This window comes from uncultured Modestobacter sp. (assembly GCF_947486615.1).
Taxonomy (GTDB): Bacteria; Actinomycetota; Actinomycetes; order Mycobacteriales; family Geodermatophilaceae; genus Modestobacter.
In genome coordinates this window covers 1-103,453 of sequence record NZ_CANKUD010000015.1, presented here as the reverse complement: position 1 = coordinate 103,453, position 103,453 = coordinate 1, and the positions used below count along the sequence as shown (strand labels likewise).

93 protein-coding genes and 1 rRNA gene are annotated in these 103,453 nt (G+C 74.7%); 39 read left to right on the top strand and 55 right to left on the bottom strand.

Annotated elements, in window-relative coordinates; genetic code table 11:
- Window positions 1-219 precede the first annotated feature (219 nt).
- Together Q1A09_RS21055 and Q1A09_RS21050 are read left to right on the top strand one after the other, a co-directional pair.
- On the top strand, window positions 220-1,500 hold the full coding sequence (locus tag Q1A09_RS21055) for an aromatic acid/H+ symport family MFS transporter (protein WP_299959788.1): 1,281 nt from the start codon (window positions 220-222) through the stop codon (window positions 1,498-1,500).
- A 108-nt stretch (window positions 1,501-1,608) separates the two neighbouring features.
- Window positions 1,609-2,565, top strand: coding sequence for a GGDEF domain-containing protein (locus tag Q1A09_RS21050; protein WP_299959794.1), 957 nt, complete (start codon window positions 1,609-1,611; stop codon window positions 2,563-2,565).
- A 10-nt stretch (window positions 2,566-2,575) separates the two neighbouring features.
- On the opposite strand, the gene Q1A09_RS21045 is transcribed toward Q1A09_RS21050, so the two are convergent.
- The 3 genes from Q1A09_RS21045 to Q1A09_RS21035 all read right to left on the bottom strand — a co-directional run bounded on the left by Q1A09_RS21045 (window position 2,576) and on the right by Q1A09_RS21035 (window position 5,199).
- Entirely contained in the window at window positions 2,576-3,190 is a 615-nt protein-coding gene (locus Q1A09_RS21045; protein WP_299959785.1) for a maleylpyruvate isomerase family mycothiol-dependent enzyme, read from the bottom strand.
- A gap of 82 nt (window positions 3,191-3,272) precedes the next feature.
- Window positions 3,273-4,367 carry a hypothetical protein gene (locus tag Q1A09_RS21040; protein WP_299959782.1) on the bottom strand — a complete coding sequence of 365 codons (1,095 nt, stop codon included), beginning with the start codon at window positions 4,365-4,367 and terminating at the stop codon, window positions 3,273-3,275.
- Between the two features lie 22 nt (window positions 4,368-4,389).
- On the bottom strand, window positions 4,390-5,199 hold the full coding sequence (locus Q1A09_RS21035; RefSeq protein WP_299959779.1) for an SDR family oxidoreductase: 810 nt from the start codon (window positions 5,197-5,199) through the stop codon (window positions 4,390-4,392).
- 80 nt (window positions 5,200-5,279) lie between these two features.
- Between Q1A09_RS21035 and Q1A09_RS21030 the strand changes: the two genes are divergently transcribed.
- The 7 genes from Q1A09_RS21030 to Q1A09_RS21000 all read left to right on the top strand — a co-directional run bounded on the left by Q1A09_RS21030 (window position 5,280) and on the right by Q1A09_RS21000 (window position 13,891).
- Entirely contained in the window at window positions 5,280-5,633 is a 354-nt protein-coding gene (locus tag Q1A09_RS21030) for a GntR family transcriptional regulator (RefSeq protein ID WP_299959776.1), read from the top strand.
- Window positions 5,634-5,695: 62 nt separating this feature from the next.
- Window positions 5,696-6,706 (top strand): DUF1648 domain-containing protein, encoded by a 1,011-nt coding sequence (locus tag Q1A09_RS21025; RefSeq protein ID WP_299959774.1) that lies wholly within the window; start codon window positions 5,696-5,698, stop codon window positions 6,704-6,706.
- Between the two features lie 89 nt (window positions 6,707-6,795).
- Window positions 6,796-8,781: a S9 family peptidase gene (locus Q1A09_RS21020; RefSeq protein WP_299959771.1), complete on the top strand. Its 1,986-nt coding sequence runs from the start codon at window positions 6,796-6,798 to the stop codon at window positions 8,779-8,781.
- Window positions 8,778-10,022, top strand: coding sequence for a M20 family metallopeptidase (locus Q1A09_RS21015; protein ID WP_299959768.1), 1,245 nt, complete (start codon window positions 8,778-8,780; stop codon window positions 10,020-10,022). The genes Q1A09_RS21020 and Q1A09_RS21015 overlap by 4 nt, the downstream gene beginning before the upstream one ends.
- 40 nt (window positions 10,023-10,062) lie before the next feature.
- On the top strand, window positions 10,063-11,013 hold the full coding sequence (locus tag Q1A09_RS21010; protein ID WP_299959791.1) for a GNAT family N-acetyltransferase: 951 nt from the start codon (window positions 10,063-10,065) through the stop codon (window positions 11,011-11,013).
- Complete coding sequence (gene menC / locus Q1A09_RS21005) at window positions 11,010-12,116, top strand: o-succinylbenzoate synthase (protein WP_299959765.1); 1,107 nt, start codon at window positions 11,010-11,012, stop codon at window positions 12,114-12,116. Before Q1A09_RS21010 ends, menC begins: the two co-directional genes overlap by 4 nt.
- Window positions 12,117-12,199: 83 nt before the next feature.
- A complete protein-coding gene (locus Q1A09_RS21000; RefSeq protein ID WP_299959762.1) occupies window positions 12,200-13,891 on the top strand; it encodes a CdaR family transcriptional regulator in 1,692 nt (563 codons plus the stop codon).
- Window positions 13,892-13,897: 6 nt separating this feature from the next.
- On the opposite strand, the gene Q1A09_RS20995 is transcribed toward Q1A09_RS21000, so the two are convergent.
- Entirely contained in the window at window positions 13,898-14,860 is a 963-nt protein-coding gene (locus tag Q1A09_RS20995) for a YafY family protein (protein ID WP_299959759.1), read from the bottom strand.
- A gap of 91 nt (window positions 14,861-14,951) precedes the next feature.
- Here Q1A09_RS20995 and Q1A09_RS20990 point away from each other — a divergent pair, with 91 nt between their 5' ends.
- From Q1A09_RS20990 to Q1A09_RS20965, 6 genes are all read left to right on the top strand, one after another.
- Window positions 14,952-15,482, top strand: a complete 531-nt coding sequence (locus tag Q1A09_RS20990) for a DinB family protein (RefSeq protein WP_299959756.1) — start codon at window positions 14,952-14,954, stop codon at window positions 15,480-15,482.
- Between the two features lie 221 nt (window positions 15,483-15,703).
- Window positions 15,704-16,387, top strand: a complete 684-nt coding sequence (locus tag Q1A09_RS20985; RefSeq protein WP_299959753.1) for a DUF4129 domain-containing protein — start codon at window positions 15,704-15,706, stop codon at window positions 16,385-16,387.
- The gene (locus Q1A09_RS20980; RefSeq protein WP_299959750.1) at window positions 16,384-16,902 is read left to right on the top strand and encodes a hypothetical protein; all 519 of its coding nucleotides are present in this window, start codon (window positions 16,384-16,386) and stop codon (window positions 16,900-16,902) included. Before Q1A09_RS20985 ends, Q1A09_RS20980 begins: the two co-directional genes overlap by 4 nt.
- Window positions 16,899-17,915 carry a MoxR family ATPase gene (locus Q1A09_RS20975; RefSeq protein WP_299959747.1) on the top strand — a complete coding sequence of 339 codons (1,017 nt, stop codon included), beginning with the start codon at window positions 16,899-16,901 and terminating at the stop codon, window positions 17,913-17,915. Before Q1A09_RS20980 ends, Q1A09_RS20975 begins: the two co-directional genes overlap by 4 nt.
- Window positions 17,912-19,192: a DUF58 domain-containing protein gene (locus Q1A09_RS20970; RefSeq protein WP_299959744.1), complete on the top strand. Its 1,281-nt coding sequence runs from the start codon at window positions 17,912-17,914 to the stop codon at window positions 19,190-19,192. Before Q1A09_RS20975 ends, Q1A09_RS20970 begins: the two co-directional genes overlap by 4 nt.
- Window positions 19,189-19,677 carry a hypothetical protein gene (locus Q1A09_RS20965; protein ID WP_299959741.1) on the top strand — a complete coding sequence of 163 codons (489 nt, stop codon included), beginning with the start codon at window positions 19,189-19,191 and terminating at the stop codon, window positions 19,675-19,677. The genes Q1A09_RS20970 and Q1A09_RS20965 overlap by 4 nt, the downstream gene beginning before the upstream one ends.
- An 8-nt stretch (window positions 19,678-19,685) precedes the next feature.
- On the opposite strand, the gene Q1A09_RS20960 is transcribed toward Q1A09_RS20965, so the two are convergent.
- The 5 genes from Q1A09_RS20960 to Q1A09_RS20940 all read right to left on the bottom strand — a co-directional run bounded on the left by Q1A09_RS20960 (window position 19,686) and on the right by Q1A09_RS20940 (window position 26,857).
- A complete protein-coding gene (locus tag Q1A09_RS20960) occupies window positions 19,686-20,654 on the bottom strand; it encodes an ABC transporter ATP-binding protein (protein WP_299959738.1) in 969 nt (322 codons plus the stop codon).
- Window positions 20,651-22,669: a dipeptide/oligopeptide/nickel ABC transporter permease/ATP-binding protein gene (locus Q1A09_RS20955; RefSeq protein WP_299959736.1), complete on the bottom strand. Its 2,019-nt coding sequence runs from the start codon at window positions 22,667-22,669 to the stop codon at window positions 20,651-20,653. The genes Q1A09_RS20960 and Q1A09_RS20955 overlap by 4 nt, the downstream gene beginning before the upstream one ends.
- A gap of 3 nt (window positions 22,670-22,672) precedes the next feature.
- Window positions 22,673-23,683 (bottom strand): ABC transporter permease, encoded by a 1,011-nt coding sequence (locus Q1A09_RS20950; protein ID WP_299959733.1) that lies wholly within the window; start codon window positions 23,681-23,683, stop codon window positions 22,673-22,675.
- 59 nt (window positions 23,684-23,742) lie between these two features.
- The gene (locus Q1A09_RS20945; protein ID WP_299959730.1) at window positions 23,743-25,335 is read right to left on the bottom strand and encodes an ABC transporter substrate-binding protein; all 1,593 of its coding nucleotides are present in this window, start codon (window positions 25,333-25,335) and stop codon (window positions 23,743-23,745) included.
- A 133-nt stretch (window positions 25,336-25,468) separates the two neighbouring features.
- On the bottom strand, window positions 25,469-26,857 hold the full coding sequence (locus Q1A09_RS20940; protein WP_299959727.1) for a serine hydrolase: 1,389 nt from the start codon (window positions 26,855-26,857) through the stop codon (window positions 25,469-25,471).
- Window positions 26,858-27,026: 169 nt separating this feature from the next.
- Here Q1A09_RS20940 and Q1A09_RS20935 point away from each other — a divergent pair, with 169 nt between their 5' ends.
- The 5 genes from Q1A09_RS20935 to Q1A09_RS20915 all read left to right on the top strand — a co-directional run bounded on the left by Q1A09_RS20935 (window position 27,027) and on the right by Q1A09_RS20915 (window position 33,110).
- Window positions 27,027-28,433, top strand: a complete 1,407-nt coding sequence (locus Q1A09_RS20935) for a serine hydrolase (RefSeq protein ID WP_299959724.1) — start codon at window positions 27,027-27,029, stop codon at window positions 28,431-28,433.
- Window positions 28,433-29,983 carry an amidohydrolase family protein gene (locus Q1A09_RS20930; protein ID WP_299959721.1) on the top strand — a complete coding sequence of 517 codons (1,551 nt, stop codon included), beginning with the start codon at window positions 28,433-28,435 and terminating at the stop codon, window positions 29,981-29,983. The genes Q1A09_RS20935 and Q1A09_RS20930 overlap by 1 nt, the downstream gene beginning before the upstream one ends.
- 77 nt (window positions 29,984-30,060) lie before the next feature.
- A complete protein-coding gene (locus Q1A09_RS20925) occupies window positions 30,061-30,672 on the top strand; it encodes a CAP domain-containing protein (RefSeq protein WP_299959718.1) in 612 nt (203 codons plus the stop codon).
- A gap of 49 nt (window positions 30,673-30,721) precedes the next feature.
- The gene (locus Q1A09_RS20920; protein WP_299959715.1) at window positions 30,722-31,636 is read left to right on the top strand and encodes a YihY/virulence factor BrkB family protein; all 915 of its coding nucleotides are present in this window, start codon (window positions 30,722-30,724) and stop codon (window positions 31,634-31,636) included.
- 403 nt (window positions 31,637-32,039) lie between these two features.
- Window positions 32,040-33,110 carry an AI-2E family transporter gene (locus Q1A09_RS20915; protein WP_299959712.1) on the top strand — a complete coding sequence of 357 codons (1,071 nt, stop codon included), beginning with the start codon at window positions 32,040-32,042 and terminating at the stop codon, window positions 33,108-33,110.
- 213 nt (window positions 33,111-33,323) lie between these two features.
- Here the strand turns inward: Q1A09_RS20915 and Q1A09_RS20910 are convergent, their stop codons facing one another.
- From Q1A09_RS20910 to Q1A09_RS20895, 4 genes are all read right to left on the bottom strand, one after another.
- The gene (locus Q1A09_RS20910; protein WP_299959710.1) at window positions 33,324-33,932 is read right to left on the bottom strand and encodes a hypothetical protein; all 609 of its coding nucleotides are present in this window, start codon (window positions 33,930-33,932) and stop codon (window positions 33,324-33,326) included.
- A gap of 115 nt (window positions 33,933-34,047) precedes the next feature.
- On the bottom strand, window positions 34,048-34,623 hold the full coding sequence (locus tag Q1A09_RS20905) for a GNAT family N-acetyltransferase (RefSeq protein ID WP_299959707.1): 576 nt from the start codon (window positions 34,621-34,623) through the stop codon (window positions 34,048-34,050).
- Window positions 34,624-34,669: 46 nt separating this feature from the next.
- Window positions 34,670-35,146 carry a hypothetical protein gene (locus Q1A09_RS20900; protein WP_299959704.1) on the bottom strand — a complete coding sequence of 159 codons (477 nt, stop codon included), beginning with the start codon at window positions 35,144-35,146 and terminating at the stop codon, window positions 34,670-34,672.
- Window positions 35,147-35,173: 27 nt separating this feature from the next.
- Complete coding sequence (locus Q1A09_RS20895) at window positions 35,174-35,974, bottom strand: TIGR02587 family membrane protein (protein WP_299959701.1); 801 nt, start codon at window positions 35,972-35,974, stop codon at window positions 35,174-35,176.
- 380 nt (window positions 35,975-36,354) lie between these two features.
- Between Q1A09_RS20895 and Q1A09_RS20890 the strand changes: the two genes are divergently transcribed.
- Window positions 36,355-37,194: a metallophosphoesterase gene (locus Q1A09_RS20890; protein ID WP_299959699.1), complete on the top strand. Its 840-nt coding sequence runs from the start codon at window positions 36,355-36,357 to the stop codon at window positions 37,192-37,194.
- A gap of 273 nt (window positions 37,195-37,467) precedes the next feature.
- Here the strand turns inward: Q1A09_RS20890 and Q1A09_RS20885 are convergent, their stop codons facing one another.
- The 3 genes from Q1A09_RS20885 to Q1A09_RS20875 all read right to left on the bottom strand — a co-directional run bounded on the left by Q1A09_RS20885 (window position 37,468) and on the right by Q1A09_RS20875 (window position 41,540).
- The gene (locus Q1A09_RS20885; protein WP_299959696.1) at window positions 37,468-40,365 is read right to left on the bottom strand and encodes a vitamin B12-dependent ribonucleotide reductase; all 2,898 of its coding nucleotides are present in this window, start codon (window positions 40,363-40,365) and stop codon (window positions 37,468-37,470) included.
- Between the two features lie 89 nt (window positions 40,366-40,454).
- The gene (gene nrdR / locus Q1A09_RS20880; RefSeq protein ID WP_299959693.1) at window positions 40,455-41,000 is read right to left on the bottom strand and encodes a transcriptional regulator NrdR; all 546 of its coding nucleotides are present in this window, start codon (window positions 40,998-41,000) and stop codon (window positions 40,455-40,457) included.
- Between the two features lie 279 nt (window positions 41,001-41,279).
- The gene (locus tag Q1A09_RS20875; RefSeq protein ID WP_299959690.1) at window positions 41,280-41,540 is read right to left on the bottom strand and encodes a LysM peptidoglycan-binding domain-containing protein; all 261 of its coding nucleotides are present in this window, start codon (window positions 41,538-41,540) and stop codon (window positions 41,280-41,282) included.
- Between the two features lie 647 nt (window positions 41,541-42,187).
- On the opposite strand from Q1A09_RS20875, the gene lexA reads away from it, so the two are divergent.
- Window positions 42,188-42,988, top strand: coding sequence for a transcriptional repressor LexA (gene lexA / locus Q1A09_RS20870; protein ID WP_299959687.1), 801 nt, complete (start codon window positions 42,188-42,190; stop codon window positions 42,986-42,988).
- Between the two features lie 121 nt (window positions 42,989-43,109).
- Here lexA and Q1A09_RS20865 read toward each other — a convergent pair whose 3' ends face one another.
- The 4 genes from Q1A09_RS20865 to Q1A09_RS20850 all read right to left on the bottom strand — a co-directional run bounded on the left by Q1A09_RS20865 (window position 43,110) and on the right by Q1A09_RS20850 (window position 47,112).
- Window positions 43,110-44,135 (bottom strand): hypothetical protein, encoded by a 1,026-nt coding sequence (locus Q1A09_RS20865; protein WP_299959684.1) that lies wholly within the window; start codon window positions 44,133-44,135, stop codon window positions 43,110-43,112.
- Between the two features lie 16 nt (window positions 44,136-44,151).
- On the bottom strand, window positions 44,152-44,883 hold the full coding sequence (locus Q1A09_RS20860) for a phosphatase PAP2 family protein (RefSeq protein WP_299959681.1): 732 nt from the start codon (window positions 44,881-44,883) through the stop codon (window positions 44,152-44,154).
- Between the two features lie 110 nt (window positions 44,884-44,993).
- The gene (gene hflX, locus Q1A09_RS20855; RefSeq protein WP_299959679.1) at window positions 44,994-46,493 is read right to left on the bottom strand and encodes a GTPase HflX; all 1,500 of its coding nucleotides are present in this window, start codon (window positions 46,491-46,493) and stop codon (window positions 44,994-44,996) included.
- A 79-nt stretch (window positions 46,494-46,572) separates the two neighbouring features.
- Complete coding sequence (locus tag Q1A09_RS20850; protein ID WP_299959677.1) at window positions 46,573-47,112, bottom strand: transcriptional regulator; 540 nt, start codon at window positions 47,110-47,112, stop codon at window positions 46,573-46,575.
- 71 nt (window positions 47,113-47,183) lie between these two features.
- Here Q1A09_RS20850 and Q1A09_RS20845 point away from each other — a divergent pair, with 71 nt between their 5' ends.
- A complete protein-coding gene (locus Q1A09_RS20845) occupies window positions 47,184-48,515 on the top strand; it encodes an MFS transporter (protein ID WP_299959674.1) in 1,332 nt (443 codons plus the stop codon).
- 73 nt (window positions 48,516-48,588) lie between these two features.
- On the top strand, window positions 48,589-48,789 hold the full coding sequence (locus Q1A09_RS20840; RefSeq protein ID WP_299959671.1) for a hypothetical protein: 201 nt from the start codon (window positions 48,589-48,591) through the stop codon (window positions 48,787-48,789).
- A gap of 6 nt (window positions 48,790-48,795) precedes the next feature.
- On the opposite strand, the gene dapF is transcribed toward Q1A09_RS20840, so the two are convergent.
- Genes dapF through Q1A09_RS20825 form a run of 3 tightly spaced genes read right to left on the bottom strand, consistent with a single transcriptional unit; the run spans window position 48,796 to window position 51,304 of the window.
- A complete protein-coding gene (gene dapF, locus Q1A09_RS20835) occupies window positions 48,796-49,698 on the bottom strand; it encodes a diaminopimelate epimerase (protein WP_299959668.1) in 903 nt (300 codons plus the stop codon).
- On the bottom strand, window positions 49,695-50,633 hold the full coding sequence (miaA, locus tag Q1A09_RS20830; RefSeq protein ID WP_299959666.1) for a tRNA (adenosine(37)-N6)-dimethylallyltransferase MiaA: 939 nt from the start codon (window positions 50,631-50,633) through the stop codon (window positions 49,695-49,697). The genes dapF and miaA overlap by 4 nt, the downstream gene beginning before the upstream one ends.
- Window positions 50,630-51,304 carry a hypothetical protein gene (locus Q1A09_RS20825; protein WP_299959665.1) on the bottom strand — a complete coding sequence of 225 codons (675 nt, stop codon included), beginning with the start codon at window positions 51,302-51,304 and terminating at the stop codon, window positions 50,630-50,632. The genes miaA and Q1A09_RS20825 overlap by 4 nt, the downstream gene beginning before the upstream one ends.
- A gap of 58 nt (window positions 51,305-51,362) precedes the next feature.
- On the opposite strand from Q1A09_RS20825, the gene Q1A09_RS20820 reads away from it, so the two are divergent.
- Window positions 51,363-53,000, top strand: coding sequence for a DUF349 domain-containing protein (locus Q1A09_RS20820; RefSeq protein WP_299959663.1), 1,638 nt, complete (start codon window positions 51,363-51,365; stop codon window positions 52,998-53,000).
- Window positions 53,001-53,076: 76 nt separating this feature from the next.
- Here Q1A09_RS20820 and miaB read toward each other — a convergent pair whose 3' ends face one another.
- Both miaB and Q1A09_RS20810 read right to left on the bottom strand, forming a co-directional pair.
- Window positions 53,077-54,543 carry a tRNA (N6-isopentenyl adenosine(37)-C2)-methylthiotransferase MiaB gene (gene miaB / locus Q1A09_RS20815; protein ID WP_299959661.1) on the bottom strand — a complete coding sequence of 489 codons (1,467 nt, stop codon included), beginning with the start codon at window positions 54,541-54,543 and terminating at the stop codon, window positions 53,077-53,079.
- A gap of 38 nt (window positions 54,544-54,581) precedes the next feature.
- Window positions 54,582-55,040 (bottom strand): hypothetical protein, encoded by a 459-nt coding sequence (locus Q1A09_RS20810; protein WP_299959659.1) that lies wholly within the window; start codon window positions 55,038-55,040, stop codon window positions 54,582-54,584.
- A 157-nt stretch (window positions 55,041-55,197) separates the two neighbouring features.
- Between Q1A09_RS20810 and Q1A09_RS20805 the strand changes: the two genes are divergently transcribed.
- The 5 genes from Q1A09_RS20805 (at window position 55,198) to Q1A09_RS20785 (ending at window position 59,181) form a co-directional block, all read left to right on the top strand.
- Window positions 55,198-55,953, top strand: coding sequence for an amino acid ABC transporter ATP-binding protein (locus Q1A09_RS20805; protein WP_299959657.1), 756 nt, complete (start codon window positions 55,198-55,200; stop codon window positions 55,951-55,953).
- Between the two features lie 29 nt (window positions 55,954-55,982).
- On the top strand, window positions 55,983-56,873 hold the full coding sequence (locus Q1A09_RS20800) for a glutamate ABC transporter substrate-binding protein (protein WP_299959654.1): 891 nt from the start codon (window positions 55,983-55,985) through the stop codon (window positions 56,871-56,873).
- 85 nt (window positions 56,874-56,958) lie between these two features.
- Entirely contained in the window at window positions 56,959-57,612 is a 654-nt protein-coding gene (locus tag Q1A09_RS20795) for an amino acid ABC transporter permease (RefSeq protein ID WP_299959651.1), read from the top strand.
- Window positions 57,609-58,487, top strand: a complete 879-nt coding sequence (locus Q1A09_RS20790; protein ID WP_299959648.1) for an amino acid ABC transporter permease — start codon at window positions 57,609-57,611, stop codon at window positions 58,485-58,487. The genes Q1A09_RS20795 and Q1A09_RS20790 overlap by 4 nt, the downstream gene beginning before the upstream one ends.
- Window positions 58,488-58,770: 283 nt before the next feature.
- The gene (locus Q1A09_RS20785; RefSeq protein WP_299959645.1) at window positions 58,771-59,181 is read left to right on the top strand and encodes a hypothetical protein; all 411 of its coding nucleotides are present in this window, start codon (window positions 58,771-58,773) and stop codon (window positions 59,179-59,181) included.
- 122 nt (window positions 59,182-59,303) lie between these two features.
- Here the strand turns inward: Q1A09_RS20785 and Q1A09_RS20780 are convergent, their stop codons facing one another.
- From Q1A09_RS20780 to Q1A09_RS20770, 3 genes are all read right to left on the bottom strand, one after another.
- Window positions 59,304-60,401, bottom strand: a complete 1,098-nt coding sequence (locus Q1A09_RS20780) for a regulatory protein RecX (protein WP_299959642.1) — start codon at window positions 60,399-60,401, stop codon at window positions 59,304-59,306.
- Between the two features lie 8 nt (window positions 60,402-60,409).
- Window positions 60,410-61,444, bottom strand: coding sequence for a recombinase RecA (recA, locus tag Q1A09_RS20775; RefSeq protein ID WP_299959639.1), 1,035 nt, complete (start codon window positions 61,442-61,444; stop codon window positions 60,410-60,412).
- 182 nt (window positions 61,445-61,626) lie between these two features.
- Complete coding sequence (locus Q1A09_RS20770) at window positions 61,627-62,013, bottom strand: helix-turn-helix domain-containing protein (RefSeq protein ID WP_299959636.1); 387 nt, start codon at window positions 62,011-62,013, stop codon at window positions 61,627-61,629.
- 103 nt (window positions 62,014-62,116) lie between these two features.
- Here Q1A09_RS20770 and Q1A09_RS20765 point away from each other — a divergent pair, with 103 nt between their 5' ends.
- Window positions 62,117-62,974, top strand: coding sequence for an NAD(P)H-binding protein (locus tag Q1A09_RS20765; protein WP_299959633.1), 858 nt, complete (start codon window positions 62,117-62,119; stop codon window positions 62,972-62,974).
- Window positions 62,975-63,000: 26 nt separating this feature from the next.
- Here Q1A09_RS20765 and Q1A09_RS20760 read toward each other — a convergent pair whose 3' ends face one another.
- From Q1A09_RS20760 to Q1A09_RS20745, 4 genes are all read right to left on the bottom strand, one after another.
- Window positions 63,001-63,195 carry a DUF3046 domain-containing protein gene (locus Q1A09_RS20760; RefSeq protein ID WP_299959631.1) on the bottom strand — a complete coding sequence of 65 codons (195 nt, stop codon included), beginning with the start codon at window positions 63,193-63,195 and terminating at the stop codon, window positions 63,001-63,003.
- A 157-nt stretch (window positions 63,196-63,352) separates the two neighbouring features.
- Window positions 63,353-64,627: an MFS transporter gene (locus Q1A09_RS20755; RefSeq protein WP_299959628.1), complete on the bottom strand. Its 1,275-nt coding sequence runs from the start codon at window positions 64,625-64,627 to the stop codon at window positions 63,353-63,355.
- A 58-nt stretch (window positions 64,628-64,685) separates the two neighbouring features.
- Window positions 64,686-65,831 (bottom strand): acyl-CoA dehydrogenase family protein, encoded by a 1,146-nt coding sequence (locus Q1A09_RS20750; protein ID WP_299959625.1) that lies wholly within the window; start codon window positions 65,829-65,831, stop codon window positions 64,686-64,688.
- 47 nt (window positions 65,832-65,878) lie between these two features.
- Entirely contained in the window at window positions 65,879-66,100 is a 222-nt protein-coding gene (locus Q1A09_RS20745) for a KTSC domain-containing protein (protein ID WP_299959622.1), read from the bottom strand.
- A 103-nt stretch (window positions 66,101-66,203) separates the two neighbouring features.
- On the opposite strand from Q1A09_RS20745, the gene Q1A09_RS20740 reads away from it, so the two are divergent.
- Both Q1A09_RS20740 and Q1A09_RS20735 read left to right on the top strand, forming a co-directional pair.
- Window positions 66,204-66,968, top strand: coding sequence for a methyltransferase domain-containing protein (locus tag Q1A09_RS20740; protein WP_299959619.1), 765 nt, complete (start codon window positions 66,204-66,206; stop codon window positions 66,966-66,968).
- A gap of 39 nt (window positions 66,969-67,007) precedes the next feature.
- Window positions 67,008-71,609 (top strand): ATP-dependent helicase, encoded by a 4,602-nt coding sequence (locus tag Q1A09_RS20735; RefSeq protein ID WP_299959616.1) that lies wholly within the window; start codon window positions 67,008-67,010, stop codon window positions 71,607-71,609.
- A gap of 57 nt (window positions 71,610-71,666) precedes the next feature.
- On the opposite strand, the gene Q1A09_RS20730 is transcribed toward Q1A09_RS20735, so the two are convergent.
- The gene (locus Q1A09_RS20730; protein ID WP_299959614.1) at window positions 71,667-72,461 is read right to left on the bottom strand and encodes an aminoglycoside 3'-phosphotransferase; all 795 of its coding nucleotides are present in this window, start codon (window positions 72,459-72,461) and stop codon (window positions 71,667-71,669) included.
- A gap of 31 nt (window positions 72,462-72,492) precedes the next feature.
- Complete coding sequence (locus Q1A09_RS20725) at window positions 72,493-73,071, bottom strand: antibiotic biosynthesis monooxygenase (protein ID WP_299959611.1); 579 nt, start codon at window positions 73,069-73,071, stop codon at window positions 72,493-72,495.
- A gap of 439 nt (window positions 73,072-73,510) precedes the next feature.
- Here Q1A09_RS20725 and Q1A09_RS20720 point away from each other — a divergent pair, with 439 nt between their 5' ends.
- A complete protein-coding gene (locus Q1A09_RS20720) occupies window positions 73,511-74,362 on the top strand; it encodes a DNA-formamidopyrimidine glycosylase family protein (protein WP_299959608.1) in 852 nt (283 codons plus the stop codon).
- Between the two features lie 60 nt (window positions 74,363-74,422).
- Here Q1A09_RS20720 and Q1A09_RS20715 read toward each other — a convergent pair whose 3' ends face one another.
- The 13 genes from Q1A09_RS20715 to Q1A09_RS20655 all read right to left on the bottom strand — a co-directional run bounded on the left by Q1A09_RS20715 (window position 74,423) and on the right by Q1A09_RS20655 (window position 90,340).
- Complete coding sequence (locus tag Q1A09_RS20715) at window positions 74,423-75,277, bottom strand: PspA/IM30 family protein (protein WP_299959605.1); 855 nt, start codon at window positions 75,275-75,277, stop codon at window positions 74,423-74,425.
- A gap of 243 nt (window positions 75,278-75,520) precedes the next feature.
- Window positions 75,521-77,149: a glucose-6-phosphate isomerase gene (gene pgi / locus Q1A09_RS20710; protein ID WP_299959603.1), complete on the bottom strand. Its 1,629-nt coding sequence runs from the start codon at window positions 77,147-77,149 to the stop codon at window positions 75,521-75,523.
- Between the two features lie 138 nt (window positions 77,150-77,287).
- Entirely contained in the window at window positions 77,288-78,538 is a 1,251-nt protein-coding gene (gene ugpC, locus Q1A09_RS20705; RefSeq protein WP_299959600.1) for an ABC transporter ATP-binding protein, read from the bottom strand.
- Window positions 78,539-78,581: 43 nt separating this feature from the next.
- On the bottom strand, window positions 78,582-79,415 hold the full coding sequence (locus Q1A09_RS20700) for a carbohydrate ABC transporter permease (RefSeq protein WP_299959597.1): 834 nt from the start codon (window positions 79,413-79,415) through the stop codon (window positions 78,582-78,584).
- Window positions 79,415-80,377, bottom strand: a complete 963-nt coding sequence (locus tag Q1A09_RS20695; RefSeq protein WP_299959594.1) for a carbohydrate ABC transporter permease — start codon at window positions 80,375-80,377, stop codon at window positions 79,415-79,417. Before Q1A09_RS20695 ends, Q1A09_RS20700 begins: the two co-directional genes overlap by 1 nt.
- Window positions 80,374-81,624, bottom strand: a complete 1,251-nt coding sequence (locus Q1A09_RS20690; RefSeq protein WP_299959591.1) for an extracellular solute-binding protein — start codon at window positions 81,622-81,624, stop codon at window positions 80,374-80,376. The genes Q1A09_RS20695 and Q1A09_RS20690 overlap by 4 nt, the downstream gene beginning before the upstream one ends.
- Window positions 81,625-81,852: 228 nt before the next feature.
- The gene (locus Q1A09_RS20685) at window positions 81,853-83,082 is read right to left on the bottom strand and encodes a DUF4032 domain-containing protein (RefSeq protein ID WP_299959588.1); all 1,230 of its coding nucleotides are present in this window, start codon (window positions 83,080-83,082) and stop codon (window positions 81,853-81,855) included.
- A 231-nt stretch (window positions 83,083-83,313) separates the two neighbouring features.
- Entirely contained in the window at window positions 83,314-84,111 is a 798-nt protein-coding gene (locus tag Q1A09_RS20680) for a TetR/AcrR family transcriptional regulator (RefSeq protein ID WP_299959585.1), read from the bottom strand.
- A 246-nt stretch (window positions 84,112-84,357) separates the two neighbouring features.
- Window positions 84,358-84,795 carry a helix-turn-helix domain-containing protein gene (locus Q1A09_RS20675; RefSeq protein WP_299959582.1) on the bottom strand — a complete coding sequence of 146 codons (438 nt, stop codon included), beginning with the start codon at window positions 84,793-84,795 and terminating at the stop codon, window positions 84,358-84,360.
- 103 nt (window positions 84,796-84,898) lie between these two features.
- Entirely contained in the window at window positions 84,899-85,489 is a 591-nt protein-coding gene (locus Q1A09_RS20670; RefSeq protein ID WP_299959577.1) for a CinA family protein, read from the bottom strand.
- A complete protein-coding gene (gene pgsA, locus Q1A09_RS20665) occupies window positions 85,486-86,175 on the bottom strand; it encodes a CDP-diacylglycerol--glycerol-3-phosphate 3-phosphatidyltransferase (protein WP_299959574.1) in 690 nt (229 codons plus the stop codon). Before pgsA ends, Q1A09_RS20670 begins: the two co-directional genes overlap by 4 nt.
- A 4-nt stretch (window positions 86,176-86,179) precedes the next feature.
- Complete coding sequence (rimO, locus tag Q1A09_RS20660) at window positions 86,180-87,685, bottom strand: 30S ribosomal protein S12 methylthiotransferase RimO (protein WP_299959571.1); 1,506 nt, start codon at window positions 87,683-87,685, stop codon at window positions 86,180-86,182.
- 138 nt (window positions 87,686-87,823) lie between these two features.
- Window positions 87,824-90,340, bottom strand: a complete 2,517-nt coding sequence (locus tag Q1A09_RS20655) for a DNA translocase FtsK (RefSeq protein WP_299959568.1) — start codon at window positions 90,338-90,340, stop codon at window positions 87,824-87,826.
- A gap of 82 nt (window positions 90,341-90,422) precedes the next feature.
- Between Q1A09_RS20655 and Q1A09_RS20650 the strand changes: the two genes are divergently transcribed.
- From Q1A09_RS20650 to Q1A09_RS20640, 3 genes are all read left to right on the top strand, one after another.
- Window positions 90,423-92,381, top strand: a complete 1,959-nt coding sequence (locus Q1A09_RS20650; protein ID WP_299959565.1) for a prolyl oligopeptidase family serine peptidase — start codon at window positions 90,423-90,425, stop codon at window positions 92,379-92,381.
- Between the two features lie 99 nt (window positions 92,382-92,480).
- On the top strand, window positions 92,481-93,017 hold the full coding sequence (locus Q1A09_RS20645; RefSeq protein WP_299959562.1) for a sigma-70 family RNA polymerase sigma factor: 537 nt from the start codon (window positions 92,481-92,483) through the stop codon (window positions 93,015-93,017).
- Window positions 93,014-93,697 (top strand): anti-sigma factor, encoded by a 684-nt coding sequence (locus Q1A09_RS20640; protein WP_299959559.1) that lies wholly within the window; start codon window positions 93,014-93,016, stop codon window positions 93,695-93,697. The genes Q1A09_RS20645 and Q1A09_RS20640 overlap by 4 nt, the downstream gene beginning before the upstream one ends.
- A 233-nt stretch (window positions 93,698-93,930) precedes the next feature.
- Here the strand turns inward: Q1A09_RS20640 and Q1A09_RS20635 are convergent, their stop codons facing one another.
- The 7 genes from Q1A09_RS20635 to Q1A09_RS20605 all read right to left on the bottom strand — a co-directional run bounded on the left by Q1A09_RS20635 (window position 93,931) and on the right by Q1A09_RS20605 (window position 101,656).
- Window positions 93,931-95,256 (bottom strand): right-handed parallel beta-helix repeat-containing protein, encoded by a 1,326-nt coding sequence (locus Q1A09_RS20635; protein ID WP_299959557.1) that lies wholly within the window; start codon window positions 95,254-95,256, stop codon window positions 93,931-93,933.
- Between the two features lie 215 nt (window positions 95,257-95,471).
- Entirely contained in the window at window positions 95,472-97,181 is a 1,710-nt protein-coding gene (locus tag Q1A09_RS20630; protein WP_299959554.1) for a ribonuclease J, read from the bottom strand.
- Window positions 97,178-98,074 carry a 4-hydroxy-tetrahydrodipicolinate synthase gene (gene dapA / locus Q1A09_RS20625; protein WP_299959551.1) on the bottom strand — a complete coding sequence of 299 codons (897 nt, stop codon included), beginning with the start codon at window positions 98,072-98,074 and terminating at the stop codon, window positions 97,178-97,180. The genes Q1A09_RS20630 and dapA overlap by 4 nt, the downstream gene beginning before the upstream one ends.
- A gap of 9 nt (window positions 98,075-98,083) precedes the next feature.
- Window positions 98,084-98,686, bottom strand: coding sequence for a dihydrofolate reductase (locus tag Q1A09_RS20620; protein ID WP_299959548.1), 603 nt, complete (start codon window positions 98,684-98,686; stop codon window positions 98,084-98,086).
- Window positions 98,687-98,709: 23 nt separating this feature from the next.
- Window positions 98,710-99,531 (bottom strand): thymidylate synthase, encoded by an 822-nt coding sequence (locus Q1A09_RS20615; RefSeq protein ID WP_299959545.1) that lies wholly within the window; start codon window positions 99,529-99,531, stop codon window positions 98,710-98,712.
- A gap of 82 nt (window positions 99,532-99,613) precedes the next feature.
- A complete protein-coding gene (gene thyX / locus Q1A09_RS20610; protein WP_299959542.1) occupies window positions 99,614-100,366 on the bottom strand; it encodes an FAD-dependent thymidylate synthase in 753 nt (250 codons plus the stop codon).
- An 81-nt stretch (window positions 100,367-100,447) separates the two neighbouring features.
- Window positions 100,448-101,656 carry a winged helix-turn-helix domain-containing protein gene (locus Q1A09_RS20605; RefSeq protein WP_299959539.1) on the bottom strand — a complete coding sequence of 403 codons (1,209 nt, stop codon included), beginning with the start codon at window positions 101,654-101,656 and terminating at the stop codon, window positions 100,448-100,450.
- Window positions 101,657-101,722: 66 nt separating this feature from the next.
- Here Q1A09_RS20605 and Q1A09_RS20600 point away from each other — a divergent pair, with 66 nt between their 5' ends.
- A complete protein-coding gene (locus Q1A09_RS20600) occupies window positions 101,723-102,349 on the top strand; it encodes a GNAT family N-acetyltransferase (protein WP_299959536.1) in 627 nt (208 codons plus the stop codon).
- The gene (locus Q1A09_RS20595) at window positions 102,346-103,011 is read left to right on the top strand and encodes a DUF2461 domain-containing protein (RefSeq protein WP_299959533.1); all 666 of its coding nucleotides are present in this window, start codon (window positions 102,346-102,348) and stop codon (window positions 103,009-103,011) included. Before Q1A09_RS20600 ends, Q1A09_RS20595 begins: the two co-directional genes overlap by 4 nt.
- A 199-nt stretch (window positions 103,012-103,210) precedes the next feature.
- On the opposite strand, the gene rrf is transcribed toward Q1A09_RS20595, so the two are convergent.
- A 5S ribosomal RNA gene (gene rrf / locus Q1A09_RS20590) occupies window positions 103,211-103,327 on the bottom strand.
- Window positions 103,328-103,453 lie beyond the last annotated feature (126 nt).

The window sequence follows — 103,453 nt, the reverse complement described above, 5'->3', positions numbered from 1 at the left end:
CGGTGAGCTCCGGTGAGCTCCGGTGAGCTCCGGTGAGCTCCGGTGAGCTCCGGTGAGCTCCGGTGAGCTCCGGTGAGGGTGCCGCACCCGTCCGGACGCGCGGCACCGGATGTTCCGCCCAGCAGAAGGCCTGATGCGGTGGTGCAGGTCACCGCGCCCTAATCTGCCACGACGCCGCAGCGCTCACGCCGCAGCAACGACGCCAGCCGGAGGCCCCGCGTGACCACCGCCCCACCGCCGACCACGCGCGCCTCCGGCTGGGTCGCCGCCCTCTGCTGGATCGCCGTCCTGCTCGACGGCTTCGACCTGGTCGTCGTCGGCACGGTCGTCCCGACGCTGCGGACGCCGGAGGAGTGGGGGCTGTCCGACAGCGGCGCGACGTTCGTCGTCACCATCGGCCTGGTCGGCATGACCATCGGCGCGCTCACCATCGGCGCGCTCACCGACCTGGTCGGCCGGCGGAAGGCGCTGATCGGCGCGGTGGCGTCGTTCTCGCTGTTCACCCTGCTCTGCGCGGTGGCGCCCAACGCCGGGGTGTTCGGGCTGCTGCGCTTCCTGGCCGGGCTGGGGCTGGGCGGCTGCCTGCCGACCGCGATCGCCATGGTCAACGAGTTCACCCGGCGGGCGGCCGGGCGGGCGACGACCACGATGATGACCGGCTACCACGTGGGCGCGGTGCTCACCGCGGCGCTGGCCATCGTCGTCGTCGAGCCGCTGGGCTGGCGCTGGATGTTCGTCATCGGCGCCGCGCCCGCACTCGTCGTCGTTCCGCTGATGCTGCGGCACCTGCCGGAGTCGCCGTCCTTCCTGCTGGCGCACGGGCGCCGGGCCGAGGCCGAGGAGATCGCCGGCCGCCACGGCCTGGCCCTGGAGGCGGCTCCGCCGCCGGCGACGGGGGCCGGTGCGCCGATCCGTTCGCTGTTCACCGGCGGTCGGCTGGTCACCACCCTGGCGATCGCGGTCACCTCGTTCATGGGGCTGCTGCTGGTCTACGGCCTCAACGGCTGGCTGCCGACGATCATGCGCGAGGCCGACTACGACCTGGGCGCCGCGCTGGCCTTCCTGCTGGTGCTCAACATCGGCGCGGTGGTGGGCCTGCTGGTGGCCGGGACCGTCGCCGAGCGGATCGGCCCGCGCGCGGCCGGCATCGTCTGGTTCGCCGCCGGGGCCCTCTTCCTGGCCCTGCTCTCGGTGCGGCTGCCGCTGGTCGGCGTGTACGCGATGACCTTCCTGACCGGCTGCTTCGTGTTCAGCGCCCAGGTGCTGGTGTACGCCTTCGTGAGCGCCAACCACCCGCCGCAGGTGCGGGCCACCGCGCTGGGCTGGGCCGCCGGGGTCGGCCGGGTCGGTGCGATCACCGGCCCGGTGATCGGTGGGGCGCTGCTCGGCGCCGGGATCGCGTTCCCGTGGGGCTTCTACGTGTTCGCCGTGGTCGGCGCGCTGGGCGCGCTCGCCCTGTCGGTCACCCGGGTGCGCCGCGACACCGCCACCGTCGCCTGAGCGGCGTTCACCCCGTCGGGGTGTCCCATGCCCCAGGATCATGCCGCTGAGCGCCTGCTCAGCGGCATGATCACGGCGACACGGACATCGCGGACGGGGCGGGTGACGATGGGCGACCGGCTTCCTCCGCGGGTGGTGCTGCTCGCCCTGCTGCACGGCTCCGGTGGCCTGCTCTGCGCCGTCGGCGCCCTCCACCCGATGAGCCCGCGGACGCCGGTGGGCCTGCTGTGGGCACTGGCCGCGGTCGGCGTCTCGGCGGCCGCCGGGCTGCTGCTGGCCGGCGCGCGGGTGACCGTCGTCGTCCAGCACCTCGCGCTCGCACTGTTCTCCACGCTGCTGGCGGTGCTCGCCGGCTGCTCGGCGACCGCCGTCGGGGTCGTCGGGCTGGGTCCGGTGCTCGTCGTGGTGGGCCTGTACGCCGCCCACTTCCTCTCCCTCCGCACGGCCCGGGCGCACGCCGGCTGGCTGGTCGCGGCGGCCACCGCCGGCGCCTGGCTGGCGGAGCCGAGCGGCTTCGCGATGGCCTGGCTCGTGGCCGTGGTGAGCACCCTGCTGCTCACCGAGGCGCACGGCCGGCTCAACGGCCGGCTGCGCACCGACGCCGCCACCGACCCGCTCACCGGGCTGGCCAACCGCCGTGCCTGGCAGGAGGAGGCCGAGCGCTGCCTCGCCCGGGCACAGCGGGTCGGCGAGCCGCTGACCGTCGCGCTGCTCGACCTGGACGACTTCAAGCTGGTCAACGACCGGGACGGGCACAGCGCCGGCGACCGGCTGCTGCGCCGGGTCGCCGCGCACTGGCAGGCCCGGCTGCGCACCTCGGACCTGCTCGGCCGGTACGGCGGCGACGAGTTCGTGCTCTGCCTGCCCGACACCGACGCGGCCGGCGCACGCGACCTGCTGGACCGGCTGGACGGCGCCCCGATCAGCTGGTCGGTGGGGACGGCGACCGCCCGGCCGGGTGACTCGCTGCCACTGCTGCTGCAGCGGGCCGACGCCGAGCTCTACGCCCTCAAGCGCCGGCGCGGCCGGGCCGCCGACCCCGGCGCCCGGCTCGGCGACGGCTGAGCCTGGCCCGTCAGCGATCACCCAGTGACCGGCCGTCGGGCAACCGTCGGTCGGCGAGCAGCGCCACCAGCGCGCCGCCGTCCGCCCGGACGACGTCGCCACTCCCCCAGCTCCAGTCGGCATCCGTGGCCTCGAGGCGGACGCCGGTCAGGTCGAGGCCGAAGAACGCACCCTCGACGGCGGTGAGCTGGTCGAGGACGGCGAGCACGGCCGCGGCCGGTGCCACCGTCGGCCGGCCGAGGGCGACGGTGACGTCCAGGGAGTGGACGACCGCGTGGCTGAGGGCACCGGCAGCACCACCGCCCGGGGGCTGCCAGGCGTGCAGCACCGGTGAGCGGAGCGCGGCCAGCAGCTCGCCGACCGGCAGCGCGGCGTCCCGGGCGGCCACGGTGTCCGACAGCCGGGTGAAGTCGCCGCCGGCCGCCGCCATCTCGGCGCCGAACTGCTCGGGCGACAGCCGGGCCGGCATGGTCACGTGCGCCACCACGTGCCGGACCTGCCAGCCCGCGCACAGCGTCGGGGCGTCCCAGGTGTCGCCGGCGCCGTCCAGCAGGGCGGCCAGGCCGTCGTGGGTCTGCCCCACCCACGGCATCAGGTCGCCTGCGTCACCGTCGTGCTCGGTCATCCCGGGCTCCTCCCGCGGCGCCGACCGTCGGCGCCCACCAGGGAGGACACCCGGCGGGTCGAGAACTCATCGCCCAGTGGTCTCAGTCGACGTCGGCGGCCAGCTGCTCGACCCGGGCGGCGGCCCGGTCCCGGATCGCGGCCGCGGTGTCCGCCCGGCGGACGGCGGCATCCCGGCGGCGTTCGGCCTGGCCGACGGCGGTGACCGCCTCGCCGGCCCGGCGCTCCAGCCGGCGCAGCTCCTCGGCCAGCCGTTCGGCCTGGGCCTGGAGCCCGTCGCGCCGCTCGGTGGCGGCGGCCAGCTGCCGTGCGGCGTCCTCGGCTGCGGCGGCGGTGTCGCGCGCGACCCCGGCGGCCTCCTCGGCGTCCCGCCGGGCCTGCTCCAGTTCCCGCCGGCGGCGCTCCTCGGCCTCCCGGCGCCGCTCCTCGACCTCCTGCCGGCGGTGTTCCTCGGCCTCCCGGCGGCGCTCCTCGGCCTCCCGGCGGCGCTCCTCGGCCTCCCGGTGCCGCTCCTCGGCGTCCTGCCCGGCGGAGGCACGCGTCGCACGTCTCGGGCGCGACGACCCCGCCACCGTCGCCTCATCCTCGGACGAGGCCTCGGACGAGGCCTCGGACGTCGCCTCGACTCTCGCCTTGCCCGTGCGCGGGGCCGGCGCCGCGCCGCCGGCGCGGATCGGGGTCGCCACCGCGCCGCTGAGGTCGACCGGGCCCAGGCCGCTGTAGGTGAGCGCCGTGGTGAGCCGGCCGGCCAGCAGCGCGTCCCCGGCGTCCGGGTCGGCGATCGCGGCGCGCAGCGTCCCCTCCACCTGCTCGGCCACCGCGGTGCTCACGTCGTGCCCCGCACCGTGTGCCAGCGCCCGGGCCTGCCGGGCCAGGGCCGCCACCACCTGGTTGCGCTGCTTCCCGAGGGCGCGCAGCTGCTCGGCGGAGAGGTCGACCTGGGCTTGCCGGAGCAGCTCGCCGAGCTCGATCAGCTGGCCGACCTCGTCGGGCCGGCGTCGCACCAGCAGGTTGCACACCCAGGCCGCGGTCGTGGGCTTCGGCAACGCGGCGACCGCCTTCGCCAGCTCCTTGTCCCCGGCGCCCTTCGCCCGGTCACGGGCGGCGGTGCGGGCGGCGACGAACTCCTCCGGCGGGACGGCGTAGAGCTCATCGGCCAGCTCGTCCAGCTCGGGCACCGGGCCCCTCTCTCGTGCGCGGTCAGGGGCGGCGCCAGTCGTCGGCGGTCAGGTGCGAACCGGCCTGCGGGCCCATCTGCATCATGCCGCCGTCCACCGGCCAGGACGCACCGGTGACGTAGCCGGCGGCCTCCGAGGCGAGGAAGGCCACCACGGCGGCGACCTCGCGGGCGTCGCCGGGCCGCGGCACCGGGATGCCGGGTCGGCGCTTGCCCGGTGCGGTCGGGTCCTCGTCCTCCTGGCCGGTCATCGCGGTGGCGATCTCCCCGGGGGCGACCGCGTTCACGGTGATGCCGTGCTCGCCGAGCTCCAGGGCGGCGACCTTGGTGAGCAGTCCCAGCCCGCCCTTGGCCGCGCAGTAGGCGGCCGCGCCGACCCGCGGGAGGTGCTCGTGCACGCTGGTGATGTTGATGATCCGGCCGCCGCGGCCGGCGTCGACCATCCGCCGGGCGGCGCGCTGCAGGCAGAGGAACGCACCGTCGAGGTCGGTGGCGAGCACGGTGCGCCAGGTGTCGAAGTCGGTGTCCAGCACGGTCGACATGTGGCCGGTGCCGGCGTCGTTGACCAGCACGTCGAGCCCACCGAGGGCGTCGGCCAGGTCGTCGACGACCCCGGCGGCGTCCGGGAGCCGGGTGAGGTCCAGGTGCGCGAGCTCCGCGCGCCGGCCGGCCCGGCGGACCAGCTCGGCGGTCTCCTCCCCCATCGACCGGTCCCGGTACCAGGTGACGCCGACGTCGCAGCCGGCCTCGGCCAGGGCGACCGCGATCGCCCGCCCCATGCCGGACTCCGAGCCGGTGACGACGGCGACGCGCTGCTGGGTGCTCTCGGTCATGGCCGCCCGCTACCCCGCTGTGACGCACCCGATGCGCGGCGCATTTGTTCTAGTCCGCATAGAACAGTTAGCGTGCTGTCGTGCTGGTGCGCATCGACCCCGACTCGGCCGCACCGCTGCACGCCCAGATCTCCGCGGCGGTCCGGCGCGGCATCGCCCAGGGCGAGATCGCGCCCGGCGAGCGACTGCCCGGCGCCCGGGACCTGGCGGCCGCGCTCGGGGTCAACCTGCACACCGTGCTGCGCGGCTACCAGGACCTGCGGGCCGAGGGCCTGGTGGAGCTGCGCCGCGGCCGCGGTGCCCAGGTGCGCACGGACGCCGCCCCGGCGGTGGCCGCGCTGCGCCAGGCCGTGCACGCGCTGGTCGACGAGGCGCGGCGGCTCGGGCTCAGCGCCGCCGAGGTCACCGCGCTGGTGCGCGAGGCGATGGCGTGAGCGACCAGGACGCCCACCACCCGGCAGTCGACGGCAGGTCCACCCAGGACGGAGCGGCGGAGATGAGCAGCACGAGGAACGGTCCACACAGCCCGCAGCCCCGGGGCCCGCTGCGGCGGGTCCGCGCGGTGGCCGCGACCGCGGCGCCACTGGCCGCCTGGGCCACCGGCGTCGCCCTCGTCGCCGCCTGGCGCCCCGAGCTCCCCGACCCGGTCGCCGTGCACTGGGGCACCACCGGCGCCGACGGCTTCGCCGCCCCGCTGACCACCGTGCTGCTGACCGGCGTCGTGCCGGCGCTGGGCGCCGTGCTCAGCGGCCTGGCGCTGCGCGCGCGCCGGTTCGCCGTCCCGGAGCGCCGGCTGCTGGTCGGGACCGCGGCGGGCACCTCGCTGTTCGTCACCGGCCTGACCGTCGGCAGCATCGCCGGCCAGCGCGGTCTCACCGACCCGGCCGCCGCTGCGTCCCCCACGCCCGCCGTGCTGGTCGCCGGCGCGCTGGCCGTGCTCGGTGGCGTCGCGGTCGCCCGGCTGCTGCCGGCCGCACCGCCCGGGGCCGCGCGGACGTCGACCGCCCCGCCGAAGTCGGCGCCCCGGGTGCCGCTGGCCGCCGGCGAGCGGGCGGTCTGGTCGGGCGCCACCACGATGGAGCCCACCGGCCTGGCCCTGCTGGTCACCGCCGGCCTGGTGCTCGGCGGGCTGGTCGTGGTCGGCGTCGCCCCGCCGGTGCTGCTGCTGGCGCCGGCGCTGCTGCTCGCCGTCGGCCTGGTGTTCGGCAGCGCCCGGGTGTGGGTGGACGAGCGCGGGCTGACGGTGCGCTCGCCGCTGGGCCGGCCCTCCTGGCAGGTGCCGCTGGCCGAGGTGGCCGAGGCCGGCGTGACCGACGTCCGCCCGCTCCGTCAGTTCGGCGGCTGGGGCCACCGGATCGGCCGGGACGGGCGCACCGGCGTCGTGCTGCGCGCCGGCGAGGCGGTCGAGGTGGTCCGCGGCGACGGCCGCCGCTTCCTGGTGACGGTGCCGGGCGCGGCCGAGGCGGCCGGACTGCTCAACAGCCTGGCGACCCGGCAGCGGGCCTGACCCGGCTCGTCCCGGCCCCCTGCGCGGCCGGTCGTCGTTCGTCGTCGCGGACGAAGACCGGCCCCCGGCGCCCGGCCAGGCTCGGCCCCATGGGTCGACCGCTCGTGCTCGAGGACGTCCACGCCCTGCAGCTGCCCGGGGAGCCCACGATCGCCCCGGACGGCCGCCGGGTCGTCTACGTGCTGCGTACCACCGACGCCGCGGCCGACACCGACCGGTTCGCGCTGTGGTCGGTGGCCGCCTCCGCCGACGGGTGGTCGGCGCCCCGGCCGCTGACCCACGGCAGCACGGACACCGCCCCCGCCTTCTCCCCGCAGGGTGACCGGGTGGCCTTCCTCCGCGGCGGCGACGGCCCACCCCAGCTGCACGTGCTCCCGGTCGGGGGCGGTGAGGCCGCGCGGGTGACCGACCTGCCCGCGGGTGCCGGCGCCCCGGTCTGGGACCCGGCCGGCACCCGGATCGCCTTCACCGCCCCGGTGCGCCCGGAGCGCGCCGAGCACGACCCGGTCAGCGCCACGCGGATGGGCTACAAGGCCGACGGCGCGGGGCTGCTCCGCGGCGCCCACCAGCACCTGCACGTGCTCGACCTGGCCACCGGCGAGGTGACGCAGCTGACCTCCGGCGACTGGCACGCCGGCCGGCCCGCCTGGTCACCGGACGGCGCCCGGCTGGCCCTCGCCGCCGCCACCGACCCGGACGTCGACCTGACCCACCGCACCCCGGTGCACGTCGTGGACGCCGGCGGCGGCCCGCTCACCCGGGTGGGCGACGGCCTCGGCATCGCCGGCCCGCTGCTGTGGACCGACGACGGCGCCGCGCTGCTCGTCACCGGGCAGCCCACCGTCGCCGTCGGCCACACCGGGCTGCTCCACCAGCCGCTGGACGCCGCCACCGCCGAGGCCGACCTGGCCGCACCGCTGGACCGCAACGTGATGCCCGGCGGGCCCGGCTACCCCGGGGGGCTGCCGCAGCTGGCACGCGACGGCGCCGACGTCGTCTTCTGCGTGCGCGACCGGGGCTGCTCGCACGTGTACGCCACCGCCGTCGACGGCTCGGGAACCCTGCGCGCGGTGCTCACCGGCGACGACGTGGTGGCCTCCGGCCTCGCGGTGGGCGCAGGGGTGGCGGCGGTCGTGCTGGCCGACCCGGGCACGTACGGCGAGGTGGCCGTCGTGGACCTGGCCGACGGCGCCGTCACCCGGCTCACCGGGCACACCGCCGCGAGCCTGCCCGAGGTCGACCTGGTGCCGCCCGGGCCCCGCACCTTCACCGTGCACGACGGCACGCAGGTGCACGGCTGGCTGCTGGTGCACCCCGACACCCCCACCCCCGCACCCCTGCTGGTCGACGTGCACGGCGGCCCGCACAACGCCTGGTCACCCGTTGCGGACGCGGCGCACCCGTACCACCAGGCGCTGGCCGCGGCGGGCTGGGCGGTGCTGCTGGTCAACCCGCGCGGCAGCGACGGCTACGGCCGGGAGTTCTTCACCGGCGCGGTCGGCGGCTGGGGCACCGCCGACGAACGCGACGTCCTCGACCCGGTCGACCAGCTGGTCGCCGAGGGGGTTGCCGACCCGGCGCGGCTGGCGCTGACCGGCTACAGCTACGGCGGGTTCATGACCTGCTGGCTGACCGGCCGCACCGACCGGTTCGCCGCGGCGATCGCCGGCGGGGTGGTCGCCGACCTGACCAGCATGGCCGGCACCAGCGACGCCGGGGAGGCCCTGGGCCTGGAGTACGGCGACCCGGTCACCGACCCGGACGGCGTCCGGGCGCACTCCCCGATCAGCTCCGTGCACCGGGTGCGGACGCCGACGCTGGTGCTGCAGGGCGGCGCCGACGAGCGGTGCCCGGTCGGGCAGGCCGAGCAGTGGTTCGCCGCCCTGCGCGCCCAGCAGGTGCCCACCGAACTGGTGCTCTTCCCCGGCGGCTCGCACCTGTTCATCCTCACCGGCCGCCCGTCGCACCGGGTCGGCTACGGCCGACGGTTGATGGACTGGGTGCAGCGGTACGCCCCGAGCGTGGGCCTGGCGGGGCCTGCGCTCCGCTCCGAGGAAGGGCTGGTCCTCCGATGACCGAGTTGCACCCCACCGACGTCCTGGACGTCGACCTCTCCCCCGCCGGCTTCGCCGGGCTGCTGCCGGTGATGCTGGCCGACCTCGAGGAGCTGGTCAGCTGCGAGACCCCGTCGTCCGACCTGGCCGCGGTGGCCGAGGGCGCCCAGCGGGTGGCCCGGCTCGGCGCCCGCGACCTGGGCGCCGAACCGGAGGTGCTGGTCCGCGAGGGGTGCACCCACCTGCGCTGGCGGCTGGGCAGCGGCCCGCGCCGGGTGCTGGTGCTCTGCCACCAGGACACCGTGTGGCCGCACGGCACCCTCGCCGAGATCCCCTGGTCGGTGACCGACGGCGTGGTGCGCGGGCCGGGCTGCTTCGACATGAAGGCCGGCATCGTGCTGGCCGGTACGGCGCTGGCCCGGCTCCGGGCCGCGGGCGTGGACCTGGACGGGGTCACCGTGCTGGTCACCGGGGACGAGGAGATCGGCTCCCCGACCTCGGCCGAGCTGATCCGCGCGGAGGCCCGGGACTGCGCGGCGGTGTTCGTGCTGGAGGCCAGCGCCGACGGCGGGGCGCTGAAGACCGGCCGCAAGGGCGCCTCGATGTACGACCTGGTCGTCACCGGCCGCGCGGCGCACGCCGGTCTGGAGCCGGAGAAGGGCGTGAGCGCCACCGTGGAGCTGGCCCATCAGGTGCTGGCGATCACCGAGCTGGCCGACCCGGCGCTGGGCACCACCGTGACCCCCACGGTGCTGGCCTCCGGCACCACCACCAACACGGTGCCTGCGACCGGGCGGCTGAGCGTGGACGTGCGGGCGCTGACCGCCGCCGAGCAGCACCGGGTGGACGCCGGCATGCGGGCGCTGACCCCACGCCTGCCCGGCGCGGTGCTGGAGCTGCGCGGCGGGGTCAACCGGCCGCCGCTGGAGGAGGCGTCCTCGGCCGGGCTGTTCGCCCTGGCCGAGCAGGTCTGCGCCCGGCTCGGGCTGCCCGCACCGGCCGGGGTCACCGTCGGCGGCGCCTCGGACGGCAACTTCACCGCCGGCATCGGGGTCCCGACCCTGGACGGGCTGGGTGCGGTCGGCGGCGGGGCGCACGCGGTCGGGGAGCACGTGCTCGCCGAGGCACTGCCCGGCCGGGCGGCGCTGCTCGCCGGCCTGCTGCGCGCCGTGCTCGCCGGCTCCGACGGCGAGGTCCGCAACGGCGCGGCCCCGGACGGCACGGGCGTTGGCGTTCCGGACGAAGAGCCCCCCGGTGAATGAGCAGCCCGCACCAAGCCCGGCCGGGGTCACCGCACCGACGATGGGCAGCGTGACCGACCTGATCGACGCGACGCCGCCCGCCTCGCTCGCCGTGGTGAGCTCCGCGGCTGCCCGGGCCGCCACCGACGTCGCCACCGGGGCCGCCGCCCGGTCCGGGGTGCAGGTCGTGGAGCTCACCGCACTGGACGACCTGCGGGCGGTGCAGGCGCTGTTCGACTCGATCTGGCACCCCGCCCCGGACAACCCCCCGGTCACGGTGGAGCTGATGCGGGCGCTGACCAAGGCCGGCAACCCGCTCACCGGCGCCTACGCCGACGGCGTGCTGGTCGGCGCCTGCGTCGGCTTCTTCGCCGCGCCCTCGGGCACCGCGCTGCACAGCCACGTCACCGGCGTCGTCCCCGCCGCGCAGCGCCGCAGCGTGGGCCGGGCACTGAAGCTGCACCAGCGCGCCTGGGCGCTGCGGCACGGCCTCACCACGATCACCTGGACCTTCGACCCGCTGGTGCGCCGCAACGCCTGGTTCAACCTCGGCCGGCTGGCCGCCGACCCGGTGGAGTACCTGCCGGACTTCTACGGCCCGATGGAGGACACGATCAACGCCTCCGACCAGTCCGACCGGCTGCTCACCCGCTGGGACCTGGACAGCCCCGCGGTGGTGCGCGCGGCCGCCGGCGAACCGCGGACGGTCGACCTGGCCGTGCTGCGCTCCGCCGGCGCGGTCCCGGTGGTCTCCGCCGGACCCGGTGACGCGCCCGTCGTCACCTCGGCTCCCCCGGGGGTGCCGTGGCTGGTGGCGGTGCCGCCGGACGTCGAGTCGCTGCGCGCCCGGGACCCCGCGCTGGCCGCCGAGTGGCGGGTGGCGGTGCGCACCGCGCTCGGCGGAGCGCTGTCGTCCGGCGCGCAGGTGCGCGGGTTCGCCCGCGAGGGCTGGTACGTCGTCGACGGTGCGGCACCCCGCCGCGCCCCCGAGGCCGGGAGGACCGCACCGTGAAGCTCGAGTCCGTGGAACTGCGCCGGATCGCCATGCCGCTGGTCGCGCCGTTCCGCACGTCGTTCGGCACCGAGACCACCCGCGACGTGCTCCTGGTGCGCGCGCGCACCGACGTCGGCGAGGGCTGGGGCGAGTGCGCCGCGCTCACCGAGCCGAAGTACTCGGCCGAGTACGTGGACGGCGCCGCCGACGTGCTGCGCCGCTACCTGGTGCCCGCCCTCGCCGCCGTCCCGGACCTGGACGCCCACGCGGTGGGCCGCACGCTGGCCCCGTTCACCGGTCACTTCATGGCCAAGGCAGCGATCGAGACGGCGGTGCTGGACGCCCAGCTCCGCGCCGCCGGGCAGTCGTTCGGGGCGTTCCTGGGCGCGGCGGTGGACCAGGTGCCGTGCGGGGTGTCGGTCGGGATCATGGACTCGGTTCCGGCGCTGCTGGAGGCCGTCGGCGGCTACCTGGACGCCGGCTACCTGCGGATCAAGCTGAAAATCGAGCCCGGCTGGGACGTCGAGCCGGTGCGCGCGGTGCGCGAGCGGTTCGGTGACGTCGCGCTGCAGGTGGACGCCAACACCGCGTACGCCGTCTCCGACGCCCGGCACCTGGCCCGCCTCGACCCCTTCGACCTGCTGCTGATCGAGCAGCCGCTGGCCGAGGACGACGTGCTCGGGCACGCCGAGCTGGCCCGCACGGTGCGCACCCCGATCTGCCTGGACGAGTCGATCACCTCCGCGCGCACGGCAGCGGCGGCGATCCGCCTGGGCGCCTGCTCCATCGTGAACGTCAAGCCCGCCCGGGTCGGCGGCTATCTGGAGGCCCGGCGGATCGCCGAGCTGTGCGCCGCACACGGGGTGCCGGTGTGGTGCGGCGGGATGCTGGAGACCGGGCTGGGGCGGGCGGCGAACGTCGCGCTGGCCGCGCTGCCCAACTTCACCCTGCCCGGGGACACCTCGGCGTCCGACCGCTACTACGCCACCGACATCACCCCGCCGTTCGAGCTCGCCGACGGCCACCTGACCGTGCCCACCGGGCCCGGGCTGGGGGTCTCCCCGGTGCCCGAGCTGCTCGAGGAGGTCACCACCGACGTCGTGGAGGTCGCGCTGCGCTGACTCGTCCGGCCGCACCAGGATCGGTCGACGAGTGGTGCGCGCGGACCAACCGGAGCGGGCCGGGTGGTCCTAGGGTCGCACCCGTGAGTGCCTCAGCGATCACCGTGCCGGGCCTGACGCCGTTCGCCGTGCCGCCCACCGCGCCGCGGGCCGGCCTCGGCCACCTGCTCGCGCACCTGGGCACCACGCTGCTGGAGGTCGCCGCCGGCGACCCGTCGCTGCCGCTGGCCGCGCAGGGCATCGGCGGTGTGGTCATCCACGACCCCGTCGACGCCCCGGTGCTCCCCCCGGGGGCGCTGGTGCTCGGCGTCGGCGTGCACGAGCCGGACGACGTCCTGGCGCTGCTCACCCAGACGGCCGCGGCCGGCGGCGCCGGCCTCGTCGTCCGCGCCCCGGCACCCACCGACCCCCGGATCACCGAGGTCGCCCAGCGCACCGGCACGGTGCTGCTGGCGCTCACCCGGGGCGCGAGCTGGAACCAGCTGGCCGCGCTGGTGCGGGCCCTGCTGGGCGAGGGCGAGGTGGGGACGGCGGAGCCCGAGTCGCTGGGCGGGGTGCCGGCCGGTGACCTGTTCGCGCTGGCCAACGCGATCGGCTCGCTGCTGGACGCACCGGTGACCATCGAGGACCGCAGCTCCCGGATCCTGGCCTTCTCCGGCGGGCAGGACGAGGCCGACGAGTCCCGGATCCAGACCATCCTGGGCCGCCAGGTGCCCGACCGGTTCACCCGCGGGCTCGAGGCGCACGGGGTCTTCCGTCAGCTGTACGCCACCGACCGGCCGGTGTGGACGTCCGCCGACGTGCTCGGCATGCCCGAGGTCACCGTGGCCCGGGTGGCGATCGCGGTGCGGGCCGGCGACGAGATCCTCGGGACCATCTGGGCGGCGGTCGACGCCCCGCTCGACCCCGCCCGGGAGCAGAGCCTGGTCGACGCGGCCAAGCTGGTCGCCCTCCACCTGCTGCGGATGCGCGCCGGCGCCGACGTGGAGCGGCGGCTGGCCAGCGAGCTGGTGGCCACCGCGCTGGAGGGCGGCCCGGGCACCGTCGAGGCGCTCAGCCGCCTCGGCCTGGCCGGCCGGCCGCTGATCGTGCTGGCCATGGGCCTGACCGACCCGGACGCCGAGCCGGGCACGCTCACGCTGGCCCGGCGGGAGGCCGAGCGGCAGCGCTCCGCCGACGCGCTGGCGGTGCACCTCACCGCCCTGCACCCGGGCTCCGTGGTCGCGGTCGTCGGTGGGGTCAGCTACGCCGTCCTGCCGGTCACCGCCGAGCTCGCCGGAGCCGACGAACGGGCCGCCGCCGTGGCTGCCGAGTTCCTGCAGCGCACCGGCGGCCGGGTGCCCGGGATGATCGGCGTGGGCACCGTGGCCCCCGACGTCTCCGCGCTGACCCGCTCCCGGGACGGCGCCGACCGGGCGCTGCGGGTGCTGCGCAGCGGCACCACCTCCCGGCGGGTGGCCCGGGCCGCGGACGTGCACATCGAGTCGCTGATGCTCCAGCTGGCCGACCTGGCCGCCGCCGAGGGGTACGAGGCCTCCGGCCCGGTGGCCCGGCTGGCCGAGTACGACGCCGCGCACCGCACCCAGCTGGTGGAGACGCTGCGCGCCTGGCTGGACGCCTTCGGCGACGCGATCACCGCCGCCGGCCAGGTGCACGTGCACCCCAACACCTTCCGCTACCGGCTGCGCCGGATCGCCGAGGTCGGCGGCATCGACCTGGACGACGCCGACTCCCGCTTCGCCGCCATGCTCGAGCTGCGGCTGCTGCGCTGGTGAGCGCGCTCAGTCGCTGACGGCTCGGGCGAAGCGGGCCGACCACTCCGACAGCCGGTCGCACAGCTGGTCGGGGGCGAGCACGGTGAACTCCGCCCGGGTCGCGCCGAGGACCAGCGCCGGCCAGTCGAGGCTGTCGGTCTCCATCCGCAGCCGGCAGCGGCCCGGGCCGTCGTCGTCCAGCTGGGCCCAGCGGCCCACCCGGTCGCGCACCACCGCCGCCGGCGCCTCGACCACCGCCTCCACGACCACCGGCGTGCGCCACCGGTCGATGCCGGCCCGGACGAAGGCGGCCGCGTCCGGCGCCGGCAGTGCGCGCGGGGCGAACCGGGCGCCGTCGCCGCGGGCATCGGAGACCCGGTCCAGCCGGAAGCTGCGCCAGTCCCCGCGGGAGGGGTCGTAGGCGACCAGGTACCAGCGCCGGCCCAGCGGCACCAGCCGGTGCGGCTCCACCAGCCGCTCGCCGGGCTCACCACCGGCCGCGGTGTGGGTGAAGGTCAGCCGCTCGCCCTCCCGGCAGGCCTGGGCCACGGTCACCAGCAGCTCGGCGTCGACCGGTGGGCCGCCGTCCGACCACGGCGGCGCGGGCACGGTCATCGCCTGTAGCGCGTCGACCCGGCGGCGCAGCCTGGCCGGCAGCACCGGCACCACCTTGGTCAGCGCCCGCACCGACGCCTCGGCCATGCCGCCGACCGCGCCCGCGGCGGCAGCCTGCAGGCCGACGGTGAGCGCGACCGCCTCGTCGTCGTCGAGCACCAGCGGCGGCAGTGCCGCGCCGGGCGCGAGCCGGTAGCCGCCGTCCACACCGGGCTGCGCCTGCACCGGGTAGCCGAGCTCGCGCAGCCGGTCGACGTCGCGGCGCAGGGTGCGCAGCGAGACCCCGAGCCGGTCGGCGAGGTCGGCACCGGGCCAGTCGCGGCGGCCCTGCATGAGCGTGAGCAGCCGGAGGGCGCGGGCGGTCGGGTCGGCCATGCGCCCAGACTGTCATCGATCGCGGTCAGGATCTGGCACCGATGCCCGGGAGCATTGGTCTCAGCACCTCCCGACGACCCTGGAGCGACAGATGACCAGCACCACCGCCCCGGCAGCCACCACCACCGACGAGCGCGCCGACCTCCTCGACGCGCTCACCACCCACCGCTGGTTCCTGACCTACACCGTGCAAGGGCTGACCGACGAGCAGGCCCGGCTCCGGCCGACGGTGAGCGCGCTCAGCCTGGGTGGCCTGGTCAAGCACGTCGCCGCCACCGAGGCGACGTGGGCCGAGTTCGTCCTGGTCGGTCCGGACGCCTTCCCCGCGTTCGACGAGTCCTCGGCCGCCGAGTGGGCAGCGGAGTTCGTGATGGGACCGGAGGAGACCCTGGCCGGGGTGCTGGCCGACTACGCCGAGGTCGCGGCGCGGACCGACGAGCTGGTGTGCACGCTGCCGAACCTGGACGCCGCACACCCGCTACCCGAGGCGCCGTGGTTCACCCCGGGGGCGCACCGGTCGGCCCGCCGGGTGTTCCTGCACCTGATCGCCGAGACCGCCCAGCACGCCGGCCACGCCGACCTGCTGCGCGAGTCGATCGACGGCCAGAAGACGATGGGCTGACCGGACCACCGCAACCACGGCCGGGGCCGGCGGCCCGCAGCCGCCGGCCGGCGCAATCGATCCCAGCAGCGCGCGCCGGCTGCGGGCTGGGTCTGGCGTCCTCGCCGTGTCATGGTGCGGGGGCACCCGGTCCACGGGGCGCCGACGCCGCGGACCGGCGGTGGGACGGAGGAGCGACCATCCGTGCGACGCCACGACCACCTCCCGCCGGTGTCCGCCGCGTGAGGCCCCCGCCGAACCGCGCAGCTGTCGGGGCCGCGGCGGTGGCGCTGCTCGTGCTGCTGTTCGTCCTCGGCCTGGCCGCCCGCGGCGGCCCCTACACCGCACCACGGCCCACCGACGCGGCCGAGCCGACCGTCGCGCCGGCCCCGACCGAGGGGACGCCGCCCGCCGTCCCGATCGAGCCGGGGGCGCCGCAGACCGAGCCGCCACTGGCGAGCGACCCGATCGCCGGGCAGGTCGCGCTGGTGCTGGTCCTGCTGGTGGGCGCGGTCCTGCTGGCGCTGGGCGTGCGGCTGCTGGTCCGCCACCTCCCCCGGCGGCTGCCCACCCGCCGCACCGCCGCGGGCCCGGCCGAGGTGGCGGCACCGGCACCGCTGGCCGGTGCGGTGGACCGGGCGCTGCTCGCCGTCACCCACCCGGCGGCCCGTGAGGCCGTCGTCCGGGCCTGGCTGCTGCTCGGCGAGGCCGCCGCGGCCGCCGGGAGCCCCGCCTCCCCGGCGGAGACCGCCACCGAGTACGCCGACCGGCTGGCCGCCGAGCACCGGCTCTCCCGCTCTGCGCTGCACGAGCTGGCCGAGCTGTACCGCGCCGCCCGCTTCTCCGAGCACCCGGTCGGGGAGGCGCAGCGGGCGGACGCCCGGCGGGTGCTCACCGAGCTGCGGGCCGAGCTGGTGTCGCGGTGACCGCGCCCCTGGGCCACGGCCGGTGGTGGGTGATCGGTGCCGCGCTGCTGGCGGGGGCGCTGGCCGGCGTCGCCGTCCTGCTGGTCGCCCACGCGACCGGGACCGACCTGCCCGCCACGGTGGCAGTGCCCGCCGGTCTGGTGGCCGGCGCGCTGCTGGCCCTCGCCCTGCGGCTGCCGACCACCGACCCGGCCCCGCCCGAGCCCGCGCCGGCCCCCCGCGCCGGGTCCGCCGACGCCGGGCTGGGCGACCTCGGCTCCCTGGTATTCACCCTCGACGCGGCCAGCCGGGACGCCGACCGGTTCGAGGTCCGCGTCCGCCCCCGGCTGACCGCCCTGGCGGTGGACCGGCTGTGGCACGCCCACGGCCTGGACTGGCACACCCCGGCCGGCCGGGCGGCCGCCGAGCCGCTGCTCGGCCCGCACACCCGCGCCCTGCTCACCGCTCCCCCAGGCACCCTGCGGCTGACCCCGGCCGCCCTGCAGGACTGGACCGAGGAACTGGAGTCCCTGTGACCGACCCGCACCCCGCACCGCGACCGCTCTCCCCCGCCGCCACCGCCGAGCTGGGCGCCGCCGTCCTGGACCGGGTCGGCGAGGCGGTGGTGGGCAAGCGGGCCGAGCTGCAGCTGGTGCTGGCCGCGGTGCTCGCCGGCGGCCACGTGCTGCTGGAGGACGTGCCCGGGCTGGGCAAGACGCTGGCCGCCCGGTCGTTCGCGCAGGCGCTCGGGCTGTCGTTCCGCCGGCTGCAGTTCACCCCCGACCTGGTGCCCGCCGACGTCACCGGCTCGTTCGTCTACGACCGGTCGGGCGGTGACTTCGCCTTCCGGCCGGGCCCGCTGTTCGCCGGGCTGGTGCTCGCCGACGAGATCAACCGGACGCCGCCGAAGACCCAGAGCGCCCTGCTCGAGGCGATGCAGGAGCACCAGGTGACGGTGGAGGGGCAGACGTTCGCACTCCCCGACCCCTTCTGCGTGCTGGCCACCGCCAACCCCGTCGAGTACGAGGGCACCTACCCGCTGCCGGAGGCCCAGCTGGACCGCTTCCTGCTCCGGGTGTCCTTCGGCTACCCGCCGCCGGAGGAGGAGTGGCAGGTGCTGACCCGCCGGCTCGCCCGGCGCCAGGAGGAGGTGCTGCTCGATCCGGTCACCGACGCCGCGGGACTGCGGGCCATGCGGGCCGCGGTGGAGACGGTGACGGTCGAGGAGTCGGTGAGCCGGTACTGCGTCGCCCTGGTGACCGCGACCCGGGCCCGGCCGGAGGTGCAGATCGGTGCCTCGCCGCGAGGTGCGCTGGCGCTGCTGCTCACCGCCCGGGCGCTGGCTGTGCTCCGCGGCCGGGACTACGTCGTCCCCGAGGACGTCAAGGACGTCGGGGTCGAGGCGCTGGCCCACCGGCTCAGCCTGCGCCCGGAGACCTGGATGCAGCGGGTCACCCCGACCGACGTCGCCCGGGCGGTGCTGGCCGAGGTGCCCGTGCCGGCCAGCACGCTCGGCCCCGCCGGCGCGCTCGACCCGGCCCGCGGATGAGCTGGCAGCCGACGGCCGCCCTGCTGCGGGTCAGCATCCTGCCGGCGGCGCTCGCGCTGGTCGCCGTCCTGGCCCGGCGGGTCGACCTGCTCGTCGTCGCCGCCCCGCTGGCGCTGGCCGCGCTGCCGCTGCTGCACCGGCCCGGCGGCGCCCCGGCGGCCACCCTGGAGGTGAGCGAGGAGACCCCGGCCGAGGGCAGCGCGCTGCAGGCCGTCGTCCGGGTCGACGGCGTGGCCGGCGCGGAGACGGTCACGGCGACGGCACCGGCGTCGGGCTGGGTCCGGGCACGCGGTCGCACGGCGCTGGGTGCGGTCGTCCGCCCGCGGGGCGACACGGCCGTGCTCCCCTTCGACCTCACCGCGGCCCGCTGGGGCCGCGCGGAGGTGGGGCCGGCGGTGGTCAGCGCCTCGGCCGCCGGCGGGCTGCTGCGCTGGGGACCCGCCGTGCTGCCGGCCGCCCGGCTCCGGGTGTTCCCGCTGTCGGAGCGCTACCGCGGCTCCGCGCTGGTGCCCCGCGCCCGCGGCGGGATCGGCCTCCACCGCTCCCCCCGCCCCGGGGAGAGCGCGGAGCTGGCCGGCATCCGGGCGTTCGCCCCCGGCGACCGGATGCGCCGGGTCAACTGGCGGGTGTCGCTGCGCGCCGGTGAACTGCACGTCAACGCCACCACCTCCGAACGGGACGCCGACGTGCTCCTGCTGCTGGACGCCCGCTACGACGCCGGGGTCAGCGGCGGGCTGGCCGGCCGGGCCAGCGGCATCGACACGGCGGTCCGCGCGACGGCCGCGCTCACTGCCTTCTACCTGCAGCTGGGCGACCGGGTGGGGCTGATCGCCTGCGGTGGCCAGACTCGCCGGCTCCCCGCCCGGGCCGGCCGCGGACAGCTGCAGACGGTGCAGACCGCGCTGCTGGACGTCAGCGCCCCCCGCCTCGGCGGTGCCGAACCGGACCTGCCCGAGCCGGTGGGGGTCGACCCCCGTGCGCTGGTGCTGGTCGTCAGCCCGCTGGTCGGCCGGCTGGTGTTCGACCGGGCCGCCGCGCTCGGCCGGGCCGGCCACGCGGTCGTCGTCCTGGACACGCTGCCCGACGACGCCGCGCCCGCCGAGCCCGGTCCGTGGACCGCGCCCGCGCTGCGGCTGTGGCGGCTGGAGCGGGCGACCCGGATCGACCAGCTGCGGGCACTGGGCGTGCCGGTGGTGCGCTGGCAGGGCGAGGCCAGCCTCGACCAGACCCTGCTCGAGCTGACCCGGGTGGCGTCCCGGACCGGCGGCCGGCGATGACCGCGCGGGTGCTCGGCGCGCTCGCCGGCCTGGCCGCGCTGCTGCTGCCCGGCCCGGAGCTCACCCTGGTCGGGGTCACGCTCACCCTGGTCGGGCTGACGGCGGTGTTCCTCAGCACGCAGCAGCCCGGGTCGGCCGCCCCCGCGGTGCTGATCGGCGCCGCCGCGCTGTCCTGGCTGGCCACCGGCGGGGACGCCGGCTGGCTGCGTCTGCTGGCCTTCGCCGGTGCGGTCGCCGTGGTGCACTCGGCCGCCGCGTTCGCCACCGTCGCCCCGATCGGCGCCCCGGTCGCCCGGCCGGTCGCGCTGCGCTGGGTGCTGCGCACCGCCCTGACGACCGCCGCCGGCGTGCTGGTCGTGGCGGCCGGCGGGCTGCTCCCTGTGACGAGCACGCCGGTGCCCACGGTGGTCGTCGGGCTGTGCGCGGTGCTGCTGCTCGGCGGGTGGGTGGTGCTGCTGCGCCCCGGGTCAGCCACAGCCGACTGAACCGGCGCTCAGGCCGGCCGGCCGGTGACCTGCAGCAGCGGCTCCGCGGCGGCGAAGTGGCAGGCCGTGGCGTGCCGGTGGTCGGTGGTCGGCTCGGTGGTGCGGCAGACCTCGCGGTCGTCCCGGGCCAGCGGGCCGATCGGGCACCGCGGGTGGTATCGGCAGCCCGGCGGCGGGGCGTGCGGGTCGGCGGGCTCGGCCGCCGCCACCCCCGGCGGCGCGGTGGCCGGCCCGGCGGACCCCCAGCCGGGGACGGCGGCGAGCAGGTCCCGGGTGTAGGGGTGCTGCGGGTCGCCCAGCACCTGCGCGGCCGGGCCGTGCTCGACGATCCGGCCCAGGTACATGACGGCGATCTCGCTGGCCACGTACCGGACGACGGCCAGGTCGTGGGAGATGAACAGCATCGAGGTGCCCAGCTCGCGCTGCAGCCGGCGCACCAGGTTGAGCACCGTGCCCTGGATGGAGACGTCGAGGGCGGAGGTGATCTCGTCGGCGACGACCACCTGGGGCCGGGCGGCCAGCGCGCGGGCCAGCGCCACCCGCTGGCGCTGGCCGCCGGACAGCTGCCCGGGGTAGGCACCGGCCCGGGCCGGGTCGAGCTCGACCAGCTCCAGCAGCCGGGCCACCTCCTGGCGCCGGTCGGCGGAGCGCATCCCACGCGGGACCGCCTCGGCGACGCTGTCGCCGATGGTCATCCGGGGGTCGAGCGAGGAGTAGGGGTCCTGGAAGACCATCTGCACCGGACGCGGACCGGAGGTGTGCCGCAACGGCTGCCCGTCGAGCAGGATCCGTCCCGCCGACAGCGGGGTCAGCCCGACCGCGGCCCGGGCCATCGTCGACTTCCCCGAACCGGACTCCCCGACCAGGCCGACAACCGCGCCGTCCGGGACGGTCAGGTCGACCCGGTCGACCGCGGTCATCCCCCGCCGCCGGTTGCCGTACCGGACGCTGACGCCCTCGAACCGCAGCTCGCTCATGCCCGCTCCCCCAGGGCCAGCGCGACCGGTGCGGCACCGGGCACGTCGCGGTCGGCGGCGACCTCCCCGGCGTGCCAGCAGGCCACCCGCCAGCCGGTGCCGTCGTCGGCGAGCGCCGGGTCCTCGTCGGTGCACCGCGCCGAGGCCAGCGGGCACCGCGGCGCGTAGGCGCAGCCCGGTGGCTGGTGCGCAGGGTCGACCGGCCGGCCGGGGATGACCGGCAGCGGCTGGTCGAGGTCGACGTCCATGTCCGGCACCGCGGCGACCAGCGCCCGGGTGTAGGGGTGCCGGGCGCCGGTGCGCAGCCGGTCGGCGGGCAGGTCCTCCACCACCCGGCCGGCGTACATCACCAGCACCCGCTCGCAGACCTGGCCGACGACGGCGACGTCGTGGCTGATGAGCAGCAGCGCCACATCGTCCTCGGCGCGGACGGCGGCCAGCAGGTCCAGCACCTGCCGCTGCACGGTGACGTCCAGGGCGGTGGTCGGCTCGTCGGCGACGATCAGCGACGGCTCGCCCATCAGGCCCATGCCGATCATCGCCCGCTGCCGCATGCCGCCGGAGAACTCGTGCGGGTACTGGTGCGCGCGGCGTTCGGCGGCGGGCACCCGCACGCTGCGCAGCCGGTCGACCGCCCGGGCGAGCGCGGCACGGCGGGACATCCCCTGGTGCTCCTGCGCGACCTCGGCGAGCTGCCGGCCGATCCGGCGGGTCGGGTTGAACGAGGTCATCGGGTCCTGGAACACCATGGCGAACGACGTGCCGAGCAGCCGGCGGTGTGTCCGGTCGCCCCCGCTGAGCAGGTCGGCGCCCTGGAAGCGCAGCCGGCCGGCGGTCACCTCGCCGGGCTGCTCGACCAGCCGGGCGATCGCCAGCGCGGTGAGCGACTTGCCCGACCCGGACTCCCCCACCACCCCGACCGCCTCGCCGCGGCCGATCCGGAAGCTCACGCCGCGCACCGGCCGCACCGGGCCGGCGGCGCCCGGGAAGGTCACCGAGAGGTCCTGCACGTCCAGCACCGGCCGGCCCGGCTCCGGTCCGGGGTCGGTCGCCGGCGGGGTCTGGTCCGCGGCCGCGGCCCTCCGCCGGGTCTCCTCCCGGCGGAGGGCGCGGCCCGGGGCGAAGCCGCCGCCCAGGGCGGTGGTCAGCCCGATGCCCTTGGCGACCGCCTCACCGAAGAGGTTGAACGCCAGCCCGGCGACCACGATCGCCACGCCGGGGGCCAGCGCGGCCACCGGGTGGATGTAGATGCCCGACAGCCCGTCCTGCAGCAGCCGGCCCCAGTCGTAGCTGGGCGCCTGCACCCCCAGCCCGAGGAACGACAGCCCGGCGAAGGCCAGCAGGGCACCGCCGGCGCCGATCGTCGCGTTCACCACCAGCGGCTCGCCGATGTTGGGCAGCACGTGCCGGACCAGCACCCGGAACCGGCCGACGCCGGCGATCCGCGCGGCGGAGACGAAGTCCCGGTCGGCGATCCCCGCGGCCAGCGTCTGGGACAACCGGGCGAAGGCGGGGGCGCCGGCGAAGCCGATCGCCAGCACCGCGCCGGTCATGCCGACGCCGAACACCACCGCGAAGAACAGCGCCAGCAGCAGCCCGGGGAAGGCGACGGCGATGTTCACCCCGGCGGTCACCAGCCGGCCGCCGCGGCGGCCCAGCAGCAGCGGCGCGCAGCCCAGCAGCAGGCCGAGGACGACCGCGATCGAGGTGGCGGCCAGCGCCAGCCCGATGGACAGCCGGGTGGCCACCAGCACCCGGGCGAAGACGTCCCGCCCCAGGGCGTCGGTGCCGACCCAGTGCTCGGCGGAGGCGCCCTGCAGCACGTCGGAGGTGTCGATCCGGTCGGCCTCCCCGGACCACAGCAGTGGCGCGACGAGGGCCAGCAGCAGCACCAGGGCCAGCAGCAGGCCGGCGCCGGCGCCGACCGGGGTGCGCAGCACGGCCAGCCAGCGGGCCCGGGCCGCCGAGCGCCGCGGTGCCACGGCGGAGGCGTCCAGCGTCGTGGAGGTGGTCATCGGTCAGCTCTCCCGGATCGCCGAGCGCGGGTCCAGCAGGGCGAGCACCACGTCCACCGTCAGGTTCACCAGCAGCACTCCCGCGCCGTAGACGAGCACGATCCCCTGCACCACGGGGTAGTCCTTGAGCAGGATCGAGGAGGCGATCGTGCTGCCCAGCCCCGGCCAGGCGAAGACGTTCTCCACCAGCACGGTGCCGGCGACCAGGGCGGTGAGCAGCAGCCCGCCGAGGGTGATCGTGGAGGTGAGCGCGTTGGGCAGCGCGTCGCGCAGGTAGATCCGGCGCCGGGGCAGTCGTTTGGCCCGGGCGGTGCGCAGGTAGTCGGCCTGCAGCACCGACACCATCTCCACCCGCATGATCCGGGCCAGCGCCGCGGCCGGCCCCAGCGACAGCGACAGCACCGGCAGCACGTAGGACTCCGGGCCACCCCGCCCGGCCACCGGCAGCAGGCCCCACTGCACGCCGAACAGGTAGACCAGCCCGACCCCCAGCAGGAACTCCGGGATCGCGCCGAGCACCACGCTGGTGGAGGAGAACGCCAGCTCCCCGCCGCGCCGCCGGCCGCCGCGGGTGAGCACCCCCATCAGCACCCCGAGCGGGACGGCGAGGGCCAGCGCCACCACGAAGGCCAGCAGCGCCAGCTGCACCGTGGCCGGCAACCGCTGGGAGATCACCTGCGACACCGGCAGCCGCGAGGTCAGCGAGGTGCCCAGGTCACCACTGAACAGCCCGCCCAGGAAGTGCAGGTACTGCAGCCAGAGCGGGTCGTCCAGGCCGAGGGACTCCCGGCGGGCGGCCACCAGCGACGCCGGGGCGGTCGGCCCCAGGGCGCTGCGCACCGGGTCACCGGGGATCAGGTGGATCATCAGGAACGAGGCGGTGACCAGCACCCACATCGAGACCACCAGCTGGCCCCCGCGCCGGACGGCGAACCGGGCCCAGGGCCCGTCCAGGACGCCCGCTCCCCGCCGGCCCGCCCCGGTCGCGGGGTGCACCCCCGTCGTGCTGGTCACCCGCTCCCCCTCCTGGTCGTCGCCACCCGGTCCGCCACCCGCTGCCCCTGCCCGGGTGCTCAGCCCGCCGTCATCCGGATGCTGGTCGGCACCACGGCGACCGCGCCGGAGTCGAACCGGGCGCCGCTGCCGAAGGTGCTGGCGCTCTGGTTGGCGAAGGGGATCACGTCGGCGTCGCGCACCAGGGCCGACTCCGCGGCCAGCCAGGTGTCGCAGCCCTCGGCGCCGTTCATGGTCATCGCCTCGGCCACGCCCGCTGCGTAGTCCGCGTTGTCGATGGCGGAGAAGTTGTTGCCCTCCGGGGCGGTCGGGCCGGACAGGAAGGGCACGAGCTGGTCGGGGCTGCTGACGTTGAGGGCCAGCCAGGTCACGTCCCAGTTGCCGCTGCCGAACACCGTCTCCAGCAGTGCGGTGTCGTCCTGGCCGCTCATGCTGACCTCGGCGCCCAGCTCCTGCCAGGCCGACGAGGCCAGCTCGGCCGCGGCCGAGCCGCCGGTGCCCAGGCCGCTGTTGTAGATGAAGGTCAGCTCCAGCGGTGTCCCGTCCTTGGACCGGGTGCCGTCCGGGCCGGCCGTCCACCCGGCGTCGTCCAGCGTCTGCCCGGCCGCCTCCAGGCCGCCGGTGGGCAGCTCACCGGAGACCGAGTCGCCGGGGCAGGCCACCGGTGCGGCCGTGGCGAACGTGGTGCCGGGCGAGCCGGTGCCCCCGGTGAGCACACCCTGCAGCTCCTCCAGGTCCAGCGCCTGGGTCAGCGCCGTCCGGACGGCGGGGTCGGCGCCGGGCCGGCCGGCCGCGTGGTTGAACCACATCTCGCCCAACACCGCGTCCAGGGTGCTGGCGAACAGGTCCGCCCCGCTCAGCCGCTGGGCGTCCGGACCGAGGACCGTGGCCGCGTTCAGCCCGCCGGAGAGCAGCAGGTTCGCCGAGGTGGTCTCGTTGGACACGACCTGGACGACGACCTCGTCGGGCATGCCCTCCTCCGCGGTCGTCGCGCCGTCCGGCCCCCACGTGTAGTCCTCGCGCAGGCTGTAGGTGACGTGGTCGGTGGGCACGACCTCGGTCAGCTCGTAGGGCCCGGTCCCGCGCGTCCCGTCGGCCAGCACCGACCGGTCGGCCAGGCCGCTGGCGCAGACCATCGGGAGGTTGGCGAGCCCCTCGAGCACGAACGGCGCGGGGGCCGCGAGGGTGATGGTGACCGTGGAGCCGTCGGCGGTGGCCGAGGCGCCCGGCGGCAGGTACGTACCGAGCAGCGGGCTCTGGTTGGCCGGGTCGGCGACGAAGTCGATGTTGGCCGCGGCGTCCTCGGCGGTGAAGGGCTCGCCGTCGGAGCAGGTGATGCCCTCGCCCAGGGTCAGCGTCACCTCCTGCCCGTCGACCTCCCAGTCGGTGGCCAGCCCGCTCACCAGCCCGCCGTCCTCGCCGGTGTTCAGCAGCGGGTCGTAGGCGAAGGCGCTGAGCTGGAAGACGTTGGACGCCGGGGACATCTGGGGGTCCAGACTGCCCGGGTCGGAGTCCATCGCCATGGTGAAGGTGCCGCCGTCGACGACCTCGCCGCCGGCGGCGTCGCCGCCACCGTCCTCGCCTCCGCCGCCGCACCCGGCGAGGACGGTCACGGCGACGCACGCACCGACGCCGGTCCGGATGAGCCTCATGGTGTGTCCTCTCCCTGGGACGCGAGCACCTGCACCGCGATTGCGAGAAGGCTGCCCCGGACGGGGCGGGGGGTCTTCGTGCGGCCGGACGAGGTGACCTGCCGCCCCTCGTCGCCGGTGACCAGTCGGGGGGTCACGCGCCGGCCCGGGGCACGGCACGGCCGATGTGCAGGAACCGCGCGTGGCCTGCGCCGTCGTCGCCCAGGAAGGCCAGGGGCATGTGCAGCCCCGACTGCGCCTCGACCTGGATCAGCGTGTCCGGGGCGAAGCCGACCAGCTCGCTGCGCTCGGGCTTCTCGCCCAGCTCCAGGGCCTCGTCCTTGGGGCGCATCTCCAGCCAGACCCGTCCGTCGTCGGACTGGCTGACGACGAGGTCGGCGACCCGGCTGCTGTAGGTGCCGGCGTAGCGCGTGGCGTCGACCCGGGGCGGGTCGGCCGGTGGCGTGGGCAGCTCCCGCACCTGCACGTCGGCCAGCTCGCGCAGCACGTGCCCGACGACGTCCCGGTAGAGGCCGTAGGGGTTGCCGCCGTTGGTGAGCAGGACGACGGCGACGCCCCGCTCGGGCAGCACCCGGAGGAACGAGGCCTGGCCGATGGTGTTGCCGTCGTGGCCGACCACCGGGGTGCCGTGGCCGTCGAACAGCTCCCAGCCCAGCCCCCACGCATCGCCCATCACGCGGATGTCGGGCAGCTGCACCCGGGGCTGCTGCATCGCCGCGACCGTGCCGGCGTCCAGCACCGTCGACCCGTCGGGCGCCTTGCCCGCCTCCAGGTGCATCCGGGCGAAGGCGAGCAGGTCGCGCGGGCGCATCGCCAGCGTCGAGCCGGCCGGGGCGTTGGACCGGGCCAGCGCCCACACCGGTGCGGGCACCTCCGGGGCGTCCGGCTCGGGGCGCACGTGGCCGACCGCGACCCGGTGCACGATCGCCTCGTAGGGGCTGGCCGCGGCGTGGGTGAGGCCCAGCGGGGTGAACAGCTGCTCGACGAGGCACTCGTCGAAGGGCCGGCCGCGGAGCACCTCGACCAGCCGGCCGAGCACGCAGTAGCCGGCGTTGTTGTAGGAGAACTGCTCGCCCGGCGGGAAGAGCTGCGCCAGGTCGCCGAGCCCGGCGACGTAGCGCTCGAGCGCGTCGTCGCCGCGGCCGGTGTCGGTGAACACGTCGCCCTCGAAGCCGGCGGTGTGGCTGAGCAGCTGACCGACGGTGAGGGTGCGGGCGGCGTCCTCGTCGGCCAGCGTGAAGCCGGGCAGGTGCGCGCTCACCGGGTCGGTCAGCGCGACCAGCCCCTCGTCGACCAGCTGCATCACCAGGGTCGCGGTCCACACCTTGGTGATCGAGCCGATCTGGAACAGCGCGTCCGGCGTCGCCGTCACCCCGGTCGCGGTGCTGAGCAGCCCGGCGGCGGCGTCGACCACCGCGCCGTCGGCGAGCACCGCCACCCCGGCGGCGGGCACCTCGTGCTCGGCCAGCAGCTCCGGCAGGCGGTCGCGGATCCAGGCTCCGACCTCGTCCAGCTTCGTCATGCCGGCACGGTAGGAGCGCTGGTGAGCTGGCGGTTCGTGGTCGCGGCCAGCCCTGACCGGCGGCGTTCGTCCGCGCCGACGAAGCTGCCTGCGGGCGTGCGCGGCAGGCTGCGGCCACGGGCCGACCAGGTGGACGCCGACCCGCGCAGCCCGACGGACGGAGCAGCACGTGACCAGCAGCACCGACGCCCGACCCGCCCTCGACCAGGGACACTGGCAGCAGCGGCTGGACGAGCTCGCCGCCAAGCACGACGTGCCCGGGGCGAGCCTCGCCGTCCTGCGGCTGGGCGCGGACGGCGACGAGCTCGTCGAGGCCGCCACCGGCGTGCTCAACAAGTCGACCGGCGCCCCGGTCACCCCCGACTCCGTCTTCCAGATCGGCTCGATCACCAAGGTGTGGACGGCGACCCTGGTCCTGCAGCTGGTCGACGAGGGCAAGCTCGACCTCGACGCCCCGCTGGTCGAGGTGCTCCCGGACCTGCAGCTCGGCGACCCCGAGGTCACCCGTCAGGTCACCATGCGGCACCTGCTCAACCACACCAGCGGCATCGACGGCGACGTCTTCACCGACACCGGGCGCGGCGACGACGTGCTGGAGCGCTACGTGGCGGCGCTGGCCGACGTGGCGCAGAACCACCCGCTGGGCGCCACCTTCTCCTACTGCAACGCCGGCTTCACCCTGGCCGGCCGGGTGGTCGAGGTGCTCACCGGCCAGACCTGGGACGCCGCGCTGCGCGAACGGCTCGCCGAGCCGCTCGGGCTGACGCACACCTCGACGCTGCCGGAGGAGGCGATCCGGCACGGCGTGGCGGTCGGGCACATCAGCCCGGAGCCCGGGCAGGAGCAGCAGGTCGCCCCGGTCTGGATGCTGCCCCGCTCGCTGGGCCCGGCCGGGCTGGTCAACGCCACCTCCCGCGACGTCACCGCCTTCGCCCGGATGCACCTGTCGCAGGGCCGGGCCGCCGACGGCACCGCGGTGCTGTCGCCGGCCTCGACCGCGGCCATGCAGGAGCACTCCACCGACCTGCCCGACCGGTGGTCCCTCGGCGACTCGTGGGGCCTGGGCTGGATCCGGTTCGACTGGCAGGGCGAGCGGCTCTACGGCCACGACGGGACGACGTTCGGCCAGAACGCGTTCCTGCGGGTGCTCCCCGGTCAGGGCATCGCGGTCGCCCTGCTGACCAACGGCGGGCAGCCGCGGGACCTGTTCAACGACCTGTACAGCGAGGTCTTCGGCGAGCTGGCCGGCGTGCGGGTCGCCGAGCAGCTGGAGCCGCCGGCGGAGGCGCCGGAGGTGGAGATCAGCCGCTACGTGGGCACCTACGAGCGCAGCTCGATCACCACCGAGGTCTTCGAGCGCGACGGCGGCCTGGTCATGCGGGTCATCCCGACCGGGAAGATCGCCGAGGAGTCCGGCGCAAAGGTCGAAGAACTGGCGCTGCACCCGGTGGAGCAGGGGGTGTTCGCCACCCGGGCGCCGGAGTCGGAGACCTGGATGGCGGTGGTCTTCTACGCGCTCCCGAACGGCGCCGAGTACCTGCACTACGGGGTGCGGGCCAACCCCCGCACGGCCTGATGCCGGCACCGGTCGCCGACCTCGTCCTCACCGGGGCCCGGGTGATCGACCCGGAGACCGGCCTGGACGGGGTCCGTGCCGTCGGCATCACCGGCGGGACGATCACCTCGGTCGGTGAAGTCGCCCCGCCGGCCCGCGAGGTCTGGGACGTCACCGGGCAGGTGCTGGCACCGGGCTTCATCGACCTGCACAGCCACGCGCAGAACACCACCGGGCTGCGGCTGCAGGCGCTGGACGGCGTCACCACCGCGCTGGAGCTGGAGGCCGGCGTGCTGCCGGTGGCCGGCGCCTACGCCCGCGCGCAGGCCGAGGGCCGGCCGGTCAACTTCGGCTTCTCCGCCTCCTGGACCGACGCCCGGATGCACGTGCTGGACGGCGTGCCACTGGCCGCCGACGGCTCGCTGGACCTGTTCGCCACCCACCAGGGGCTGCCGAACTGGCGCGGCCCGGCGAGCGACCGGGACGTCGCCCGCGTCCTCGACCTGTTGGAGGGCGCGGTCGCCGACGGCGCGCTGGGCATCGGGGTGCTGGTCGGCTACGCCCCGGACAGCGGCCGGGCCGAGTACTTCCGGCTGGCCGGGCTCGCCGCCCGGCTCGGCGTGCCGACGTTCACCCACACCCGGTACATCTCCACCGCCGAGCCCGGCACTTCGCTGGAGGGTGCGCTGGAGGTGATCGCCGCCGCGGCCGGCACCGGTGCGCACATGCACATGTGCCACGTGAACAGCACCTCGACCCGGATGATCGACGAGGTCGCCGGTGCGATCGACACCGCCCGCGGGCGCGGCGTCCGGGTCAGCACCGAGGCTTACCCCTACGGCGCCGGGGCGACCGTGATCGGCGCGGCCTTCCTCGCCCCGGACGTGCTGTCCCGGCTGGGCATCGGCCCGCAGCAGCTGACCTACCTGCGCACCGGGGAGCGGGTCGCCGACGCCGCGCGGCTGGCCGAGCTGCGCGCCGAGGACCCGGGCGGTGACGTCGTGGTGCACTTCCTCGACGAGGAGGACCCGGCCGACCTGGCCGTGCTGGAACGCTCGTTCACCCTCCCCGACACCGCCATCGCCACCGACGCGATGCCCCTGGTCGCCTCCGGCGCGATGCCCCTGGTCGCCTCCGGCGCGACGCCCCTGGTCACCTCCGGCGGGCCGGCCGCCGGCAGGGGCCCGGATCCGGACGTCTGGCCGCCGGCGCCCGGGCTGCTCACCCATCCGCGCTCAGCCGGCTCCTACGCGCGCACGCTGCGCTGGCTGGTCCGGGAACGCGGCCTGCTGACCCTCACCGAGGCGCTGCGCCGCTCCTCGCTGCTGCCCGCGCAGCTCCTGGAGGGCGCCGTCCCGGCGATGCGGCGCAAGGGCCGGGTCCAGGTGGGCGCCGACGCCGACCTCGTCGTCCTCGACCCCGACACGGTCACCGACCGCGCCACCTACACCCGGGTCGCGCCGTCCACCGGGTTCCGGCACGTCCTCGTCGGCGGCACCCCGGTGGTCCGGGACGGCGAGCTGCAGCTGTCCGCGCTGCCCGGCCGACCGGTGCGCTCGGGTGACCGCTGAGCGCACCAGCCGGTCACGGAACGGCTGCGGTCGCGACCGGCAGGGCTGACCGGCGGCCGAGCGGGTAGACCCCGGTGATGCGTCGCCTCTCCGCCGTCCTGCTCGCCCTGCTCCCCCTGTCGCTCGCCACGGCCGGCTGCGTCGTGGTCGGCAGCGAGGGCTCGGCCGGGGGCACCGGGCCGGCTCCCCAGTCGGCGCCGGCCGCAGGTACCGCCGCCCCGGCGGAGGAGCAGATCGCCCGGGCCGTGTTCGACCGGGTCAATGCCGAGCGGGCCGAGCGCGGCCTCGAGCCGGTGGCGTGGAACGACGCGCTGGCCGGCGTCGCCCGGGACTGGAGCGCGGAGATGGCCGACACCGGGGAGTTCCGACACCAGGACATCCAGTCGGTGCTGCAGGGCGACGAGCTGTCCGGCTTCCGCGCGATGGGCGAGAACATCTTCCAGGCCACCGGCCCGGTGCCGGCGGGCACGATCCACACCGGCTGGATGCGGTCGGACGAGCACCGGGTCAACGTGCTCAACCCGGGGTGGGACCGGCTGGGCGTGGGGGTGTTCTGCGCCGCCGACGGCTCCGTCTGGGCCACCCAGGAGTTCGGCCGGACGGTCGACGGCGACCGGCCGGCGGTGGCGACCACCACTCCGCCGGTCGAGCCGATCGCCCGCCCGGACGAGGACGGCCCGACCTGCTGAGCGCCCGCACCGTGGGACTGCCCCGACGGCCTGCTCGTGCCGGTGCGGCATGAGCCGCACCGAGCGGCGGCCCTCCGTCCGGCGGGCCCTGGCCGACGCCCGGCAGCGCTACGTGCGCACCCGGGACCAGCTCCCCGGCCCGGTGCTGCGGTTCGGCCGGTGGGTGCGCGGCCCGGAGTTCTTCACCGTCGCCGCCAGCCTGGCCTTCTACGCGATGATCTCCATCCCGCCGATGGTGCTGATCGCCTTCTGGATCGCCGGGGCGTTCGTCGACGAGTCGACCCTGCAGGGGCTGAGCGACCAGGTCGACGGGCAGACCCCCGACCAGCTGCCGGTCGGCGACGTGCTCCGCGAGCTGGTCGACATCGCCGGCCAGGCCGGCCCGCTCGCCGTGGTGACCGCCGCCTGGCCGGCCACCGCCTACGGCGCTGCGCTGGCCCGCGCCTTCACCCAGGTGGCGCCCGAGTCGGAGCGGCAGATCCGCGGCTGGCGGGGCCGGTTGCTGGCCCTGGTGCTCATCGCGGTGCTGCCGCTCGTGGTGTTCTCCGCCCTCGCTGCGCTCTACGTCGTCCCCCGGTTCTTCGGCAGCGGTTGGGCGTTCACCGCGCTGCTGGGCCTGGGCACCTTCGTGCTGCTGACGCTGGTGATCGCGCTGGTCTACGCGCTGTTCCAGCTCCGGGACACCCGATGGCACGACGTCGCCCTCGGGGCACTGATCGCGGCCGGGCTGGTCGCGGTGACCACCGGCGGCTACCTGGTGTACCTCCGCTTCTTCGCCGACTTCTCCGACCGGTACGGCACCAGTTCGCTGGCCACCGCGGTGCTGCTGGGACTCTGGTTGCTGCTGGGCAACGCGGTGCTCCTGGTCGGGTACCGGTTGATGCTCCGCCGGGCCATCCGCCGCCAGGGCAAGGACCCCGACGCATCGGCGGCGGCCACCCCCCAGGTCGGCGGGCCGCGGTGAGCCGATCGGGGGTTGACCGGCACCACCGCCCGGGTAGCCGCAGCGTGATGATCGACGCCGCCGACCCGGTCTCCGTCCCCCGTGGACCGGGTGCCGTCCGCGCACCCGGACCGCCCCGTCCGGTCCGCCGCCGGGCCTTCCAGACCTCGGGTGCGGCACGTCACCCCCGGACCGGCCCGGGCAGCCGACCGAGGAGCGATCGATGAGGCTACGAGGCCGGACCGCCGACCGGACCCGGTTGCGGAAGGCCCCGCCCGCCCCCGATCCGGACAGCCAGGGCCCCGACGGTCGGCCGCTCGGGACCGGGGCCGCCGCCCCGCCGTCCCCCGCGCCCCCTCCGGTCTCCGCGCCCTCTCCGGCGCCCTCGCTCACCGCACGGCCGGACCGGCCGGCGTCCGGCGCCGTGCCCGGATGGGCGTTGCGGGTGATCGTCCTCGGCGGTGCGGCGGTCGTGCTGAGCACCGTCGTCTGGCTCGTCTTCTGGCTGCTGTTCCGGCTGCCGATGGTCACCTTCACACTGGCCGTCGCCGTGTTGCTGACCGCGCTGACCGCACCCATCGCCCGGCTGTTGCGGCGGGCCGGTGCCCCGCCGGCCCTCGCCGCGCTGACCGGCGTCCTGACCCTGCTCGCGGTGACCGGCGGGATCGTCTTCCTGGTCGGCTTCCGCGCCGCCGCCAGCCTGCAGGACCTGACCCGCCCGCTGGCCGCCGGGATCGACCGGATCCGGGTCTGGGCGATCGAGGGGCCGCTGGCGCTGGACCCGGAGCAGGTGGCCGACGTCCGCAACCAGATCGTCAGCCGCCTCTACGAGGCCACGCCCAGCCCCGGGGACGGCGCCCGGATGGGCGTGGTCGTGCTGGGGGCGATCGTGCTCGTCTTCTTCCTGGTGTTCTTCCTGCTCAAGGACGGCGACCGGATGTGGGCGTGGCTGCTCGAACGGGTGCCCGACCGCAACCGCTCCCGGGTGGACGGCGCCGGCCGGGCGGCCTGGAACGCACTGGCCGGGTACACCCGTGGTGTCGTGGTCGTGGCGCTGATCGACGCGATCGGCATCGGTGCGGCGCTGCTGCTGCTCGGCGTCCCACTGTGGCTGTCGCTGACCCTGCTGACCTTCCTGGGCGCCTTCGTGCCGATCGTCGGCGCCACCCTGAGCGGGGCGGTCGCCGTGCTGGTCACCCTGGTCACCAACGGCGTGACCGATGCGGTCATCGTGCTGGTCGTGGTGCTGGTCGTGCAGCAGGTGGAGGGCAACGTGCTGCAGCCGGTGATCATGGGCCGGGCGGTGCAGCTGCACCCGATCGTCATCCTGCTCGGCGTGACCGCCGGTGGGCTGGCCGCCGGGGTGCCCGGTGCCCTGCTGGCCGTGCCGATGCTGGCGGTGGGCTACCGGGTCGCGGAATTCCTGCGCACCCACCCGGCGCCCGCCGACGAACCCCCGGCTCGCACCGAGCCGGTTCCCGCGCAGCCGGCCTGAGCCGGCACGGTCCCAGCCGGCGTGGGCGTGGTCCGCGCGGGGATGGTCTGGCGGTCCTAGGTGTACTGACCAACCTCTCCGGTCAGTACACCTAGCCGGCGCGGGGATGGTCCGGCGCGGTCACAGCCGGCGTGGGGGTGGTCCGGCGCGGTGCCAGCCGGCGCGGGCGTCGTCCGACTGGGCCGGCTCGGGAGCGGCTGGGCGGAGGCGGGCTCAGTCCGCGGGCTGCTCCCCCCGCTGCACCCGGTCGGCCGCGACGGCGAGCTGCCCGGCGTGCTCGGTGAGGAAGGCGTCCGGGTCGTCCAGCAGCACCTCGGCCGCGATGCCGAAGTCACGCTCGAAGGAGCTGCGCTGCACGCGGGTGGCCACGCCGGACACCTGCACGGCGTCCCCGGTGGCCAGCTCCGCGACCGGGGTCGGCGAGATGACGGTCACCGTCACTCCCTCCCCGGTGGCCAGCCGGAAGGCGCTGCCGACCGCCGTCGTGGAGATCAGCCCGGTGACCTCGCCACCGAGCGACACGTCGTCCCCCGCGGCGAAGGTGGGGGTCGGCTCGGCCGGCGCGGTGGTCGTCGACGTCGTGGTGGCCGGCGCGGACGTCTCCCCCGCCGTCGGTGGGGCCGACGAGCGGGCGGCCTCGAGCTCGTCGACCCGCTCGCTCAGCGTCGCGACGTCGTCCCGCACGTCCTGGAGCTGCTCGGCGGTCACGCCACCGGGGTCCGCCTCGTCCTGTCCGCAGCCCGCGAGTCCGCCGACGCCGAGGACGGCCAGCACGGCTGCGGCCGCACGACGTCCCGTCGGTCGATCGGGGGCACTGCGCATGTCTGCTCCTCTGTCCTGCTCCGGTGCCCGGCAGGGCTCCACGACCCACCGGTCACCGCGCCCTACCCGGTCCGGCCGAGGTGTAGACCGCATCCGGTGGTCTGCCCGCGCAGGGTCAGGGCAGGTCCCGCCGCATGACCAGCCGGGGCATCCTGCTGGCCTTCGCCGCGGTGCTGCCGATCACCCGGAACCCCGCGCGCTCGAACATCGACCGGGTGCCGACGAAGGCCATGGTCAGGTCCATCCGTCCGGGTGGATCGACGGGGTGGGCCTCCACCGCCGGGGCACCGTGCTCCGCGGCGTAGGCGACCGCGCCCTCGATCAGGTGCCCGGTAACCCCCTGCCGGCGGTGGCCCGAGCGGACCACGACGCAGACGATGCTCCACACCGGCAGGTCGTCGACGGGCCGGATGAGACGGGAGCCGGCCAGCCGGGTGATCTCGGCGCGTGGACCGGTGTTGCACCAGCCCACCGGCTCGCCGTCCCGGTAGGTCACCACGCCGGGCGGGTGCTCGCGCTCGCACAACCGCCGCATGGCCTGCTCCCGGCTGCCGCCGCCGAGCTCGTCGATCTCGGCGCTGCTCAGCCGGTGGGACAGGCACCAGCAGTGGTTGGCCCGGCGGGTGCGGTTGACGACGTCGGCGAAGTCGTCGAACCGGTCCGGGGTCACCGGGTGCGTCTCCCACGTCATGGACGCACTCCACCACGAGGGACCGACAGTCCGGGCCGGGTGCTGCTCACGGCACCGTGTAGCCGGCCGGCCGGACCTCCAGGGTGCCGGTGGCCGGGTCCTCGGAGAACAGCAGGACACCGGACTGCCGGCTGCGCGGCGGGACGTAGTCGATCGTGGCCGTGGCCTCCTGCACCTCCTCGCCGTCCCGTTCGAGCACCCCGCTCACCTGCACCTGCTCGGCCGTCGTCCCGCCGTCGTTGCGCACCTCGAACGCCACCGACCACCCGCCGTCCACCTCCTCGGCCGTCGACGAGGTGACCGACAGGGCCGGGCCGCTGTCCCGGACGACCAGGGCCTGGTGCAGCAGGAAGCCGAGCACCAGCAGGACGACGACCGCGCCCAGCACGCCGAGCGCGTACTCGCCCCGGCTGGTCTCCCCCTCGGCGTCCCGGCCCGGCTCCCGGGCATCGCCCTCGCCCGCATCGTTGTGGCCGGCATCTGCCTCCGCGGCCGTCGCCTCGTCTGCCTGGTCGTCGCTCACGGTCCCTCGCTCCTCACCGTCTCCTGCTCACAGGATCAGCCGGGCGGCCGCGGCACCCAGGCTCGCCGGCAGCGCCAGCACCACGGACTCGGTCACCACCATCACCAGGCCGACGTCGTCGAACCGGCCGAAGGTCCACAGCAGGTACGCCGACAGCACCAGCGCGATCACGTAGCCCACCACGGTCAGCGTCAGGAAGGAGCGCAGCACGCCGCCGACGGCCGGCTCCTGGCCGCGGAAGCCCACCCAGTAGACGAAGCCGTGCATGAGCACCAGGCACAGCACGACCAGCGCGACCGGGTGCCACGGACCGAGCTCGGCGGCCAGCAGCACCACCTCCTCGGTGGGGGCGATGTTCGCGGCGAAGACGATCGCCCCGGCCGCCATCAGCAGCAGCTCGCCGCCATAGGTCGTCGTCCGCACCCGCCGACCGCCCATGCCCAGCTGGCTGCGGGCGAAGGAGGCACCGATCGCCGCCGGCAGCATCTCGATGGCGACGACCGACACGGCATCGCGCCAGCCGCGCAGCGGCTCGATCACCGAGAGCACCCCGAGCACCAGAGCGGCGGCGACCGCGGCCATCACGAACGCCACCCCGGCGTCGGCCAGCGACCCGCGCCAGCCGACCCCGGGCGAGCCGGAACCGAAGTGTTGGGACAGGAAGACGACGAGCAGCACCGTGGCCAGCACGAGGAGTGCGAGCCGGTACCGCGGGATCGCGACACCCAGCTGCCAGATCTCCATGGTCATCAGCAGCGGGAGGGAGAACAGCAGCGCGCCGCCGAACGCACGCCCGCTGCTCTGCGCGAGCTGGTGCCCGCCGGTCACCGCCGCCCCCACCCGTGCCGAACAGACCGCCGCGCGTCGTCCAGCCGGTCCGATGACCACGACCGGCCACCGTCCCGGGCGACGTCCGGGCGTGCGGTGATCATGATCCGGCCCTACCCGCGTCGACGCGGTTGACCCCTGGGGTCGCCACTCGCTCGTGCCGGGGCGGCAGCCGTTCCCGGCTCGCGGTCGCGGCCTCCGCAGTGCCACCATCGCGACCCCGGCGAGGGTCAGCCGCCGCACCCGGCGGGCAGGGCACTTCGTGCGCACGTCGGCCGCCAGGCCGCCGCGCTTCTCCACCCCGGCCCGGCGCAGGTCACCGACGGTCTCCACACCACCCGACGGGAGCCGCCCGACTGCGGGCGGTCACCATGGACCGCGTGGGACGGGTGGCGGTCATCGGGGACATCGGCGGGCACCTCCGGCAGCTCACCCGGGCCCTGGTCCGGCTCGGTGCCGACCCGGACACCCTCCGCCTGCCGCCCGACCTGCAGGTGGTGCAGGTCGGTGACCTCGTGCACCGCGGCCCGGACTCCCCCGGCGTGGTGGACCTGGTGGACCGGGCGCTGCACGAGCAGCCCGGGCAGTGGCACCAGCTGGTCGGCAACCACGAGGGCCAGTACGTCGACACCCCGGCCTTCGACTGGCCCGAGGTGCTCCCCGACGCCACCCAGCAGACGCTGCGCCGCTGGTGGGACACCGGCCGGATGCGGGTCGCCGCAGCACTCACCCTGGCCGATGGAGTGCAGGTGCTGGTCACGCACGCCGGGCTGACGTCCGGGCTGCACCGCCGGCTGGGCCGACCCGGCACCGCGGACGCCGCGGCGGCGGCGCTGGCCGCGCTCCGCGACGCAGACCCGGCGGCGCTGTGGCGGGCCGGCGCCATGCTCGGCGGCGGCGCCCCGGACCTCGCGGCCGGCCCGATGTGGGCCGAGGCCGGGACGGAACTGGCCGCCTCGTGGGTCGCGGCCGAGCCGTTGGGCGTGCCGATGCCGTTCACCCAGGTGCACGGCCACTCCAGCGTCGTCGGCTACGAGCGCGGCGAGCCGGTACTGCGCGCGCCCGAGCTGCGCGACCGCATCCAACTGCAGGCGGCCGACCGGCACGTCGCGGTCACCGCGGCGGGGGGCCTGCTGATCGGCGTCGACCCCGGCTTCGGCCGGACCGCGCACGCCCGCTGGGCGCCGTTGCTGTTCGCCGACGCGACCGTCACCGCCTAGCGATCAGCACATCGCTCCCACCACACGGCCCGCACGCCATGGCCACCACCTCATGGCCTCCATCCATGGCCCGCACCGCACAGTCGCTGGATGGGCTGCCGGTTACGACGCCCTGCTGTCCTCCGGCCCCCGGACAGGCCTCCGGCCCGGCACCCTGGGGGAACAGGGTGCCGGGCCGGAGGACGAGCGTCGCGACGTGCGGGGTCTCGCCGCCCGCCACCGGTCCGAGGTCAGGGAACCGGTGGTGAGGTCAGCGGAGACCCCGCGACGACGTCAGCTGCAGCCGCTGGTGGAGCCGCAGCCCTCGCAGACGTAGCAGCTGCCGGCGGGGCGCATCTTCGTCCCGCAGGTCATGCACAGCGGGGCGTCGGTGGCGGTGCCGGTGACCAGCTCGAGCAGCTCGGCCGAGGAGTGCGCCTCCTTGACCGACTTCGGGCCGGCCGGGGTGACCTTCTCCTCCACCTTGGCGGTCTCGATCGGCGCGGAGCCGCGCAGCTGCTCCAGGTCGACGTCGTCCTCCTCGGTGACCGTGGGGGTCGAGGCGGTGGTGCTGCCGTAGGAGCCGGACACCTGCGCCGCGCGCTCCTCGGCGGAGAAGATGCCCAGGTTGGCCCGGGTCTCCACCGGCAGGTGGTCCAGCGCCAGGCGACGGAAGATGTAGTCCATCACCGACTGGGCGATCCGGATGTCCGGGTCGTCGGTCATGCCGGCCGGCTCGAACCGCATGTTGGTGAACTTCTGGATGTAGGTCTCCAGCGGCACCCCGTGCTGCAGGGCCAGCGAGATCCCGATCGAGAAGGCGTCCATCACACCGGCCAGGGTCGAGCCCTGCTTGCCCAGCTTCAGGAAGACCTCGCCGAGGCTGCCGTCCTCGTACATGCCGGCGGTCATGTAGCCCTCGGCGCCGGCGACGCTGAAGGACGTGGTGACGCTGGTCCGCTTCTTCGGCAGGCGCTTGCGCACCGGGTGCGACAGGGCGGTGGCGGCCGGGGCGGTCTCCTCGACGGCGACCTCGGCCTTCGTGCCGTCGTTCTTGCCCTTGCCGCCGGACAGCGGCTGGCCGACCTTGCAGTTGTCGCGGTAGATGGCCAGGGCCTTGATGCCCATCTTCCAGCCCTGGAAGTAGATGTCCGCGACCTCCTCGACGGTCGCCGACTCCGGCATGTTGACCGTCTTGCTGATCGCGCCGGAGATGAACGGCTGCACCGCGGCCATCATCCGGACGTGGCCCATCGGGGAGATGGAGCGCTCGCCCATCGCGCAGTCGAACACCTCGTAGTGCTCGGGGCGCAGGCTCGGGGCGTCGACGACGTGCCCGTGCTCGGCGATGTACTCGACGATCGCCTCGACCTGCTCCTCCTGGTAGCCCAGGCTCTTCAGCGCCCGCGGGACCGTCTGGTTGACGATCTGCATGGAGCCGCCGCCGACCAGCTTCTTGAACTTGACCAGCGAGAAGTCCGGCTCGATGCCGGTCGTGTCGCAGTCCATCATGAAGCCGATGGTGCCGGTGGGGGCCAGCACCGAGGCCTGCGCGTTGCGCCAGCCGTTCTCGGTGCCGATGGCCAGGCAGTCCTGCCACTGCTGGGTGGCGACCTTGAGCACGTCGGCGTCGTCGGCGCCGACCGGGCGGATGGCGTCGTTGGCCGCGGCGTGCTTGCGCATGACCCGGGCGTGGGCGTCGGCGTTGCGGGCGTAGCCGTCGTAGGCGCCGACGACACCGGCCAGCTCGGCAGAGCGCCGGTAGGCGGTGCCGGTCATCAGCGAGGTGATGGCCGCGGCCAGGGTCTGGCCGCCCCGGGAGTCGTAGGCGTGGCCGGTGGCCATCAGCATCGCGCCGAGGTTGGCGTAGCCGATGCCCAGCTGCCGGTAGGCCCGGGTGGTCTCACCGATCGGGGCGGTCGGGAAGTCGGCGAAGCAGATGGAGATGTCCATCGCGGTGATGATCAGCTCGACGGCCTTGACGAAGTTCTTCGCGTCGAACGTGCCGTCGTCCTTGAGGAACTTCATGAGGTTCAGCGACGCCAGGTTGCACGAGCTGTTGTCCAGGCTCATGTACTCCGAGCAGGGGTTGGACGCGTTGATCCGCCCGGTCTCGGGGTTGGTGTGCCAGTCGTTGATCGTGTCGTCGTACTGGATGCCCGGGTCGGCGCACTCCCAGGCGGCCTTGGTGACCTTGCCGAACAGCTCGCGGGCGTCGACGGTCTCGATGACCCGGTTGTCCTCGCGGGCACGCAGCCCGAACTCGGTGCCGTTCTCGACCGCGCGCATGAACTCGTCGTTCACCCGGACGGAGTTGTTGGCGTTCTGGTACTGGACGCTGGTGATGTCCTTGCCGCCCAGGTCCATGTCGTACCCGGCGTCCCGCAGCGCGCGGATCTTGTCCTCCTCGCGCGCCTTGGTCTCGATGAACTCCTCGATGTCGGGGTGGTCGATGTCGAGGACGACCATCTTCGCCGCGCGGCGGGTGGCACCACCGGACTTGATGGTGCCGGCGGAGGCGTCGGCGCCGCGCATGAAGGAGACCGGGCCCGATGCGGTGCCACCGGAGGAGAGCAGCTCCTTGGAGGAGCGGATGCGGGAGAGGTTCAGGCCGGCGCCGGAACCGCCCTTGAAGATCAGGCCCTCTTCCCGGTACCAGTTCAGGATCGAGTCCATCGTGTCGTCGACGGCGAGGATGAAGCAGGCGCTGACCTGCTGCGGCGACGCGGTGCCCACGTTGAACCAGACGGGCGAGTTGAAGCTGAACACCTGGTGCAGCAGCATCCAGGTCAGCTCGTGCTCGAAGACCTCGGCGTCGGCCTCGCTGGCGAAGTAGTCGTGCTCGCGGCCGGCCGCGCCGTAGGTCAGCACCACGCGGTCGATGAGCTGACGCAGGCTGGTCTCGCGCTGCGGGCTGCCGACCGCGCCCCGGAAGTACTTGGTGGTGACGATGTTGGTGGCGTTGATGCTCCACTCGGCCGGGAACTCGACCCCGCGCTGCTCGAAGTTGATCGAGCCGTCCCGCCAGTTGGTCATGACGACGTCGCGGCGCTCCCACACGACGTCGTCGTAGGGGTGCACACCGGCGGTGGTGAACACGCGCTTCACCTTCAGCCCCTTGCCCCGGGTGGGGGCCTTGGCGGCGGTGCGGCGGTTGCGGCTGGTGGCGACGCGGTCGGCTGTCTCGGTCAAGGCGTGCTCCCCTGGAAGGCGTTCGGGTGTGCGGATGGTGTCTGCGACGTCGGCGGGAGCCGGTGGTCGGGCTGCTGCCGGCGAGGGCGTCAGCGGGACGGGGCGGGCTCGGCGTCGTCGCCGGGCGGGGCCCCGTCACCGGGATCGGTGGACTCCGGGTCAGTGGAGTCGGGGCGGCCGGTGGCCCCGTAGCGGAGCCGCCGGAGCTCGGCGATCTCCTTCTCGAAATCGGCCGCGGAGCTGAAGGAGCGGTAGACGCTGGCGAACCGGAGGTAGGCCACCTCGTCGAGGTAGCGGAGCGGGCCCAGGATGGCCAGGCCCACCTCGTTGCTCGGGACCTCGGCGGAGCCCGTGGCACGTACGGCGTCCTCCACCTTGGCGGCGAGGACGGCCAGCTGGGCCTCGTCGACGGGCCGGCCCTGGCAGGCCCGGCGCACCCCGGCGATGACCTTGTTGCGGTCGAAGGGCTCGCTGACGCCGCTGCGCTTGACGACGGCGAGCACCGGCTCCTCCACGGTCGTGAACCGGCGACCGCAGACCGGGCAGGACCGACGGCGACGGGTGGTCGCCCCCTCGTCGGTCTCCCGCGAGTCGACGACCCGACTGTCAGGGCTGTGGCAGAACGGACAGCGCACCGGGCACCTCCTCGATCGGCGGGTCGCGAGAGCGACCGTCCGACGCTCCCTGTGGACCGACCGGGGGACATCCGGTGGATGTCCTGGGGCTGACCTGGGGAAGCGCCTGTGGATGGGAACTACATCTCTGTCACACAAGATGTTGGGGTCAGGTTAGCTCCCGACCCCTACAGGTATGCAACCCCGGGGCGGCGTGTCGTCTTCCTCCGTCGCGCCCGCCCCGTCCGCACCAGGCGTGCGACCTGCCGACAGAGACCTCCGGGGGCACTGCCGGGCAGGTCAGGGCAGCTGCAGCTCCGCACCGGGCAGCAGGCCGACGCTGTCGAGTCCGTTGAGCTCGACGATCGCGTCGACCACCGCCCGCGGGTCCTCTTCCGGCGCCACCTCCCGGGCGATGGACCACAACGAGTCGCCCGGCTGCACGACGACGGTCGAGGAGCCGGCGAGCCGGAGCCCGCCGTCCTGGTCGCCGACCTCGACCACGACCACGGTGGCCGCCGCGATGCACAGGCCGATGGCGACCGAGAGCCCGGCGACCACGCGCCGACCGCGCTCGGTCAGCCGCAGGGGCGCCGGAGCGCGGTCGTGTGCCGGGACCGCCCCGGATCGCCGGACAGCGGTGCCGAACTGCGTGCTGCCACACCCTCCCCGGACCGGACGCGGCGCGGCGGCGGCGTCCGCACGCACCGGCCGGCCACCAGGCCGGACCGGGTCACGACGGGCGATGGCCGGCGCGACGGACTGCGCCCCCCGGACCGCGACGGCGGCACGCGCAGGTGCCGGACGGACCGGGCCCGGCCGGACCGGCCCCGGGCGGGACGGCGCCTGGTGGGAGGCGGTGAGGCTGCGCTGCGGGCTGACCATCGGGGACGCTCCTGCTGTCTGACTGTGCCGGACGGGACGACGACCGAGGACCAGGCCGTCCGGGCTCCGCCACGCGGCGAGACCCGAACTCGAACGCCTGTTCGATTCGAACGTCTGTGCGATGTCTACCGCACGGCAGTGACAGATCCACCCTCGACACCGGATTTCTTCGAACACCTGTTTGAACTATACCGGTGCAACCCGCTACGGTGCACCTGTCGATCGACACGGGGACGGCCCCACCCGGCCACCGGCTCAGCGGCCGGTCCCCCGCTCGACAGGCACCCGGAGACGCTGCCCCGGCAGCCGGACGAGGAGGACACATGGCGGCCGACGGCCCGACAGCAGACGGCGGCGCGAGCTCCCCCCGGCGCAAGCGCGCCACGGAGGACACCGGCGCCGCAGGTGGGGTCGCGGCGGTCCGCGAGTTCCCCGACCGCGGAGAGGCCGGCGACGGCCTCACCCAGCGGCAGCGCCGGGTGCTCGAGGTCATCCGCGACTCCATCGAGCGGCGCGGCTACCCGCCCTCGGTCCGGGAGATCGGCGAGGCCGTCGGCCTGTCCTCGGCTTCCTCGGTGGCCCACCAGCTGTCGGTCCTGCAGCGCAAGGGCTGGCTGCGCCGCGACCCGAACCGCCCGCGCGCCCTCGACGTCCGGCTGCCCGGTGAGAGCAGCGGCGCACCCACCCCCGACCCGGCCGCGCTGGCCGGCGCCGGGGCGGCCAGCGGCCTGGACGAGGCTTCCGCCCCCCGCCCCACCTACGTGCCGCTGGTCGGCCGGATCGCCGCCGGTGGTCCGGTGCTGGCCGAGCAGGCCGTGGAGGACGTGTTCCCCCTGCCGAAGGAGCTGGTCGGCGAGGGCACCCTGTTCATGCTCAAGGTGGCCGGTGACTCGATGGTGGACGCGGCGATCTGCGACGGCGACTGGGTCGTCGTCCGCCAGCAGCCCACCGCGGAGAACGGGGAGATCGTCGCCGCCATGATCGACGGCGAGGCGACGGTGAAGACCTACAAGCGCCGCGACGGCCACGTGTGGCTGCTCCCGCACAACGACGCCTACGAACCGATCCCCGGTGACGACGCCACGGTGCTGGGCCGGGTCGTCACGGTGCTGCGCCGGGTCTGATCCACGTCCGGGGCCGGGCTCCTCGACCACGAGGCGGCCCGGCTCCACCCGGCGCACCCGCAGGACGGAGGGCGCCGAAGAACCGGAGTGCGCCGTAGGAACGAAGTGCGCCGCAAAGCCCTCAGGCGGCCGTGCGACGCCGCAGCATGCCGCCGAGCCACACCAGGACCGTGGCGGCGCCGGCCGCGATCAGACCGGCGGTCAGCGGGGCGACCCGGCGGGTGTCCCCGCCGGACCCCGCAGCCACCTCGGTCGGCGCGCCGGCCGGCGCGACCGCCAGGTCCCCGGTCGCCGGGACGAGGGTGACCACCGAGGGCAGCCCCTCGCTCGCGACCAGCAGGTCACGGTCGTTGGCCGCGAAGGCGATCGCCTCGCCCTGCGGCGCCTCCGGCAGCGGCACCCGGACCGGGGTGCCACCCAGTGCGCCGGCCACGTCGGAGCCGGACAGCGACCAGACGTAGGCGTCGGTGTACGTGCGCAGCGCGATCCGCTGCCCGTCGGCGGAGACCGCTCCCCCGGTCACGAGCAACTGGCCGGCCCGACCGACCGGGCCACCCGGGGTGCCGGTCAGCGTGAAGCCCAGGCCGAGCACCCGGCTCATCGGGACGGTCGCGCCGTCGGCGAGCGGTGCGTCGGGCCGGTAGACCGAGCTGGCTCCGAGCACCTCCTTGGTGACCAGGTACGGCGTGCCGTCCGGGGCCATCAGCAGTGCCTCGGCGTCGTGCGGACCGTCGGGGTAGGTGAGCCGGGTCAGCGTGCTGCTGCCGTCGGGGCGGATGCCGATCAGCGCCACGGTGGCCCGCTCACCGGCGTTGTCCCCGATGTCGGCCAGCCAGAGGGTGCCGTCCGCGCCGAGGGCGAGGTCCTCGGGGTCGTAGGGGTCGACGGCCGCAGTGCGCACCTCGGCGACCGCGCAGTCCCCGCCGAGCACGAACACCTCGGCCTGGTCACCCCCGTCGTTCATCGCGAGCATCGTGTCGCCGGCGCTGGCCAGGCCGGAGAGCTCCGGCAGCCGTGGGTCGGTGATCTCGCAGCGGGTGCTGGCCGCGCCGTAGGGAGCGGCGTCCTCGGCCGCGGCCGGGCCGACCGGCAGGACGGCCACCAGCACACCGAGCGGCGCGCAGGCCAGCAGCCCGGAGGACCGCACGCGGCGGCCGGTCCGGCTACGGCTGCGTTCGGCCTGCCCTGGCACGGACCCAGCGTGACACCGTGACCGCGTCCAGCGCATGAACCACGCCCAACAGCAGCAGCCCGACGGCCAGGCCGACGACCGCATCGGTGACCCAGTGGAAGTCCAGCGCCACCATGGCCACTCCTGTCACCAGCGGCCCCACGATGCTGAGCAGCCAGACCGCCCGCTGCACCGGCGCCGGCAGGGAGAACTGCACCACCTGCCAGCGGGCCACACCCCACATCAGCACCGCGTTGGCCACGTGGCCGGAGGGGTAGCTGGCCCCGTCCCGGTGGAAGAAGGAGCCGGGGTACGCCGGCGCCGTGCGGCCGGTGCCCCACTTGAACGAGTAGACGACCGTGGTCAGCAGCACCAGCGCCATGGCCACCCGGACCAGCGGCACCAGCGTCCGCCGGCGGATGGCCAGCCAGCCGACCAGACCGGCCAGCACGATGAGGATGAACCCGCGCCCACCGGCCTGGGTGAAGACCCAGACCGGCCAGTAGGCGTCGGAGTTCCGCAGGTCCCAGTCGCTGACCACCTCGGAGACCCGCAGGTCCATCCGTTCCAGCCAGCCGCGACTGAGCAGGTCGACCGTGACCGCGACGGTCACCAGGGCGGCGAGCACCAGGGCCCACCAGGGCGGACGGCCGATGCCGATCCCCGGGGGCTGCGGCGCGGGGCTCGCCGCCGTGGACGACTGGTCCACCGCTCCCCTGGTCACTGCGTCACGGTACCGGGGCCGTGACCTCCCCGTGATCCGCCGGGCCGTCCCGCGGCCCCGCTGCCGCGTCCCGCCCCGGGCCTGCGGGCGGGGGGCAGCGGGGTCGTCGGTCAGACGCCGGCGACGGGAGCGGCGAAGCCCTCGAGCTGCGCGGCCAGCCCGGCGTCCACCCGGGCGGTCAGCCGGGTGCCCTCGGGCTCGTGCCGCTCCTCCAGCACCTCGCCGTCCCGGTGCACCCGGGCGACCAGGTCACCCCGGTCGTAGGGCACGAGCACGTCGACGTCGATCTGCGGGTGCGGCAGCCGCTGGGCGACCACGTCGCGCAGCGCCTCGATGCCCTCGCCGGTCCGGGCCGAGACCCACGACGCACCGGGCAGCGCCTGGCGCAGCGCGAGCACGTCGTCCTCGCTCATCGCGTCGATCTTGTTGACCACGATGAGCTCGGGCACCGAGCGGGCGTCGATCTCCTGGAGCACGACGTGCACCGCGTCGATCTGGCCCAGCGGGTCGGGGTCGGAGCCGTCGACCACGTGCAGCAGCAGGTCGGCCGCGGCCACCTCCTCCAGCGTGGAGCGGAAGGCGTCGACCAGCTGGTGCGGCAGGTGGCGCACGAAGCCGACGGTGTCGGTCATCGTGAACTCCCGGCCGTCCGCGGTCTGCGCTCGCCGGACCGTCGGGTCCAGGGTGGCGAACAGCGCGTCCTGCACCAGCACCCCGGCGTCGGTGAGCTGGTTGAGCAGGCTGGACTTCCCGGCGTTGGTGTAGCCGGCGATCGCGACGCTGGGCGTGGCGTTGCGGTCGCGGGAGTTGCGCTGCGTCGTCCGGGCGGTCGCCATGCCGGCGATCTCCTTGCGCAGCTTGCTCACCCGGGACCGGATCCGGCGCCGGTCGGTCTCGATCTTCGTCTCACCCGGGCCACGGGTACCGATCCCGCCACCGCCGGCAACCCGACCGCCGGCCTGCCGGCTCAGCGACTCACCCCAGCCGCGCAGCCGCGGCAGCATGTACTGCATCTGCGCCAGCTCGACCTGGGCCTTGCCCTCCCGGCTGGTGGCGTGCTGGGCGAAGATGTCCAGGATCAGCGCGGTCCGGTCGACGACCTTGACCTTGAGGATCTTCTCCAGCTGGTTGAGCTGACCGGGGGCGAGCTCTCCGTCGCAGATCACGGTGTCGGCACCGGTGGCGGCGACGACGTCCCGGAGCTCGGCGGCCTTGCCCGAGCCCACGTAGGTGGCCGGGTCGGGCTTGTCGCGGCGCTGCATGAGCGCCTCGAGCACCTGGGAACCGGCCGTCTCGGCCAGCGCCGCCAGCTCGGCCAGCGAACGCTGCGCGTCGGCCGCGGTGCCCTCGGTCCAGACACCGACCAGGACGACGCGCTCCAGACGCAGCTGCCGGTACTCGACCTCGGTGACGTCGGTGAGCTCGGTGGAGAGCCCGGCGACGCGCCGCAGGGCGCCGCGCTCCTCCTTGACGTAGGACCCGGTGGTGTCGTCGGGGGCGTCCCACTGGCCGGCCGGCGCGGGCCGGGTGCCGGCGGCGCGGGCGCGCGCGGCCTTGTCCACCCGGGCCTCGGCCTCGTCGAGGACTGAGCGGTTCTGGGCTGTCGTCATCGGGTCCAGCGTGACATGCCTCTCCGCAGAGGGCGACTGACTTGGAGTGCGAGCTGTTGTCATCGCCGGGTACAACGCATCAGGAGTCCGGGTGCATCCCGAGGTAGACCGCCCACTTCTCGCCGTCCGGGTCGGCGGGGAGCCGGGCGTACTCGTCGAGCAGCCCGTACAGCCGGCGGCGGAACTCGGCCAGGTCCGCTGCCCCCAGCCGGAGCCCCAGCCGGCTGCTGTCCAGCCGCTGCTCCCCCACGGCCGCGACCTCGGCCAGGAAGGCGCCCAGTATCGGGTCCCGGGCGGGGGCCGGCCGGCCGTCGAGGTCCATCAGCCAGCTCTTGCCGGTGGCCCGGTAGGGCACCTCCCGCGCGCCGCGGGTGCCGCGCCGCACGCCCTCGGCGTCCAGGAAGCCGGTGTCCACCAGCGTGCGCACGTGGTGCAGCACGCTCGCCGGGTTGCGGCCCAGCCGCTCGGCGATCTCCTTGTTGGTCAGCGCCTCGTCCAGGCACAGCCGCAGGATCCGGATCCGGACGGCGGAGGCCAGCGCCCGCGCCTCGGCGTCCGTGGCCGGACGGCGCTCCCCGGAGATGCGCCCGACGGGCTCGGACGAGGGCGGCTCGGTCATCCCGGCCAGCCTAGGACGACGCGCCGCCCGACTGATTGACTTCTCCCGATCGGTGGCGGGAGGCTCGCCCGGTGACCACCGACCGGAGCCTGCTGCGGCACCGCGACTTCCGCCAGCTCTGGGCCGCCGAGACCGTCAGCCAGGTCGGCACCCAGGTCACCCTGCTGGCCCTCCCGGTGCTGGCGGTGTCGCTGCTGGACGCGACGCCGTTGGAGATGGGCTTCCTCACCGCGCTGGAGACGGCGGCCTTCCTGCTCATCGGGCTGCCGGCCGGCGCCTGGGTGGACCGCTGGCGGCGCAAGCGGGTGCTGGTCACCGCCGACCTGGCGCGCGCGGCGCTGCTGGCGACCCTGCCGGTCGCCTACCTGCTCGACGTGCTCAGCCTGGGGCAGCTGTTCGTCGTCGCCGCGCTCACCGGCGCCGCGACGGTCTTCTTCGACGTGGCCTACCAGAGCTACCTGCCCGCACTGGTCGACCGGGACCAGCTCGTCGACGGCAACGGCAAGCTCGAGGCCAGCCGCGCGGTCGCCCAGGTCGCCGGCCCGGGTGTCACCGGCGTGCTGCTGCGGGTGATGGGGGCCCCGTTCCTGATCGCCCTGGACGCGGCGTCCTTCCTGCTGTCGGCCTTCTTCCTCGGCCGCATCGAGCAGCCCGACGTCGTCCCCGACCGGGCCGGCCGGCGGTCGCTGCGCGCCGAGATCGCCGAGGGCCTGTCGTTCGTCGTCCGGCAGCCACTGCTGCGCCGGATCGTGGCCTGCACCGGCACCTCGAACCTGTTCTCCGCCGTCACCACCACGCTGCTGGTGCTCTACGCGCTGCGCGAGCTCGACCTGTCGGAGAGCACGCTGGGCCTGGTCTTCTCCGCCGGCGCGGTGGGCGGCCTGGTCGGCGCGGCGACCGCGGCCCGGTTCGCCCGGCGGGTCGGCGAGGGCCGGGCGATCCCGCTGTCGGTGCTGGTGATGCTGCCGTTCACCGCACTCACCCCGCTCGCCGCCACCGGCGCCCCGCTGGTGCTGCTCACGCTGGGCCAGCTGGGCTTCAGCTGGGCGGTCGTGGTCTACAACGTCACCCAGGTGAGCTTCCGGCAGCGGCTCTGCCCGCCGGCCCTACTGGGCCGGATGAACGCCTCGGTGCGCTTCCTGGTCTACGGCACCATGCCGCTGGGCGGCCTGATCGGCGGGGTGCTCGGCACCTGGGTCGGTGTGCTGCCGACGCTGTGGATCGCCGTCGCCGGGCAGGTGCTCGCGGCCGGCTGGGTGGTGTTCAGCCCCCTGCTCCACCTGCACGACCTGCCCGACGGCCTCGACGACCCGGCCCCCGCCGCACCCGGGGCGGTGGACGCGACCTCGCTGCCCGAGGCCCGCACCCCCACGGCCGGCACGGACCCCGAGCGGGCCGGCTGAACCGGCCGCCCGGTTGACCGGCCGGGCGCCGGGTAGGGCGGCGGGACCAGACCCACCGCTCGAGAGGACGACGATGACCAGCCCTGAGCAGGAGATCGACGACCCCGGCCGCGACCCCGCCGGCCTGGACCCGCCGCGCAACATCTTCGGCGGCGCCGACCAGGACACCGGCCGCGGCGCCCCCCGGGGCACCGGGAACGTGGGCCCCGGCGACAAGCCCGAGGCCCCGACCGATGCCCCCGAGACCCGCGCGGACGAGCCCGACCGGCCCTGACCGGGGTCAGCCGGCGAGCCACTCCGGGGTGAGCACGCCGGTGGCGACGACGACGGCCGGGCCGGAGAGCACGGTCGTCGTCCCATCGAACTCCACCGACAGCCGGCCGCCCGGGACGTCCACCGCGACGGTCCCGGCGGTCCGGCCACCGGCCGCCAGCGCCGCGGAGGCGGCCGCGCAGGCGCCGGTGCCGCAGGACCGGGTCTCCCCCACCCCGCGCTCGTAGACCCGCAGCCGCACGTGCGCGCACGCCCCGGCCGGTGCGTCCTCGGCGGCCAGCACGTTGACCACCTCGACGTTGACCCCGTCGGGGAACACCGCCGGGTCGACGCCGGGCAGCACGGACAGGTCGAGCGCGTCGATCTCGACGTCGGTGAGGCAGACCAGGTGCGGGTTGCCCATCGACACGCCCACGCCCGGGAACGACCGGCCGGCGATCTGCGCAGCACTGGGCCCCAGCGGCCGCGCCGGGCCCATGTCGACCCAGTAGCCACCCTCGGGGCGCGCGCCCACCCGCCGCGGGCCACCCCGGGTGCCGACCAGGATCCCGGCCTCGGCGGCCGACCGGTCCAGCAGCCCCTCGGCCAGCAGGACGTGCAGGAACAGCCGGATCCCGTTGCCGCACATCTCCGCGTGCGAGCCGTCGGCGTTGCGGTGGTCCATGAACCACTCGCACTGCGCCAGCGCCTCGCCCAGCACGGACGGGGCGTCGGGCACCAGCCGGCTCGGGACGACGCGCAGCACGCCGTCGCCACCCAGCCCGGCCCGGCGGTCGCAGAGCCGGCGGACCAGCTCGGCGTCCAGCCGGGTCTCCGGCCACACCGAGCCGTCGGGGTCGGGCAGGACGACGAAGTCGTTCTCCGTGCCGTGTCCCAGGAGGACCCGCGGGCCGCCGTCGCTGTCGATCACGACTCGATCCTACGGTCGGCGACCAGGGCCCCGACCGCCTCGACCAGGTCGGGGCGACCGGCGTCGAACCAGCTGGTCGCGGCGTCCCGGCGGAACCAGGAGCGCTGCCGCCGGACGAACCGCCGGGTGGTGGTGACCGTGCGCTCCCGCGCCTCCTCGGCCGACAGCTGCCCGTCGAACTGCTGGAGCACCTGCGCGTAGCCCAGCGCCCGGGACGCGGTGGGCCCCTCACGCAGACCGTCGGCGGCCAGCGCCGCCACCTCCTCGACGAACCCGGCGGCCCACATGACGTCGACCCGGCGGGCCACCCGCTCGTCCAGCTCCTCCGGCGCGCGGTCCAGCCCGACGGTCACCGCCGGGTAGTGCGCGGTGGGCTCGGGCAGCCGGGCGGTGAAGGGCTGCCCGGTCAGCTCGATCACCTCCAGCGCCCGGACCACCCGGCGTCCGTTGCTGGGCAGGATCGCCGCCGCGGCGGCCGGGTCGAGCCCGGCGAGCCGGGCGTGCAGCGCCGCCGCGCCCTCGGTGGAGAGCTCGTCGGTCAGCCGGGCCCGGACGGCCGGGTCGGTGCCCGGGAAGTCCAGCTCGTCCAGCACGGCGCGCACGTACAGCCCCGAGCCGCCGACCAGCAGCGGGACGACGCCGGCGGCGCGCAGCCGGTCGACCTCCGTGCGGGCCCGCTGCCGGTACTCGGCCACCGAGGCGGGCTCCCGCACGTGCCACAGGTCGAGCAGGTGGTGCGGCACGCCGTCCCGTTCGGCCACGGTGGGCTTTGCGGTGCCGATGTCCATGCCGCGGTACAGCTGCATCGAGTCGGCGTTGACCACCTCCGCGCCGACGCCGCGGCCGGCCAGCCGGTGCGCCAGCGCCACGGCGAGCGCGGTCTTCCCGGTGGCGGTGGGTCCGACGACCGCCACCACCGGCGGCCCGCTGCTCACCGCACCCGCCAGGTGGCGACCGGGTACGCCACGCCGAACGGCGCGTCGTCGTGCCGGAGCGCAGCGGTGGGCTCCACGCCCGTCAGCGCCGCCCCCACCGCCCGCCAGACGGGGACGCCCGCCGCCAGCAGCCGCTCACCGGCGGTCGGGTCCAGCGCGGCGAGGGCGGCCGGGTCGCCGGAAGCGAGCGCGGCGGTGACCGCGGCGTCGAACGGTGCTGCGGCCGGGTCGAGACCACCGGGGGCCTTCTCACCGCGGCGCGCCGAGCCGTCGCCCATGGCCAGCACCCCGATCGGGCCGGGCACGTCGGCCAGCGCGGCTGCGAGGTCGTCCGGACCGACGCCGAGCCGGGCACCGGTGTGCCCGGCGCGGTCCAGCAGCCAGGCCCCGATCAGGTGCGCCAGGGGCAGGCGGTGCCCTCCGGGGCGCACCCGCCCGGCGAAGGGCACCTCCAGGTCGACGCCGAAGCCGCGCAGGTCACCGGCGTCCCCGGGGCCGAACCGCACGCCCCCGGCGCCGTCCCCGACGACCAGCACGACGTCCGGCTCGTCGGCCAGCAGCGTCTGCACCGCACCCAGGACGGCGGCTCGCAGCACCGACAGCGCGTACCCCGGCGCACCGGCCACCGCGGGCAGCAGCAGCGGCGTCTGCGGGCAGAAGGCAACCGTCACCGGACGAAGAGGTCTCACGCCAGGGAGTGTCGCGGATGCATCGTGGGAGACTGCTGCCGTGTCGAGCACGGAGAACACCGGAGACCGGACGCAGCAGCCCGCCACCGCCCCCGAGGAGGCGGTCCTCGAGGCCACCCCGGTGGACGAGGGACCGCTGGCGGCGACGCCGGACGGCGCCGTCCCGGCGGCCGAGACCGAGCAGCCCGCCGTTCCCGAACAGGCCCCCGGAGGTGAGCAGGACGGCGCCGAGCCGCCCGTGGCCCCCGCCGCGTCGACGGAGGGCACCGAACCGCCGTCGCCCACCGGGACCGAGTCGCCGGCCGTGACCCCGGAGGCCGGGACCCCGGCAGCCGAGGCCCCGGCCGAGGCGCAGCTCGCCGACCCGACCACCGACACGGCGTCCGCCCCCGCGGCCGAGGCGCAGGTCGCCGCCCCGGCAGCGCCCGCCGGGCCCGCCGACGTCCCCAGCGTCGTCCCGGCCGTGCCGACCTCCGACCCCACCGCCTGGGGCCGGGTCGACGACGACGGCACCGTGTACGTGCGCACCGCCACCGGCGAGCGCTCGGTCGGCTCCTGGCAGGCCGGGTCCCCGGCCGATGGCCTGGCCCACTACGGCCGCCGGTTCGACGACCTGGCCACCGAGGTCGCCCTGCTCGAGGCGCGGCTGGCCGCGCACACCGGCAACCCCGGTGAGATCCGCACCAAGGCCCAGGAGCTGGCCGACACGATCCCGCTGGCCCAGGCCGTGGGCGACCTGGACAGCCTGTCCGCCCGCGCCCGGGCGATGGTGAGCATGGCCGACACCGCGGTGGCGGCCAACCGCGCCGAGAAGGCCGCCCAGCGGGCCGGGCAGATCCAGCGCAAGGAGGCCCTCGCCGCCGAGGCCGAGCAGATCGCCGCCGAGTCCACCCAGTGGAAGGCGGCCGGCGACCGGCTCAAGGCGATCGTCGAGGAGTGGAAGACGATCAAGGGCATCGACCGCAAGACCGACGAGGCGCTGTGGCAGCGCTTCGCGGCCGCGCGGGACGCCTTCGGCCGCCGTCGCGGGGCGCACTTCGCCGAGCTGGACAAGCAGCGCGGGGAGTCCCGGGCGGCCAAGCAGGAGCTGATCGCCGAGGCCGAGCGGCTGTCCAGCTCGACCGAGTGGGGCCCCACCAGCGCGGCGATGCGCGGGCTGATGGACCGCTGGAAGGCCGTGCCCCGGGTCGGCCGGGACACCGACGACGACCTGTGGAAGAAGTTCCGCGCCGCCCAGGACGTCTTCTTCGCCGCCCGCACCGCCAACGACCAGGCGCGCAGCAGCGACGAGCTGGCCAACCAGAAGGCCAAGGAGGAGCTGCTCGCCGAGGCCGAGAAGCTCGACCCGGCCAACAAGGGCAACCAGAACGCGCTGCGCAAGATCCAGGAGCGCTACGACGCCATCGGGCACGTGCCCCGCGGCGCCATGCGCGACCTGGAGGACCGGATGCGGACCGTGGAGGAGAAGTTCCGCGGCGCCGCCGAGTCCTCCCGCCCGCGGGTGCAGCCGGAGAACCCGCTGCTCACCTCGATGCGGGCCGCGGTCACCAAGGCCGAGGACCAGCTGGCGAAGGCGCAGGCCGCCGGCAACGCCAAGCGGATCAGCGAGGCCGAGGCCAACCTCACCACCCGCCGGGAGTGGCTGGCCGAGGCGGAGAAGTCCGCCGGCCGCCGCTGACGCACTGACGACGACGGGCCCCCGACCAGCTGGTCGGGGGCCCGTCGTCGTCCCGGCCCCGTGCGCGGGGTCCGCGTCAGCCGCAGGCGGAGACCGCGGCCGGGAGCGGGGCGGGCACGCCGATCGCCGGCATCCCCAGCGAGATCCCCTGGGTGGTCGGCCGGGTGCCGGCCTCGCTGGCGTCCCCGGCCCGGGTCCGCCGGTGCGACAGCAGCTCGCCGTCGGCGACCAGGAAGTGCGGCTTCCCCTCGGTCACCACGGTCTCCACCACGTCACCGGCCCGGACGCCGTCCGCGGCGGTGAAGTGCACCAGCCGGCCGTCGCGGGCTCGGCCGGAGAGCCGGCCGCGGGCGGCGTCCTTGCTGCCCTCGCCGGCGGCAACCAGCAGCTCGACCCGGCGGCCCACCAGCGCGCGGTTCTCCGCCCAGCTGATCTCGTCCTGCAGCGCGGTCAGCCGCAGGTAGCGCTCCTGGACGACCTCCTTGGGCAGCTGACCATCCATCTCCGCGGCCGGCGTCCCAGGCCGCTTGGAGTACTGGAAGGTGAAGGCGCTGGAGAACCGGGCCTGCCGGACGACGTGCAGGGTCTGCTCGAAGTCGGCCTCGGTCTCGCCGGGGAAGCCGACGATGATGTCGGTGGTGATCGCCGCGTCGGGCATGGCGGCCCGCACCCGGTCGATGATGCCGAGGTAGCGGTCCTGCCGGTAGCCGCGGCGCATCCGGCGCAGCACGTCGTCCGACCCGCTCTGCAGCGGCATGTGCAGCTGGTGGCAGACCGCCGGGGTCTCGGCCATGGCGGTGATGACGTCGTCGGTGAACTCCCGCGGGTGCGGGCTGGTGAACCGGATCCGCTCCAGCCCCTCGATCCGCCCGGCCGCGCGCAGCAGGTCGGCGAAGGCGGTGCGCTCGCGGAACTCCACGCCGTAGGCGTTCACGTTCTGCCCGAGCAGGGTCACCTCCAGCACGCCCTGGTCGACCAGCGCCTGCACCTCGGCCAGGATCTCGCCGGGCCGGCGGTCCTTCTCCTTGCCGCGCAGCGCCGGGACGATGCAGAACGTGCAGGTGTTGTTGCAGCCCACGCTGATCGACACCCAGCCGGAGTGCGCGGAGTCCCGCTTCGCCGGCAGCGTGGAGGGGAAGACCTCCAGCGACTCGACGATCTCCACCTGCGCCTCGGCGTTGTGCCGGGCCCGCTCCAGCAGCACCGGCAGCGACCCGACGTTGTGGGTGCCGAAGACGACGTCGACCCAGGGCGCGCGCCGGACGATCTCGCCACGGTCCTTCTGCGCCAGGCAGCCGCCGACGGCGATCTGCATCCCCGGGTGGGCGTCCTTGACCGGGCGCAGGTGGCCGAGGTTGCCGTAGAGCCGGTTGTCGGCGTTCTCCCGGACGGCGCAGGTGTTGAGCACGACGACGTCGGCGTCGGTGCCCTCGGGAGCTGCCGTGTAGCCGGCCGACTCGAGCAGGCCGGAGAGCCGCTCGGAGTCGTGCACGTTCATCTGGCAGCCGTACGTGCGCACGAGGTAGGTCTTGCCGTTCACCACCGCATCGTACGGAGCCCGCGCCGGCGGCCGGCCGTGCGTCAGCGGCGAGGAACCAGGAACCGGTCGTGCACGAAGCCGGTGGCCTGCAGGGCGACGTACTTGTCCAGCACGTCGACCAGCCAGTCCTGCCTGCTCCAGCGGCCGGGGTGGTACACGCCCAGCGCCGTGGCGAGCAGCACGTCGGCGGGGTACCCGAGGGCGAAGACCACGTGCACGGCGCGTTGCCCGCGCAGCCCGGCGCGGGAGGCGAGGGCGTGGCCGGCGCCCCAGACCGTGCCGAAGCCGAAGTGCGCGACCCAGTTCAGCCGGGTCCGGCCCGCTGGGCTGGCGGAGTGCACCGGCAGCAGGGCCTCGGCGACCTCCGCCGGCGCGTGGCTGTCCGGGCGCCGGGTGAGCGGCTGCTCCACCAGTCGCTGGAAGGCGGTCATCACGGCAGTGCCGGCGAGGCCCGCGCCTACGCCGCGGGTGAGGGTGGCCAGGACGCTGGGGCTGCGCATGCGCCGTCCGGTACCCACGGGAGCGCTCCCGACGCCCGCAGATCGTGACCTGCCCGACACCGATGCGGGGAACTCACGGCTGGGCCGACGCTTCGTTACAGCTTCGTGATGGCCTGGCGACGTCTCGGCTGATGAGCGCCGCCTAAGGTCACCCGCTGTGACCGAACGTCCGGCCGGAGAGCCTCTCGTCCGCCTGAGCGGCGTCAACAAGTGGTTCGGCGAACTGCACGTCCTGCAGGACATCGACCTGACGATCGACCGCGGTGAGGTCGTCGTCGTGATCGGGCCGTCGGGCTCGGGCAAGTCGACGCTGTGCCGCACGATCAACCGCCTGGAGTCGATCGAGAACGGCGAGATCACCATCGACGGCCAGCGCCTGCCCGAGGAGGGCAAGGAGCTGGCCCGGCTGCGTGCCGACGTCGGCATGGTGTTCCAGAGCTTCAACCTCTTCGCGCACAAGACCGTGCTGGAGAACGTCACCCTCGGTCCGATCAAGGTGCGCAAGCAGTCCAAGGCCGACGCCGAGAAGCGGGCCCGCGAGCTGCTGGACCGGGTCGGCGTCGGGCACCAGGCCGACAAGGTGCCCGCCCAGCTGTCCGGTGGTCAGCAGCAGCGCGTGGCGATCGCCCGCGCGCTGGCCATGGACCCGAAGGTGATGCTCTTCGACGAGCCGACCTCGGCCCTGGACCCGGAGATGATCAACGAGGTCCTCGACGTGATGACCTCGCTGGCCCGGGACGGGATGACCATGATCGTCGTCACCCACGAGATGGGCTTCGCCCGCCGGGCGGCCAACCGGGTGGTGTTCATGGACGGCGGCCGGATCGTGGAGTCCGCCACCCCTGAGGAGTTCTTCACCAACCCGACCTCGGACCGGGCCAAGGACTTCCTCTCCAAGATCCTGAACCACTGATCCCCCGCACCCCCACGAGAGGACCCACCATGCGCATCACCCGCTACGCCGCCGCCCTCGCGGCCGCCGGCGTCGTCCTCGCCGGCTGCTCGAGCGAGGCAGGCGACCAGGCCGAGGACGCCGCCGGCAACACCGTCGATGTCCAGGAGGACGTCGAGTTCGAGGCCGGTACCACGATGGCCGAGCTCGCCGAGGCAGGCACCATCACCGTGGGCACCAAGTTCGACCAGCCCGGCTTCGGCCTGGTCGGCCCGGACGGTGAGCCCGAGGGCTTCGACGTCGAGATGGCGAAGATCGTCGCCGCCGAGCTCGGCATCGCCCCGGAGGACATCGAGTGGGTCGAGACCGTCTCGGCCAACCGCGAACCGTTCCTGCAGAACGGCCAGGTCGACATGGTCGTGGCGACGTACACGATCAACGACGCGCGCAAGGAGATCATCGACTTCGCCGGGCCGTACTACGAGGCCGGGCAGGACATCATGGTCGCCGCCGGGAACCCGCTCGGCGTGACCGGCCCGGAGTCCTTCCCCGACATCCGCACCTGCTCGGTCAACGGCTCCACACCGGCGCAGTACGTGCAGACCAACTACCCGGACGCCCAGCTGACGCTGTTCGGTGAGTACTCGCAGTGCGCCGAGGCCCTGCGCAACGGCCAGGTCGACGCGGTGACCACCGACAACGTGATCCTCACCGGTCTGGTCGCGCAGAGCGACGGCGACTTCGAGCTGGTCGGCAACGCCTTCACCGAGGAGCCCTACGGCATCGGCATCCCGAAGGGCGACGACGAGTTCCGGGCGTTCATCAACGACACCCTGGAAGAGGCCTACGAGAGCGGCACCTGGGCGGACGCCTGGGATGCCACCGCCGGGGCGATCACCGACACCGAGGCCCCCGAGCCGCCGGCCGTCGACCGCTACTGATCCTCGCCCGGGAGGTCCGTCGGCACGCCGCCGGCGGACCTCCCGCGCATCCACCCCCCACCCACGTCCGGAGGACAGCACCGCGATGGGCGTAGTCGTCGAGAACCTCGACCTGTTCTGGTCCGGGTTCCTGCGCACCCTGCTGATGAGCGTCGCCGCAGGTGTGATCGCCCTGCTCCTGGGCACGGTGCTGGCCGGGTTCCGGGTCTCCCCGGTCCCGCCGCTGCGGGCACTGGGCACCGGCTACGTCAACGTCGTCCGGAACACCCCGCTCACGGCGGTCTTCGTGCTCGTCGTCTTCGGGCTCCCCCAGGTCGACCTGACGTTCCAGAACTACGTGCTCGCCGCGATCGTGGCACTGTCCGTGTACACCTCGGCCTTCGTCTGCGAGGTGGTGCGCTCCGGGATCAACTCGGTCGCCGCCGGGCAGGCCGAGGCGGCACGGGCGCTGGGCCTCACCTTCCGGCAGTCCCTGGGCACGGTCGTCCTGCCGCAGGCCTTCCGGACCGTGGTCCCCCCGCTCGGCAACGTCTGGATCGCGCTGGTGAAGAACACCTCGATCGCCGGTGGCGGGTTCGCCGTCGCCGACATCGCCTTCTACGGCCCCTCGATCATCCGGGACAACCCAGGCAGCGCGCTGTGGGTGTTCGCCGGCGTCGCCTTCTTCTACATGGTGATCACCGTGCCCTCCGCCATCGCCATCTCCCGCATCGAGCGCCGGACGGCGATCGTCCGATGAGCACCTCGACGACCGTCCTCTTCGACGACCTGGGCCCGCGGGGCCGCAGCCGGGTCCGCGCCGCCACGATCGGCGGGTTCCTGCTCGTCGCCGGGCTCGCCGCCCTGGTGATCTGGCGGCTGGCCGTCAACGGCCAGCTGGCCGGCCAGCGCTGGGCGATCATCTTCGACTCCCGCACCGGCGTGCCGCAGCGACTGTGGGACGGCCTGCTGAACACGCTGGAGGCCGCCGGCTACGCGATGGTCCTCGCCGTGGTGCTCGGCGCCGTCCTCGCTGTCGGCCGGCTGTCGGACCACCGGCTGCTCCGGCTGCCGAGCCTGCTCATCGTCGAGTTCTTCCGTGCCGTGCCGCTGGTCGTCCTGCTGCTGTTCCTCTTGCTGGGCGCACCCACGATCGGTCTGGACGTCGGCCGGCTGTGGACCCTGGTGTTCGGCCTGACCCTCTACAACATGGCGGTCCTCAGCGAGATCTTCCGCGCGGGCATCCTGTCCATCGACCGCGGGCAGAGCGAGGCCGCCTACGCGCTGGGCATGCGCAAGACGACGGTCATGACGACGATCCTGGTCCCGCAGGCCGTTCGGCGGATGCTGCCGGCGCTGATCAGCCAACTGGTGGTGCTGCTCAAGGACACCGCGCTGGGCTTCATCATCGCGTACCCGGAGCTGCTGCAGTCGGCATCGAACCTGGTCAACTACTACGGCTCGAACTACCAGCTGCAGCTGTACGCGGCAGCGGTGGTCGTCTACATCGTGATCAACATGGTGCTGTCCTTCCTGGCCACCCGGCTCGAGCGGCGACTGGGGCGCAACGCCCGCAGCCCTGAGCAGCAGCCGGCCGACCTGCTGGACGGCGAGCCCGACCAGACCCGGGTCTGACCACACCGCCGGGCTCTTCGGTCCACCCGCCAGCGAGCCCCGACGCCCCGGGCGTCGGGGCTCGCTGGCGTCGGGGCTCGCTGGCGTCGGGGCTCGCCCCCGCCCAAGCCGGCCTGACGGCGTCTCGAGCCGTCGGGTCGGTGGGGCGGCTGGGGTCTCACTCACCTCCACCGCCCCACCTGGCGCACCACCACCGCTCGGCCGGCCGACTGCCCGAGTCCTGGGCCCGAGTTGGCACTTTCAGCCGGTGACGATCGGGTCCCGTCCTGCCGAGAGTGGAGGTGTGACCTCGACTGCCGCCGCGCCGCGCCACATGCACCGCGACCTCGACGACGACAACGACCTGGAGACGACCACCCAGATCTTCGTCGGCAAGCTGCGGGCCAGCGCCCGGCGCTTCGCCTCGGCCGCCGGTGCCGAGTCGGCCATCGTGCGGGAGGCCGTCCCGCCGGCCCGCCACCGCCGGGCCCGCTGCCGCGTGGTCCTGCTGTACCCCGGCGGCCGCGAGGCCGACGTGACCTTCCTGGGCCCGGCCAGCGCCATCGCCGGCAAGGAGATCACCATGTCGCAGTTCGACACCGCCATCGAGCTGTGGCTGCGGGCCGGCCAGGAGCGCAGCCGCCGCTGGCTCTCCCCCGACGAGGAGGCCGCGGACGGCGTGGCCATCGACATCACCGCCTGGGTCAACCGCTGAGCCCCCTCCGGGCGTGAGCCACTGACTCATGCCCGGACCCGAGCGAGGCACCGACGCAGATCAGCCGATGCGACGTCCGTCGCATCGGCTGATCTCGTTCGTGACGTGGGCGTGTGCCCCGGTCAGGGCAGGTCGTCGACCAGCCGTTCACCCGGAGGTGGCCGCAGCCGGCTGATCGGCCGGGCGTGCCCCTCCCCCACCTCGGCCGCCGGGTCCTGGTCACCCGCTGTGGCGGCTGTGCCGGCACGGGCCGCAGCCCGTGCCGCGGATCGCTCGCGGGACCAGGGCACCGGGGCAGGGGCGTCCGGGTCGTCGGGGAGCGGCTCGTCGACCTCCTCGTCCGCGGTGGACGCTGCCTCGGCGCCCCGCCGCCAGGAGCTGCCGCGCCCGGCATTGCGCGAGTTGCCGAACGAGGACCTGCGGGTGGCAGGCTTCTGCTCGGGTGAGCGCTCGGCGGGATCACGCTCGGCAGCGACCGGTGCGCCATCTGTGGCGTCCTCGGCCAGGAGCTCGTCGGCGAGGGCGTCGAGCGCCTCTCGGACGACGTAGCCGGCCAGGCCACCGCCGTAGCCCTTGCGCGCCAGCATCCCGATCAGGCGGCGTTCGGCGACGACCCGGTCGAGGCGGCGCATCGAGGGCATCTTGCGCTCGACGAGGGCGCGGGCGCTGTCCCACTCGTCCTGCGGGTCGACCTCGGCCACCGCAGCGGCCGCCACCTCGTCGTCGACGCCCTTGGCCCGCAGCTCCGCGCTCAGCGCGCGGCGGGCCAGCCCGCGACCGGACTGCCGTGAGGTGACCCACGCGGCTGCGAACGCCGCGTCGTCGATCAGGCCGACCTCGGTGAACCGGTCGAGCACCGCGGCTGCGGCGTCGGCCGGCACCTCCTTCTTGGCCAGCAGGTCGGCCAGCTGCTTGCGGGTCTTCGCGGCGCCGGTGAGCGCCCGCAGGCAGATGCCCCGGGCGACGGCCTCCGGGTCTTCCATCTCGGCGGGCGCGTCGGCGTCGGCCTTCGAGCTCCGGCTCCACTGCGGCCCGGAACTGCGCTTGCCGCGGCTCCGCGAGCCACCTGTCGACCCGCCGTCCTCGCCGCCCGATCGGGGCGGCCCGTCGGTGCGACCGGCACGGCGCCGGCCGGGCCGGCGACCTGCGCCGCCGGCCCGTCCCGCGTCGTCCCCGAAGCCGCCGCCGCCCTGACTCTCGCCGAACAGCGTGTCGGACATCGGAGCGATCAGAAGTCGGCGGGAGCAGCCGCGGCCTCGGCGGGCGCGGTGACCCCGATGCCGAGCTTCTCCTTGATCTTCTTCTCGATCTCGTCGGCGAGGTCGGGGTTGTCCCGCAGGAAGCTGCGGGCGTTCTCCTTGCCCTGGCCGAGCTGGTCGCCCTCGTAGGTGTACCAAGCACCGGACTTGCGCACGAAGCCCTGCTCCACGCCCATGTCGATCAGGCCACCCTCGCGGCTGAAGCCCTGGCCCCAGATGAGGTCGAGCTCGGCCTGCTTGAACGGGGCGGCGACCTTGTTCTTCACGACCTTGACCCGGACCCGGCTGCCGACGGCGTCGGTGCCCTGCTTGAGGGTCTCGATCCGGCGCACGTCCAGGCGCACCGAGGAGTAGAACTTCAGCGCGCGACCACCAGTGGTGACCTCGGGCGAGCCGTAGACCACGCCCACCTTCTCGCGCAGCTGGTTGATGAAGATCGCGGTGGTGCCGGAGTTGTTCAGCGCACCGGTGATCTTGCGCAGCGCCTGGCTCATCAGCCGGGCCTGCAGACCGACGTGGCTGTCACCCATCTCGCCCTCGATCTCGGCGCGGGGCACCAGGGCGGCGACCGAGTCGATGACGATGACGTCGAGGGCACCGGAGCGGATCAGCATGTCGGCGATCTCCAGCGCCTGCTCACCGGTGTCGGGCTGGCTGACCAGCAGCGCGTCGGTGTCGACGCCGATCGCCCGGGCGTACTCGGGGTCGAGCGCGTGCTCGGCGTCGATGAACGCGGCGATGCCGCCGGAGGCCTGGGCGTTGGCCACCGCGTGCAGGGCGACCGTCGTCTTGCCCGAGGCCTCGGGGCCGTAGACCTCGATGACCCGGCCGCGGGGCAGCCCGCCGATGCCGAGGGCGATGTCGAGGGCGACCGATCCGGTCGGGATGACCTTCATGGCCACCTCCGGCGAGTCACCCAGTCGCATGACCGAGCCCTTGCCGAACTGCTTGTCGATCTGGGCGAGGGCCATGTCGAGGGCCTTGTCGCGGTCGAGCGTTGCCATGGTGGCCACCTTCGGATGTCGCTGTAGCGGGTCGTCGCCGACGCTAGGGCGGGGGTCTGACAGTTTCCGCGGGCCGGGCCCGTCTGTGGACGAGGACCGGACCTGTGGACGCCACGGTATGCCGAACACCTGTTCGATTCCAGTGACACGCCGAGATCGGCGCGTCCGACCAGGGAGCGACCTCAGCGCGAGGTGCGGGACGCCTCGGCCGCGGCTCGGGCGGCGCGCACGGCCGGCATCCGGGCCTCGACGAACTCGATCAGGCCCAGCAGGTGCGGGACGAGCTCGGCGCCGGCGTCGGTGAGCCGGTACTCCACGTGCGGCGGGATCGCCGACCGCACCTCGCGGTGCACCCAGCCGTCCCGCTCGAGCGTCTGCAGGCTCTGGGCCAGCATCTTCTCGCTGACCCCCTCGATGCGGCGGCGCAGCTCGCCGAACCGGTGCGGCGACTCCGCCAGGGCCGACAGCGCCAGCAGCGACCACTTCCCGGTCACGTGCTCCAACGCCTCCCGGGAGGTGCAGGCGCGACTGAACACGTCGGCCACCAGCTCCTCGACCGTCTGTTCCACCACACCCCCCTCGCTCCAGGACCACGGCCAGCGTACCGTCCAGCACGACGGCACTAACGATTCGTTAGTGCCCTACTGCCAGCAAGCACTCGGAGGAGTCCCCTTGATCACCGTCACCGGAGCCACGGGCCAGCTCGGCCGCCTCGTCGTCACCGGACTGCTGGACGCCGGCGTCCCGGCTGCCGAGGTCGTCGCCGTCGCCCGCACCCCGGAGAAGGCCGCCGACCTCGCCGCCCGCGGCGTCGGGGTCCGCCTGGCCGACTACGGCGACCCGGCCGCGCTGCAGGCCGCCCTGCAGGGCACCGACCGGCTGCTGCTGGTCTCCGGCAGCGAGGTCGGCCAGCGGGTCGTCCAGCACGGCAACGTGCTGCAGGCAGCGTCGGCCGCCGGTGTCGGGCTGGTCGTGTACACCAGCGCGCCCAAGGCCGACGACACGACGCTGCCGCTGGCGCCGGAGCACATCGCCACCGAGCGGCTGATCGCCGACTCCGGCATCCCGGCGGTGGTGCTGCGCAACAACTGGTACCTGGAGAACTACGACGACCAGATCCGGACGGCGGCGCAGACCGGCGAGGTGGTCGGCAGCTCGGGCAGCGGCCGCATCCCCGCGGCCACCCGGGCCGACTTCGCGGCCGGCGCGGTCGCCGTCCTCACCGCCGGGACCCCGGAGCCGGGCGTCCTGGAGGTCGGTGGCGACCAGGCGTTCACGCTGGCCGACCTGGCCGCGACGGTGGCGGCGGAGTCCGGCCGGGAGGTCACCCACCGCGACCTGACCGCCGCTGAGCACACCGAGTTCCTGCTCGGCCTCGGGCTGCCGCAGCAGACCGCCGAGTTCGTCGTCGCCCTGGACCAGTCGATCGCGCAGGGCGCACTCGACACCGGCAGCACCGCGCTGTCCACGCTCATCGGCCGGCCGACCACCACGCTCGTGCAGTACGTGCGGACCGTCCTGGGCCGCTGAGCACGGCGCCGTCCCGCCGGAGGCGCTCAGCGCTCCTTCGGCGGGACGTCGTACTCCTTGCAGATCTCCAGCCAGACCTTGCGCACAGGCACGCCGGCGTCGATCGCCTCGATCGCCGTCAGGCCACCCAGCTGACCGAAGACGTGGTCACGGGCCACGCTCTGCGACCGCATCGACCCGAACTGCCCCTCCATCCGGGACCAGAACTCCTGCAGACGCACGCCGACGACCGTACCCACCGCCGTCCACCCCGCTGCACGCCCGGCAGCCCTAGGCTGGCCGGATGATCCCCAGCACCGGCTCGGCCACCTGGGACACCGTCGGCCAGATCGCGATCGCGCTGATGCTCGCGACCTCGCTGGTGCTGATGGTCCGGAACTACCGCAACCGGCGCTGAAGCCCGCGCACCCACACGACCGCCAGCGGTACGACGAGCACCGCCGAGACGACGGCCACCAGCCCGAACCCGCCGATCGCCAGCAGCGGCCCGCCGACCGCACCGGCGACCGCCGCCCCCAGGCCCATCAGCAGGTCGGTGGCGCCCTGCGCGGTCGGGCGCACCTCGGGGTTCACCGACTCGGTGACCATCGTCGACCCGGCCACCAGCCCGCACGACCAGCCCAGCCCGAGCAGGAACAGCCCGACACCGAGCTGGACGGCGGCCCCGGCGGGCGCGGTGCCGGCGACGAGCGCGGCCAGCAGCAGCAGCAGGCCCCCCAGCCCCACGGTCGCCGCGCGACCGACCCGGTCGGCGAGCCAGCCGACCACAGGGGAGAACAGGTACATGCCGGCGACGTGCACGCTGATGACCAGGCCGATCACCCGCAGCGTCGTCCCGTCGGCGGCGGCGTGACCGGCGCCCATGTGCACCGGCGTCATGACCATCAGCCCGACCATCACCGCGTGCGAGACCACGACAGCGGTCAGGCCGAGGCGCCCACCGGGGGTCGCCCAGACCGCCCGCAGCGCCGCACCGGAGCCGGTCCGCGGCGGCGGGCCGGCCGGTCCGGTCGTCGTGGCCAGCCGGCGGGCCAGCAGCAACGGGTCCGGCCGCAGCAACAGCAGTGCACCGAGGACGACGACGGCGAACACCACGATCGACAGGGCGAACGCCCCGCCCAGCGCCGGCAGCCCGAGCGCCCGCCCCAGGTCGTCACCGGGCCCGGCCAGGTTGGGCCCGAGCACCGAGCCGATCGTGGTCGCCCACACCACCAGCGACAGGGCCCGGCCGCGGTGCTCGGGCTCGGCCAGGTCGGCCGCGGCGTAGCGGGCCTGCAGCCCGCTGCTGGTGGCGGCACCGAACAGGAAGAGGCCGACGAGCAGCAGCGTCAGCGACGAGAGCGCGGCCGCGGCGACGACCAGCAGCGCACCGAGCACGGCCACGCCGTACCCCAGCGCCAGCCCGGCGCGGCGGCCGTGCCGGTCGCTGACCCGGGCCAGCGGCACCGCGACCAGGGCGGCGCCCAGCACGCTGGCGGTCTGGCCGAGCCCGGCGGCCGCGTCGCCGCCGGCGACCTCGCGGGCCAGCAGCCCGCCGACGGTGATGCCGATCGTGACGCCCAGCCCGCCGAGGGCCACCCCGGCGGAGAGCACCGCCACCGTCCGCCGCTGCACCGCGGCGCGGTCGGCGGTCACCAGCGGGGTCCCGGTCACGGCGCGAGTCTGCCGGACCCCCGGCCGGGCGGGCCGGACGACGAGCCGCCCATCGTGATCAGAGCCCCATGGACCGCCCGATGATCTCCTTCATGATCTCGTTCGTGCCGCCGTAGATGGACTGCACCCGCGAGTCACGCCAGGCCTTCGACACCCGGTACTCGCTCATGTAGCCGTAGCCGCCGTGCAGCTGCAGGCAGCGGTCGGCCACCTTGTGCTGCAGCTCCGTCGTCCACCACTTGGCCATCGCCGCATCGGTGGCGGTCAGGTCGCCGGTGCCCAGCTGGCGCACGCACTCGTCGACGAACGTGCGGGCGATCGTCACCTCGGTCTGCAGCTCGGCGAGCACGAACCGGGAGTGCTGGAAGGAGCCGATCGGCCGGCCGAACGCCGTCCGGCTGGTCACGTACTCGACGGTGAGGGCCAGCACCGTCTCGGCCGAGGCGACCGCGGAGACGGCGATGTGCAGCCGCTCCTGGGGCAGGTTCTCCATCAGGTGGGCGAAGCCGCGGCCCTCGGTGCCGAGCAGGTTGGCCGCAGGCACCCGGACGTCGTCGAAGAAGAGCTCGGCGGTGTCCTGGGCCTTGAGCCCGACCTTCTCCAGGTTGCGGCCCCGGGAGAAGCCGGGCATGCCGCGCTCGACCACCAGCAGGCTGAGGCCGCGGGAGGCCGGGACGTCGGCGTCGGTGCGGGCCACGACGATGACCAGGTCGGCGTTGACGCCGTTGGTGATGAAGGTCTTGGACCCCGACAGCACCCAGTCCTCGCCGTCCCGGCGCGCGGTGGTCGCGATGCCCTGCAAGTCGCTGCCGGCACCCGGCTCGGTCATCGCGATCGCAGTGATGAGCTCGCCGGTGCAGAAGCCCGGCAGCCAGCGCTGCTGCTGCTCCTCGGTGGCCAGGTCGCGCAGGTAGGGGCCGACGACGTCGTTGTGCAGCCCGAACCCGACCCCGCTGGCGCCGATCCGGGTGAGCTCCTCGCTCAGCACGCACGACCAGCGGAAGTCGCGCAGCCCACCGCCGCCGTGCTCCTCGGGCATCTCGATGCCCAGCAGGCCCTGGCCGCCGGCCGCCGTCCAGAGCTCGCGGGGCACGATGCCGGCGCGTTCCCAGTCGTCGTGGAACGGCGCGACCTCCTTCTCCAGGAAGGCGCGCACGCTCTGCCGGAAGTCCTCGTGCTCCGCCTCGTACCGGGTGTGACGCATGCCACCGAGTGTGGCGCAGGGGTCCGACGGTCCGACAGGTCCGCGGGTCAGCTCGCGCGGGGTACCGGACGGCCCTCGTACACCGGCTTGATCTCGGTGTTGAGGTGCCGGCCGATGCTGTCGGCCTCCAGCAGGGCGAGCGCGACCTCGGGCGGGACGTCGAGGTAGTGGTACACCCCGCCGCCGACGAACCCGACCTCCAACACGTGCTCATCGAGGTCGTAGCCGACCCACCGCACGCTCGAGGACTCGACCCCGGCTCGCTGCATGGCACCCACCCGGACGACGACGGTGGAACTACACCTGTGTCATCCCATGGTCACCTCGACGAATCCACTTGTCGACTCCTCGACCACCACCCACGCTGCTGCGGTGCCGACGTTCGAGGACCTGGTGGCCGAGGGCGCGGCCGCGCCCACCGAGGGCTGGGACTTCTCCTGGTTCACCGGGCGGGCCAGCGAGGAGCGACCCGCCTGGGGCTACGCCGGGCTGCTGGCCGACCGGCTGGGCGCAGCGGCCGCATCGCTGGACGTGCAGACCGGTGGTGGCGAGGTCTACGCCGCCGCGCTGACCCGGGCTGCGCGCCGGCCCGCCCGGGTGGCGGCCACCGAGTCGTGGCCGCCCAACCTCGCCCTCGCCCGTGCCCGGCTCGCCCGGTGGGACGGCGCGGTGGCCGAGGCCCCGGACGCCGGACCGCTGCCCTTCCCCGACGCCGCATTCGACCTGGTGAGCAGCCGGCACCCGACCACGCGGCCCTGGGCGGAGATCGCCCGCCTCCTCTCCCCCGGCGGGACGTACCTGAGCCAGGGGGTGGGCTCGGGGACCCACCGGGTGCTCGCCGAGGCGCTGACCGGCGCACGACCGGAGCCCGACCTGCCCAGCGCGGCGCTGGCCGCCGACGCCGCGCGCAGCGCCGGGCTGGACGTCGTCGACCTGCGGTCGCAGGCCTGCCGGGTCGAGTTCACCGACGTCGGCGCGGTGGTGCACTTCCTGCGCAAGGTGGTCTGGACCGTGCCGGACTTCTCGGTGGAGCGGTACCGGCCGCAGCTGGCCGCGCTGCACCGGCGGATCGAACGGGACGGCGCGCTCGTCTCGTGGTCCCAGCGATACCTGCTGGAGGCCCGCCGCCCGGGCTGACCACGGCGGACTGTCGTACCCGCGTGGACACTGGACGGCGTGTCGGCCCTTGATCGGTTCTCCGCACCCACCCGGGCGTGGTTCACCGGCGCCTTCGAGCAGCCGACCGCTGCCCAGGAGGGCGCCTGGACGGCGATCAGCAGCGGCGAGCACGCCCTGGTCGTCGCCCCCACCGGCTCGGGCAAGACGCTGGCGGCGTTCCTCTGGTCGCTGGACCGGCTGGCCGCCGCGCCGCCGCCTGAGGAGCCGCTGGCCCGCTGCCGGGTCCTCTACGTCTCCCCGCTCAAGGCGCTGGCCGTCGACGTCGAGCGCAACCTCCGGGCACCGCTGGCCGGCATCGGCCAGGCCGCGGCCAGGCTGGGGCAGGACCGCCCGGAGATCACCGTCGGCATCCGGTCCGGCGACACCCCGGCCGACGAGCGGCGCCTCTTCGCCCGCCGCCCGCCGGACATCCTGATCACCACCCCGGAGTCGCTGTTCCTGCTGCTCACCAGCCAGGCCCGGGAAGCGCTGCGCGGGGTCGAGACGGTGATCCTGGACGAGGTGCACGCCGTGTGCGGCAGCAAGCGCGGCGCCCACCTGGCCGTCTCCCTCGACCGGCTCGACGAGCTGCTGGAGCGGCCGGCCCAGCGGATCGGGCTGTCGGCCACGGTGCGCCCCATCGAGGAGGTGTCGACCTTCCTCGCCGGCGGCCGGCCGGTGCAGGTGGTCGCCCCGCCGTCGCAGAAGCAGTGGGACCTCTCCGTCGTCGTCCCGGTCGAGGACATGAGCCAGCTGGGCCAGCCGACCGGTGAGCTGGAGGGGTCGGCGGCGGGCAACCAGCCGCGGACGTCGATCTGGCCGGCGGTCGAGGAGCGGGTGCTCGACCTGATCGAGTCACACCGCAGCACGATCGTCTTCGCGAACTCCCGCCGGCTGGCCGAGCGGCTGACCAGCCGGCTCAACGAGCTGGCCTACGAGCGGGCCACCGGCGAACCGCTGCCGCACGGGGCGAACCCGGCCGAGCTGATGGCGCAGGCCGGCTCCGGCGGCGGGCTGCCAGCCGACGTCAAGCCGGTCGCCTCGGCGCACCACGGCTCGGTCTCCCGCGAGCAGCGCGCCGTGGTGGAGGAGGCACTCAAGTCCGGGCAGCTGCCCGCGGTCGTGGCCACCTCCTCGCTGGAGCTGGGCATCGACATGGGCGCGGTCGACCTGGTGGTCCAGGTCGAGTCCCCGCCCAACGTGGCCGCCGGGCTGCAGCGGGTGGGCCGGGCCGGGCACCAGGTCGGCGCGGTCAGCGAGGGCGTGATCTTCCCGAAGTTCCGCGGTGACCTGGTGCAGAGCGCCGTCGTCGCCGAGCGGATGCGGGCCGGTGCGATCGAGTCCACCCGGTACCTGCGCAACCCCCTCGACGTGCTGGCCCAGCAGATCGTCGCGATGGTCTCCGAGCGCCCGCGCACCGTCGACGAGGTCGCCGCCGTGCTCCGCCGCTCGGCCGCGTTCGCCTCACTGCCCGAGTCGGCGCTGCACGCGGTGCTGGACATGCTGGCCGGCCGCTACCCCTCCGACGCCTTCGCCGAGTTGCGCCCCCGGCTCACCTGGGACCGGGTCACCGACACCCTCACCGCCCGTACCGGCGCCCAGCGGCTGGCGGTCACCAGCGGCGGCACCATCCCCGACCGCGGGCTGTTCGGCGTCTTCCTCGTCTCCGGCGCCGGGGAGAACGGCGGCCGCCGGGTCGGCGAGCTCGACGAGGAGATGGTCTACGAGTCCCGGGTGGGCGACGTGTTCCTGCTCGGGTCCTCGTCCTGGCGGATCGAGGAGATCACCCACGACCGGGTGCTCGTCAGCCCCGCGCCGGGGCTCCCGGGCAAGATGCCGTTCTGGCACGGCGACACACTCGGCCGGCCGCTGGAGCTGGGCCGGGCGCTCGGCGCGTTCCTGCGCGAGGTCGGGTCGGCGACCCCCGAGGCCGGGGCGGAGCGCGCCCGGGCCGCGGGCCTGGACGCGTGGGGCGCGGCCAACCTGCTCGCCTACCTGGCCGAGCAGAAGCAGGCCACCGGGCACCTGCCCGACGACCGCACGATGCTGGTCGAGCGGTTCCGCGACGAGCTCGGCGACTGGCGCCTGGTGGTCCACTCCCCCTTCGGCGCGCAGGTCAACGCCCCCTGGGCGCTGGTGCTCGCCGCCCGGCTGCGCGAGCGGTACGGCGTCGACGTCGCCTCGATGCACTCCGACGACGGCATCGTGCTGCGGCTGCCCGACACCACCGGCGAGGCGCCCGAGGCCGACCTGGCGATCCTCGACCCGGACGACGTCGAGCGGGAGGTCACCGCCGAGGTCGGCAACTCCGCGCTGTTCGCCAGCCGGTTCCGCGAGTGTGCGGCCCGCGCGCTGCTGCTGCCCAAGCGCGACCCGCGCAAGCGCACCCCACTGTGGCAGCAGCGCCAGCGGGCGGCCCAGCTGCTCTCGGTGGCGAGTGAGTTCTCCTCGTTCCCGATCACGCTCGAGGCGGTCCGGGAGGTGCTGCAGGACGTCTACGACGTGCCCGGCCTGGTCGAGCTGATGAGCGACGTCCGGTCCCGCCGGGTGCGGGTCGTCGACGTGCAGACGCAGACCGCCTCGCCCTTCGCCCAGTCGCTGCTGTTCGGCTACGTCGGCCAGTTCATCTACGAGGGCGACGCCCCGATGGCCGAGCGCCGCGCCCAGGCGCTGGCCCTGGACACCGGCCTGCTGGCCGAGCTGCTGGGCCGTTCCGAGCTGCGCGAGCTGCTCGACGCCGACGCGATGACCGAGATCGAGGCCGAGCTGCAGCGGCTGCCGGCCGAGCGGCACCCCCGCGACGTCGACGGCGCCGCCGACCTGCTGCGGGTGGTCGGCGACCTGACCGTCGCCGAGGCCGCCGCGCGAGGGGTGCCGGCCGAGTGGCTGACCGAGCTGGTCACCACCCGCCGTGCCCTGGTGGTCCGGGTCGCCGGCGAGGAACGGCACGTCGCGATCGAGGACGCGGGCCGGCTCCGGGACGCGCTCGGCACCGCGCTGCCGGTCGGGGTGCCGGAGGTGTTCACCGAGCCGGTCGCCGACCCGCTGGGCGACCTGGTCAGCCGGTACGCCCGCACCCACGGCCCGTTCGTGCCCGCCGACGTCGCCACCCGGCTGGGCCTCGGGGTCGCCGTCGTCACCGCCACGGCGCAGCGGCTGGTCGGCACCGGCCGGCTGGTCACCGGCGAGTTCCGGCCCGGTGGCACCGGTCAGGAGTGGTGCGACGCCGACGTGCTGCGCTCGGTCCGGCGGCGCTCGCTGGCCAAGCTGCGCCAGGAGGTCGAGCCGGTGCCGATCGGCACCCTCGCCCGGTTCACCCCGTCCTGGCAGTCGGTCGGCGGTCGGCTGCGCGGCGTGGACGGCGTGCTGGCCGTGGTCGAGCAGCTGGCCGGCGCGCTGGTGCCGGCCTCGGCGCTGGAGACCCTGGTGCTGCCGTCCCGGGTGCGCGACTACTCCCCCGCCCTGCTCGACGAGCTGACCAGCGCCGGCGAGGTGCTGTGGGGCGGCGCCGGCGGGCTCTCCGGCGGCGACGGCTGGGTCACCCTGGTGCCCGCCGACCTCGCGCCTCTGCTGCTGCCCGAACCACCCGGTGCCGCCTCGGTGGAGGGCGGGTACGGCGCGGCGCTGCTCGACGAGCTCGCCGGTGGCCAGGCGCTGTTCTTCCGCTCGCTGTCCGACCGGGTCGGCGCGACCGACGACCCCGCCCTGGCCGAGGAGATCTGGGACCTGGTCTGGGCCGGCGCGCTCACCAACGACACCCTCGCCCCGCTGCGCACCCGGCTGTCCGGCGGCGGCACCCACAAGCGCCAGCCGGCCGCCCCGCGCGCCCGGCTCGACCGCACCCGGCACGGCCGCACCCGGCTGGGCCGCCCGGCCATGCCCAGCCGCACCGGGCCACCGTCGATGGCCGGCCGCTGGTCGCGGCTGCCCGAGCTGGAGGGCAACCCGACCAAACGCACCACCGCCCGGGCCGAGGCGCTGCTGGAACGGCACGGCGTGCTCACCCGCGGTGCGGTGCAGGCCGAGCAGGTCACCGGCGGGTTCTCCGCCGTCTACCCGGTGCTGCGGGCGTTCGAGGAGAACGGCCGGGCCCGCCGCGGCTACTTCGTGGAGACCCTGGGGGCCGCCCAGTTCGGCACGCCCGGGTCGATCGACCGGGTGCGCAGCTTCGCCAGCCCCGACCGGGTGCCGGCCGGCCCGGTCGTCCTGGCCGCCACCGACCCGGCCAACGTCTACGGCGCCGCCCTCCCCTGGCCTGAGCGGGCGGTCGCCCCCGCGGCCGACGACGCCGTCGACCTCGGAGAGGGCACCGGCACCGCCACGAAGAAGAGCGGTCACCGGGCCGGGCGCAAGGCCGGGGCGCTGGTCGTGCTGGTCGACGGGGAGCTGGTGCTCTACGTCGAGCGCGGCGGCAAGACGCTGCTGTCCTGGACCGAGGAGGAGACCGTGCTCAAGGAGGCGGCCACCGCGTTGTCCGGTGCCGTCGCCTCGGGCGCGCTGGGCCGGATGGTCGTGCAGAAGGCCGACGGGGCCTCGGTCCACGAGTCTGGTCCGCTCACCGCCGCGCTGCAGGCGGCCGGCTTCGCCGCGACCCCGCGCGGCCTCCGGCTGCGCGGCTGAGGTGTGCACCCGGGTGGCCCAGAACCGGCGGGGATCCGGGCCACCCGGGTTCAGCGTTCACGGTCCGGCGTCCCAGAGCAGGCGGTAGTAGGCGGTTCGCTCTTCGTCCGGCTCGATGCCGTAGGCATCGAGCAGCGGGCGCTCCCAGCCCGGCCCGTAGTTCCAGACGGTGCTCCAGGTGGCCACCGCCAGGTCCGCCCAGCGGTCGGCCACCCCCAGCGAGCCGAGGTCGACGTGTCCGGACCAGCGGCCGTCGTCGGTGAGCAGCGTGTTCGGCGCGCAGGCGTCTCCGTGGCAGACCACCAGCCGATCGGGGTCCGGTGCGTCGTCCAACCGGGCCAGCACCTCAGGCACCGTGGGGCCGCGGTGCTCCGGCCACCACCGCTGCGGGTGCAGCGAATCGGCCCGGCGGTGGGCATCGGCCACCCGGGCGCTGGCCGACCAGTCGAAGGGACAGTCCGCCGCCGGCAGCGCATCGTGCAGCGCACGCAGGCCCGCGCCGACCGCGGCGATGGCGGTGCCGGGGTCGGCCAGCCAGCGCGGATCGACGGCGCTGCGCCCAGGCAGCCCGGCGGTCACCAGCCACTCGCCCTCGACGTCCTCCCCGCGGGCCAGTGGCCGGGGGACCGAGATGAGCCGGGCTGCCCAGCCGAGCCGTTCGGCCTCCCCGGCGATCGGGAGACCGCTGCCGGCCGGCGCCCACTTCACGAACCGACGACCGTCGCCCGCGCCCATCTGCCAGGTCAGCCCGCCGCGTGTGTTGCGCCAGACGACGTGCAGCGGCTCGTCGCCGGCGAGCGACGCCACTGCGGTCGGCGGGGTGACCGGGTCCTGCGGCAGGCCGGCGAGCACGGCCGCGATGTTGCCATGGAGCCGGCGCGGCTCAACGGCGGCGGGAGCCCTCCAGCCAGGGAGCGAGCCACCGGCTCAGCCGCGGCATCGACACGCGCAGCGCCGTCACGACGTAGACCGCCGACAGCAGCAGGCGCAGCGGCCACGGCCAGTCGCCGACGAACGGCACGGCGAGCAGCTGGAAGGTGGTGGTGAACAGCAGCACGACGGCGACGGTGAGCAGCCAGCTGCGCCACACCGGGCCGGGCCGCGGCGGCACCGCGAAGAACGTCTGCAGGCCGACCGCGCGGGCGATGCGCTCGTCCTCGACCAGCCGGTGCACCCGGGCCAGCGCCTCGGCGCGCTGGGGTGACTGCTCCCAGTGGCTCAGCGACTCGTGGTCGGCGAACCGGAAGACCAGGTGGTACTCGTCGCTGCCCGGGCCCGGGCGCAGCAGCGACGACCCCAGGTTGCCGGGGAAGGCGGTGAGCAGCTCCTGCACATCAGCGGCCCACTGCTCGAAGGCCTCCTGCACGTCCGGGCGGACGACCCGGGCGACCGTCACCGTCACCGGCTCGGCGGTCGGCTTCGGGGCCGGGGTACCGGTGAGGCTACGGAGTCGCGTCGACATGGTCACGGGCACGTGAGCACCGGAGGACCGCCGGCTGTTCCCGGGTGTCGGCCGGCTGTCACCAGCGGTCACTCGCCGGTGGGAGCCGCTGGATCCCCGGCCGGGCGACCCGCCTCGGATGCTGGCCAACCGGCATCGCCCCGCGCAGAGCACCACCGGGATCACCCGGCACGGGCAGGACCACTGGGTCGCCGGCCGGAAGGGTCGGCCCTGCCGCCGCTGCGGCACCGCCGTCCTGCTCGCTGACCAGGGCCCGGACCTGCAGGAACGGGTCACCTGGTGGTGCCCGACCTGCCAGGCCACTCCACTGCCGGTCGCCCCCCGCGCCCGCACCGGTCTCCCCGGCACCGAGGCGGTCCGCGCCCGACGGTGAGCCGGACGGCCACCGTCCGGCGGCCATCGCCCGGCGGGCACGGCAGACGCCGAGGATCATGGCGGGATGCCCGAAGGAGACACCGTCTGGTTGGCGGCGCAGCGGATGAACACCGCCCTGGCCGGCGCCACGCTCACCACCGGCGAGCTCCGGGTGCCCCAGCTGGCCACGGTCGACCTCGCCGGCGCCACCGTCACCGAGGTCGTGCCCCGCGGCAAGCACATGCTCACCCGCTTCGCCGACGGCCGGACGCTGCGCTCGCACTACCGGATGGACGGCAGCTGGCACATCTACCGCAAGGGCACCCCGTGGAAGGGCGGGCCCGCGCACAGCATCCGGGCCGTCCTCTCCACCGACGCGTGGGACTGCATCGGGTACCGGCTGCACGACCTGCGGATCGTGCCCACCAGCGCGGAGAGCGAGCTGGTCGGCCACCTCGGCCCCGACGTGCTGGGCCCGGACTGGGACCTGGACGAGGCGCTGCGCCGGCTGCGCTCACACCCCGACGAGCAGATCGGCGTGGCTGTCCTGGACCAGCGCAACCTGGCCGGCATCGGCAACCTCTACAAGGTCGAGACGCTGTTCATGACCCGTACCCACCCCTGGGCCCGGGTCGCCGACGTCGACGACCTGCCCGGCCTGGTCACCCGGGCCCGCACGCTGATGCAGGCCAACCGCGACCGCCCGGAGCAGAGCACCACCGGCTCGACCCGGCGCGGCGAGGACCACTGGGTGTTCGGTCGCCGGGGCCGACCGTGCCGCCGGTGCCGGACGACGATCCTGCTGGGCGACCAGGGTCCCGACACCCAGGAGCGGGTGACGTACTGGTGCCCGCGGTGCCAGGCGGCGCGCAGCCCGGTCGACCCGCTTGCCCGCACCGGCGAGCCCGGCCACCCGGCGTCCGTCGTCGTCACCTGACCGGACACGGCGACGGCCGCCCCACGCGGTGCGCGGGACGGCCGTCGGGGTGGTGGGGGGTCAGGCGCGCTCGGGCCGCTCGGCCGGCTGCTCGGCACCCAGCGCGGTGCCCTCGACCGCAGGGGCGCCGGACTCGATCGCGCCGGCGGCCTGGTTGCCACTGATCGCCTGGTTGCCACTGGTCGCCTGGGTGCCGCCACCCATCGACGCGCGGATCTCGGCGAGCCGGGAGGCGCCGGCGACGTCGATGGTCGCCTTCTCCACCTCGAGCATCCGGCCCTCGACCGAGTTCTGCGCCAGCTCGGCCTGGCCCAGCGCGTTGGCGTAGCGGGCCTCGATCTTGTCCCGGACCTCGCCCAGGCTGGGGGTGTTGCCCGGCGCCGACAGCTCGTTGACCGAGCGCAGCGAGGCGGACACCTGCTCCTGCATCTTGGCCTGCTCCAGCTGGGACATCAGCTTGGTGCGCTCGGCCAGCGTCGACTGCAGCCGCATCCGGCTCTGCTCGACCGCACCCTTGGCCTGCTCGGCGGCCTGCAGTGCCTCGTCGTGGCTGCGCTTGAGGTCCTCCACCGCCTGCTCCTCGCTCACCAGCTGGGTGGCGAAGGCCTGCGCGGCCTGCTCGTACTCGGCGGCCTTGCCCGCGTCACCCGAGGCGCGGGTCTGGTCGGCCAGGTTCAGCGCCTGCCGGGCGGAGGCCTGCAGCTTCTCGATGTCGCCGAGCTTGCGGCTCAGCCGCATCTCCAGCTGACGCTGGTTGCCCAGCACGGCGGCGGCCTGGTTGCTCAGCGACTGGTGCCGCTGCTGCTCCGCCTCGATCGCCTGCTGGATCTGGATCTTCGGGTCGGCCCGCTGGTCGATCTGGTCGTTGGCCGAGGCCGTCAGGTACTTCCACAGCTTCACGAACGGGTTGGGCATGGCGGCTTCCTCCTGATCCGGTGCTCCGCTCCGCCGGCGGCGGTCCGGCGCGCACACGGGCGACGCTGTCCCGATCATCGTCCCAGGCCGCTCGCCCGGCCAGCCACCGCACACACGCCGATGGCCTGCGCACCGCATCCTGTGGCCTGTCCTCCCGGACCGACGCCGGTGCGGGAGGACCCCCCGGCCCCCTCGCAGGGCCCGCCGCGAGCCTGCGAGGGGTGGGGGCGAGGGGGTCCTTCCTCAGGCGGGGCGGCCGCGGAGGCGGCGGTAGTGCTGGACGAGGGCGACCGTGGAGGCATCCTGGTCCATCTCCGGCGCGGTCTCGCTGACCAGCGCCGGGGCCAGCTGGCGGGCCATGACCTTGCCCAGCTCCACCCCCCACTGGTCGAAGGAGTCGATCTGCCAGATGACGCCCTCCACGAACACGGTGTGCTCGTAGAAGGCGATCAGCTGCCCCAGCGTCCCGGGGGTGAGCTTCGGGGCGAGGATCGTCGTCGACGGCCGGTTGCCCGGCATGACCTTGTGCGGGACGACGTCGCTGGGCGTGCCGTCGGCGGCGACCTCCTCCGCCGTCTTGCCGAAGGCCAGGGCCGAGCTCTGCGCGAACATGTTCGCCATCAGCAGGTCGTGCATGTCGCCGATGTCGTGGTTGGGCTCGCCGAACCCGATGAAGTCGGCCGGGATCAGGCTGGTGCCCTGGTGCAGCAGCTGGTGGAAGGCGTGCTGACCGTTGGTGCCCGGCTCGCCCCAGTAGACCTCGCCGGTGGCGGTGGTCACCGGCTGCCCGTCCCACCGCACGGACTTGCCGTTGCTCTCCATCGTCAGCTGCTGCAGGTAGGCCGGCAGCCGGGACAGGTACTGGCTGTAGGGCAGCACGGCGTGGGACTGCGCCCCGAAGAAGTTCGTGTACCAGACGTTGAGCAGGCCCTGCAGCACCGGCAGGTTCTCCGCCAGGGGCGTGGTGCGGAGGTGCTCGTCGACGGCGTGGAAGCCGGCGAGCATCTCGTCGTAGCCGTCCGGCCCGATGGCGACCATCAGCGACAGGCCGACGGCCGAGGTGAAGGAGTACCGGCCACCGACCCAGTCCCAGAAGCCGAACATGTTGTCGGTGTCGATGCCGAACTCGGCCACCGCGTCGGCGTTGGTGGAGACGGCGACGAAGTGCTTCGCCACCGCCGACTCGTCGGCGCCGGAGGCGAGCAGCCAGTCGCGGGCGACGGTGGCGTTGGTCAGCGTCTCCAGCGTGGTGAAGGTCTTCGAGCAGACCACGAACAGCGTGGTGGCCGGGTCCAGGTCCCGGGTCTTCTCGGCGAAGTCCGTGGGGTCGATGTTGGAGACGAACCGGGCGGTCAGGTCGCGGTCGCTGTAGTCGGCCAGCGCGGTGTAGGCCATCGCCGGGCCGAGGTCCGAGCCGCCGATGCCGATGTTGACCACGGCCCGGATCCGCTCGCCGGTGTGCCCGGTCCACTCCCCCGACCGCACCCGGTCGGCGAAGCTGCGCATCTTGCCGAGCACCTCGTGCACGTCGGCGGTGACGTCCTGCCCGTCGACGGTCAGCGGCTGGGACGCCGGCGCGCGCAGCGCCACGTGCAGAACGGCGCGGTCCTCGGTGGCGTTGATGTGCTCACCGCGGAACATCGCCTCGATCCGCTCCGGCAGCCCGGCCCGCTCGGCCAGCGCGACCAGCAGCTGCACGGTCTCGTCGGTGACCCGGTGCTTGGACCAGTCGATGTAGAGGTCACCGGCGGTGCCGGTCAGCCGCGCGCCGCGGCCGGCGTCCTCGGCGAACAGCTCGCGCAGCGTGCGGGTGCCGATCTCGCGGTGGTGGTCGGCCAGCGCCGTCCACTCGTCGGTCGCGGTGATGTCCATCCAGCTGCCTCCAGGGTCCGACCAGGGTCTCCACGGGACAGGTGCGCAGCACGGCTGCAGCACAAACCCCCGGCCCGATCATGCCCGGCGGCACGACCGGCCCGGCGCAGGCCCTCCCTGCGCCGGGCCGACCGACGCTCAGGCGGCGCTGATCCCCTGCCCCTGCTCGGACTGCACCTGCTCGATCCGGTCCTCCGCGGCCATCCGGGTCAGCGCAGCGCCGGCCTCGGCGTCCCGGGTGAGGTTCTCCCCGGTCGTCGGGTCGAAGACGTGCACCTTGCGGCTGTCCAGCCAGAACTCCGCGTCCCGGCCCTCGCGGATCCGGCTGGTCGCGTCGATCGACACGATCGCCTGGGTGCGCAGCTCCTCGGCGTCCAGCTCCTTGGACAGCTCGCGCAGCTGGGTGCGGATCTCGTCGGGTGCCTCGTAGGGGATGTAGGCGAACTGCGAGTCGCCCAGCCACTCGGTGACGTCCACCCGGGCGGTGAACACCGAGCCGAGGGGCCGCTTCGCCTCGTCGACCAGGGACGCGTCCTCGAAGTACTCCGGCCGGATGCCGACCAGCAGCAGGTCCCGCCCGGCGACCGCGGCGGCCCGGCGCTCGTCCAGCTCGATGTCCCCGAACGGCGTGGCCAGCCGGGACCCGTCCAGCTGGGCGGGGAGGAAGTTCATCGGCGGGGAGCCGATGAAGCCCGCGACGAAGAGGTTGACCGGCTGCTCGTACAGCTCGCGCGGCGAGGCGACCTGCTGGATCTTGCCCTTGCGCAGCACGCAGACCCGGTCGCCCAGCGTCATCGCCTCGGTCTGGTCGTGGGTGACGTAGACGGTGGTGATGCCCAGCCGGCGCTGCAGCCGGCTGATCTCCGTGCGCATCTGGCCGCGGAGCTTGGCGTCCAGGTTCGACAGCGGCTCGTCGAAGAGGAACGCCTCGGCCTGCCGCACGATCGCCCGGCCCATCGCCACCCGCTGCCGCTGTCCACCGGAGAGGTTGGCCGGCTTGCGCTCCAGGTGCTCGTGCAGCTCCAGGACGTCGGCGGCCTCGTTCACCCGGCGCTGCACCTCCCCGTCGTCGACCTTGGCCAGCCGCAGCGGGAAGGCGATGTTCTCGAACACGGTCAGGTGCGGGTACAGCGCGTAGTTCTGGAAGACCATCGACAGGTTCCGCTCCCGGGGGGCCTTGTCGTTGACCCGCTTCCCGCCGATGACCATGTCGCCGCTGGTGATGTCCTCCAGCCCGACGATCATCCGCAGCAGCGTCGACTTCCCGCAGCCGGACGGCCCGACGAGGATCATGAACTCCCCCTCGTCGATGTCCAGGCTGACGTCGTTCACCGCCGGGAAGCCGTCGCCGTACTTCTTGACGATGTTCTTCATCTCGATCGAGGCCATCAGTTCGTCCCTCTCGTGGTCAGCGTGGGTCGGCGGGCGGGCGTCAGCCCTTGACGGCGCCGTTGGTGAGGCCGGCGACGATGCGCCGCTGGAAGAGCAGGACCAGGACGACGACCGGGATGGTGACGATCACCGCGGCGGCGGCGATCGCACCGGTCGGGTCCTCGAACTGGGAGGCGCCGGAGAACAGGCCGAGCGCCGCCGGCACCGGTCGCGCGGCCTCGGTGGAGGTCAGCGAGATGCCGTAGACGAAGTCGTTCCAGGCGATGAAGAACGCGATGATCGCCGTGGTGAAGACGCCGGGTGCGGCCAGCGGGACGATCACCTTGCGGAACGCCTGCCAGGTGGTGGCGCCGTCGACCTGCGCGGCCTGTTCCATCTCCCAGGGGATCTCCCGGAAGAACGCCGACATGGTCCAGATCGAGATCGGCAACGTCAGCGAGAGGTACGGGATGATCAGCCCGGGCCAGGTGTCGTAGAGGCCGATGTTGCGCCACAGGTTGAACAGCGGCGTCACGATCGAGATCACCGGGAAGATCGCCACCGCCAGCGCCGTCCCGAGGATGAACTTCTTGCCCGGGAAGTCCAGCCGGGCGATCGCATAGGCGGCGAACATCGCCAGCAGGCAGGAGATCGCCGTGGCGATCAGGCAGATGCCGAACGAGTTGCGCAGCGCCGGCAGGAACAGGTCACTGGCCCCGCCGGTCAGGATGAGCGAGTAGTTCTCCCACGTCGGCGTGCCGGGGAGGAAGTCGCCGTTGTTCAGCGCGCTGGGCGCCTTGAACGACAGCGACACGATCCAGGCGATCGGGAACAGTGCGTAGAGGACGATCGCCACCCCGGCGACGCCCCACCAGGCCTTCTCCTTGGTGGACATCAGCCTTCCCCCCTCGACTGGGACAGGTCGACCTTGAAGCCCTTGATGAAGCTCATCGCGATGAACACCACGGCCAGGAACAGCAGCACCGAGACCGCCGACCCCAGCCCGATCTCCAGCCGCGAGATGGTCTGCCGGTAGGCCAGGAAGGAGACCGACTCGGTCGCGTTGGCGCCACCGGTCATGATGAAGATGCTGTCGAAGACCCGGAACGCGTCCAGAGTGCGGAACAGCAGCGCGACCATGATCGCGGCCTTCATGTTGGGCAGCGTGACCTTGCGCATCCGCTGCCACCAGGTGGCACCGTCGACCTTCGCCGCCTCCTGCAGCACCTCCGGCACCTGGGCGAGCCCGGCCAGCAACAGCAGCGAGATGAACGGCGTGGTCTTCCAGATCTCGGCCAGGCAGATCACCAGCAGCGAGGTCCACGTGCCGCCGAACCAGTCGGTGTCCTCGCCGATGCCCGGCAGCCAGCCGAACCAGCTGTTGACGAAGCCGGTCTGGATGTCGAAGGCGAACTGCCAGGCGAAGGCAGACACCACGGTGATGACCGCGTACGGGATCAGGATCGCGGCCCGCAGCACCGGCCGGATCGTGCTGAGCGCCTTGGCCATCACCATGGCGAGGGCGAAGCCCAGCACGAGCTCCACGGCCACGGTGACCAGGGTGATGAACCCGGTGACCAGCAGCGACCGCCACCACAGCCAGTCGGAGAGGATCACCGCGTAGTTCGACAGCCCGGTGAACGAGCGGTTGTCCGGGTCGGTCAGCCGGAAGTCGAACAGCGAGTCGTAGACCGCCTGGGCGATCGGGTAGGCAGTCACCAGGAGCATGACCAGCAGAGCAGGGCCGGCCAGCAGCCAGCCGAGCTTGCGCTCGCTCTTCGACCGGTCGCTCGTCGTCCCGCCGGGGGCGGAGACCGGTTGGGTCTTCTCCACCGGGGGGAGCGTCGTCTGCGTCACAGCAGTTGCTCCTTCCGCAGCACGGCGGTGATCAGGTCGGTCGCCGCCTCCGGGGTCTCCTGGGGGTCGACCGACGACGGCGGGTGGTAGACCCGCTGGATCCCGCCGGAGACCTCGCTGTAGTACGGCGTCTGCGGCCGCGGTGCGGCGAGCTCGAGCGAGTCACGGATGGTCGGCGCCATCGGGAACTGCTCGAGCACCTCCGGGTCGTCGTAGACCGCGGTGTCCGACGCCGGGTTGCCGTTGGTGACGAAGTAGTAGGCCTGGTTCTCCGTCGAGGTGATGCACTCGGTCGCCTCGTACGCGAGGTCGGGGTACTGGCTGAAGGCCCCGACGCCCAGGTTGATCCCGCCGTACGGCGGCGCGGCCGGGGTGTCGGCGTCCACCCGCGGGTAGATCGCCCAGCCGTAGTCCTCCGGCACCGAGGCCTCCATCGTCCCGGCCTCCACCGCGGCGAGGGCCCGGGGGTAGACGAACGGGTAGTTCACGTTGAACCCGCCCTCGGGGCTCTCGAACGCCGTCGCGGTGGAGTCCTCGTTCGCCGTGGACAGCGCCGGACCGGCCGTGCCGCTGGTGGCGATCGTCTGCATCACCTCGGCGGCGCGGACCCCTGCCTCCGACGTCAGGCCCAGCTCGATCGCCGAGGGGTCGGTCGAGTTCTCCGCGATGATCGACCCACCGGCGGACTCGATGAGGGCGTTGAACCAGACGGTGAGGGCCTCCGCGCGGATGCCCTGCACGCCGACCTGGACCTGCTGCTCCTGGGCGGCCTGGACGATCTGGTCCCAGGTGACCGGCTGGGTCATGTCCAGCCCGGCGGCCTCGGCGACCGAGTTGCGGTACCAGAGCAGCTGGGTGTTCGCCCAGAACGGGACGGCGACCAGCTCGTCGTCCCAGGTGGAGCCCTCGACGGCGCTGTCCACCACGTCCTCGGTGACCCGCTCGGCGACGTCCTCGGGCACCGGGGCGAGGAAGCCCGCCTCGGCGAACTCCGGGATGAACGGCGGGTCCAGGCTCATGATGTCGATCGAGGCGTCGTTCGCCGCCAGCCGACGGATCAGCTGCTCCCGCTGCTGGGACGCCTCCCGCGGCAGCACCGCCGTCTCGATCACGTACCGGCCGCCGGCGTCCTCGGTGCACCGGGCGGCGATCTCCGCCTGCCCACCGGAGTCCGGGTTGGTGTACCAGGTGAGCGTCGGCACGCCGCCCCCGTCACTGCCGCAGGCGGCCAGCGTCGAGGCCAACACCCCGGCAGCGGCCGCACCGGCGAGCGCTCGGCGCCCCCGGCGTGACCGGCGTGGTCCGGTCCGCCCTGCCCGTCCTCCGTCGTCTCCGACCCAGCTGACGTCCGGCACCGGCCACCGCCTCCGTTCGCCCGCAGCGGCCTCGTCGCCGCTGTGGATCTCGGAGAGTGGCCCAGCCCACAGGGGCTGTCAACCGGAGCGAGACCGCCCGGTGACCGGCGGCCGACGGGCTCAGGAACGCGCGGCGATCACCGACGGGGTGGTCACCTCGCGGGGGGTGCGCGGCAGCACGTACTGAACGTAGGACCGCACCGCCGCCCAGGTGCCGACGTCGAAGCCGGCCCGTTCGGAGAGGAACCAGCGGTGCTCCAGCACCTCGTGGAAGAACTCCGCCGGCTCCAGCCGGCCGGCGAGCTCCGGCGGCACGGCGGTCACCACCGGCAAGTACACCTCGGTCAGCCAGCGGTGCGCGGCGACCGTCTCGGGCACCGGCTCCCCGCGGCGCTGCTCGAGGTAGGCCCGGAAGGAGCGCAGGTCGTTGAGCAGCCGCAGCGCCTGGTTCTCCTGCACCTGCAGCCCGGTCAGCCGGCCCAGCTCGCGCCGGTGCTGCCCCGGCTCGGCCACCCGGGTCTCCACCCGCAGCCGGGCACCCTCGGCGGAGGTGACCAGCTCGATCTCCCCCACGTCGAAGCCCAGCTCGTTGATCCGCTGCACCCGCTCGGCGACCCGGTAGGCCTGCTCGTCGGCGCGGAAGACCTCCTCGCGGGTCACCTCGTCCCACAGCGCCTCGTACCGGCCCGGGAGGGCGTTGGCCACCTCGATCGGGTCGATCTCCGCCGGCAGCAGCTCACCGGCGGCCAGGTCCATCAGCTCGGCGCCGACCCGCTCCCGGGCCAGCTCGACGTCGTAGGCCCGCTTGCGGGGCGACAGCGACCCGTGCCGCTCGGCGGTCTCGGCGTCGACCAGGTAGGCGGTGTAGGTGCCGGCGTCGGGCCGGAACAGCGTGTTCGACAGCGAGCAGTCGCCCCAGTAGACGCCGGCCAGGTGCAGCCGCACCAGCAGCTGGACCAGGGTGTCCAGCAGCTGGTCGGGCGCCTGCCCGGCCCGCGGCCCGGAGAACAGGTAGCGGTAGGACATCGAGTACTCGAGGTACCGGGTGACCAGGATCGCCTGCTGGTCGTCGGGCCGGTCGAAGCAGATGCCCAGCACCGACACCGACGGCAGCCCCTCGCCCTCGAACTCGGTGAGCAGCGCGTACTCGTGCCGGGCCAGCGGCTCGGAGATCTCCTTCAGCGCGTAGACCCGCCCCTCGCTGACGGTGAACCGCACGACGTGCCGGGAGATGCCCCGCTGCGGCACCTCCAGCAGCAGGTCCTCGTCCCACTCCTCCAGCGGCTGGTGCCACGGCAGCGCGAGCAGCCCGGCGGCCTCGGCGGCCGGGGGTCGGAACAGGTACCGCATCGTGCGCTCCGGATGTCGATCGCCCGGGGATGTCCCTCCCCGGTCCTGGCACGGGCGTCGGCGCCTCCAGTGGCGTTCGGCGGTCACCCTGCCACGCCGGCCGGGCCTGGTGGCGCGCCCCGTCGTCCGCCCCCGGCCGGGCAGCGGCGGACGACGGCGCTCGCCGCACCCGCTGCCGTCGCCCCGGAGGACGAGCGCCCCGCCGCGCTCCACGGCGGGGCGCCGCCGGGGTCAGCCGACGAGCTGCCCGGTGACGACGGCGGCCTGCGCGGCCCGCTCCTGCACGGTGCCCGGCTGGAGCACCAGGCCGAGCAGCCAGCGGCAGACCAGCTCGGCCTCCGGGCGGGAGATCCGCAGCGAGGCACCCAGCGTGCTCACCACGTCACCCCACCGGACGGCGTCCAGCGCCATCATCTGCACCAGGGTCTCCGGCTCGGTCTCGGCCAGCCGGCGCAGCACGGGGTGGCCGCCGACCTCCTCGGCCAGCGCCGGCACCGCGACGGTCAGCGGCAGCTCGGCGGCGAGGGCGGCCAGCCGGTCCAGCTCGAAGGCGATGAGGGCGTGCGCCACGTCGTCCTTGGTGCGGAAGTGGTTGTACAGCGTGGCCTTGGCGACACCGGCCGCGGCCGCGACGTGCTGCATGGTGGTCTTCTTGAGCCCTCGCTCGGCGAAGGCGGTGCGGGCGCCCGACAGCAGGCCGCGGCGGGTGCGGCTCATCGCGACACCCGGGCGAGGGGCCGACCGACGGGCCTCGGTGCGGGGCGGGGCCGGGGTGGTCCGCGGCGCGGGCACGGCGACGGCCAGCGACGGCACGGGCGCGGTGAACTGGTGGCCGGGGGCCGGCGGCTGCATCAGGGCCGCGCCGGAGGGCACCGGGGTGGTGAGGTGCTGACCGTGGACCGCGGCGGCCTCGGCGGCGGCCGCCTCGGCGGCGTCGGCCGCCAGCACGGTGACCCCACCGCGGCCGGCGCTCGGCACCGGCAGGGAGGGGTGCGGCGGCAACTGCGAGCGGGATCCCGGGGAAGACATGGACACTTTGTGCCCTCCCGGTCGCACTGGGTCAAGGAGGTGGACACCGAGCGAAGATCGTGTCGCGCGTTCCGCCGCCCCCTGGACGGTTGCCCCCGCCCGTGACCGGGACAGTCACCTCAGCTCGCAGACCGGCCGGCCCCCTCGCAGGGGCCCGCCACGAGCCTGCGAGTGGTGGATCCGGCCCCGTCCCGAGGCTCGCCCCGAGCTCGCGAGGGGTGAGGAGGACGGGGTCCTTCGACTTGCTCAGGCGGCGAGGGAGACCGCGCCGCGGCCGCGCACGGTCGCCCGGGCCGGCTGCCCTCCGCCGACCAGCGCCAGCGCCGGCTCGGCGACCGGCGTCTCGACCGCGCCGTGCCCGGCGGCCTCCTCGACCTGCGGCGCGTCGGTCTCGTCGTCCTCGCGGCCGGCCGGGCGGGCCAGGGCGACCTGCCGCACCGGGCGGCTCGGCTCGGACAGCCGCATCTCCAGGCTCACCTCGGCCAGCAGGTCGGCCAGCTCGACGTCCAGGGCGTCGCAGATGGACGCCAGCAGCTCGGAGGAGGCCTCCTTCTGCCCGCGCTCGACCTCGGAGAGGTACCCCAGGCTGACCCGGGCCGCACCCGAGACGTCCCGGAGGGTGCGCCGCTGCCGCAGCCGGTGCCCCCGCAGCGTGGTACCGAGCTGGGTGCGCAGCAGCGTCATGGCCGTCTCCTGTCCACTCTTCCGAGCAGGTCGAACGAGGCAGCGGTGACCCCCGGACCGGCCGGGGACACCGTGTGCTCACCGTACGCGGCCATGACCCTGGTCACCGGCCCGGTGGGGACACGTCCGCTGATGGCGTAACACCCCCGCCGCCTCCCGGCTTCCCCGCCCCGGACGGCGGCGGCACCGGGTGCTCGACCAGCCGGGCCAGCAGCCGCTGCACCGCTTCCCGCACCGCCCCCGCCCGCACCGCCGTGCGGTCGCCGGGCAGGTCCAGCTCGTGCACGACGGTGAGCACGCCGTCGCTCAGCCCCAGGTACACCCGCCCGGGCGTGTGCCCGTCGACCGGATCGGGTCCGGCCACCCCGGTCAGCCCGATGCCCCAGGTGGCCGAGCAGCGACTGCGGATGCCCTCGGCGAGTGCGGCCGCGGCCGGTTCGCTCACCGGCCCGTGGGCGGCCAGCAGCTCCGGTGCCACCCCGGCCAGCGTCGACTTCAGGTCGGTGGCGTAGACGACGGCACCGCCGCGCAGCGTGGCGCTGGCGCCGGGCACCTCGGCGAGCGTCGCGCAGAACAGCCCCGCGGTCAGCGACTCGGCGGCAGCCACCGTCTCACCGCGGGCCAGCAGCGCCTCGTGCAGCTGCTGGGCGGCCGGCGGGGCCGCCGCCGTGCCCGGCTCCCCCGCGGCGCTCACGCTGCGTCGTCCCGGCGCTCCTGCCCGGCGGCCGGTTCGTCACCGGCCGTGGCCCGCCGGGCGGCTGCGGCCTGCATCGCCCGGGCACTGGTGCGGCGCAGGGTCAGCGCCCGGTAGACGTAGTCCAGCCCGGTCACCACGGTGAGCACCAGCGCGGCGGCCATCACCCACCAGCGGGCGGAGGCGAACACCCCGCTCATCGGCAGGATGTACATGCCGATCGCCAGGGCCTGCAGCACCGTCTTGGCCTTGCCGCCGCGGCTGGCGGCGATCACCCCGTGCCGGATCACCCAGAACCGCAGCAGGGTCACCCCCACCTCGCGGACCAGGATCGTCAGCGTCACCCACCAGGGCAGCAGCGCGAGCACCGACAGCCCGATCAGCGCGGTGCCGGTCAGCGCCTTGTCCGCGATCGGGTCGGCGAGCTTGCCGAACTCGGTGACCTGGTTGCGCCGGCGGGCGATCATGCCGTCGTACCGGTCGGTGATGATCGCCAGGGCGAAGAACAGCGTGGCCCAGTAACGGCGGCCGTCGTCCATCCCGCCGTCGGTGAGCAGCAGCAGGGCGAACAACGGCACGACGGCCAGCCGCAGCAGCGTCAGGGCGTTGGGCAGGTTCACCAGGCGGGCGGTCTGCGGTGGCGTGGCCGCCGGGTCGGCCGACCCTCCCGGTACCACCGCGCTCATCGACTCAGACCCCGGCCGACACGGCCATCGGGGTGGACAGTCCGGACGGCGACGGCAGCGCGCGGGCGACCAGGTCGACGCCCTCGGTGTCGACGACCTCGGCCACGACCACCTGACCGGCGACGGCGCCGGCCGGCACGCCGCTGACCGTGGTGGTGCCGTCGGCGTCGGGGTCCTGGTGGGCAGCGTGCCCGCCCCAGGTGCCCGGCTCGGTCACCGCGGACAGGTCGTCGGTGAGCAGCACCTCCACGGTGGTGCCGATGCGCTCCTCCGCCCGCTGCGCGGTGAGCTCCTCGACCAGGTCGGTGATCCGCCGGACGCGGGCGTCGATCTCCTCCTGGTCCAGCTTGCCGGGCAGGCCGAGCGCCTCGGTGCCGTCCTCGTCGGAGTAGCCGAAGACGCCGACCGCGTCGAGCCGGCCCTCGGTCAGGAACCGCTCCAGCTCGGCGACGTCGTCCTCGGTCTCGCCGGGGAACCCGAGGATGACGTTGGTGCGGAAGCCGGCGCCGGGCGCCAGGGAGCGGGCGCGCTCGATGATGCCCAGGAAGTCCTCGGTGCCACCGAAGCGGCGCATCCGGCGCAGCAGCGTGGGCGAGGAGTGCTGGAAGGAGAGGTCGAAGTAGGGCGCGACGCCCGGGGTGGCGGCGATGACCTCGAGCAGGCCGGGCCGCAGCTCGGCCGGCTGCAGGTAGGCCACCCGCACCCGGACGATGCCCTCGACGGCGGCCAGCGCAGGGAGCAGCTTCTCCAGCGAGCGGAGGTCGCCGACGTCCTTGCCGTAGGAGGTGGAGTTCTCGCTCACCAGCACGATCTCGGTGACGCCCTGGGAGGCCAGCCACTGGGCCTCGCCCAGCACCTCGGCGGCGGGGCGGGAGACGAACGAGCCGCGGAAGGCCGGGATGGCGCAGAAGGCGCACCGCCGGTCGCAGCCCGAGGCGATCTTCAGCGCGGCGGAGGGCCCGCTGGCCAGCCGCTTGCGGCGCAGCCAGTCGTGGCCGGGGATAGCAGGGGCGTCGGGGGCCTGCACCGCCGCGGTGCGGTCCACCGGGCTGATCGGCAGCAGGGTGCGCCGGTCGGTCGGGGTGTGCGGCACCAGCGGGCGGCCGGTGAGGACGTCGTCGAGCCGGTCGCCGATCGCGCCGTAGTCGTCGAAGCCGAGCACCGTGGCCTCCGGCAGCGCCCCGGCCAGCTCGGAGCCGTACCGCTCGGCCATGCAGCCCACGGCGATCACCTCGGCGCCGGTGTCGGTGGCGGCGAGGATCGCGTCGACCGAGTCCTTCTTGGCGCTCTCGATGAAGCCGCAGGTGTTCACCAGCACGGCGTCGGCGTCCTCGGCGTCGGCCACCAGTTCGTAGCCGTCGCCGGCGAGCCGGCCGGCCAGCTCCTCGGAGTCCACCTCGTTGCGGGCGCAACCCAGGGTGACGACGGCGACCCGCCGCGGCGATCCGGAGGAGCCAGCGGCGAGCTGCTGCCCTTCCGGTGAGGTCATGGGGCGGGGCAGAGCTGGCACTTGCCCAGCCTACGCGCCGTCCGGGGCGCGACCGGCGGTGCAGCCCGCAGCAGGCGCCGCGGTCGCACGCCGTACCGGCCTGCCTGCAGGGGCCCGCGCCGAGCGCAGCGAGGTGTGGGGGGCAGGCAGGTCCTTCAACTACTCGCCGCCGCCGCGCAGGATGAACAGGGTCGACTCCAGCTCGTCGGGCTTGACCAGCACGTCGCGGGCCTTGGAGCCCTCCGACGGCCCGACGATGCCGCGGCTCTCCATCAGGTCCATCAGCCGGCCGGCCTTGGCGAAACCGACCCGCAGCTTGCGCTGCAGCATCGAGGTGGAGCCGAACTGGCTGGTGACCACCAGCTCGATCGCCTGGACCAGCAGCTCCATGTCGCCGCCGACGTCCTCGTCGATCTCCTTCTTCTCCCCCGCCGCGGCGGTGAAGACCTCCTCGCGGTACTCCGGCTCGGCCTGCCGCTTGGTGAACTCGACGACCGCCTCGATCTCGGCGTCGGACACGTAGGCGCCCTGGACGCGGATCGGCTTGCCGGCGCCGATCGGCAGGAAGAGCGCGTCGCCCATGCCGATCAGCTTCTCCGCGCCCGGCTGGTCGAGGATGACCCGGCTGTCGGTGAGGCTGGAGGTGGAGAAGGCCAGCCGCGAGGGCACGTTGGCCTTGATCAGGCCGGTGACGACGTCGACCGAGGGGCGCTGGGTGGCCAGCACCAGGTGGATGCCGGCGGCGCGGGCCTTCTGGGTGATCCGGACGATCGACTCCTCGACGTCGCGCGGGGCGACCATCATGAGGTCGGCGAGCTCGTCGACGATGGTGAGGATGTAGGGGTAGGGCTGGTAGACCCGCTCGCTGCCCGGCGGGGCGGTGATCTCCCCGCGCTCCACCTTCTTGTTGAAGTCGTCGATGTGCCGCACACCGGTGGCCCGCATGTCCTGGTAGCGCTGCTCCATCTCCTCCACCAGCCAGGCCAGCGCGGTGGCGGCCTTCTTGGGGTCGGTGATGATCGGCGTGATCAGGTGCGGGATGCCGTCGTAGGGCGTCAGCTCGACCATCTTCGGGTCGACCAGGATCATCCGCAGCTGGTCCGGGGTGGCCCGCAGCAGCAGCGAGGTCAGCAGCGAGTTGATGCAGCTGGACTTACCGGCACCGGTGGCACCGGCCACCAGCAGGTGCGGCATCTTCGCCAGGTTGGCGCAGACGAAGCCGCCCTCGATGTCCTTGCCCAGCCCGACCAGCATCGGGTGCTGGTCGGCCTTGGCCACCTGGGAGCGCATGACGTCGCCGAGGCTGACCGTCTCGCGGTCGGTGTTGGGCACCTCGACGCCGACCGCGGACTTGCCGGGGATCGGGGCCAGGATCCGGATGTTGTCGTTGGCGACGGCGTAGGCGAGGTTCTTGGTCAGCGCGGTGATCTTCTCGACCTTGACCGCGTTGCCCAGCTCGATCTCGTACCGGGTCACCGTCGGGCCACGGGTGTAGCTGGTGACCGCGGCATCGATGTTGAACTGCTCGAGCACGCCGGTGATCGCCTCGATGGCGACGTCGTTGGCCTTGGACTTGGCCCGCGGCGGGGTGCCCGGCCGCAGCACGCTGACCGAGGGCAGCGTGTACGTGCCCTCGACCGGTGAGATCCGGAGCTGCTCGGGCTCCTCGATCGGCGGCAGGTCCTCCGGCGGGGCGGTCCGGTCCACCACGGCCGGCCGGCGCACCGGCTCCGGCGGCGGAGGCGGCTCGTGGACGACGGCCTCCGGTGCCTCGTCCAGCGCACCGACGTCGATCACCCCGGTGTCCAGGGTGTCCTGCACGGAGGCGGCCGCGGCGGCCTTGCGGCCCTTGCGACCGCGGGGCGCCGGCTCCTCCTCCGGCTCCTCGTCCTCGTACTCGTCGTAGTCGTCGTACTCGTCGTCGCGGCCCAGCTGGCGGTCGACCCACTCACGCAGCCGCTCGGGCACCTGGTGCACCGGGGTGGCGGTGACGACCAGCAACCCGAAGAAGGCCAGCAGCACCAGCAGCAGGACGGTGACCACCGGCCCCACCCCGGCGGTCAGCGGCATGCCCACCGCCCAGCCGAGCAGGCCGCCGGCGCCGGAGCGGTCGGCGTCGTCGACGTCGGGCCCGGTGACGTGGGCGATGCCCACGACCGCGGCGACGACGCACAGCCAGCCGATCATCAGCCGGCCGCGGGCCTCCGGGCGCGGGGGGTGGCGCAGCAGCCGCAGGGCGACCAGCAGCAGGACGACGGGCAGGACGGCGGTCAGCGCGCCGATGGTGAACCGGACGCCGTTGGCCAGCGCCTCCCCCACCGGGCCGATGCCCGAGGTCCAGGTGGCCGCGCCCAGCACGATCGCCAGGCCGAGGACGGCCAGGCCCACCCCGTCGCGGCGGTGCTCCGGGCCCAGCGGCTCGGTCTCCGCGGGCCGGGCCACCGAGCGGGCCAGCCCACCGGCGCCCTTGGCCAGCAGGCCCCAGGCACCGGACGCGCCGCGCCACAGGCTCCCGGCGAGGGTGCCCTGCTTCTTCGGCGCCGGACGGCGCGCGGCGGTGGAGCCGCCCCGCTTGGCCGGGGGGCGCTTCTTGGCGGTGGAGCCGGCGGCGCGGGGCCGCGAGGAGCCGCTCCCGCGAGCCGGCGCCCGGTTCGACGTCGTCGCGCGAGCAGGCATGCGTCGACGGTACGGCCCCGGAGCGTCCAGTTGGACGATCCTGAGCCGCGTGTCCGCCCGCCCGGCTGGCTAGCGTGGCGGGGTGACCGCACACCAGACCCTCCCCCACGGCAGCTGGCCGACCCCGATCACCTCCGAGGTGGTGGTGCGGGCGGCCGCCCGGCTCGGTGAGGTGGTGGTCGACGGGGACGACGTCTGGTGGGCCGAGGGCCGGCCCAGCGAGGGCGGCCGCACGGTGCTGGTCCGCCGCTCCCCCGACGGCACGACGACCGACCTGCTCCCGGCCCCGTGGAACGCCCGCACCCGGGTGCACGAGTACGGCGGCGGCGCGTGGACCGTGGCCGCCGGCACCGTGTGGTTCACCTCCTACGCCGACCAGCGGCTGTACCGGGTCGACCCCGGCAGCACGGAGCCGGTCGCGGTGACCCCGGAGCCGGCGTTCCCGGCCGGTGTCCGGTTCGCCGACCTGTCCGCCGACGGGGACGGGGTGCTTGCGGTCCGGGAGACCCACTCCCCCGGCGGCGCGGCGGCCGACGTGGTGCACGAGGTGGTTCGGATCGCTGCCGACGGCACCACCGAGGTGCTGGTGAGCGGCCCGGACTTCGTCTCCGACCCGCGGCGGGAACCCGGCGGCCCCGCACTGGCCTTCCTGCGCTGGGATCACCCGGACATGCCGTGGGACGCCGCCCAGCTGGTGGTCCGGGACGGCGCCGGCGGTGAGCACGTGATCGCCGGCGGGCAGGGCGAGTCGGTCGTCCAGCCGGTCTGGGGCGCGGACGCGACGCTGTGGTGGCTGGGTGACCGCACCGACGTCTGGTCGCTGTACCGACGCCGGCCGCACGGCGAGGCCGAGCTGGTGCTGGACGTGGGCAGCGACATCGCCGGCCCGCAGTGGGTGTTCGGGCAGAGCCGGTTCGACCTGACCGACGACGGCCGGGTGGTGCTCGCCTACGGCCGGGACGGTGCCGACCGGCTGGCCGTGCTGGACGGCGACGGCGCGGTCCGCGAGCTGCCCTCGGAGCACGCGTCGTTCGGGCAGGTCCGGGCGGCCGGGGACGCGGTCGTCTGCGTGGCCGGCGGCCCGGCCTCCGAGCCGGTCGTGCTGCGGGTCGCCCTGGCCGACGGCCGCGCCGAGGTGCTGCGCCCGGCCCGCGACCTGGGGGTCGACCCGGCCTGGTTCTCCCGCCCGGTGCACGTCACCTTCCCGACCGAGCCCGGCCCCAGCGGCGTGGCCGAGGCGCACGCGTTGGTCTACCCGCCGACCAACCCGGAGGTCGCCGCCCCCGACGGCGAGCTCCCGCCGCTGCTGGTGCTGGTGCACGGCGGCCCGACCGCCGCCGCCCGGTCGGTGCTGGACCTGGGCGTGCAGTACTGGACCTCGCGCGGGTTCGCCGTCGCCGACGTCGACTACCGCGGCTCGACCGGCTACGGCCGCCGGTACCGCCAGGCGCTGACGGGCCAGTGGGGCATCGCCGACCTGGACGACGTCGTCGCCTGCGCCCGGTACCTCTCCTCCGGGGACGGCCCGGCCGGCCTGCGGGTCGACCCGGCCCGGATGGCGATCCGCGGCGGCTCCGCCGGCGGGTACACCACCCTGGCCGCGCTGACCTTCCGCCCGGGGGTCTTCGCCGCCGGGGCCAGCCACTACGGCGTCGCCGACCTGGCCGCGCTGGCCGCGGACACCCACTCGTTCGAGTCCCGGTACCTCGACGGCCTGATCGCGCCGTGGCCCGAGGGCGCCGCGGTCTACGCCGAGCGCTCCCCGATCCACGCCACCGACGCCCTCGACACCCCGCTGGCGGTGTTCCAGGGCGACGAGGACGAGGTCGTGCCCCCGGCGCAGGCGGAGATGATGGTGGCGGCCCTGCGGGCCAAGGGCGTACCGCACGCCTACGTGCTGTTCGCCGGTGAGCAGCACGGCTTCCGCAAGGGCGAGAACATCCGCACCGCGCTGGACGGCGAGCTGTCCTTCTACGCCCAGGTGCTCGGCTTCCCGCTCCCCACCGAGGAGGGCATCACCCCGATCACCGTCGTCCGGTGAGCTGGGGCCGGCCGCCCCGGGTGAACCGATCGGCGGTCGGGTGCGTAAGCACTGCGACGGAGCCCACCGGGGGCTCCGACGGTCCGGCGAGGGAGCGCGATGGCGCGCCACCGAGGAACGGCCCAGACCGAGGTCCTGGACGTGCGGGCGGCCTACGCCGCGCACGGCCCGGAGCTCTACCGCTTTGCGCTGCGCCAGCTGGGTGACGGCGGGGCCGCCCAGGACGTCGTCCAGGAGGTGTTCCTGCGGGCCTGGCGCGCCGCCGGGTCCTACGACCCGCAGCTGGCCAGCCTGCGCACGTGGCTGTTCACCATCGCCCGCAACGTGGTCGTCGACGAGGCCCGCCGCTTCGCCGTCCGGCCGTGGCAGCGGGACCTCACCGACGACGTCGAGCCACCCGCGGCCAGCGGGCCCGGCCTGGACGAGCGGCTCGTCGACGCGTGGGTGGTGGAGGAGGCGCTGCGGCGGATCGGCCCCGAGCACCGGACGGCGATCGTGCAGACCCACCTGCGCGGCCGGCCGCACGCGGAGGTGGCCGCCGAGCTCGGCGTCCCGGTGGGCACGGTGCGCAGCCGGGTGTTCTACGGGTTGAAGGCCCTGCGTCTGGCGATGGAGGAGATGGGAGTGGAACCGTGACCGGTCCGTCGCGCGACGCCCACCGGCGACTGCGCGAGCAGCTCGGGGTGTACGCCCTGGGGCACGGCACCCCCGAGGAGCGCGCCGCCGTCCGGGCGCACCTCGACGGCTGCGCCGCCTGCCGGGCGGAGCTGGCCGAGCTGACCCCGCTCGCCGGGCGGCTGGCCGGCGTCGACCCCGACCGGCTCGACGACCAGCCCGCCCCGCCGCCGGAGCTGGCCGACGCCGTCCTGGCCCGGATCGCCGCGGCCGGCCCGGGCCCGGTCGACCTGGCCGCCCGGCGTGCCCGCCGCACCCGGTGGGCCGCGGCCGGGGCCGTCGCGGTGATCGCCGCGGCGGCGTTCGGCGTGGGCTGGCTGAGCCGCCCGCTGCCGCCGGCGCCGCCGCTGGAGCCGGTCGCGGTGGCGGTGGTCGCGGAGGGGGTGCGCGCGACCGCCGACGTCGTCCCGCACACCTGGGGGGTGGAGGTGAAGCTGTCCGGTGCCGGGTTCGCCGCGGGGCAGGTGTACCGGGTCACGGTGGTCGACGAGGCCGGCCGCGAGGTCCCGGCCGGGCAGTTCATCGGTGTGGGGAGCCAGCAGCTCGACTGCAACCTCAACTCCTCGGTGCTGCGGGAGGACGCCGCCGGCTTCGCGGTGCTGGACGCCTCGGGCGCGGTGGTCCTGACCTCCACGTTCTGAGCTGAACGCGGCGGCCGCCCGGGCCGTACACCTCGGCGACCACCTGTCCCGTAGGCGGGACGCCTTGCCTCCGTCGCCGGGGCGTACCGCGCCGTCGTCCGCACAGGTGCGTGCGGGTGATCGGCAGCTGGAGGCCGGCCGGGCCACGGGGCCCGACCGTCCTCCGGGGCACGCGACGGCCGCGCCGGTCGGCGGGAGCCGACCGGCGCGGCCGGTGTGCAGTCAGGCAGCGGTCAGCCGCCGGCGGGGACCCGTCGACCGTCGACGGTGAAGGTGCCGCTGGCGGTGCCGTCGGGGCCGACCTCCTGGTAGACGTCGTTCCCCTCGCCGGCCGCGGTGTTGCCCCGGATCGCCGTCCGCTGCACGGTCATCGTGCCGGTCGGGGAGTTCCACAGCCCGCCGCCGTCGTTGGCCGCCCGGTTGCCGGTCACCTGACCGCGGTCGATGCGCACGGTCCCGGCGCCGGTGACGTGCAGTCCGCCGCCGTTGCCCGGGGCCGCCCCGGTCACGTTGCCGACGAGGTCGGTGCGCTCCAGCGTCGTCCGGCCGACGTTCGCCTCGATGCCGCCGCCGGCGCGGCGCGCCGAGTTCCCCTCGATCCGGGTCCGCTCGACGACGAGCGTGGCCTGGTCGTTGAGGATCCCGCCGCCGGAACCGGCCGCGCCGTCGGCCACGTTGCCGGTGACCTCCGACCGCGTGACGGTCAGCGTCCCGGTCGGCCCGGCCTCCTGGAACAGGCCGCCACCGCCCATCGTGGCCTCGTCACCGCTGGCGGTGTTGCCGGAGACGGTGGTCCGGTCCACGGTCATGCTGCCGGCCCCGGAGTTCCACAGGCCCCCGCCCTCGGCGGCCGCGGTGTTGCCCGAGACGGTGCTGCGCGAGACGTGCACGGTGCCGGCGCCGGTCAGGTGCAGGCCGCCGCCGTTGCCCGGCCCGGCACCGGTGCTGTTCCGCGACAGCGTCGAGCGGTCGACGGTCGTGGTGGAACCCGGTGACGCCTCGATCCCGCCGCCGGCCCGGACCGCGGAGTTGCCGGTGATCGTGCTGCGGTCGACGACGAGCGTGCCCGCGTTCCGCACCCCGCCACCGGACGCCGGGAGACCGGTCCCCTGCGCCGCACCGCCGGTCACGGTGACGTCGGTGAGCGTCAGCGAGCCACCGGGCAGCACGTCGAGGACACGGTCCAGGCGCTGCCCGTCGATCCGCGCCCCGCGGCCGTCGAGCACGATCCGGGTGGTGACGTCGAGGTCGCCGGTGGCCGCGGCGTCCTCACCGGTGCCGCGCAGGGTGAGCCGGTGGGTCCCCCGCCCGAGGACGACGGTGCCGCCGCCGGAGGCGTTCACCTCCTGCACTGCGGCCCGCAGCGAGCAGTCGCCCGCCGCGTCGGCGCAGCTCCCGTCACCGGGTCGGGCGTCGGTGCTGTCCTGGGCGGTGGTCACCGAGAGGACCAGGTTGCCGTCGCCGGTGCGTCGTGGCTCGTCCGCCGCGGCCGGGGTGGTGGCCAGCAGGCTCAGCGCGAACGCCGACGCTGCGGCGCCGGCCAGTGATCTGGTGCGCATCTGTCGTCTCCCTCGTGGATCGCGGGCGCCGGCGTACGAGCACCGACACAGAGGGGTACGGCGCCCGGCCGACCGGCGTTCGACCGGAGTGCGGGGATGCGGGCCGGAGCAGCCTGACGATCGGCACGACCGGCGCGCCGCTACCGGGCGTCCCCGGGAGCCCACCCGGACGTTCGGGGAGACGCCTCCGGGACGGCCCGAGGGACCTGCCGCCGCTAGACCTCGAGGACGGTGGGGATGATCATCGGCCGGCGGCGGTAGGTGTCCGACACCCACTTGCCGACCGTCCGGCGGATCACCTGGGACAGCCGGTGGGCATCGACCTGCTCGTCCTCCAGCGCCCGCCGCAGCTCCTCGTCCACCCGGGCGAGCACCTCGTTGAAGGCGGTCGGGTCGTCGGAGAAACCGCGGGTCGACAGGTGCACGGGCCGCACGATCGTCCGGGTCGAGGGCTCGACGACCACGGTGACCGCGACGAAGCCCTCGTCACCGAGGATGCGCCGGGCCTGCAGCGACTCCTCGCCGACGTCGCCGACGTTGAGCCCGTCGACGTAGACGTTGCCGATCGGCACGCTGCCCACGATCGAGGCCTTGCCATCGACCAGGTCGACGACGACGCCGTCCTCGGCGAGCAGGATGCGGTCGCGGGTCATGCCGGTCTGCTCGGCGAGCGCGGCGTGCGCGCGCAGGTGCCGCCACTCGCCGTGCACCGGCATCAGGTACCGGGGCTTGGCGACGTTGATCAGGGTGCGCAGCTCACCGGCGGGGGCATGCCCGGAGACGTGCACCATCGCCGTCTCCTTGTGCACCACGGTGGCGCCCAGCCGGGCCAGCCCGTTGATCACCTTGTAGACCGCGGTCTCGTTCCCCGGCACCAGGGACGACGCCAGGATGATCGTGTCGCCGGCCTCGATGGTGACCTGGTGGTGGTCGCCGCGAGCCATCCGGCCCAGCGCCGACAGCGGCTCGCCCTGGGAACCGGTGCTGATCAGCACCACCTGCTCCGGGGGCATCGAGGTCGCCTCGTCCAGCTTCACCATCAGTCCGGGGGCGACCCGCAGCAGGCCGAGGTCCTGGGCGACGCCCATGTTCCGCACCATCGACCGGCCGACCAGGGCGACCTTGCGGCCGTGCTTGACCGCGCAGTCGAGCACCTGCTGGATGCGGTGCACGTGGCTGGCGAAGCTGGAGACGATCAGCCGCTGGGTGGCCCGCTCGAACACCGAGTCCAGGACCGGGCCGATGTTCCGCTCGGAGGTGACGAAGCCGGGCACCTCGGCGTTGGTCGAGTCGGCCAGCAGCAGGTCGATGCCGGCGACGCCGAGCCGGGCGAAGGCCCCGAGGTCGGTGAGCACGCCGTCCAGCGGGAGCTGGTCCATCTTGAAGTCCCCGGTGTGCACCAGCGTGCCGGCCGGGGTGTGCACGGCGACGGCGAGCGCATCGGGGATCGAGTGGTTGACGCTGATGAACTCGCAGTGGAAGGGCCCGGCCAGGTGGTCGTCACCGGCGGCCACCTCGACCAGCACCGGGTCGATCCGGTGCTCGCGCAGCTTGGCCTTGACCAGCGCCAGGGTGAACCGGGAGCCGACCAGCGGGATGTCGGCGCGCAGCCGCAGCAGGTAGGGGATGGCGCCGATGTGGTCCTCGTGCCCGTGGGTGAGGACGACGGCGGTGATCTCGTCCAGCCGGTGCTCGATCACCCCGAAGTCGGGGAGGATCAGGTCGACGCCGGGCTGCTCGGCCTCGGGGAAGAGCACGCCGCAGTCGATGACGAGCAGCTTCCCGTCGAACTCGAGCACGGCCATGTTGCGGCCGATCTCGCCGAGCCCGCCCAGCGCCATCACCCGCAGGCCACCCGCGGGCAGCGGCGGGGGCGCCTTGAGGTCGAGGTGCGGCTGCAGGCCGGGCGCGGCGGTCGCCGTCACAGCTGGACTCCCCCCGCGGCGAGGTCGGTGCGCAGCTGCGCCAACTCCTCAGGCGTCGCGTCGACCAGCGGCGGGCGGACCGGGCCGGACGGCAGCCCCAGCTCGCGCAGCGCCGCCTTGACCATGATCGTGCCCTGCGTGCGGAACACCCCGGTGTAGACCGGCAGCAGGCTCTCGTTCACCGCACGCGCCGTGACCAGGTCACCGGCCTCGACCGCGGCGATCAGCTCGGCCAGCCGGGTGCCGACCAGGTGGCTGACCACGCTGACCACCCCGACCGCGCCGGCGGCCAGCAACGGGAGGTTCAGCATGTCCTCGCCCGAGTAGTAGGCGAGGTCGGTGCGGGCCAGCGTCCACATCACCGCGCCCAGGTCGGCCTTGGCGTCCTTCACCGCGACGATGTTCGGGTGCTCGGCGGCGCGGACCAGCGTCTCGACCTCGATCGGCACGACCGAGCGGGGCGGGATGTCGTAGAGCATCACCGGCAGGTCGGTGGAGTCGGCGACCGCGGTGAAGTGCCGCAGCAGGCCGGCCTGCGGGGGCTTGTTGTAGTACGGGGTCACGACGAGCAGTCCGTGCACGCCCAGCCGGGCCGCGGACTGCGCCTTCTCGATGGAGTGCGCGGTGTCGTTGGTGCCGACACCGGCGACCACCATGGCCCGGTCACCGACGGCGTCGAGCACCGCCTCCAGGACGGCGTGCTGCTCGCTGTCGCTGATGGTCGGCGACTCCCCCGTCGTCCCGAAGACGACGAGCCCGTCGTTGGCCTGCCGGTCGACCAGGTGCGAGGCCAGCTGCTGCGCGCCGGCCAGGTCGATCGTGCCGTCCTCGGCGAGAGGCGTGACCATGGCCGTCAGCACGCGCCCGAACGGCCGTGCGGGGTCGGTGGGCATGCCAGGAATCTACCGGCCGCCACCGACGCCGTCGGACCGCCCGCCGCCGGACCGCCCACCGTCGGTCCACCCGGACGCCTGCTCGGCCAGCACCGCAGCCACCGGGTCCGCGCCGGTGCCCGAGCGGCGCCACTGGGAGACCCGGAAGGAGAGCCCGCCGGCCGATCCGGCCCAGCCGGCGGCCGGCAGCCGCGCGCCCAGCGCCCAGTCCGGGCCGAGCGCCGGCGCCCAGGTGTCCCCCGGCAGCTGCGCGTCGACCTCGGTGAGGACGACCTCGTCGGCGTGCGGCAGGAACGCCGCGTACACGCCACCACCGCCGATCACCCACAGGTCCTCGCCCAGCGCCAGCACGTCGTCCACCGACCGGGCGACCTCCGCCCCGGGATCGGTGTCCTCCATCGTCGAGCTGAGCACCACGTTGCGGCGTCCCGGCAGCGGCCGGACCCGGGGCGGCAGCGACTCCCAGGTGCGGCGGCCCATCACCACGGTCGACCCGTGGGTGAGCGCCTTGAACAGCCGCAGGTCCTCCGGCAGGTGCCAGGGCAGCCCGCCGTCGGCGCCGATGACGCCGCCGGCCGCCTGCGCCCAGACCATCCGGACGGTGCTCGCCACGACCCGCGCCTCCGCGCCCTCGGTCAGACCGCCACCGCGCCGCGGATCGCCGGGTGGTGCCGGTAGTCGATCACGTGGAAGTCCTCGTAGGCGTGGTCGAACAGCGAGGGCGCCGGGTCGATCTCCAGCCGCGGGAAGGGCAGCACCTCCCGGCTCAGCTGCTCGCGCACCTGCGGCAGGTGGTTGCGGTAGATGTGGCAGTCCCCGCCGACCCAGATGAGGTCGCCGGCCTCCAGGCCGACCTGCTGGGCGACCATCCGGGTGAGCAGCGCGTAGCTGGCGATGTTGAACGGGACGCCGAGGAACAGGTCGGCGCTGCGCTGGTAGAGCTGGCAGGAGAGCTTGCCGTCGGCGACGTGGAACTGGAAGAGCGCGTGGCAGGGCGCCAGCGCCATCTCCGGCAGGGCGGCGACGTTCCACGCCGAGACCACCATCCGCCGGGAGTCCGGGTCGGTGCGCAGCGTCTCCAGGACGGCGGACAGCTGGTCGATCGACCCGCCGTCCGGGGTGGGCCAGGACCGCCACTGGACGCCGTAGACCGGTCCCAGGCTGCCGTCCTCGGCGGCCCACTCGTCCCAGATCGAGACGCCGTGCTCCTTGAGCCAGCCGACGTTGCCCTCACCCCGCAGGAACCACAGCAGCTCGTAGGCGATCGACTTGAAGTGCACCGACTTGGTGGTCACCAGCGGGAAGGAGCTGGACAGGTCGTAGCGCAGCCGCTCGCCGAACAGGCTGAGCGTGCCGGTGCCGGTGCGGTCGTCCTTCGGCGTCCCGGTCTCCAGGACCCGGCGGAGCAGGTCCTCGTACTGCGTGTCGACCTGCTGCTGGACGGCCACCTCGGCCATGTCGACTCCTCGTAGCGGTCTGTGGGCCGGGAGCTCCGGACCCGGGTGGGTGCTGTGGTCGGCCCTCGGCCGGGCGGTCGGGTCAGCCTTCGGCGACGAGCGGGCTGGCGGCGACCGCCGTCCCGTCGGCCAGCCGGCTGACCCGGAAGTCCTCGAAGACGTGCGGGGCCACCCGCTGCAGCTCGCGCAGGCAGGCGACGGCGAGCTCGCGGATCTCGACGTCGGCGTGCTCGCTGGCCCGCATGGCGACGAAGTGCCGCCAGGCCCGGTAGTTGCCGGTGACGACGACGCGGGTCTCGGTGGCGTTGGGCAGCACCGACCGGGCGGCCTGCCGGGCCTGCTTGCGGCGCAGCGCGGCGTTCGGCACGTCGGCGAACCGCCGCTCCAGCCCGTCCAGCAGGTCGGCGTAGGCGGCCACGGCGGCATCGGTGGCGGCCAGGAACGCCGCGTGCAGCTCCGGGTCCTCGGCGATGACCGCCGGCTCGACGACCGCGGCGTCGTCCTCGGGCACGTACCGCTGGGAGAGCTGGCTGTAGGAGAAGTGCCGGTGTCGGATCAGCTCGTGGGTGAGCGACCTCGAGACACCGGTCAGGTACATCGAGATGGTGCCGTGCTCCAGCACCGAGAGGTGCCCGACCTCCAGGATGTGCCGGAGGTAGCCGCGGTTGGTCGCCGTCGCCGGGTTCGGCTTGTCCCAGGACTGGTAGCAGGCGCGCCCGGCGAACTCCGCGAGCGCCTGCCCACCGTCGGCGTCGGTCTCCCACGGCACGTCCGCCGGCGGGGTGAACTGCGTCTGCGCGACGACGTGCACCTTCAGCGGGGCGATGGCGGGCACGCATCGAGGGTACGGGTCGCCCAGGCCATCGCCTGCGCCCGCGGCGACAGCGGCACCACCTGCCCCAGTGGCGAACACGGCTCAGCGCACCACGGCGGCCAGGTCGGGGGCCAGGTCGCCCCGGCCGGCCACCTCGACGTGCTCCAGCGCCATCCAGTCGGCCATCGACCGCAGCTCGGCGGCCAGTTCGGCCGCCACCTCGGCGGTCTCGACCCCGCGCTCGGCGTGCGCCGCTTGGACGCGCAGCACGCCGGCCTTGCGGTCGGCCTTGAGGTCGACCCGGGCCACCAGTCGGTCGCCCAGCAGGAACGGGAGCACGTAGTAGCCGTGCACCCGCTTCTCCGCCGGGGTGTAGATCTCCAGCCGGTAGCGGAAGTCGAAGATGCGCTCCACCCGCGGCCGCTCCCACACCAGGGAGTCGAACGGGCTGAGCAGCGCCCGGGCCCGGATCCAGCGCGGCCGCCGCGCCTGCGGGTGCACCCAGGCCGGCCTGCCCCAGCCGGCGACCTCGACCGGCTGGAGCTCCCCGACGTCGGCCAGCTCGGCGATCGCCGTCCGGGTGTCGGCCGGTGGCAGCCGGAAGTAGTCGCGCAGGTCGGTCTCGGTGGCCACGCCCAGCGCCCGGGCGGCCGTGCGGACGAGCTCGCGAAACGCCTCGTCCCGGTCGGGGGTGGGTGTGTGCACGACCGCAGCCGGCAGCACCCGTTCGGTCAGGTCGTAGACCCGCTCGAAACCGGCGGTCCGCCGCCGGGCGGTGAGCACCCCGGTGTAGAACAGCCACTCGAGCGCGACCTTGCCGGCGTGCCAGTTCCACATCGAGCCGGGGCGGTCGGGCCGCGGCTCCAGCAGCTCACTGGCCTTCAGCGGACCACCGTCGCGCACCCGGTCGAGCACCTCGGCGACGTAGCCCGGACGGTCCTGCTGGATCGCGACCATGTTGCCCCAGGCGTGCTGCTCGGCCGCCGCCATCCGCCAGCGCAGGTGCGGTTGCAACCGGACGGGCAGGAAGGACGCCTCGTGCGCCCAGTACTCGAACAGGTCGTGCCGCCGCGCGGAGAGTGCGTCCAACGCCGTCCGGTCGTAGACCCCGAGCCGGCTGAAGTACGGGAGGTAGTGCGACCGGGACAGCACGTTCACCGAGTCGATCTGCACCACGGCCAGCCGCTCGGCGGTGCCCCGGAGCTGCCGGGTGCCGACGCCGCCGGCCGGCCGCGGGCCGGCGAAGCCCTGGGCGGCCAGCGCGATCCGTCGAGCCAGGGCGGTGGGCAGCCTCTCCGCGGGCGTCGTCACGGTCACCGATCCTGCCGTGGGGGTACGACACCCGCCGCGCCGGACCACGCCGCCTAGGCTGCCCGGGTGGACCTCCCCGGACGGCCGGACCTCCCCGGGACACCGGACTTCCCCCAGGCACCGGGTCTCTCGGGGCGCGCCGAGGTGTCGGTGCGACCGGCAGCCCCCGCGGACGCCGCGGAGCTGGCCCGCGTCCAGCTGGTCACCTGGCGCACCGCCTACCGGTCCCTCCTGCCGGCCGAGGTCCTCGACGACTGGGACACCGAGGCCGCGGTCTCCGCCTGGCGCACAGCGGTGGTCGCGCCCCCCACCCCCGGCCACGGGGTGCTCGTCGCTCTCGACGGGGAGACCGTCGCCGGGTTCTCCGCCCACGGCCCCGCCGAGCTCACCGCCGACGAGGACCCGTTCCCCGGCGGACCCACAGCTGAGCTGATGACCCTGCTGGTGGAGCCGCGATGGGGCCGCCGGGGCCACGGCAGCCGGCTGCTGGCCGCGGTCGTCGACCTGACCTCGGCCGCCGGGACGGCACGGCTGCAGATGTGGGTGCCGGAGGCCGACGAGGTGACCACCCGCTTCCTGTCCGCCGCCGGCTGGGCGCCCGATGGCTGGGTGCGGACGCTGGACACCGGCGGCACCCCGCTCCGCCAGGTCCGCTGGCACACGATCCTGGACGACGAACGAGGAGAGCAGTGACCTTCTCCGGCTTCCCCGACGAGGCACTGGTGTTCTACGAGGGCCTCGAGGCAGACAACAGCAAGACCTACTGGGCCCAGAACCGCCAGCTCTGGGAGCAGCACGTCCGGGCGCCGATGCAGGCCCTGGCCGATGAGCTGGCCCCGGAGTTCGGCACGGCGAAGCTGTTCCGCCCCTACCGGGACGTCCGGTTCAGCCACGACAAGACCCCGTACAAGACGCACCAGGGCGCGGTGCTGCACCAGGACGGACGGGGAACCGGGTCGGTGTACGTCCAGGTGTCCGCCGACGGACTGCTCGTCTCGGGTGGGTGCTGGCGCCTGCAGCCGGACCAGGTCGACCGCTACCGCCGCGCCGTGGACGACGACGTCCAGGGCCCCCGGCTCGCCCACGTGGTCGCCTCGCTGGAGCAGGAGGGGTTCTCGATCGACGGCGACCGGCTCGTCCGGTCCCCGCGCGGCTACCCCGCCGACCACCCGCGGATCGAACTGCTCCGGCACCGGTCGTTGCACGCATCGCAGCAGTGGACGCCGGAGGACTGGCTGCACCGCCGGACCGCCCTCGACCGGGTCCGGGACAGCTGGCGCCGGTTCGGTGCGCTGAACCAGTGGCTGGCGGACAACGTCGGCGCCTCCACGGCTCCGCCCGACCGCCGGCGATGAGCCCAAACGTCACGTGACGTCGGCGGCACCAGGGGCAGCCGCAGCAGACGCCGATCCCGCCTGGCGCCCGCTGCTCCGTGTGGTCCCTTGGAGGTCATCCGGGCAGGCAGCCCGTGCACCGTCGGGCGGGGCGTGACCGGCCCCAGAAATGCAGGAACGGGGCCACAGCAGATGCTGTGACCCCGTTCCTGGGAGTTGTGTCCGGCGGCGTCCTACTCTCCCACCCGGTCCCCCGGGCAGTACCATCGGCGCTGAAAGGCTTAGCTTCCGGGTTCGGAATGAGACCGGGCGTTTCCCTTTCGCCATGACCGCCGTAACGCTGTGAACTTGTCCCCCACCCCACACCACACCAACCCGCAAAGGGACGATGTGGAGCAGGGCGGGTTCCGTACGTTCAGAACCACACAGTGGACGCGAGACATCAAGCAACAAATAGCTGGGT

Coding starts and splice junctions, on each gene's coding strand:
- Q1A09_RS20750 (WP_299959625.1), bottom strand. CDS start 65,831: ATGCGTCACACCCGGTACGAGGCGGAGCACGAGGACTTCCGGCAGAGC.
- Q1A09_RS20995 (WP_299959759.1), bottom strand. CDS start 14,860: ATGGCCGACCCGACCGCCCGCGCCCTCCGGCTGCTCACGCTCATGCAG.
- Q1A09_RS20800 (WP_299959654.1), top strand. CDS start 55,983: ATGCGCATCACCCGCTACGCCGCCGCCCTCGCGGCCGCCGGCGTCGTC.
- Q1A09_RS21035 (WP_299959779.1), bottom strand. CDS start 5,199: ATGACCGAGAGCACCCAGCAGCGCGTCGCCGTCGTCACCGGCTCGGAG.
- Q1A09_RS20925 (WP_299959718.1), top strand. CDS start 30,061: ATGCGTCGCCTCTCCGCCGTCCTGCTCGCCCTGCTCCCCCTGTCGCTC.
- Q1A09_RS20960 (WP_299959738.1), bottom strand. CDS start 20,654: ATGAGCGAGCTGCGGTTCGAGGGCGTCAGCGTCCGGTACGGCAACCGG.
- Q1A09_RS20635 (WP_299959557.1), bottom strand. CDS start 95,256: ATGCGCACCAGATCACTGGCCGGCGCCGCAGCGTCGGCGTTCGCGCTG.
- Q1A09_RS20795 (WP_299959651.1), top strand. CDS start 56,959: ATGGGCGTAGTCGTCGAGAACCTCGACCTGTTCTGGTCCGGGTTCCTG.
- Q1A09_RS20965 (WP_299959741.1), top strand. CDS start 19,189: ATGACCGCGCGGGTGCTCGGCGCGCTCGCCGGCCTGGCCGCGCTGCTG.
- Q1A09_RS20970 (WP_299959744.1), top strand. CDS start 17,912: ATGAGCTGGCAGCCGACGGCCGCCCTGCTGCGGGTCAGCATCCTGCCG.
- Q1A09_RS21045 (WP_299959785.1), bottom strand. CDS start 3,190: ATGACCGAGCACGACGGTGACGCAGGCGACCTGATGCCGTGGGTGGGG.
- ugpC (WP_299959600.1), bottom strand. CDS start 78,538: ATGGCCTCGATCGAGATGAAGAACATCGTCAAGAAGTACGGCGACGGC.
- Q1A09_RS20745 (WP_299959622.1), bottom strand. CDS start 66,100: ATGCAGCGAGCCGGGGTCGAGTCCTCGAGCGTGCGGTGGGTCGGCTAC.
- Q1A09_RS21010 (WP_299959791.1), top strand. CDS start 10,063: ATGGGCAGCGTGACCGACCTGATCGACGCGACGCCGCCCGCCTCGCTC.
- Q1A09_RS21050 (WP_299959794.1), top strand. CDS start 1,609: ATGGGCGACCGGCTTCCTCCGCGGGTGGTGCTGCTCGCCCTGCTGCAC.
- Q1A09_RS20715 (WP_299959605.1), bottom strand. CDS start 75,277: ATGCCCAACCCGTTCGTGAAGCTGTGGAAGTACCTGACGGCCTCGGCC.
- pgsA (WP_299959574.1), bottom strand. CDS start 86,175: ATGAGCGCGGTGGTACCGGGAGGGTCGGCCGACCCGGCGGCCACGCCA.
- Q1A09_RS20615 (WP_299959545.1), bottom strand. CDS start 99,531: ATGGCCGAGGTGGCCGTCCAGCAGCAGGTCGACACGCAGTACGAGGAC.
- lexA (WP_299959687.1), top strand. CDS start 42,188: ATGGCGGCCGACGGCCCGACAGCAGACGGCGGCGCGAGCTCCCCCCGG.
- Q1A09_RS20645 (WP_299959562.1), top strand. CDS start 92,481: ATGGCGCGCCACCGAGGAACGGCCCAGACCGAGGTCCTGGACGTGCGG.
- Q1A09_RS20725 (WP_299959611.1), bottom strand. CDS start 73,071: ATGTCGACGCGACTCCGTAGCCTCACCGGTACCCCGGCCCCGAAGCCG.
- Q1A09_RS21015 (WP_299959768.1), top strand. CDS start 8,778: ATGACCGAGTTGCACCCCACCGACGTCCTGGACGTCGACCTCTCCCCC.
- hflX (WP_299959679.1), bottom strand. CDS start 46,493: ATGACGACAGCCCAGAACCGCTCAGTCCTCGACGAGGCCGAGGCCCGG.
- Q1A09_RS20780 (WP_299959642.1), bottom strand. CDS start 60,401: ATGTCCGACACGCTGTTCGGCGAGAGTCAGGGCGGCGGCGGCTTCGGG.
- pgi (WP_299959603.1), bottom strand. CDS start 77,149: ATGGACATCACCGCGACCGACGAGTGGACGGCGCTGGCCGACCACCAC.
- Q1A09_RS20700 (WP_299959597.1), bottom strand. CDS start 79,415: ATGTCCACCAAGGAGAAGGCCTGGTGGGGCGTCGCCGGGGTGGCGATC.
- Q1A09_RS21025 (WP_299959774.1), top strand. CDS start 5,696: ATGAGCAGCACGAGGAACGGTCCACACAGCCCGCAGCCCCGGGGCCCG.
- Q1A09_RS20930 (WP_299959721.1), top strand. CDS start 28,433: ATGCCGGCACCGGTCGCCGACCTCGTCCTCACCGGGGCCCGGGTGATC.
- Q1A09_RS20940 (WP_299959727.1), bottom strand. CDS start 26,857: ATGACGAAGCTGGACGAGGTCGGAGCCTGGATCCGCGACCGCCTGCCG.
- Q1A09_RS20840 (WP_299959671.1), top strand. CDS start 48,589: ATGACCAGCCCTGAGCAGGAGATCGACGACCCCGGCCGCGACCCCGCC.
- Q1A09_RS20810 (WP_299959659.1), bottom strand. CDS start 55,040: ATGCGCAGCCCCAGCGTCCTGGCCACCCTCACCCGCGGCGTAGGCGCG.
- recA (WP_299959639.1), bottom strand. CDS start 61,444: ATGGCAACGCTCGACCGCGACAAGGCCCTCGACATGGCCCTCGCCCAG.
- dapA (WP_299959551.1), bottom strand. CDS start 98,074: ATGCCCACCGACCCCGCACGGCCGTTCGGGCGCGTGCTGACGGCCATG.
- Q1A09_RS20910 (WP_299959710.1), bottom strand. CDS start 33,932: ATGCGCAGTGCCCCCGATCGACCGACGGGACGTCGTGCGGCCGCAGCC.
- Q1A09_RS20680 (WP_299959585.1), bottom strand. CDS start 84,111: ATGTCTTCCCCGGGATCCCGCTCGCAGTTGCCGCCGCACCCCTCCCTG.
- Q1A09_RS20720 (WP_299959608.1), top strand. CDS start 73,511: ATGCCCGAAGGAGACACCGTCTGGTTGGCGGCGCAGCGGATGAACACC.
- Q1A09_RS20955 (WP_299959736.1), bottom strand. CDS start 22,669: ATGACCACCTCCACGACGCTGGACGCCTCCGCCGTGGCACCGCGGCGC.
- Q1A09_RS20655 (WP_299959568.1), bottom strand. CDS start 90,340: ATGCCTGCTCGCGCGACGACGTCGAACCGGGCGCCGGCTCGCGGGAGC.
- Q1A09_RS20685 (WP_299959588.1), bottom strand. CDS start 83,082: ATGCGGTACCTGTTCCGACCCCCGGCCGCCGAGGCCGCCGGGCTGCTC.
- Q1A09_RS20920 (WP_299959715.1), top strand. CDS start 30,722: ATGAGCCGCACCGAGCGGCGGCCCTCCGTCCGGCGGGCCCTGGCCGAC.
- Q1A09_RS20790 (WP_299959648.1), top strand. CDS start 57,609: ATGAGCACCTCGACGACCGTCCTCTTCGACGACCTGGGCCCGCGGGGC.
- Q1A09_RS20945 (WP_299959730.1), bottom strand. CDS start 25,335: ATGAGGCTCATCCGGACCGGCGTCGGTGCGTGCGTCGCCGTGACCGTC.
- Q1A09_RS20675 (WP_299959582.1), bottom strand. CDS start 84,795: ATGACGCTGCTGCGCACCCAGCTCGGTACCACGCTGCGGGGGCACCGG.
- Q1A09_RS20850 (WP_299959677.1), bottom strand. CDS start 47,112: ATGACCGAGCCGCCCTCGTCCGAGCCCGTCGGGCGCATCTCCGGGGAG.
- Q1A09_RS20990 (WP_299959756.1), top strand. CDS start 14,952: ATGACCAGCACCACCGCCCCGGCAGCCACCACCACCGACGAGCGCGCC.
- Q1A09_RS21020 (WP_299959771.1), top strand. CDS start 6,796: ATGGGTCGACCGCTCGTGCTCGAGGACGTCCACGCCCTGCAGCTGCCC.
- Q1A09_RS20905 (WP_299959707.1), bottom strand. CDS start 34,623: ATGACGTGGGAGACGCACCCGGTGACCCCGGACCGGTTCGACGACTTC.